A 98,866-nucleotide genomic window follows, 5' to 3' on the forward strand; every position below is an offset into this window, starting at 1 on the left:
CGGGCGTATATTCGGGCTTCACTTCGGGCACCAGCAACGGCGATTCTTCAGATTGACTGATTACATAGGAATTATAGCGGTCGGCATTTTCGCCGGTTACTTTTTCTACCCAGCCATTTAAATCTCTTTTGGCTTGGTTTTTATCGTTACGAATAAACCGCAGCGCTTTTTTAACGGCTTTAATAGCATCGTACCGGTTGGGCGTTATGGTTTTGCGTAGTTCCAGCACAATATCGGTAATTTTACCAGCGTTTCCGCTGGTAGTATGGGCAATAACCTGTTCCAGCAAAACTAAAGCTTCTTCCTGGTCGGCTTTTATTTCGCCAATGTAAGCGGCCCAGGCTTCGTTGCGAGCTAAGCGCACGGTTTCTTTCGCTTCGTTTTCCAGCGCATTCAGGGCATCGGAAGTGGCATATTCATTGGCCAGAATCCATTCCCGCATTTTTTTAATGCAGTCGTATTCTTCTTCCCACTGCAGGCGTTCTTTTGATTTATACCGTTCATGCGACCCCGAAGTAGAATGGCCTTGCGGCTGTGTCATTTCTTCTACATGTATTAAAACCGGCACATGTTCTTCGCGGCACAATGGTACGGCTTTGGCATAAACCTCCAGCAAACCCGCGTAATCCCAGCCCTTTACTTTAAATATTTCGTACCCTTGTTCGCCTTTGCTGTTGCGCTGAAAACCCGCTAATGCATCAGAAATACTGCCTTTGGTAGTCTGATATTCCGATGGAACCGAAATGCCGTAACCATCGTCCCAAACCGAAACCAGCATGGGAATCTGCAACACGCCGGCGGCATTTATTGCCTCAAAAAACGGCCCTTCGGAAGTAGAAGCATTGCCAATAGTACCAAAAGCTACCTCGTTTCCATTAACCGAAAATTGGTCCAGGTGTTTTAAGTCCGGGTTATGGCGGTAAAGTTTAGAAGCATACGCCAGGCCTACCAGCCGAGGCATTTGCGCAGCCGTTGGGGAAATATCGGCACTGGAGTTTTTACTGTTAACCTGGTTTTTCCAGTTACCGTCTTCGTCGAGTAAGCGGGTGCCAAAATGCCCGGTCATGCAACGGCCAGCGGTAGCCGGTTCGTATTTTTCGTCGGCGTGGGCATATAATTGGGCAAAAAACTGCTGCAAGGTTAACTCGCCAATCGCAAACATGAACGTTTGGTCGCGGTAATAACCCGAACGGTGATCGCCGGGCTGAAAAAAACGAGCCATAGCCAACTGTGCCACTTCTTTCCCGTCGCCAAAGATTCCGAACTTGGCCTTGCCCATAAACACTTCTTTGCGTCCGACCAGGCTGGCCTGCCGGCTTTCGCAGGCAATCCGGTAATCTTTTAAAATCTCTTCTCTGCTAAGCTTTTCCGTTCTTACCAGTTGTTCTATGTGCATGTTGTTCTATAAGTATCTTGGGTAAAATATATACAATATTAAGGAAAAGGTTCAGTTTATCAAATTAGCTACTTTTTTGGCTTTTTTCAGATAAAATATGCTTCAAAATTGAACTTGTTTTTTATCTTTTTTATTTATATTTGTGTGTACACAAGTTTAAAACTTTAAGTCTTTCGGAATGAAAACGAAATCAATACTTTTCCTGATATGCTTTTGTTTTGTTACAATGGCTCACCAGCTTTATGCCCAAGGAACACTTAAGTTCGAGAATGAAACGCATGATTTTGGTAAAGTAGCGCAAGGCGTTCCCGTATCGTATCAATTCAAATTTAAAAATACCGGTACTGCCCCTGTTGTAATTTCAAATGTGCAAGCTTCTTGCGGTTGTACTACCCCCGAGTGGACTAATACGCCCGTGCTGCCTGGTAAATCTGGTTTTATAAAAGCCTCTTACAACGCAGCGGCCATGGGTGCTTTTAACAAGAGCATTACTGTTACTTCAAACGGAACTAACGGCACCCAGGTTTTATACATAAAAGGAACGGTGGTAGATAAAGCGGAACTGAAAGCCTCTTTAACACCCGCGCAAAAAGCCCAGTCGCCGCGTGCTACCCTTACCAAAGATGCGCATAATTTTGGCAAGTTAGAAAGCGGACAAAAAGCGGTTACCAAGGTTACTGTTAAAAATACCGGTAAAAACGATTTAGTTATCGAAGGTATTCAGTCGGCTTGCAACTGTATTACCTATAAATCTTTAACTCCAAAAATAAAGCCCGGAACTGAAGGAATTGTGGAACTAACTTATATTCCACGTGTGTTAGGAGATCAAACAGAAGTAGTAAAATTCTCATCTAACGATGTTGTATCGCCGGAATTATCTTTTAATTTAAAGGCGAAAGTAGTACAGAGTTTAGCTACGCAAAGTGTATTAAAGGAGAACAGCGCCGCTGTTCCATTTAAATAGATTTTTTCATAGTTTTATTTTGACTAATGGCAGTGATGATATCGCTGCCTTTTTTTATTTTATCCCTACCCTAATTTTCTGCCACCCTAATCTACGGAGGCACTTTTTAATATTTCCTGATTTCTAAACCGCCGGCATTAAATATTATTTTTTATAATATTACAATTACAATATCTGTCTAAATAAAAAATCAGGTTGCTATTTAGTCTTATCAGATATCATAATCTGATTATTATGCGTAAGCAATAGTATATTTGCCGTCCGTTAAAAGATTAACCATTTATATTAATGATAATAGGACTTCCCAAAGAAATAAAAAATAATGAAAACCGCGTTGCGCTTACCCCAAGCGGCGTATCAGAATTAAAAAAATACGGCCATACCATATACGTGCAAGCCTCGGCGGGCTTAGGCAGTGGCTTTAAAGATACCGAATACGAAGCTGCCGGGGCAACCATTTTACCTGCTATAGAAGCTGTATATGCCCAGGCCGAGATGATAGTAAAGGTGAAAGAACCCATTGCGCCCGAATATTCCATGATAAAAGAAGATCAGCTTCTTTTTACTTATTTCCATTTTGCTTCATCGGAAGAATTAACCCAAGCCATGATAGCGCGAAAAGCCATTTGCCTGGCCTACGAAACAGTTGAGAAAAACGACCGCAGTTTGCCCTTGCTTATTCCTATGTCGGAGGTAGCAGGTCGCATGGCTCCGCAAGAAGGTGCTAAATACCTGGAGAAACCTATGCAGGGTCGGGGTATTTTATTGGGTGGCGTACCGGGCGTTAAACCCGCTAATGTTTTAATATTAGGCGGCGGCGTGGTTGGCACGCAGGCGGCTAAAATTGCCGCTGGTTTAGGTGCCCATGTTACCATTATGGATATTAACCTGACCCGGTTGCGCGAACTCGATGATATAATGCCGGCTAATGTAGATACCCAAATGTCGAACACTTACAACATACGGGAAGCCATTAAAACCGCCGATTTAATTATTGGGGCTGTATTAATTCCGGGAGCTAAGGCTCCGCACCTGATTACCCGCGACATGCTGAAAGAGATGCGCCCCGGCACCGTAATGGTAGACGTTGCCGTGGACCAGGGCGGCTGCATTGAAACCTGCAAACCTACCACCCACGAAGATCCTATTTTTGTAATAGATGAGGTGGTTCATTATTGTGTGGCCAATATGCCGGGCGCGGTGCCTTATACTTCTACCCTGGCACTAACCAATGCGACGCTGCCTTACGTTATTCAGGTGGCTAACAAAGGCTGGAAAGGTGCCTGCCTGTTTAACGAAGAATTAAAACGGGGCTTAAACGTGGTGAAAGGCGAAGTGGTATACAAGGGCGTAGCGGATGCCTGGAACCTGAAGGTAACCGATGTAAACGAAGTACTGGCCGCGGCTTTATAAACTTTATATCTTTCCGTACTTTTGCAAAAGCCTTTCTTTTAATTTAAGAAAGGCTTTTGTTCTGTATTGTCGCACTAATTTTCTTTATTGTACTCCTCCGGATACAGGTTTGCATGTTTCATTACTCTCTAAAAATTACGCTGCAGCGGTTAAGTCTTTTATTGCTCTTTTACCTGGGGCTGCGTTTTGCCTTTTATTTTTTTAATCAGGATATTTTTGAAGCGGCTCCGCCGGCGCAAATATTACTGGCTTTTCTGCATGGCTTGCGCTTCGATGTGGCAGCCTTGCTAACCATTAATTTACCATTTATTGCGCTTTCGGTTTTCCCGAATAGTGCATTTATACAGAAGAAAAATTACCAGCATTTTTTACGCTGGCTGTTTGTGCTGGTAAACACGCTTTTTTTCTTTGTGAATTTAATTGACATTGAATATTTCAAATTTATTGGCCGCCGTACTTCCAACGAACTCTTAATTATTACCCAGGATATTGCTGACCAAGCGGGCCATTTAGTTGTTGATTATTGGTATTTTATTTTTTTTACTTTCCTGCTGGGAATCATTTTATACCAATTATACCCGACGCAACAATCAAATAAAACGCAAGTAGCCGTTAATTGGGATCTGCAAAGAATATTTGGAATATTGTTTTTAGCTGTACTGTGCACATTGGGCATCCGGGGCGGTACGCAATACAAGCCTTTGCGGGTAAGTCATGCTTTTGTACAGGAGCCGGCCATTTTGGGGAACCTGGCCCTAAACAGTTCTTTTACTTTCTTGCGCAGCTTAAATAATGCCCCGCTGGAGCCTTTCCGCTATTTTAAAGACCAGGCGGCAGTTGCCCGGCACTTAAACTTTAACCCAACCCAATACCAGCAGAATACGCTCCCTGCCACCCCCGAAAATGTAGTAATCATTATTCTGGAAAGCTTTGCTTCTGAGTACATTGGCTACGAAAATAAGGGCAAAGGCTTTACACCTTTTTTCGATTCGCTGGCGACCCAGGGCACTTTATTCCGGCATAACTACGCCAATGGCAAACGCTCTATACTGGCTTTGCCTTCTATTCTGGCCGGGCTGCCCTCCCTCATGGATGATCCTTATATTTCGTCGGTGTACGAATCGAACAAATTATTTGGGCTGGGCAATATTTTAAACCCGGCCGGTTATACCACTTCATTTTTTCACGGGGCAGCCAACGGCACCATGGGTTTTAACGCCTTTACCAAAACCATTGGCATTCAATATTACTACGGTTTAAACGAATATCCGGAAGCGCAGAAAGAAAAAGATTATGATGGTTTATGGGGCATTGTAGATGAGCCTTATCTGCAGTACGTGGTTAAACAACTAACCCGGCAAAAAGCGCCATTTGCCGCTACCGTTTTTACCTTAAGTTCCCACGATCCTTTTTTCGTACCCGAAGAATACCGCGGAAAGTTTCCGAAAGGTTCTTTACCCATACACGAAACCATTGGCTACACCGATTTTGCGTTGCAGCAATTTTTTAAAGCGGCGGCTAAACAGCCCTGGTACTCCAATACCTTGTTTGTGTTAACCGGCGATCATACTCATAAAAGCAAGGTAAAAGGCTATAAAAATATAGTGGGCATGCACAAAGTACCTTTGCTTTTTTATCATCCTACCAAAAAATTTCCGGATTATAATACGGGGAAAATTACCCAGCACGCCGATATTTTGCCTACCCTGGTAGATTATCTGCAAGTACCAACAAATAAATTATTGCCTTTCGGGCACTCGCTCCTGGACTCGGCGACCACCGGCAAAGCGCTGTTTTACCTCGAAGGGGTTGCTACCCTCCTGCACCAGGATTATATTACCCAGCTTTTACCAAACGATAAGGTTAAATTTTACCAGTACAACCTACCCGGCTTAAAACCGGTAAAAGTAGTACCTGAAAAGGTTAAACAACAATATACCAGCGAACTAAAAGCTTATTTGCAATATTTCCGGAACGGGTTAATCCAGAATAATTTTTATTACTGGATTCCTTCTAAACTGCCGACCAAATAAATATTCAGCTATTATTTTCTAATGCCGTAAATAGCGGAATCTGAGAAAGCGGCAGGTATTGTCGGGTTACGAAATCAACCTCCCAGCAATAATGCTCTAAACCATTGGTTAACACTACGTAGCGGGCTTTCACTTGCTGGTTATATAAACTGGCCTGTTTTACGGTGGCCGCCGAAATTGGTACTTGCGCTGCTTTGCACTCTACCAGCATAACTGGCCGGCCATGGGTGCCGTACACGCACAAATCTGTTCTTTTGGCTAATTGGTTGTAGGTAGTTCCGCGTTCAACGGCCAGCAAACTTTTGGGGTAATGCAGGTAAGCAATTAAATAATTAATAAAATGCTGCCGCACCCATTCTTCGGGCGTTAAGGTTACGTACTTCCGGCGAATAGCATCAAAAATGAGGCTGGTGCCGGCAGAATTTTTAAGTTTGTAATCGTAAGCGGGTAAGTTAAGCTGCTGCATTTTTTAAAATTAAACAAAAGAAATTTAAGGCCAACTTAGTATTTAGGCTAAAACAACACATTAAATATACATGAAATCGAAAGACGATATTGTTAAAAACTGGCTTCCCCGTTATACGGGTACGCCTTTAAAAGAATTTGGCGAGTATATTTTACTTACTAATTTTCAAAATTATTTAACCTCTTTTTCAGAGCGTTACAACACACCTATTAAAGGAATAGATAAACCCATGCAAACAGCCACTGCTGAGAATATTACCATTATTAATTTTGGTATGGGTAGCGCCATGGCCGCAACCGTAATGGATTTATTATCGGCGGTAAAACCGAAAGCGGCTTTATTTTTAGGTAAGTGCGGTGGCTTAAAAGACAAAGTAAAAGTAGGCGATATTATTCTGCCCATTGCGGCCATTCGCGGCGAAGGTACATCCGACGACTACTTGCCCCCCGAAATTCCGGCGCTACCCTCCTTCCGTTTACAACGCGCGGTTTCTTCGATGATTAAAAAATACGAACTCGATTACTGGACCGGCACCGTTTATACCACTAACCGGCGCGTTTGGGAACACGACGACGAGTTTAAAGAATATTTGCGCAAAGTGAGGGCCCTGGGCATTGATATGGAAACCGCTACCATTTTTGTAGTAGGCTTCATGAATAATATTCCGCACGGTGCTTTGTTGCTGGTTTCGGATAGCCCCATGACACCCGACGGCGTAAAAACAGCCGAAAGCGATTTAAAGGTTACGTCTAATTACGTAGAAAAGCATTTAAATATTGGCATCGATGCTATGATTGAGTTGCGCGATTCCGGCGAATCGGTTAAGCACCTGCGGTATGAGTAAAAACCGGTTGCTGCTAACTTTTGGTTGGGGCTGCTTTTTAGGGTTTACCAGTTGCCGGGAACCTGAACCCGCTGATCTGCTCATTTACAATGCAAAGGTATACACCGCCGATATGGACTCGACGGTAGTTGAAGCATTTGCCATTAAAGACGGTAAATTCCTGGAAGTAGGCGGTTCTTCTTTTATCCGGACCAAGTACAAAGCCCGACGGGAATTAGATTTAAAAGGTAAGCCCGTGTACCCGGGCTTTATTGATGCCCATGCTCATTTTGTGGGATATGCGCAAAATTTAATGCAGGCCGATTTAGTAGGTACAAAATCGTTTGCCGAAGTAGTACAGCGGTTAGTTGCCCATCGTAAAAAATATCCGGCGGCACCTTGGTTGTTGGGCCGCGGCTGGGACCAGAACGACTGGCCGGTAAAAGATTTCCCGACCAACGATACCCTTAACCAATTATTCCCCGAGTTACCGGTTTTAATTACCCGCATAGACGGGCACGCGGCGCTGGTTAATGCCAAAGCTTTAGCATTAGCCCAGGTAACGCCCGCTACAACTGTTTCGGGCGGCATAATTCAGAAAGTAAATGGCCGCCTCACGGGTATATTAATAGATAATGCCGAAGAATTGGTAGCTAGAAAAATACCACCTATGCAAACTTCTGAACTGGCCAAGGTTTTACTGGCTGCCCAGGAAAAATGCTTTGCCGTAGGTTTAACTAGTGTGGTAGATGCCGGCTTGGAAAAGCCCGTAATAGATTTAATAGATTCGCTGCAAAAAGCAAAAGCTTTAAAAATGCGCATTTATGCCATGCTGAGCCCTTCGGAAGAAAACAAAAATTATTACTTTAAAAACGGCCCTTACCACTCGCCTTACTTAAATGTACGGTCATTTAAAGTTTATGCCGATGGGGCTTTGGGTTCCAGAGGCGCTTGCTTGTTGCACCCGTACCACGACCAGCCCAACCAAACCGGCTTTTTACTGCAAAACCAGGAATATTACCGCCAACTTGCCAAACAATTAAATCAACTGGGTTTCCAGATGAACACCCATGCCATTGGCGACTCGGCGAACCGGCTAATGCTGAATATTTATGGCGAGGTACTAAAAGGTAAAAATAACAAGCGGTGGCGCATTGAACACGCCCAGGTTGTTAACCCCACCGATGTGCCAAAATTTGGTAGGTATAATATTATTCCGTCGGTGCAGCCCACCCACGCCACTTCCGATATGTACTGGGCCGCTGATCGCTTGGGTCCGGAACGCATTGCCCATGCTTACGCGTACAAATATTTACTTAAACAAAATGGTTTTTTGGCATTAGGCAGTGATTTTCCGGTAGAAGCGATAAACCCTCTGTATGGCTTTCATGCGGCAGTGGCCCGGCAGGATGCTAAAAATTACCCAGCTGGCGGTTTTCAGAAAAATAATGCACTTACCCGGGTGCAGGCGCTGTATGGCATGACCCGCTGGGCCGCTTACGCCAACTTCGAAGAAAAAGAAAAAGGCAGCATCGAAAGAAATAAATATGCCGATTTCGTAATTCTGAGCCAGGATATTATTACGGCTGATTTATCTGCCATCAGAAATACAAAAGTTTTAGCGACCTATCCTAACGGCGAAGTAGTTTATCAGCCGAAATAATGAATGTGAAACCCATCACCGAGATTTATAGGTGTGTTCCGGCGGCTTAAAATTATTCTAGTTTTAAGCCGCCAATAATTTTTCCTGGCTTTCGGTTTTTTGTTCTTTAATGGTTAACAGGCAAATTAATCCCAGAATAAAGAATATCATTAAAGCCAGCACACTATTCCGCATCGAACCGGTTACCTGGGCAATAGCGCCGTAAGAAAAAGTACCTAAAATAATGGCCAGCTTTTCGGTAATATCATAAAAACTGAAAAAAGAAGCTGTATCGGTTGTATGGGCCGGAATAAGCTTGCTGTAAGTAGACCGTGACATAGATTGTATGCCACCCATTACTAAACCAACCACCGCTGCCAGCAAGTAAAAAGCATATTCGGTATAAACAAAATAAGCTCCCAGGCATATACCCACCCAAATTACCACGGCTACCAATAAGGTTTTAAAATTGCCGATTTTACCGGAAAGCCGGGCAAAACCATAAGCCCCCGCAATGGCTACCAACTGCAAAATCAGAATAGTTAATATTAATTTACTTGCTTCCAGGTGCAGTTCTTTGTCGCCGAAAACGGTAGCCACGTACATAACGGTTTGTACACCCATGCTGTAAAAGAAAAACGATAACAGAAACCGCTTTAAAAGCGCCATCTGCTGCACCTGTCCCAAAACATTCTTTAATTCTTTAAAACCGTTGAGCAACCAACTGCCCGTACGGGGCTTGCGATGGGTATATTTAGGTAAGTAATATAAAGTATAATGCGCAAAACCAAACCACCAGATGCCGGTAGTTAAAAAAGCAATGCGGGGCGGCAAACTCGTATTTGCGGGGTCTAGGCCAAACAAAGCCGGTTGCAATACCAAAGCAAGATTAAAAATTAATAAAAGCACGCTACCCAAATAACCGATGGCAAAACCACGGGCACTTAACTTATCAAACTGGTCTTCGGTGGCAATATCGGGTAAGTAAGAGTTGTAAAAAACAATACTGCCGGTCCAGCCCATCGCCGACAGCATAAACAAAAACATAGAAGTGGTAAAGGTTTCGCGGGTAAAGAAAAATAACCCGGCGCAAGAAATAGAACCCAGGTAACAGAATATTTGCAAAAACATTTTTTTGCGGCCACTATAGTCGGCGATAGCGGTTAACAACGGATTAATTAAAGCAATTACCAGGTACGAAAACGAAATACAATAAGAAAAAAGCACGGAAGAATCGAGGTGCCAGCCTAAAAAATTAACCATGTTGGTGCCATCGGGCTGCTGGGCTACTGCCCCGTAGTAAATCGGGAATATGGTAGATATAATTACCAGTGAATGAACCGAATTGGCCCAATCGTAGAAACACCAGGCACGTGTTATTTTAGGGTTATTCTTTTCCATGCATAATGGCTTTTTATTGCTTAAAGATATTCATAATAACGCGCTGCCCAAATTAATTTTATCAGCTTTCCGGAATAATTTCCAGCTATCAGCACTAAGCTAAAATCAGCTAACTGCTTCATATTAATACATTTATAAACTGACAACACCTTTTTAAATAGTATATTTACCTTTAAGTATTTATAAAAATTATTGCAATACTTACTAAAACAAAAAAACCGGGCAAACCCGGCCTTTATTAATATTCTATTTTCAGCTTTTTACGCCAGCATACGGAAAACACCTCTGGTATAACCAACCGATTCGGCGAGGCCTGGAACTGGATCATTGGCATCTTTTTCGTACTCTAATCCCAAAACGCCCTGGTATTTTATTTTAACTAAAGTCCGGAGAAAACCCGGAATATCTATGACTCCGCGGCCTATCTCCAGCGGAGAATCTTTGCCAGTGTTGCCGGTTACATCTTTAAGGTGTACATCATACAACCTATCGGCGTATTTCTGGGCCATTTTAGCCGGGTCCTGGCCAATCCGCACGGTATGCCCAATATCGATGCATAACCCAATGCGCTTGTCAAAAGATTTTATGCGCTCGTACACAGTATCGGGGCTCGGGTAAACTTTGTCGCCGGGACCATGATTATGAATAGCTAATTTAATGTTTTGCTCTTTTACCAACTTATCTACCAGGGGCAGCAATTCGTAATTAGGTACGCCAATAATGGTTTGGATACCCATTAATTTTGCGTAGTTAAAAGCGCGCTTTACTTCTTCCTCCGATTTCATGTAAATTACCCCGGCCCCGTATAAATTTAAACCGGCGGCTTTTACTTTGGCAACCGCTTCGCTTATTTGTTCGGGCGTGCTGGTCAGGGGCAAATGCACATCTTTTAGCGCAATATGCGTCAGACCAATTCGCTTAGAATATTTTAAGGTATCATCGAGCGAAAACTTGTGCATGGTATAAGAGGCCAGCCCCAACGGAATAGGTAAATTTTTAGCCGGAGTTGCCTGGGCAAAAGCAGAAACAGTGGCAGCAGGTACCAGTCCGGCGGCTAAACCTAAGCCCGCTACTTTCATAAAATCTTTTCGGGAAAGAGACATGTGTGCGATTTAAATTATTTAGGTGGATAATATTAGTGTGATGTTAAACCGGCTGGATTAAGCTAGTAACCAACCGGTGTTAAACTTAATAAATTTTTGAATATATTAAATTAAATTGTGCAAGCACCTGAATAGTAGATTTAAGAATAAGTTAATAAAAGCTTTATTTTCTACAGATGTATATCGTCTTCCGTAGAAAACTATAAACCTGCGTTCGATATATTAGCAGCTGTATAATTGGCTGGTATGCTTATTACAGTAAGAAATAGTTGGTCTTATAAGCAGGAAAGTATAAGCGATTTGGAAGGGAGCTAACTGAAAGAATTATCTTGGTTAACATAAACTTACTTATGCATCTGGTGAGTTGAGATTAATTCAGTTGAATAAAAAAGCTAGTACCGGCATTTTCCTGACTTTCCACCCAGATTTTACCTTTATGTTTCTCTACAATCTGTTTTACAATGTAAAGCCCTAAACCTGTGGTGCTTTCTCCTGCTGTCCCCACGCGGTTCGCTTTGGTAAACTTTTGAAACATATTCTTCTGCAAATGCAGCGGAATCCCAATGCCTGTATCGCTCACTTGTAAAAGGGCCTTCTTATCTATATTCTTCACAGATATGGTTACTTGCCCGCCACTAGGGGTAAATTTTACAGCATTCGTCAGCAGGTTTTCCAAGAGACGGCTAAATTTAAGCGCAATGATGGCGGCATACACCGGTTCTGCTGAATGCTGGAAATTAATCTGTATCTTTTTCTTTTCAGCCTCTAAGCTGATGCTTTTGAGGTGCTCCGGAATATAAATATTCAGGTCTGTTTTTTCAAACGTTTCTTCAGCCGGTAAATCTAATCTCCCAATGAGCAGGATATCTTCTACCAAGGCATAAGCTTTAGCATAGTTATCGAATGATTTCCGAATAATAGTAAGGTTCCCCTCCTTGTCTGGGGCGGGCAGATGGACCAGATTCTCTTGCAGCAACTCATTCAACAACTTAATATTTAACAAGTAGTTTTTCAAATCATGGACTATCATATGCATGATAGTTTCCTGGTTATCATAGAGCTTTTGTAGTTTTTGTTCTAATCTTTTCCGCAGGTTAATATCTTCTACAATGGTGTAGCCAAGTTTGGTATTCTGGTCTAGGATAAGGATGGAGGTTACCTGGCACCACAGAACAGTACCGTCTTTTTTCAACAGGCAGGTTTCTATCTGAAAAGAAGGTATTTGTTTGTTCCACAGGCTTTCTTGTAACTCTTGCCAGTGGTGCACAAAATCAGGATGGGCATATTTCATAATTCTGGTCCCCACCATTTCCTGTTCGGTATAACCTAAAGTAAAAAGTAAGGCTGAATTGATTTGCAGAATCTTTAAATCTGGGCCAATGATTTTCTTGCCCAGTTTAGATTGATAAAAGATAGCCTGGAAGCGGGATTGGCTTTCTTGATATCTTTGTTCAATAATTTGCTGTTGTTGCAGTTTATCTAGGTCAGGTGTTTCTCGGCCCGCAATTGCTGATTCTCTTCGCCCAGCAAACGGTTTTCCGCTTCTAACTGCCGGATCTGGTCAGCATTAGTCTTGATTTTATCGTTTAGGTTTTCCATCGCAATTTGTTAGACCAAAATTAGAATATTTTAATTACTTGGATTTAAAAAGAGGAAGGTAATCAGATTAGCTATTCTTCCGTATTACCTTTACAGCTTTTCCTCCTTACAAGACATTTAACTTCCAGCAATAATACACCACCCCAAATTAGCTCAACTTCAAGAAAACATACAAACGCTGATTAAGAGAAGTCAAGCTTTACAGCAGTAAGCTTTCGCATTAAGAGCCCTCTTAAAAATCAATATGGTTGTTTTACGAACTTCTATTACGGCCTTGAAAGCGACGAACGATGAGAGCAAAAATTATCACCAACTACAAAAATCTGGCTAGCTTCTCTGGTGAAAGCGGTTTTTGGATAAAATCAACTATCGGATATTTGCTGGCTCGGGCTAAGTCAAGCTGATGCCTAGAGCTACTCAATAAAACAATATGGCAGGGAACACTCCTTAAATCAGCCGAATTCTGTAGTTCTTCTAAAAGTTCAAAACCATCCATAACTGGCATATTAATATCAAGTAAAATCAGTCCCAACTCCTGTCCGCTCTGACCTACCGCTTTAATAATATTTAGGGCCTCTTGTCCATCCCTGGCGATTAGAATCTCTGCTGCTAACTCCAACTTTTTAAGTATTCTTTGGGCTAAATAGAGGCTTGTATTATTATCATCTACCAGTAATATTCTTTTTCCGCAATTCCATTGTCGTTCACTTACTCTATCCTGGTTTAAATGTAGGATAATAGAGGTAGTTTACGACGGGTCTATTCCCTTGTTACTTTAATAGTACCAAATCCGAAAACACACCTTTATTTAACATCAGTGCACCCATAGGAAGCATTCAGGCTTATATTTTCCAAATTATTTATTTTACTACCTAAAAGGTCTACCTTACCTAAAGAAATTCAGAATGATGCTGGAGAAATTGAAAGGTTTTATCAGGCGGGTTGCACCAGGAACGCTGTAATCCACTTGCAGGTTCATAATCGTGCTAATTCCTTCCCAGCAAGGATAGAATTTATAAATGCAAATTCTATAATTTAAATCAGTGCTATTGGAGGCTGCTATTTATTGCCCGACTGCAAGGCAGTAAAAAGCGTTTTAAGCTTTTCAAAGCGTTTAGCCTGTTGCTGCCTGGAAATTTCAGATTTATTTGGATCGTGAATAGAATAGTCCTGGTTAGGGTATTTTGTACTTTTTATTTTATTGGTTTTAGTCATAGCCGCAAAAATCCGCCGGAGGTCTTTTAAGAAACTGGCTCTTTCCAAAGGATGGTTGTACCCTAGTCAATATTGTAGTCTAAATTTCAGGTACAATCTTTAGAACAGATTTGATGCAAAATAATAAATAAGCAGATAGTATTTCTCCTAAATATTATCTATAACAAAGCTTAACCGTAAAAAAAATTAGGATTAGCTTCCATATTTAACTTAATCGGAGCAGTGCCAGCGAGGCAGAAGCATTTGTTTTATTCAGGTCCGGAATAATCTGAAGTTCTAAGACTCTCATAGCCTTAAGGTCAACGTTATAGGTTTCAACTTCTGCTATGGTATGCGGGGGACTAAAGTTATATTGCTGCCGGACAATCTCCTGGTAAGACTTAGCCCCGGCAGGTAACCAGCGCAACAAAAACTCCTGTGTACGGGCTTGCTCTTCTTCCCGAAAGAAAAGCTGAATTTGCTTAACATTTTGTGGTTCATCAAACAGAAATCGGATACGCTGCTCCCCAGGTCGGGATGCCCGCCAGCCTTCTCCTTCAATAGGGGTAAACGCTAATTCAATGGGATGGGCTTCATCTTCCGACGTAAGTTCCACCTGAGCCAGTTGTGCCAGGTCTAACCAGCTTTCCGGAGATACATTCAGAAGCTGCTGATGTATTAGTTGTTTTTCCATAAACTTATCGCTCCAGTTCACTTTATATTTTAATTACATATTATTTAATTCCTTACCTTGGTGCGGCATGAACAGCTACATGTTTAACCTATCCTTTTCTGCTGTTGTTACGTTTTGTAGGAATATTTATTTTACTAAGTAGCCTACTAAAAAACTTACTTTACCCTTTTGTTTTAGATGGAGCTTTTTACTTAAGTTTAAGGGATAATTTCTAGAACCCGAATCACCTAAAAAGTTAATAATGGCAAAATTAAAGATTGGTATTATTGATTTGGTAAGTAAAGGCCCTACTAGTACTTTATGGGCCAGAGTAATGCATGCGAACCTGGCCAGCATTATGCCGCAGGTAGTAGCTACCTGGTGTGAGCAGGAAGGCCATGAAGTAACCTTGATTTGTTATACCGGTCAGGAAGACCTGCAAAAGGAGCTACCCCAGGGAGTTGACCTGGTATTTATTTGTTCCTTCACCCAAGCGGCTTTACTAGCTTATGCCCTGAGCAACTATTTTCGCAGTCAAGGTACCGTTACAGTTTTGGGCGGGCCACATGCCCGTTGTTATCCGGATGATGCGGTTAAATACTTTGACTATGTGCTGGGCTTCACCCATAAAGCTACCATCACGGAAGTTCTGCAGAATTGTGGTCCGCAGCGGCCAGAAGGCAAACACCTTTCCGCAGGGAGGCAGCCAGTCACCTTACCGGGCGTAAAAGAACGGTGGAAGTTTATCCAGCCTACTTTAAAGAAAGCGCCCTTTCTTCAGATGGTGCCCATGCTGGGAAGTGTCGGTTGTCCTTATACCTGTTCCTTCTGCATTGATGCTACGGTAGATTACCAGCCCCTGAATTTTGAGATAATAAAAGAGGACTTACGGTTTTTGTTGACTAAATTTAAGAAGCCCACTATTGGCTGGCATGACCCTAACTTTGGTGTACGCTTTGAAGCTAATATGGACGCGATTGCATCTGCGGCCCCGCTAAAAAGCTTTCGCTTTTTTGCGGAAAGCAGCCTTTCCATTCTCACCGAAGAGCACCTGAAGGTGATGCAACAGAACGGCTTTGATGCCTTGCTGCCGGGCATCGAATCCTGGCAGGAGTTGGGTAATAAATCCCGAACCTCCCGTATTGTTGGCGAAGAAAAGGTAAAGCGTATTTCGGAACATGTTAATATGATGTTCCGCTATGTGCCTTATGTACAGACTAACTTTGTCCTGGGGCTGGATAGTGATGCAGGAGACGAGCCCTTTGAACTAACCAAGCGTTTTGTCGATTTATCGCCAGCGGCTTTCCCCGGCTATTCGCTGTTAAGTGCTTTTGGGGAAGCCGCTCCGCTGAACCTGGAATACCAGCGGACCAATCGCGTGCTGCCTTTTCCTTTTCACTTTCTTAACAACCACTTGGCCATGAACCTAAAACCCAAAAACTACGAGTGGATTGAATTTTATGATAAAGTAATTGATTTAACTGCTTACACCTTCTCTAAGAAAGCCATTTACCAGCGTTTTAAAGCTAATTCCACCACTGCCTCCAAGTGGATGAACCTGATGCGGGTGGTTTCCTCGGAAGGGTATGGGCGCTTGCGTTTTTACAAGCAGGTGCGTAAAAACCTGGCAGCGGATAAAACTTTCCGGCAATACTTCGAAGGAGAATCGCAGCAATTGCCCGCTTTTTATAAAAGCATCATTCAAAAAGACTTAGGTATCTGGTGGCAGTGGCTTCCCGCTGGGGCTTTGGAACATAATCCGAATGCTTACCTGCTTAAAACTTCTCCTTCTTTGGTTTAACTTGTTTCCTTAACTGGTTAACGGGTCTATAAAGGGGTAACATAGCAGAAGTGGGTAGTAGGAATGGAAAGTTCGTTTCTAAGGTGTTTTCGATTATAGTCAGTCCATTAATAAACCCGGCTTTTTAATCTGGGAAATTATAATTGTAACCTTTTTAGCTTTTATTGTAAAAAAATGGAACGCTTATACCGGTTACTATGTAGTAGGTATATAATAAAGAACACCATATGAATAACGGAACAGTAAAATTTTTTAATGAACTGAAAGGTTTTGGGTTTATTAAAGAAGCAAATTCAGATCAGGACCACTTTGTCCATGTATCTGGCCTGATAGATGAAATCAGAGAAAATGACCAGGTAACTTTTGACCTGCAAGAAGGAAGAAAAGGGCTAAACGCAGTTAACGTGAAACTCGCTTAGTTTTAAGCTATACTTATTTTATAAAAGCCTTACTCCGGTAAGGCTTTTTTTATTGTCTAGACGGGCTAAAACTATCCGGCATGTCAGATTTAATATTTCATTTAATCATTTTTAATTAATCAGATGAACCGAAAATACTTAGTTGATACGACCACCCATGAGTACCTATGTGTAGGATTAAAAAAAGGACAGGATTGGGTAGAGAATAACCAGAAATCTTTAAAAAGCTTTATGAGCTCACGACCGGATAAGGACAAAGCAGACTTCCAACTGCTTGCCGGCGAATTTAATGATAATTCTTTTTTTGAAAAGTGGATACGCAATGGCACTAATTTCCTGTTCCAGTACTAACCCCCAACAGAAAGCCCGTTAATCAAAGAAAGAGTCCCGGTTCGGGCTAACACTAGACGTCCTATCGGAATGGTCACCGGTTTTCTTACTAGTCTATTAAGGAGGCGCTGAATAAGTGGCTTTTTTATCGCTAAGGTCTTTCAACCGTTACTCTCTGTATTTATAATTTAAGTCTTAAAGAAACCTGTTACTTAAAATAATATGGTAAAAGTAAAAGAAGTTGTATCCTTAGAGGATGTGAAGAAAGAAATGTTAGAATTCTGTTTACAGGCACAATGCCGGCCAGCCATTCTGGAACATATCTCGGCAGCTGGGACCTCGGTCCATTATACCAGGTTTATTGGGCAGTTACTAGCGCAACGATTTCTTAAAACTAACTTACAAGAAAAACGAAGCGCCCGCCAGGAAAAATATATAACTACTCAAAAAGGCTTAAACTACTTAAAAGCTATTGCTTATTGAATAGGTGCTTCTTTTCTTGAAAATTATGCTAGCCTCTATCTAATTGTAATGGAGAGGCACAAGCCTCTCTTTTACATATATCCGAATTAATGGTAGACGCTAAATAATTAAAGTTAATGATAATTTCTAATCCGGCATGTACCGGAGCTATAGATATCCTTAATAAATAGCTATTAATTTTTTAATTATTGCCCATGAAGCCTGCCGAAAAAGAGAGTAAAGTACAAATTAAAGAACTCATCGAGCTGAATGAGGAGCTGGAAAATTATTTCTCCAACACCATCATTCCGCAACTCTTCGTTGATGCTGATTTAAACTTGCGCAAGTTTACCCCACCGGCTATGAAGCAATTCAGCCTTTTGCCGGAGCATATTGGCCGTCCCATGGCTGAGATGGTGGACCATATCCGCTATTCCACCATTACCGAGAATATTCAGGCAGTAATTAACACCGGGGAAATTCTAGAGAAGGAAATTCAAACGACTGACCTGCGCTGGTTCCAAATGAACATTATTCCTTATTTGATTAAAAAGCAAAATAAAGCCAATGGGGTAATTATTACTTTCGTGGATATTACTGAGCGAATCAAAACCCTGCGGGAACTGGAGAAGCTCAATGCCTCCCACGAAACCTTTATTTATGCCGTTTCCCACGATTTAAAAGCACCCCTGGCTAATATTGAGGGGCTGGTGGCGCTTTTAATAGAAACTTCAGACGAGATAGTGGCTCGGGAAGGCGGAGATATAGAGGAACAAAAAATAGTGATGGGCTTGCTAAGTCAATCGGTTAAAAGCATGCGCAATATGATTGATGACCTTTCCGACATTGCCAAAATAGAAGGCAACTACCAGGAAACCGTAGAAAACATCCGTTTTGAAACAATTCTCCAGGAAGTGCAATGGACGCTTAAAGACAAAATCAAAGAAAGCCAAGCGCAAATTTGTATTGATATTCAGGCGCCAGAGATAAAGTTTCCCCGCAAAAATCTGCGCAGTATTATTTATAACTTGTTGAGCAATGCTTTAAAGTATACATCGCCGGGCAGGAATCCGGAGGTTTGGATAAAGACCATTAAGGAAAGTGAGATAGTGCAACTCTCGGTGAAAGATAATGGCCTAGGCATTACGCCCGAGCAACAAGAGCTTATCTTTGCGCAATATGCCCGGCTGAAAAAAGAGGGGGAAGGCACTGGAATAGGGCTCTACCTGGTTAAAAGGATTCTGGATAATGCCGAGGGCAAGATTAAGGTGCAAAGCAAACCAGGCGAAGGTTCGGAGTTTATCGTTTACCTAAAAGCAGGAACGCTTGGTTAGCTCCCAACTATTTTTGAAATAAATTATGTTTCAGTTAGGGCAAATTCAGTATTAAGCCCAAGATAGTCAAAAAGCGGTATACCAGGCATTGTTTCTAGTAAATTGAGCAGAACTTTTATTAAGCCTTTATTTAATACTCTTCCGCTAATAACCAATGCTGAAGGGTAACAAATTCACTCACAGACTGCAATAACTGTTCTGTTAGAAACTAAAATTATAACAGAATAATAAGCTTGCGAAAAAATAAAATTTATACTTATAAATTTCTATTACGATAGAAGTAATATTTGCCTTATGGTTTAACTATTGGTAATAACTGGTAAACTCATTTAATATTTTCTGCGGTACTCATGTTTTTTCTAACATGTTCTTAAGTTTAATTGCAATAAGTTGCCAATTTGCCAAGCCGTGCGAGTTAGATTTTCGGTGGTGTGGGCAAGGGCATCTTCCAGCGAAACGGGGCCGGTGCCTATCGGGAAAACCGCGTTAAAATATTCAAATAAAGCTAAATTTAGATTGGCGGGAATCTGGCCGGCTAAAGCTATTACCGGAATATTTTTTTCTTGCGCGTGTCGGGCTACGCCATAAGGGCCTTTGCCCGCGAGGGTTTGCTCATCTAAACCACCTTCGGCCGTTATTAATAAATCAGCGTTAGCGAGGGCTTCGTTAAAGCCGGTTAAATCAAGTAAATAATTTACGCCTGGTACTAAGTCAGCGTTCAACACGGCGGCTAAAGTAGCGGCAGTACCACCGGCTGCCCCGCCATGTACCCAATCAGCCATATCTTTGTTTAAAGCAGCTTTTAATACTTGGTTTAGCCGATTTAAACCTTGTTCCAGTAGCAAAACGGTTTCGGGATTGGCACCTTTCTGCGGCCCAAAAACCTGTGCCGCCCCTTTTGGCCCCAACAAAGGGTTTTCTACATCGCAGGCTACAGTTATATTACAGGTTAGCAGCCTTTCGTCTAAGGCTGTTAGATCGATGGATTGCAGGTTTAGTAAACCTTGCGCGCCTAATCCAATAGATTGCCCCTGATTATCTAAGAATTTTACGCCTAAGGCTTGCAATAGGCCTACACCCCCATCTACGGTAGCGCTATTACCCAAACCCATAATTATTTGCCGGCAGCCTAAATCCAACGCTTGTTTTATTAATTGGCCGGTGCCAAACGTAGACGCCTGCAATGGGTTTAGTTCGTGTTTTTGCAGCCACCGTAAACCCGAAGCCCGGGCTAGTTCCACAACTGCTACTTGGTCATCTTTAATCAACCCAAAGCTGGTGTTAATATTTCGGCCTAATGCATCTTGTACGGTGGCGGGTACCAATCGCCCGTTTAGTTGCTGCACCAGAATATCGGTTATGCCTTCGCCGCCATCAGCAATCGGAAACAAGGTGTACGTAGCCGCTAATTTGCTCTGTTGCAATCCGGTTTTAATGGCTTCGGCCACCGCAAAAGCCGATAAACTATGTTTAAAAGTATTAGGTGCAATGATAAGGTGCATCAGTTTGGTTATGATATCATTATCGGGCTACTTTCCTTCCTGTAAAAAGGTCTGAATATTTTGTGCTAATTTTTCAACCAGCAAAGTACGGGCTTCTACGCTGGCCCAGGCAATATGCGGGGTAAGTACCAACTTTTCTTTATGCTGAATATTTAAGAATGGGTTATTTGCTTCGATTGGTTCCTGTTCAAAAACATCCAGACCAGCCGCTAAAAGCAAGTTTTCGTTTAAAGCCCGAACCAAATCAGCCTCGTTTACAATGCCGCCCCTACCCACATTTATTAAAATGGCCGATGGCTTCAGGAGTTGCAGTCGGTTGTAGTGGAGCAAATTTTGGGTATATTCGTTTAAAGGCTCGTGAATGGAAATAATATCCGAAGTGCGTAAAAATTCTTCCAGTTCCAGGCGCTGGTAGGGCTGATTAGTGTTGCCGCCCGAAGCTGAATAATAAACTACTTCGGCGCCAAAAGCTTCGGCAATACGGGCAACCTGCCGCCCAATATTGCCTAAACCAATAATGCCAAACCTTTTGTTTTTAATTTCCCGGAACGGATGATTTAAGTGCGTAAAAATCTCGCTTTGGGCATATTCACCCTGTTTAACATAATTATCGAAATAAGGTAGCTTGTGCAATAAATGCAGGAGCATGGCAAAGGTTAATTGGGCTACGCTCGCCGACGAATAATCTACCACGTTTTTTACCACAATGCCGCGTTCAGCGGCAGCTACTTTATCTATATTATTGGTACCGGTAGCAGCTACACAAATTAACTTTAAGTTGGTGGCCGCTTCCAGCGCCGGTTTATCCAGGTTTACTTTATTTACAATAATAATATCAGCCTCTTTTATCCGCGCGGGTACTTCGGCCGGCGTGGTTGTTTCGTAGTAAGTAACGTTGCCATGTTGTTCGAGTAAGTGCAAATTGGGCACCTCCCCCATGGTTTTCAGGTCCAGGAAAACAATTTTCATAGTATTGCGGGTATTATCTTATTTTTTTGCGACTTATACATTAAGCCACCGATTGGACCGACAGCAAACCGGTGCGCCGCAGCAAAGCTTCCGGCGATGGCTCTTTGCCCCGAAATCTTTTGTATAATTCCATTGGCGGTTCGCTGCCGCCCGCCGATAAAATATGTTTTCGGAACAAGGTAGAAGTTTCGCGGTTAAATACGCCGTTTTCCTGGAAGAACTCAAAAGCATCGGCATCCAGCACTTCGGCCCACTTATAACTATAATAACCCGACGAATAACCGCCCTGAAATATATGCGAAAACGAACAACTAATATTGGTACCGGGCACCAAAGGTAATATTTCGGTTTCCTGCAGCACCTGGTTTTCAAAATTAATAACATCCGAAATGCTTTCGGGAGCAGCAGTGTGCCAGGCCATATCTAGCCGGGCTAACCCTATTTGCCGCACCGTTGCATAACCCGCCATAAAATTGGAGCTGTCTTTTATTTTTTGTACCAATTCTGCCGGAATCAGTTCGCCGGTTTCGTAATGCCGCGAGAATAAATCCAGGCACTCTTTCTCGTAGGTCCAGTTTTCCATTACCTGCGAAGGCAGTTCTACAAAATCCCAGAAAACGTTGGTACCGGTTAAGCTGCCGTAGGTGCCGTTAGCCAGCAAACCATGCAAGGCGTGCCCGAATTCGTGGAATAAGGTTTTAACTTCATTAAAAGTAAGCAGCGATGGTTTGGTTGGCGTGGGTTGGGTAAAGTTGCAAACAATGGCAATGTGCGGCCGCTGGTCCTGGCCATTTTGCTTTTGCTGTCCGCGGAACGAAGTCATCCAGGCGCCGTTGCGTTTACCTGGCCGCGGAAAAAAATCAGCGTAAAATATACCCAGGTGCTCGCCCGATTCTTCGGTAACCTCGTAAACTTTAACATCGGGGTGGTAAGTATCTACGGCAGTATTTTCTTTAAAACTCAGGCCGTACAATCGGTGTGCTACCTTAAATATTCCTTGAATTACGTTCTCCAGCTTAAAGTAAGGCTTCAGTACTTCGTCGTCGATGGTAAATTTTTCTTTCTTTACTTTTTCGGAATAATAAGTAATATCCCAACGCTGCAAAGTTTCCGGGCCGTGGTTTAGGGCCGCATAAGCGCTAATGGCTTCCAGTTCCTGACGGGCCGCCGGCTTTGCGTATTTTAACAGATTATCCAGAAAATCCATTACTTTACCCGGCGATTGCGCCATGCGTTCCTGCAACACGTAATCGGCGTGCGAGATAAAGCCCAGTAGCTTGGCGCGAGCATGCCGCAGTTTAACCAGTTCTAATATTATCTGGCGGTTATCGTTTTCGTTGGCTTTGCAGGCGCGGGTAGCATAAGCCTGGTATAATTTTTCGCGCAGCTCCCGGTTTTGCGCATACGTCATAAACGGCAAATAGCTGGGCGCTTGCAACGTAAAAACCCATTGTCCGGCTAATCCTTTTTCCTGTGCCGCCTGGGCAGCCGCCTCCACCACACTTTCGGGTAAGCCGGCTAAATCGGCAATATTCGTAACCGGCAGAAAATAATTATTTGTTTCGCTTAGTACATGCTCGCCAAATTCCAACGATAATTGCCCTAATTGCTGATCTATCTGGCGTAATTGCTTTTTTTCGTCTTCATCCAGGTTGGCGCCGTTCCGGATAAAACTTTTGTATAATTTATCTAATAAAGTTTTCTGTTCGGTGTTCAAATCCAGGGTTGCGCGCTGCTCGTAAACTACCCTTACCCGACTAAATAACTGCTGGTCTAAGGTTATGTCGTTGGCGTAGGCGGTAAGCAACGGCGATATTTCTTTGGCTAATTGCTGAATTTCCGGACTGGTTTCGGCGGCATTCAGATTAAAGAATATGCGGGAAATGCGGTCTACCAATTCGCCGCTACGCTCTAGTTTTTCGATGGTATTGTTAAAATCAGGCGCTGCCGGGTTGTTAATAATAGCGTTAATTTCCTGTTTTCCTACCTGTATAGCCTCTTTTAATGCCGGCAAAAAATCTTCGTTTTTAATTTGATGAAAGGGAACGGTATTAAAAGGAGTACCAAACTCTTCGAGTAATATATTCATCTAAGTTTTAAAGCTTTCTAGTTAATAATTTTATTTCTACGCAAGCAGCAGGCCACACAGGTATAAATATTTTCTAAAAATAGCGACAAAACTCCTAAATCAAGGTTGCAGGACAAAAAATTATTAGACAAATACCTTATTTATAAGGATTCTGCGCTTCTGATTTGAGCCGGAACAAACCAACTACAAGCAATCTGCTACTAAACCTCAAGCAAACCGATTAATGGCGGTAGCCTTTGGGTGTTAGCTGTTAATATTTGGGGAATAAATATTTCCAATATTTGGAAAGAAAGGCAGAATTTTACCATTTTGCCCGGTAAAATATTGACAGGGTTATTTTTAAATTTTTCCATATTCTGGAAAACTTACTTATATAAAGAAAGTAGCATACCAACTCCATTTATTCTGGCCCTAATTTTGAGTAGATATTTAGATAATGCAGGTTACCTGTTTTATAAACAAATGCACTAGTCTAATTATAAAACAATAGTTAAGGTAGTTCGGGCTTAACCTATTTAATTTAAAAATATTAAGATAAGGTTGATTTTTTAAAAGATAAAACCTTGATTTTTACACCTTTTACGTACATATAAAACATCATATATATATTATCATTATTTCTGCGGAAAATATTTGGATATTCAAATTTAACTATTTAAAATTGCATAGAAATTATAATTTATTAAACGGCATAAACCAGTAGTTAAAAATAATTCTAATTAACTTTAAAGAAGTAACTGGTTAAATAGTTTAAAATCATTATATAATTTATATATTTAAATATTATTACATATTAATTAATATTAGCTTTAATAAACTTTATTAACCTGTAAAAGCAAAACCTGATTAATTTTTTACCGTTAATTTATCCTAAACCGCACCTGATAACATTAAATAAATATTCATTTATGAAAAAGACTTTACTTTCCTTACTGTTTTTATCTTTCTTCGCTTACCAAGCTAATGCCCAGCAAATCTCCGAATCGGCTGAAAAACGAATTGCTTTAATTACCCGGGTTATGGCAGCAGAACTGGGATTAAACGAATCGGAGTACATCCGCTTAAAATCTTTAAACCGCGAAAGAATTGTAAAAGGCGATGAAATTTCGGAGTTCTATAACAACAACCCCGATTTAAAAACCAGGAAGCTAATGGAACTGGAAGCCAGCTTCGATAAAAAATTTAAGGCCATGTTAAACCCCATTCAACTAGCTGCTTACGCTGCTTACAAACACGACCCGGAGTCGGATTTGGCTTTAAAAGAAAAAGACAAAACGGCTAATACCACGCAGAAGTAGCGTTATAAAAAACTAGTAAAAAAAAGCAGCTTGTATCCAGGCTGCTTTTTTCATTTTATCCGGAACATACCGTTATTATTTTTATTAAGTCTGGCCCGATAAACAAAACCATTATTAGGTTGTTTGGGTTTTTAGGTACCTTTACAGCGAATAAAATTATAAAAGTATGCGGGTAATTATTATTGGCAATGGCGTTACGGGGGTTACCGCAGCCACTACTATCCGCAAACTCGACCCTACGGCCCACATAACTATTATATCAGCGGAGTCGGAACATTTTTTTTCGCGTACCGCGCTTATGTACTTGTACATGGGCCACATGCAGTACCGGCATATAAAGCCTTACGAAGATTGGTTCTGGCCCGAAAGAAATATTAATTTACTTCACGCGGCGGTTCAATCTGTTGATTTTAATGCCAAGCAGGTTATACTGGAAAACCACACCAGAATAGACTATGATAAACTGTTACTGGCTACCGGCTCCTTGCCCCGCACGTTGGGTATACCCGGCGAAAACCTGGCTGGTGTACAAGGATTTTACAGTCTGCACGATTTAGCGCAACTAGAACAATATTCTGCTAATATACCCCGGGCGGTAATTGTGGGCGGTGGCCTGATTGGCATAGAATTGGCAGAAATGTTTTATACCCGCTGCATACCCGTAACTTTTCTGGTGCGCGAACCATATTACTGGGGAAATATATTGCCGGAGGCGGAAGGTACGTTAATTCAGGAGCACATTCGGGCACACGGCATAGATTTAAGGTTAAATACAACTGTAAGCGAAATTACCGGAGATGCAGAAGGCCGGGTTAAAAGCATTATAACCAACAAAGGCGAAGAAATTGCCGCTAATTTGGTGGGTGTAGCCGTTGGGGTTAAACCCAATGTCAGCTTTTTAGAAAACAGCGATTTAAAAATAAACCGGGGCGTATTGGTGAATCAATATTTGGAAACCAACCTGCCTGATGTTTACGCCGCCGGCGATTGCGCCGAAATTCTGCCGGAACCAGAAAACAAGCCTGTGGTAGAACAATTGTGGTATACCGGCCGCATGCAAGGCGAAACCGTAGCCCATTCTATCTGCAACCGCCGTACGGTTTATAACCGGGGCATTTGGTTTAACTCGGCCAAGTTTTTTGATATTGAATACCAAACCTACGGCCAGGTACCGGCCGTGCCCGCGCCCGAAACAGATTCGTTGCTGTGGCAACATCCGAAAGAAAAAAAATTAGTCCGGATTAATTATCACCAGCCTTCCGGTAAAGTACTTGGTTTTAACTTATTGGGTATTCGTTACAGGCACGAAGTGTGCGAAAAATGGCTTAAAGAAGAAAAGCCTATCTCCTACGTGTTAAAACACTTGCGCGAAGCCAACTTCGACCCGGAGTTTTACCGCCGCCACGAAAAAGAAATAATCCGCACATTTAGTCGGCAGCTTTCGGCCGTACTCTCGTAAAAGAAAAAGCGCAAAATGGCTTTTACTAAAAGTTGTAAAAATGAAATGGTCTAAAATATATAGTTTTAAAGAAATGAACTCCTACCAGTATATTGCCGTGGTAGGGTTAATTATGACGCTAGCGGCGCACCTGATTTTATGGCTGCAGCAGAAAGAAGTTCAAACTTTTTGGGCTTTATACGTTTGCTGGGCCGTATTATTTATTCTGGGCAGCATCGCCAACATTAATAGCAAACCCGGCGAAGGGCATCACCATCACCACCATCATTAAACCATATATGCCAACCTCCGATCAAAGCCTGGCCATTGGCTATAACTACCACGATCAAACAGATACTTTGCAAAAGGTAGGCTTAACCATTTTTACGTTGGGTTTGCTGCTGTTATTCCTGCCTTCCTTACCCGTAAGTTCTGTTTTGGGCCAGGGCTTATTCTGGAGCGGTATCGGACTTTCCTTGCTGGGTTTAGTATTATATTTAATTCAAACGTACCAGAAGAGTCATCCTGGGGTCAGAAACAATGGCGTTTGGCTAAGGGGCTCTACCTCCCGCGGCAATATTGCCTGGGTAACCGCCGTAGGCCTCACTGGTTTCTATATTATATTATATTGGTTTCCGTTTCTAATAGAGCCCCAAATTCGCGCGCTCGATTCATTTAGCCAGTGGCTGCGGAATAAGCCAGCCGACCATTGGCTGCTGTACGGCACTTTTTACACAATTGCCATATTAATTATGGGGTTGCGCGCGCTTCTAAAATACCGCCACAGCCCTTACCAAATAATCCGGACACTTTCGGTTATGTTTTTCCAACTGGGCTTAGCTTATCTTATTCCTTATACCCTGCAAAAACTGAACGAACCGGAATTTTATTTTAGTTATTTCTGGCCCTTGAAATACGATTATTTATTTCCGGGTACGGTCGGTTATTTGGTAAACGAGCCGGGTGCGTTGGGTGTATTCATGGTTTTTTGGTCGGCGGTTATTTCGCTGGTAGGCGTGCCCATATTAACTTATTTTTTCGGGAAACGCTGGTATTGCAGTTGGGTTTGCGGGTGCGGCGGCTTAGCCGAAACCGCCGGCGATCCTTACCGGCAACTTTCCGATAAATCGCGGGCGGCCTGGCAGTGGGAAGTAGCCATTATTTACCCCGTTCTGGGCTTTATTGTAATTACCACTTTATTACTTTGGATAAATTCTTTCATGAGCGGCGGCTTACTGGGTTCTTTGTCTGATGGCTTTGCCCAAACGTATGGCTTTTTTGTTGGGTCTATTTTTTCGGGGGTTATTGGCGTAGGTTTTTACCCGATTATGGGCAGCCGGGTATGGTGCCGGTTTGGTTGCCCCATGGCTGCTTATTTAGGTCTTTTACAAAAGCATTTTTCCCGTTTCCGGATTACTACCAACGGCGGACAGTGTATTTCTTGCGGTAATTGTTCTACTTATTGCGAAATGGGCATAGATGTGCGTTGGTACGCGCAACAAGGCCAGCCTATTATCCGGTCGTCGTGTGTGGGTTGCGGTATGTGCGCTACGGTTTGTCCCCGGGGTGTACTTAACCTGGAAAATGGCCCACGGGAAGGCCGCTACCAACCAACAACGCTCATCTCACCAGAGAACCTCCGCATTTTAAGTTAGTATTTTAGAATAATTTAAAGATAACACCGGAGCAGTACTTATAAACTTTTTCTTTACTTCAGAAAAGGGAGCAAAGCTTTGTGAAAAGCTTCTGTTGCTTCCAGATGCGGAATGTGGCCCACTTTGGGCATTTCTATCAGTTTTGCATTTTTGATAGCAGCGGCTGTTTTCTTGCCTAAAGTTGGATAATGGCCCGCTTTCGCCAGCACGTCTTTATCTTTAATTAATGCTTTTCCTACCACCGTCCGGTCTTCCTGACCAATAATCACCAAAGTCGGTGCTTTTACATCCGGAAATTCATATACTACCGGCTGCTGGTAAATCATCTCGTAAGTCTGGGCCGAAACCAGCGCAAGCGTAGGATAATCGGCACTCCTGGTTTGGGCACCCGGCACTTGTACCCATTCGTCAAAAGCAGGTTGCCAGGAAACGTAATAAGTCTGGTGGTATTTGCGGGTAGATTCTTCGGTGGTTTTTAACTCTTGCTGGTAAGTTTGGGAAAAGGTTCGGTAAGGTACTAGCCGCCGGTAATCTTCCAGGCCGATGGGGTTTTCAAGCACCAGTTTAGCCGTTGTTTCGGGGTATAGCAGCGCGAAGCGGGTAGCCAGCATCCCTCCCATCGAATGCCCCACAACTGCAGCTTTCTTAATATCCAACGTATCGAGCAGCTTTTTTGTGTTATAAGCTAACTGATGAAAACTGTAATGCAGGGGTGTCTTGCTCGATTTGCCAAACCCTACCTGGTCGGGCACAATTACCCGAAAGTTATTTTGCGTTAGAAATCGAATGGTTTGTACCCAATAAGCACCAAAAAAATTCTTCCCGTGCAACAACATCACCACCGGCGCATTTACCATTTTATTTGCCGGCGGCACATCCATGTAAGCCATCCGAACTTCCTTATCTTCTACCTTCAGATTTAAATATTTAACCGGGTAAGGATAGTTGTATTGGCTCAGAACTGCATCGTATACCGGCTTTTCTGTAGCCGGCTTATGTTGGGCATTTACATATTCCGATAAAGTGGAAAATATTAAAAGAAGCAAAAAGGAATATTTAGTTAAACCCATAACCTTGGTAGTTTATACAATAATTCTTCTTGTATACGCTGTTCGCGGAGCGGGTTAATTAAATTTTATTACAAGTAGCTAGGTTCCTGATAAATATTTATCTTAACCAACTCTAATCTTTTCAGATGAAAGCAAACCTGGCATTAAGCGTATTATATTTTCTGTTTTTCAGTTTACCCATACTTGCACAGGCGCAGGTAAAACAAAATAAGGTACCGCCAAAGCAGGCGGTTGCGGTTCCTACTGATTCTTTAAAAACTGCCCTGGAAATAATTCTACAGGAAGATCAGGGTGTGAGAAAGAAACTGAGCACAACGCCACCATCAGAAAGAATGCAGCTTTTCCGGGAAATGCGGCAGGTCGACTCAGCAAACCAGGTAAAAGTTAAAGCTATTCTAAACCGTTATGGCTGGTTGCCCCAAAGCAAAGTAGGTGAGAAAGCGGCCGATGCTATATTTTTTGTGGTGCAGCATGCCGATACCTACCTGATGGAGAAATATTTACCGGAGTTGCAACGCTGGGCCCAACTGGGCGAAGCCAGAAAAACGCACGCTGCCATGATGGAAGACCGTATTTTGATGAACCAGCGCAAGAAACAAATATATGGTACCCAAGCCTTTAGTAATCAGTTAACGCAAGGCCGGTTTTTAATTTGGCCTATCGCCGATTACCCCAATGTAAACAAACGCCGGCAAGAAGCCGGCTTTGATACAACGGTTGAAGAAAATGCCAAGCGGCTTAACTCCATTTACAATCCTTCCGAAATAATTCCGGGTTTACTGGCAGAATAAACTTACTGCTGCATATTTATAAGCGGCAATATTGGCAACTTAGGCCAAAGTCTTTAAAATTTCCAGAGTACCGCTAACGTGTTCCAGCGGCTTTAGCTGCGAGTTAAAAGCGTACCGTACTATTCCGGCTTTATCAATTAAATAAGTTACACGGCCCGGCACAATGCCAAAAGTGCGCGGCACGCGGTAAAGCTTCCGGACTTCGCCTTTGGCGTCGCTGAGCAAGGTAAAAGGCAGCCGGTGTTTTGCCGAAAACTGTTGATGCGATTCGGCATCGTCTGAACTTACACCCACCACTTCGGCATTACTTTCCCGGAAAATTTCGTATTGGTCGCGGAACGAACAAGCCTGGGCTGTACAGCCCCGGGTATCGTCTTTGGGGTAAAAATATAAAACCACATTACTTTCCCGGAGCACTTCACTTAACCGGAATATTTCGCCGGTGGCCGTTTGTAAACTAAAATCAGGAGCGCTATCGCCAACTTTTAACATATAAATTAATTATTTTATCTCTTTAACTATTTTGGGACCTCCTTGTTTTACTTCCGCTTTCGAATTGTAATTGTAGCCGTTTACCCCAAGCAATATTTCTAAAGAACCAAAGGTAAACATTTCGGTAAAGATTAATGCTTATATAGATTTACTGGTCAGTTAGATTAAATAAATTTATCTATATATTAATGAATAAATTAACGGAGGCGAAGCACCTGTTAAGCTTAATTAAATTGCGCATCTTTGCCGAACCAAAAAATATTACATGCCCCTGATTAATGTTATAATACCTGCTTACAACGAAGAAAAATCCATTGCGAAAGTTATCCGGGATATACCAGTAGGTTTAATTAATGATATTATTGTGGTAGATAATAATTCGGAAGACAACACTTTTGCGACAGCGCAAGCAACTGGCGCTACCGTTTTAAAAGAACCCCGGCAGGGCTACGGGCAGGCTTGCCTCACCGGAATTGCTTATGCCCTAAATAAACCGGCCCATCTGCGGCCCGAAATTATTGTTTTTATAGACGGCGATTACTCCGACTATCCCGAAGAAATGCCCAAAGTGCTGCAACCAATTCTGGAAGATAAAGCCGATATGGTAATTGGCTCCCGCGCCCTGGGTAACCGCCAAAAAGGCGCCATGACACCGCAGCAGCTATTCGGCAATTGGCTCGCCACATCTTTATTAAAATTTCTGTACAACGCGCAGTTTACCGATTTAGGACCATTCCGCGCCATCCGGACCGACAACTTAGTACAGTTAGGCATGCAAGACCAGAACTACGGCTGGACAGTAGAAATGCAGGTAAAGGCGGCCAAGCAAAAACTCCGGTTTACCGAAGTGCCCGTAACTTACCGCAAACGAATTGGATTTTCTAAGATTTCGGGTACGGTAAAAGGCACGGTTATGGCGGGCTATAAAATTATCCTGACTATTTTCAGATATTTGTAGTTTATAGCCTGCCATGAAGAGCCTGGAAATATTTGTTTTTGTGGTTTACAGCCTGTGCCTGACTTTTATATTTTTATATAGTCTGGTGCAACTGCAACTGGCGTGGCTTTATTTCCGGTCAAAAAAAAACAAAGCAGTTACCCCTGCTCCTGCTTTACCCACCAATTGGCCCTTGGTTACGGTACAATTGCCTTTGTACAACGAAATTTATGTTACCGAACGATTGCTGGACTGTATAATGGCGCTGGACTACCCGCCGGAAAAATTACAAGTGCAGGTGCTGGATGATTCTACGGATAACACAACGGCGCTGGTAGCAGCAAAAGTAGCTGCCTACCAGGCAGCCGGCCGCAATATTACCCACGTGCGCCGCCCTAACCGGACCGGCTACAAAGCCGGCGCTTTACAATACGGGTTAGCTTCAGCCACCGGCGAGTTTATTGCCGTATTCGATGCCGATTTTTTACCCAAGCCCGATTTCCTGCAGCAAACGATTCCGGCTTTTGATGCACCACATATTGGCGTGGTGCAAACCCGTTGGGGACACCTGAACCAGGATTACTCCATATTAACCCAATTGCAGGCTTTTGGCTTAAATGCGCATTTTACCGTGGAGCAAACGGGTAGGTCGGTGGGCGGGCATTTTATTAATTTTAACGGCACGGCCGGAATTTGGCGTAAAAGCTGTATTCTGGATGCTGGTGGCTGGCAACCCGATACCTTAACCGAAGATTTGGACCTGAGTTATCGCGCCCAACTTAAGAACTGGCGGCTGCGTTACCTCGAAAACGTAGAAGCTCCGGCCGAACTGCCCGCCGCCATGAACGCCATTAAATCGCAGCAATTCCGCTGGACCAAAGGCGCCGCCGAAACGGCCCGCAAACACCTGAAAGAGGTTTTATTTTCGAACCTTACTTGGGGCACTAAAGTAAATGCCTTGTTTCATTTGCTCAACAGCAGTGTTTTTGTGGCCTTGTTAATTGCCGCCATTTTAAGTGTGCCGGTAATATTTTTTATCCGGGATATTTCAGTCTATAATCCGTTGTTTTCCATTCGCGGGCTTTACCTGATTAGCTTGGTGGCCTTAATTTTATTTTACTGGCTATCTTACCAGCAACTTAACGCTTACCGGCCTAAAAGCATTTTATCTTTTATATCTAAATTATTCTTTTTTCTGGTTTTTTCAATGGGTTTATCGCTACACAACAGCATTGCCGTAATAGAAGGCTTTCTCGGAAAAAAAACCCCGTTTATCCGTACACCCAAATTTAATATCAGGTCGGTGCAGGACCGCTGGCAGAACAGCCGCTACGCGGTAAAGAATATTTCGGTTTTAGCTTTTCTGGAAGGTTTGCTGTGTTTGTATTTTTTATTTGGAGTTTACCTCGATTTCCGGTTGCAGAGCTACGGCACTTTACCGTTCCACGTTATGCTTAGTCTGGGTTTCGGGTCAGTTTTTTATTATTCCCTTAAACATAGCCAGTAAAATCCGGATGCAGCCAAAAAGCAAATGGTTTGTGGGATTGGTGGTATTCTTTTCGGCGCTGGCTTATATTGGCCTGGCTTATTTTACCCCACGCACCGCTTTTTGGCAACTATTAAGTTTATTGGTAATAGCCTTTGCGGGTTATTACTTTTTATTACGTAGTCAATTACCGGTAAAAGCTGGTTTGCTCATTGCTATTGGTTTCCGGCTAATTTTTTTATTCGCTTATCCCCGCCTTTCCGATGATTATTTCCGGTTTATTTGGGACGGCACGTTGCTTACCCACGGCGAAAACCCATACCTGCACCTCCCCAGCTATTACCGCCAACCCGAAAATATTATCTTAATTCCGGAACTTACCCACAGTTTTTTCCAGCGCCTCAATTCGCCGCAATATTACTCGGTGTACCCGCCGGTTTGCCAGGCATTTTACGGATTAGCTAATTATATAGGTGGTACCAGCTTCTGGTTAAACTGTTTGGTTTTGCGTTTATTTATTTTGCTCGCCGAACTAGGTTCTTTTTTTTGCTTATCCCGGATATTGCGTTTTTTACGTCTGCCGCAACGGCAAATTGGGTGGTACGCGCTCAACCCGCTAATTATTTTAGAACTTACCGGTAACCTGCACCCGGAGGCCTGGTTAATAGTTGCCCTGTTGGCTAGTTTTTACCTGCTTTTGCTTAAGCGCAATATTTTATCGGCTATATTGTTTGGGTTAGCGGTTGGGGTAAAATTATGGCCCTTGTTGTTTTTGCCCTTAGTGTGGCAACGGCTGGGCTTCAAAAATTTTCTGGTTTATGGTGTTTTGGTAATGCTGGTAGTGGCAGCTTTATTTCTGCCGTTTGTTTCCCCGGCGTTAATTCAGAATATTTTTAACAGTGTAAACCTGTATTTTCAGAAATTTGAATTTAATGCCAGTTGGTATTATCTGCTAAGGTGGGTAGGGTTTCGCTTATTTGGGTACAACGATATTGCGCGGATTGGCCCTTTTCTTTCGCTGCTCACTTTTGCCGGAATATTGTACCTGGCTTTGAAGAAAAATATACCAGTAAAGCAATCGCCCCGCGTTTGGTGGAATCTACTAATATTTGCGTTTACCTTATATTTGGCCTTGGCTACTGTGGTGCATCCGTGGTATATTACTACCCTGGTAGCTTTGGCAACTTGCAGCAACTGGCGCTACCCAATTGTTTGGTCGGCGGTAAGCTTTTTATCTTATGCTACCTACCGCACCAACGCTTATTCCGAAAACCTCTGGTTTACCGCGCTGGAATACGTGGTTGTTTATGGTTATATTATCTATGAATTTCGTACCAGGCACTTGCTATCAAACACAACCCAAGAGTAAGGCTAATTATTTTTGCCTGTTGCTCAAAATTTAATAGATGAGGTTCAAGCAATCCACACTTGTTATTCAGGAAGAACCTATTTAGCAGATAACCAAATAGTTTCCTCCTGAATGACAAATGTGCACACCATAGCCTTATAAACAAAATACGAGCAAATATTGCGTAAAATCGCTTATAAGTGCGGGCAATAATTAATTATTACCTTATCAGCTATTTTCCGGCGCGGAGATTTCGAGTAAAGGGCGCATCAAAAATTCTTTAAAAGGCTTGGCCTGTTGCATGGCTTGCAGTACTACTTCTAAAGCATTATTTGAGGTTAAAAGCGCATCGGGAAGCGCATGGGAAACCATCCAGCTTTTATGCCGCAGGTACGGCAAAGCCGGGTTATCTTTCTCGTAACCTTTGGGGTTGGTTTTTAACGTTTCGCCTTCTACTCCTTTAAAATATTTTTTAAACGCCGGAGCTGCCAATAATTCCTGAAACTCGGCTAAATTATAATCTATTTCCTGCCGTACGGCTTTCAAAAATTCGGCGGGCGGCATCCACAAGCCACAGGCAATAAACGAATTATTATGTGGGCTCAGATGCAGGTAATAACCCGGCAAAATAGATTTACGGCCGCCTTCGGCCAGGTAAGCGCCGTAATGATCTTTGTAAGGATTTTTATTTTTAGAAAAACGCACATCGCGGTAAATTCGGAAAACCAAGTCTTTGGCTTGCTGCCCCATAGCCAAAGGTTCAAAAGCCGCCGCGCCAGCCAGCATTCCTTCTAAAAACTGAAAAAAATCTGTCCGGCTGGCTTCGTACCGGTTTTTATTTTCGGCGAACCACTCGCGGGTATTATTTTGCTGTAAATCCGAAATAAAATGGAGCGTGGCCTTATCTATATTATTTTTCATGTACTATTTTAGTCTTTAATTTTTCATTACTCCGGCCGCAAGCACTTAAATATTCACCAAAGCACTTTTATTTATTTTTGCCAGTAAGCATAACGCTTCACTTCCTTTAATTGCAGGGTGCGGCCGTCCCAGGTTTGCTGCTTCACTAAAATATTCGGGTATTCTTTCCGGAACCAGTATATATTTTCTTTATCAGGGGCAAGCTTAACCTTAACCCGCCACAAATTATCGTTAGCCCCGGTATTATCCGAAATAATAAAAAAAGAAGCCTGGTAAACGGTGGGCTTATTTGCTTTATTGGTTTGTAATAGCTCGGCGATACTGACCATACCGGTTAAGCCTTCTTTAAACCGCAGGCTGCGCAAGGTGTACGGCAGTTGATCTTCAAATAAAATATCCTGGGGTAATTCTGCTTGTCCGGTGCCTTGTTCGTCCCAGTAAGAGTTAAAATTATAACTAAAATTATTGCCGGTATTAGTAATGGCTTTAAACGTATTGCCGCACCACTCCTGCGACGAACTGGTAATTTTGTGTACGGTTACCGGGTTCTCGCGCCGAAAAAACAACGAAGTAAGGTAATGGTAAGGATAATTTTCGGTGGGTATGCGGCAAAACTGATTGACCTTCAAGACCGGAAATAAATCGGAGCGGTTATAATCGTCGGTTTTTACGTTGTGGGCCTGGTTAAAATCTTCTTTAACCGTAATTAAAGTATATTCAAAAGCGCGGGGCTGCTTGTACACTACCCTTTCGGCCTGGTAAATTGCCACTTCGGCCAAGCCATCGTCCCAGAATTTATTTTGCGCCCAATCCGGGTTAAAGTAAGCTTGCTGCGCCTCCGAAAGATTATTTGGTTCCAGCCGGCCCACACAACTGCTTATGCCCAAGCAAGTAACACAAAACCAATATAAGCTTGACCAGGAAATAAAAGAACCAACTTGCTGCTTCATTATGCTATACCAACAGGATATTATATAAATAATTTTAAACGGCGACAGAACTTGCCGGAAATTAATCTAAGAAAAACAACCACCCCTACCCCTCCTAAACTTAGGCGGGGAACTAAGTTACCTTTTTCGGCAATATTTAATCCCGATAAATTGAGATGTTATCTATACAAAGGTAAAAAAGGGCTATAGATTTTCATCTAAAGCCCTTCGGGATAATATCAGATAAATTAATCGTAAACGCTATATTTTGCCCATTACGTACATTTCTGCCAGCGTAGGATTAATACTGCCGCCTTTAGGTTCCAGGGTAATGGCAAATGCCTGGGCCTGTTGCACATCTTTCATGTGGTGCAGGTCTGTAGCAATATTGGGGCCGCTTACCAAACCCGCATCTAAAGGTTTGCCATCTACCAAAGCCCACAACTGGTATTGCTTATTGGCAGGTGGGGTAGGCAAATTATCTACGTTTAAGTAAACATCTTTGGTGAGCCGGTGCCAGTAAACCGTTACCCGCGCATCCGGCGATTTTTCTACGCCCTTTAATTCAACGCGCAACGTATTGGCATCGCTCATTAAAGTTAGTACCTTTTGGTTTTGCGCTAGTTTTTGCTGAACCTGCTGAATATTCTGGGCATATTGCTGTTGAGTATTTAAAGCAATCTGCAAGCTTTCATCTGCTTTTTTCCAGTTCTGGTAAAAGTAAATGCTCAGGGCATTGCTCAATACTAATAAAACAAGCGCCGCCGCAACTACCCACTTAAACGCCATACTGGCGGCGGCCTGATTAGCCGACCGGCCAAATGGAATTATTTTGGCGTCCGGTTCCGGTCCGGTAATTGTTTCGGCCTGGTAATTATTATTTACTGCCTGCTTAGCTTCGGGTTGAAAAACGGCTTGCAGTACTTTATTTTTTAAAGCCGGCGGTGGCGTTACCGCGTGCATTTCGGCATATCGGTCCAGGGTGCGGGTAATTAAGGCTAACTCCTGCTTAACTGCCGGGTATTGCGCCGCCACCTGCTCTACTTCGGCCCTTTCGGCCGCCGTAAGCACTCCGGCAGCATACAACTCCAGCACTCCAGACGATATGTATTCTTCTATATTCAATTTTAACTTAATAATTTAATCAGGAATTTCATGGCAGCCCGTGTCCTGGTTTTAACGGTTCCCAACGGAATAGCCAGCTCCTCGGCCACTTCGCTTTGGGTATATCCGTCAAAATACATCATATCAATAATTTTTCTTTGGTCCGGGTTTAGCTTGCCAACCAAATCTTTAATGCCTATATCATCGGGCCGCACCTCATAACCCGAATGTAGCTGGTTTACCGGACTAACATCTATCGACCTTTCTTTAGAACCTACGCGGAATTCTTTCGACCGGATTTTATCAATGGCCGCATGACGCGCAATATTTATTATCCAGGTAAAAAGACGCCCCTTTTCTTTGTTATACTGCCCAATAGAAGACCATATTTTCACAAAAGTTTCCTGCATAACATCTTCGGCCACCACTTCCGATTTTACAATCCGGAGAATAATGCCGTACAGCGCCGCCGAGTATTTATCGTACAAGATAGTCATGGCGGCCTCTTCGTGGAGTTGCAACCGTTGAACCAGTTCTTCTTCAGAAACAGATATATTTTCTTGGGGAGACAAAAGCTTTATTTTATGTGCGAATATAAAGATTATTTGGTAACCTGAACGTAACAGATGAGTAACATAATCCCAATAACCAAAAAGCGCATAGTTTGTTTACTATTCTTAAGCATATAACTATAGATTTTTATAAATGGTTATATATGCTTTAGGCTGATTAAAATTAGAGCACCTTATGAAAATTAGATCAATAAATCCGGCAGATAATACTGTTCTGAAAACTTACGATTACCTGACCGATGCCCAACTGGAAAATGCCCTGGCCAAAGCCGATTCAACTTTTAAAAACTGGCGGCAAACTTCTTTTGCCGAGCGCTCCCAATTAATGCTTAAATGCGCCGATTTACTGGAACAGGATAGCCGCCACTACGCTGAGCTCATGACGCTGGAGATGGGCAAACCCATTAAGCAGGCCATTGGCGAAGTAAATAAATGCGCTGCCGTTTGCCGGTACTACGCCCATCACGCCGAAGGCTTCCTGCAGGACGAAATAATGGAAGCCGAAGCTTCTAAGTGTTTTGTATCGTACGAGCCCCTGGGCGCGGTGCTGGCCATTATGCCCTGGAATTTTCCGTACTGGCAGGTATTCCGGTTTGCGGCACCGGCTCTTATGGCGGGTAACGTTGGTATTTTAAAACACGCCTCCAACGTACCCCAGTGCGCGCTGGCCATCGAAGAAGTTTTTTTAAGAGCAGGTTTTCCCGAAGGTGCATTTACCACCTTGCTGGTACCTACAAATAAAATAGAACAAATTATTAAAGACGACCGGGTAAAAGCCGTTACCTTAACCGGCAGCGAAGGCGCCGGCTCCAGCGTAGCCCAACTGGCCGGCCGCGAAATAAAGAAAACGGTTCTGGAACTGGGCGGCAGCGATCCTTTTATTATTCTGGCCGATGCCGACCTGGAAAAAGCAGCCGAAACCGCCGTGAACTCCCGTATGATTAACACCGGCCAAAGTTGCATTGCCGCCAAACGCTTTATGGTAGAAGCCCCTATAGCCGATGCTTTTCTGCAAAAAATGAAAACTTTGATGCAGGCTAAAAAAACCGGTAACCCGCTGGATGATGACTGTGATTTTGGCCCGATGGCCCGGCACGATTTAGCCCGCGAATTGCAGAAACAAGTAGATGTATCGGTGGCGAACGGCGCTACAATATTTTTAGATGGTGGCCACCAAAACCCCGACACCGCCTATTTCTACCCCATGATTTTAACAAATATTAAACCCGGTATGCCCGCATACGAAGACGAATTGTTTGGCCCGGTAGCCTTGGTATTTGTGGTACCAGACGCACAGGAAGCCATCCGGATTGCCAACGACCACCGCTACGGGTTAGGCGCTACCATTTTTACCCAGGATGTAACCAAAGGCGAAAAATTAGCCCGGCAAATTGAATCGGGTAATGTATTTATTAATGCCATGATGCAATCTTCGCCGGGCATTCCGTTCGGGGGCATTAAAAAATCAGGTTACGGCCGTGAACTTTCCTTTGTCGGCATCCGCGAATTTGTAAACCAAAAAACCATCTGGGTTGGTTAAATCAGACCAAGAAACCAAAATATCATTAATATTAAAGATAATACTTAATTAATACTTTTATCAAGTAGGTAATGCGCCATCTACAGGCGTCATCCTGAGCTTGTCGAAGGATCTAAATTTAACTTTATAATACTGTTATAGATCCTTCGACAAGCTCAGGATGACTAATAATGTACCCTTAAGTGCAGGTTTGGTTTTTTAATGGTATAATTAATTAAGGTTAACCATTATTTGCTTGTATAATTTATTAGTCTTTGAAGTCCTCAGTTGTTTTGCAGGAAGAAGTATTGTAGCCGGTAGCAAAATAGTTTACTTCTGAATAACAACTGTGGGGTACTTAAACCTTTTTTTAATATTTGCCTGAAGCCAGAAATATATATTGTTACTTCTTCTACCTTCCGGGATTAAAAATATCACCTAATACCTTTATCTGTTAAGCATATACAGGTATTTGCTCAGATAAATAAATGTTACTCATCTGCAGTAATATTTTACCTGATTACCGGGTTAGCCTTTAAGCAATAAAAGAAAAACAGCACCTACTGGGCAGCAGAACGCACGGCATTCCCGGTTTTTACCTTTAGCGGGGCCGCGGCCAAAATATTACACAACTGCGTACTAGCCAGTGCAGAATTTTCCGGCGCAATATTTAAAGCGCCAAACAAAGTGAGCCCTAAACAGTTCTTGCGCTGGTACTTACCGGTAAACGTGCTAACCCGTGCCCCAAGCTTGCTCAAAATATTAGCTTATGTTGCTGCTTTTTTAAATGCTTAAATACAAAAGCCTTGACAGAACAGAATAATAATATTTGAAAAAATCGCGGCGAAATGTTAAATTTAGAAGAAATGCACGCAGTAATTCCGCTCAAATAAATATAACACCAAATATTAAAACCAAACCATTATGAGTACGGGCAGCCTGCATATTCTATCCCGATTAGTAACTCATAGTCAGTTTTGGGTTTTGTGCTGCCTTGCTTTTATGGGCTTTCTGCTGCTGTTTTCGGTACCCGGTCAGGCCCAGGAATATTTTAAGTTCGATAAGCCCCGCAAAAAGCTAACGGTTAAGTTTACCCTGCACCGCAACTTAATTATTGTGCCGGTTTACCTGAATGATGAAGGTCCCTTTAATTTTGTGCTGGATACGGGCGTAGGTAACGGCATTATTACTGACCCTAGTTTGCTGCAAACCCTGGCGCTTAAAAAAGGAAAAGAAATTAAAATTACCGGGGCCGGCAGCGACCAGGCCGATCTGAAAGCTTATATTATCTCGAATATTAAAGTTAAAATATCGGATGTATCGGCGCCCAACCTGGCCCTAACTATTCTGTCGGAAGATGTGTTTAACCTTTCTTCTTACGTGGGCATGCCCATTTACGGCATTTTAGGGTACCAGTTTTTCAACAGCTTTGTGGTACGGGTAAATTTTAACGAAACCCATTTAACCCTTTATCCGCCCCAAAATTTTACCTACAAAAAGCGGGATGGCGTGCGCATACCTTTTGAGCTCGACGACCAAAAGCCCTATATCTACGCCCAGGTTACCATGAACGACTTTAGCCGGGTAAATGCCCGTATGATTGTGGATACCGGCGCCGGACACGCTATTTCGCTGGAACAAGGCTCGCACCCCGCCATACAATTACCCGAGCCGGCGCTCCGTACCCAATTGGGTACCGGCTTAAGTGGCGCCATTAGAGGTTATTTGGGGCGGGTCCGCAGTTTCGAAATAAATAAATATAAAATGAACAATGTGCTTACTTCTTTTCCGGACCACCTGGATGTAGGCGCGAAAGTAGTAACTAAAATTGAGCGCAACGGCAACGTGGGCAACGAAATATTAAAGCGTTTTAACGTAATTATAGATTATTACCGCAGTTCGCTTACCTTAAAACCCAACAATTTTTACCGCGATCCCTTTGAGCACGACATGTGCGGCATTGAAATAATGGCCATAGGCGAAAGTTATAACCGCTACATAATTAGTAAAGTAGAACCGGGCTCGCCGGCCGCCGAGGCCGATTTAAAAGTTAACGACGAATTATTATTTATTAATTCAGCCTCAGCCCACGCCTTAACCATCTCGCAGATAGACAAGCTGCTGCATACCCGCGATAACTTTCGCCTGCTGATTATTTTACGCCGCGAAGGAAATTTAATTTACCGGTTTGTAACGCTAAAAAAGCGGATTTAAAGATTTATTTCGGTTTATTTATAATAATGGCTTCCGGGATTTATCAAAGAGGAATTTCAATTTTAAGCTAATATAAAATTCGTCCCTGATTACTGAGTAATTTTTTACTGCTCATACGCTGCCCATGGAAACGGATTGGTGGTACAATCAACCATAGCCAGGTATAAGGCCGGTAGAACCAACAAAATATACCCCATATTACCCAGCCGTGATTGGAGAGAATAATTAGTCTCTTGAATAGTTTAAATATCTAGAAATTATAATATGTTTATAACTACTTAAATTAAATTTATAAAAACGCACCTGGTAGAATAAACGCACCACAGGAGATAAAATATAAGGTATTTATAACCAATATTTTAACCATAAACTACCACCTGTTGTTAAAGGCGATATAAACGCCAGTGGTGCGTTTACATAATAGTTATAAGCTATTTTAAAATGACACCAAGAAATCTAAACTAAATAATTCAAGAATGTGAAGATGGGAAACTAAAATTTAATTTAGGTGAAGTTAGAGCATTGTAGGGAAGAATTAAAGATGTCAGTTTTACTAACCACTTGCATATTATATCCGCTAACAATAAGCTAATTGAGACGAATAAATTAGCTCAGATAATTTTAAATTCAACTAATTAAACTTTATGAGACATCCAGTAAAATTTACTTTTCTAGGCTTTTATTTTAATTCGCTAGTTGATTCTGGCGAATTTTTAGATATAAAAGAAACACACAGCAAAATACAAAACAAAGAATTATTTAATTGGCTAAAGGCAAAGTATTCTGACAGATTAGATATTAGCCTTTTTAACAAAGAACAGTTAAACGAAATTGAAGACTTTTTTGAAAGTTTATCTATTGCAACAGATGAAAAGAGAAAAATGGGTATTGAGAAAAATGGTCTATGCCTTTTAGTTGCTTACTGCATTGAAGCTGCGCAACGTGAAGAAAAAGACTTAAGATAAAACATCTAATAACCACCGCTAATCGCCATTTCACGGTAAAATGAAACACCATTTTCCATAACTTCGTTTTGGTTCGGCAGAGAGATTTCTCTCCGGAAGGCCGCGACGACGTTTAGCGGCCTCACGTTAGCACAAACTATAAATTATTCCAATACTAATTAAATTTCGAAAGATATGGACGAATTGGAAGATTCAGAATTAAGATATAAGAAGTTTAAAGAATATGGAAGGAATCAGTTCATTAAGAACGAGTTTAATGAATTGGAAAAAATAACAGATAAATGGGGTTTCATAAGACAGATGTATATGGAAATGATTCCTCAAATAATGGAAAAAGCTCAACTTGATATTTCCGTACCTATAAGTCCATACTTTCTTGATTGGGGTACTCATTTTTCTCCAATAGAATTTAATGCATGGATATCTATAAGAGCTATAAGAATAGCACTATATCCTCAGTTTCCACTTTTTAACTATTTCATAGATTTTGCTAACCCATACTTACGAATTGGTTTGGAGCTTGATGGGAAAGATTATCATGATGAGGAAAAGGATAAAATAAGAGATGAATTACTTTACAAGTTTGGATGGAAAATATTTAGAGTTAAAGGTAAAGAGACCAATACAGAGTTTAAGGACATTTATGAGATTGAGACTGATTTCTCTGACTTCCAAGACGAGGAACAAAGATATGAAAGTCTCTCTAACTGGCTATTAAATAGCTGTGATGGAGTAATTAACGCATTAAGGATCGTATATTTTGAGAAAGAGCATAGAGATGAAACAATATGGTCCTTAGCAATACAAACATTACAAAGCCATAATTTGGTAGGTTTCTCAATAATTGATAATGAAGAATAGCATGTGCTTACCAGGTATATACTTTATGCTTCGGCTGAAAGCCTTGCACATCGTATATACCAGCTCATAGGCTGCAAGCTGAAAAAACTAATTACCAGTGAGAACAATAAAATTTCATAAAACAGATTGCGGCGTAGACTTTTTGCTAAATGTATTGCCATCAGATGAAGTCAGGGCAAGTTACCTGACTGATGAAACCTTTAATACAGATTATTTTGAAATTGTATTTATTAAATCGGCAAGCGGTTCCGTTACTATCAATCAACAAAACTTTACAGTTAAAGACAATTCCATTGTTTTCATTTCTCCCTTTCAAAAAAGAAGATGGAATTTAAGTGAGAAGGGTTTAGCGTTCACACTCCTTGTTTTTCAGGAAGATTTTCTTAACGATTTTTTTGCTGATAAACTTTTCACCTATCGCCTTTTATATTTTTACCAATTAGAGTATTCATTATTAATGGAGATCGATAAAAATTCAATAGAAAGGTATTGTGACCAACTAACCGAAATTAAAACAGAACTTACAACTACAAAACCAGACAGCGTCCATATTATTCGCTCTCTATTATATTACCTGTTACAAAAATTAAATCGCCAGTACACGCAAAACCACAATTTATCCATAGAAAGCACCGGCAACAATTATGCTTTTCAATTTAAAAAGCTGCTTGAGCTACATATAAAAGAAAAACAACGCATTAAAGATTATGCAGATTTACTAAACATCAGCCGAATTACATTAAATAAAGCGGTGAAGGCTCAATTTAACGTTACTGCGAATAATATTTTAAAGCAGCGTTTGTTATTTGAAATCAAAAATTTACTAATTCACTCAAACCAGTCAATAAGTGAAATAGCCTATTTTTTAAACTTTTCTGAACCTAACCATTTAATGCGGTTTTTCAAGTCTCAAACCGGAAAAACAACCAGAGAATTTTTGGACGATTATCAAAATGGTATCACTACATAACAAGTTGGTATCCTAATTTCAACGCTTTCTCCTGACCTTTGTATCAAACATTAAAATTCAAAATTATGAGTAAAGCATTAATTATAATCGATATTCAAAAGGATTATTTCAAAGGTGGAGCAATGGAGCTGCATAATCCGGTTGAGGCAAGTGAAAATGCAAAACAGGTACTGGAAAAATTCAGAAATAATAATGAGATAGTAATCCACATCCAACACCTTGCAGCAGCCCCGGAAATTGGCTTTTTCTTACCAAACACACAAGGCGCTGAAATTCATGAAAATGTAAAGCCAAAAGAAGGCGAAAAGGTTATAACTAAATACACGCCAAACGCTTTTCTAAACACCGATCTTTTGGAATACTTGCAAGCCAATAATATTACTGAATTAATATTTACAGGAATGATGACTCAAATGTGTATTGATGCAACAGTAAGAGCTGCAAAAGATTATGGTTTTGAATGTACAGTAATTGGAGACGCCTGTGCCACAAGAGATTTGAAGATAAATGGAAACCAGATAAAAGCAAAGGATGTGCACAACGCATTTTTAGCTGGTTTGAGCTTTTACTATGCCCAAATTAAAAGCACTAACGAATATCTTGCAGCGTAATAGAATAAAGCCAACAGCTAACAACGCATAAAGGCAATAGCGGTTTAAGTAAAAACTTGAACCGCTATTGCTTTTTCGTCTGTATCTTACCACCTGAAAATTTCGGCCAACAAAATCCGGTATTGCATTTATAATAAATGTTAGGTTGCATTTAAGAAAACAAAAGAGAAACTTGATTAACCTTCCGTTTATAGTCGGCGATAAACAGATTGGCTGGGAAAAATGCATCTGCCACAAACCTGGTGCAAATAAAAGTTTATTTCTTAAGCAGGTGTTTAATTTTATAATACACATCGGGTAAGGCATAAATTTTAGTCAACTCCTCCCAGGTGCGGCCCTGGCCTTCGTGGGCATCTATGAGTACCTCGCTTTCCTGAATATACAACAGCATTTCTTCTAATATTCCTTTGTTTACCAGTATTTGCTCTTCCAAAGAAGCATCTTCTTCTAAATGTTCTGCCATGTATGTTACCAAGCTTTAGTAAATGCCTTTTATTAAATTATTTTATGGGTGTAGTTAACTTACGTAGTTGCTTTCGGCACCAATATTTTACGCTTCGCCCATCATTAAGCCTTCTATGGAGTGAGCCTGAAATATGGGTTCCAGTTCATCAACCAAGCGGTAAGTTAGGTGCTGCTGCAAACTTTGGGGCAGTTTCTCGAAATAAGCCCGCGTAATTTGCAAGTCGTGCCGCTCGGCATTGTTAGCGCCCGGTGCATCTACGCCCAGCACCAAAGTTGGCCGCATTTTATCTGAATAATTGGCCGTACCCCGGTGAATGGTCAGCGCCGACCGCGCGGAAATATCGCCTATTCTGGGCATTTTACGTTGCGCCCGTTCTTCATATCGGGGGTAGCTTTCTTTAGGCGGAAACATTTCGTGTTCGAAACCAACCGGTAAATCCCACTGCGTACCGGGAGCCACTTCAAAAGGCCCCATGTCTTCATAAACATCTACGGTAGTAAGGTTAAAAGCCAGGGAATTTAACCGGCGGCCGGTAATGGTATCTGCGGGAGCGGGAAAATCGCGGTGCCAGGGCTGATGGACGGCCCCCGGATTGGGAATATCGAAACCTATTTCTACAATTTTATAAGCTGGGCCCAGTACAGCTTCGCAAACGGCCGTTACCCACGGGTGGGTGGCCAAATCTACAAACCCCCTAATATCTTCCGGATGAATTTCTACATAATGCCGCTTGGGTCCCCGCCCTACCGCCCCACCCGGCCGGTTCAAAGCTTCCTGGTACAAAAGCCGGATATCTTCATCGAGTTGCTGCACCCATTCGGGGCTGAAAGCGCCTTTCAGGCCAATAATTCCATCGCCGTACAAACCGCCCATTATTGTTGCTACATCGTAAGTAGTGGCTTGGCTGGTTCTGTTTACTTCTGCTTCAATCATGCTGCTAAACATTCTGTTAACTGGCTATTTAAATATAAGCTACGCTTAACTATAAGGTTAAAAGCTACCATATGCTATTTTTAACGCGGTTGGTAACCTTATGTTGCGGCGGGCAAGCCTTGCCACTAACCTTAAACAAACGTAAATACGCTTCTTTTTGCTTATAATAGCCGCACAATTATTAGTTGGCATTAATGTTAAACAGGCATCATGAACACAAAATCACTACCAGGTTGGACAACTAAAGTTGAGGAAGTTGCAAATGGTGTCTTTAAAATTAAGCTTACTAAAAATTTTGGGCGAAAAGCCGAAATAGTTGATAATGCAACAGACGAAACAATTGACAAGACCTTAAGTTATGCGTTTGACATAGAAAGAAGTGTTTCAAGCAATTGGAATAAATTTCTTTTCGAATTTTGTTTATTACGACTAACAGGCAAAACGATTACAAAAGAATCTTACTACGACAAGGATTTTGATTCATGGCTTATAGAAGTTGGAAACAAACGACTTTTATATCTTGGTAAAGAATCTTGGTTGGTATCACAGACCCAAGATGACAATGAATGGTTTGACAACTATATAATCAAGGATAGTGAAATAACTTACGAAACTGTTTCACTGTTTCTCAAACACATGACATAAATACTATCGCTTTTCCGTAATAACAAACAAATAAAAATAAAACCCGCCCACCTTACTTTCCGGTTAGCCGCCGAATAATCTTACTTTTGTATAATTTGTATAACCATCTGTTGCTGCTTATTTATCTTGAAAAAACTATTACTATTCATTTTTCTAATTTACCTGGTTCGTTATGTATCGGCCCAAACGGTGGCGCCAACCGCTATCATTACCGATTCTGTAACCCATAAACAAAACAGTTGGGAAAGCCAACCAGGCAACGGCCATAAATGGCTCGCGGGCGGACTAGCGCTGGCCGGCATGAGCGGTTCTTTGTTGTACTTAACGCATACAACAAATTACCAATATGGCAGTAATTTTAAAACAGTAAACGATGCGGCGAATTGGTTGCAGTTGGATAAAGCTGAACACGTATTTATGGCTTACCGCACCGCCCGGCTTTTAACCAGTTTAGGAACAAGGGCCGGTATTACGCCCCAAAAAGCGGTAATGATGGGCAGCGCCGGCAGTTTACTGTTTGTAACCACCAAAGAATTCTTAGATGGGCGCAATGCTATTCCGGGCGTAGGCTGGAGTTGGCTGGATATGGGCGCCAATGCTACGGGTATAATATTCTTTGCTGCGCAGGAATTAACCTGGCAGGACCAAAAAGTAAAAATTAAGTTTTCGGCCCTGCCCACCCAGTACGAGTCTGCTTTAAATACCAGAGCCGATATTTTGTTTGGCGAAAGCATGCCCGAACGTATTATGAAGGACCATAATGCCCAAACTTACTGGCTTAGTTTTAACCTAAATGCCTTTGGCGCTCCCTCCCAAATACCGCCCTGGCTTAATCTGGCCGTAGGGTACGGCGCCAATAACATGTTTGGCCCGGTTAATAATGTAGCATACGCCAACGGGCAAGTAGTTTTTGACCGGACCGACCTACAGCGCTACCGGCAATGGTATATTTCGCCGGATATTGATTTGAAAAAAATTAAAACCAACAGCCCGGTCCTTAAAACGCTATTAACTGCTTTAAATATTATTAAAGTACCCTTGCCCACTTTAGAATACGCCAACCAAAAATTAAAAGGACACTGGCTGCATTTTTAAACGCAGTAGCATAATTTATTTTAACTGAATGCTAAGTACCAAAAATACTAACCAACTTAAACAAAGCCCGGCTATTTACGTATAATTTTAGCAGAAATCTAAATTATTTAGCAAATAGAAAATATTATGAAAGTTAAAATAAATGAAAAGCCTTTTTTACCAGATGGCAGGTACGTGGTAGAAATTACCGAAGTTGAAGAAGGTAAAAGCGAAAATAAAGACATTCCGTTTATTAACCTGCGCCTCGAAAACGAAGAAGGCTTTATAAACCAACGGTTTTATTTAAGCGAGCCGGGGCAACCCATTCTGGCGGGTTTCCTGAAAGCCGTTGGCATATCCGGCAACGAATTTGATACCAAGGAATTAAAAGGTAGATTTTTATCGGTGGAAGTAGAAGAACGGACGTACGAAGATGCCGAAGGTAAAGAAAAAACCATTAAGCAGGCCACCGGGTTTCAGCCGGCTGGCAAAGCCCAAACCTCTGACCGATTTTAAATAATTATAAAAAACAAAAAAGGAGCATTTGCTCCTTTTTATTTTTTTCAGCCGCTTAATATTCTTCAGGGTAAAGGTAATTGGCTATAAAAAAACCAGGCTTTCTGAATTATGTAAGTTTTTAATAAGATTTTATAACTTGATTAAATCAGAATACCATATTTTTGTATCGTAAATATTAAGTAATATATTTTCGTAAAATTAAAACGGTTCTTACCGGACTAAAATAAAACCTTAGTCGTTATTATAGGCAATGAAGGCATTTCAAAAATTTATTCAACTAAGCTTAATTCTGGTCATTACCCTGACCACGATGGGCTTTCGGGTAAATACAGAAGAATGCCGCGGCCACGCAACCAAAACCATTACTTTCTTTGGAGAACCTGGCTGCTGCTGCGAAAATGAAAGTAAAACAGCTCAACCTAAAGAAAATACCTGCAACGAACTAACCTGTGTTGTTCAGGCCAGCTTACAAAGTCAGCTAAATCTTAATTCAGCCACTCAAAGTGCCGCTAAAGCTTTAAAGGCAGTTCCGGTTTACCCAACTTTTACCCAAGTTATTCGCCCTGTTCTTCAGGAAAAAACACCTTATTTTACTCTGCCTCCTCCCCGTTCGGGTAAAACTATCGGCATTTTATACCAAACATTCCTTATTTAATTTTTTTTCTTCTTTTACAGCAAGCCCCATCTGTGGCATTGCGCCCCAAGCCTATTTTCTGGTTCTATTAAATTATTAGCAATAGCTTACCTGCTGCTGCCTTTACCGGTTATTTATTTAAATATATTTCCGGTAATATTTACCTGATTGTGCCCAACAGGTTCAGCTATTAGCATCACAGAAATTCCGGCTGCGGTTACCTTAACACAATTATTTATTATGCTGTTGCCAGAAAATAGCTGGACTCCGGTATGCCGCTTGCTGGCGCAGTTTATACCGGCTAGTTAACTCATTATTTAAATATTTTAAAAATATATAAACACGTAAATTCATGAAAACTAATTTATTATATTCGGCCATCTTCGCTTTTGGTTTAACAATTTTTACCTCTTGCGGAATCGAACAAAAAGAAACAACCGAAACGACCAACACCGAAGTAAACCAGGAACAAGCTGCCCTTTACACCTGCCCCATGCACCCCGAGGTAACCAGCGATAAGCCCGGCAAATGCCCCGAATGCAAAATGAACCTGGAAAAAGTAGCCGATGCCGGCCACACAGATCACGAAGGTCACTCGCATTAATTTACATCAAGCTTGCCATTGCTGTCCCTGCCAAAACCGGCAGGGACAACTAAAAATCTAAGCAAATAATGATTAGAAAATTAATTTCTATATCGCTCCGAAACCGGGTAATTGTATTACTCATCGCCGCTGCGTTGTTTGGCTGGGGAATATATTCGGTTAGTACCAATAAAGTAGATGCCATACCGGACCTTTCGGAGAACCAGGTAATTGTGTTTACGGAGTGGATGGGCCGGAGCCCGCAGATTATTGAAGACCAGGTAACTTACCCCTTGGTAACCAATTTGCAGGGCATGCCGCAGGTAAAATATGTACGCGGTACCTCTATGTTCGGGATGAGCTTTATTTACGTAATATTCGAGGACGACACCGATGTTTACTGGGCCCGCGAACGGGTACTGGAACGCCTGAACTACGCCAACCGCTTGTTACCCGAAGGGGCCATTCCTACTTTGGGCCCCGATGGCACCGGCGTTGGGCATATATTATGGTATACCCTGGAGGCACCGGGCATGGATTTGGGCGAACAACGCGCTATTCAGGATTGGTACGTAAAATTTTCGTTGCAAAATGTAAAAGGTGTTAGCGAAATCGCGTCTTTCGGCGGCTTCCAGAAACAATACCAGATTACCCTCGACCCTAATAAATTAACTTATTTTAACCTGTCGGTGCCGCAAATAATTAATTCGGTGCGCAGCAATAACAACGAGAGCGGCGGCCGCAAGTTTGAGCTAAGCGATATTGGCTATATTATTAAAACCACCGGCTACTTAAAATCTACTGCTGAAATAGAAAATATTCCGGTAGTTACGCAAAACACCATTCCGATCCGGATTAAAGATGTGGCTACTGTGCAAATGACCGGTGAAAGCCGCCTGGGAATATTTGACTTAAACGGCGAAGGGGAAGCGGTGGGCGGCATTGTAGTGATGCGCTACGGCGAAAATGCCGCTGAAGTAATCCAAAACGTGAAAACCAAAATGGAGGAAGTTTCGGCTGGCTTGCCCAAAGGCGTAAAGTTTAATATTGTCTACGACCGCAGTGGCCTGATTAAAGAATCAGTGGATTCGGTGCAAACTACTTTGGTAGAAGAAATGGTAGTGGCATCGGTGGTAGTATTTATTTTCCTGTTTCACTGGCGCAGCGCCTTGGTTATTATTATTCAGTTACCGCTATCGGTTTGCATCGGCTTTATTCTACTTAATGCCTTCGATATTTCCTCAAATATTATGTCTTTAACCGGTATTGCCCTGTCCGTGGGGGTAATTGTAGACGACGCCATTGTAATGGTAGAAAATGCCTACCGCCATTTAGCAGATGCCCAAAATACCGCTAGCCATGAATAAAGAACAACGCTTAAACATTATTGAAAAAGCGGCGAACCAGGTTGGCCCGAGTGTGTTCTGGAGCACCATTATTGTTATTACGTCTTTCTTGCCGGTGTTTTTGTTGTCCGGCCAGGAAGGCCGTTTGTTTAGCCCCTTGGCCTGGACCAAAACATTTATATTAATAGTAGACGCGTTGGTGGCCATAACCTTAACGCCGGTATTAATTTCGTTTTTTATTAAAGGCAAGCTTAAACCCGAAAGCAGCAACCCTTTAAACCGGGGCTTGGAACGGGTGTACGGACCGTTGCTGCGGACCTGCCTGAAATGGCGCAAAACAACTATTGGATTGAATATTTTGGCTTTGGCTATTAGTATTCCGATGCTTTTACGGATGGGAACCGAGTTTATGCCGCCACTGGACGAAAGCTCTATCTTATTTATGCCTATTACTTTGCCCGATATTTCCAATGCCGAAGCCAAACGCATTTTACAGGTGCAGGATAAAATAATTATGTCGGTGCCCGAAGTAGCGCAGGTTTTGGGCAAAGCCGGTAGGGCCAGTACCGCCACCGATAACTCGCCCATCAGCATGATCGAAACCATTATTTTGCTGAAGCCTGAATCAGAATGGCGGGCCGGCCTGACCAAAGCCGGTATAATCCAGGAATTGGATGGCAAGCTGCAGATTCCGGGCGTGATTAACGGCTGGACTCAACCCATTATTAACCGCATTAATATGCTGGCTACGGGCATCCGGACCGATGTAGGCGTGAAAGTATACGGGCAGCAACTCGACACCATTGCAGCCGTTTCGGAAAAAGTTAGAGCCGCTTTGGGTAATGTGCCCGGCGTAAACGACTTGTATATTGAGCCGGTAACCGGCGGACGTTACTTAGAAATAGATACCCGAAGAGAAGATTTAGGACGTTACGGACTTTCTATAAACGATGTAAACGCCATTGTAGAATCGGCGCTGGGCGGTACCCCTATTGGCAACACCATCGAAGGGCGGCAACGTTTTTCGATTAATGTACGCCTGGCCCAGGAATACCGCAACAGCTTGGATCGCATCCGGCGCATTCCTATTGCTACGGGCACCGCCGGTACTATTCCGCTTTCGGCGGTAGCTAATGTACAGTTTGTAGATGGCCCCCCCATGATTACTTCCGAAAATGCCCAGTTGCGCGGAGCCGTGTTATTTAATGTCCGGGACCGGGATTTGGGCAGCACCGTGCAGGAAGCTATTCAGAAGCTAAATTCTACTTTAACCGACTTACCGAACGGGTACCGCCTGGAGTGGAGCGGCCAATGGGAAAACCAGGTACGCGCCAATCAAACGCTTAAAATTATTATTCCGCTGGTACTAATCATTATTTTTCTGATTCTGTATTTCTCTTTCGGTTCGTTTAAAGAGGCGCTGCTAAATTTAATAACCATTCCGTTTGCTTTGGTGGGCGGAGTATTTATTGTGTACTTCTACGGCATTAATTTATCGGTAGCGGTAGCCGTGGGCTTTATTGCTTTGTTTGGTTTGGCGGTAGAAACAGCCATGGTAATGGTAGTTTACCTGAACGAAGCTATGAGCGATTTAGTCCGGCAAAAAGGAAACTCACGCGAAACCATCAGCAAAGCCGATATTCGGGAATATGTTTTTAGAGGGGCTGTAAAACGGCTGCGGCCCAAAATCATGACGGTTTCGGTTTCACTATTCGGGCTAATTCCGGTGCTGTGGGCAACCGGTGTGGGTACCGATGTAATGCTCCCGATTGTTTTGCCCATGATTGGCGGGGTATTTACTTCGTCTATCCACATTTTACTCGTAACCCCGGTAATTTTTGAAATGACCAAAGAATACGAGTTAAAAAAACACGGTAAACTCGATATCTATGATGTTAAGCACTAAAGTTAAATACTCCGAAAATATTGCCAAACACCTTAATAGCACCTTTCAGGGAGGACGAGGCAGCCTTACAATAATAAATAACAGCTTATCGAAAGTCTTCTATTTATTAATTCTTCTTGGCCTGGGTTCAGGATTTCAAGTGCAGGCCCAAACCCAAACCAAGCCCCGGGTTTTAACCCTCGATAGCGTGTTGCTCTACATTCATCATTACAATTTAATGCTGCAGGAGCACGATTTAGAAACGCTGGCAACTAAAACTTATGCCGAAGGTGCTAAAAGCTGGATGGCTCCCATGGTAGGCGGCGGCGTTTTTATGGCACCATATCCGGGTCAAAACGTAATGGATAGCCGCGATAAAGGTTCTGTTATGTTTTCGGCCCAACAAGATATTCCGAACCCGGCTAAGTTAAAGGCAAAAGAAAAATACCTGCAATCGAAAGCGGCCATTGAAGAAGAATCGCATGAGGTTATGTATAACCAGTTTCGGGCGCAAGCCAAAGCCGCTTATTACGGGTGGGTGGTGCAGGAAAAGAAAAAAGCCGTGCTGCAAGAAAACCGCCGCATTATGGAATTTATGCTGAAACTGGCCAAAGTACGCTATCCGCTTAACCAGGGCAGTCTGGGCAATATTTACAAAGCCGAAGCCCGCTTGCACGAAGTAGAAAACATGTTGCTGATGGCCGAGAACGAAATCCAGATGAAAAATATTCAGTTAAACATGCTGATGAGCTTTCCGCCAACTACCCGCTTTGTTATTGACACGCTGGTAAAAATGCCGGAAGCGGCCCTGTTGCCTGATACAGCTACGCTAACCACCTTCCGCAGCGACGTACGGCAACTGGATCGCACCATAGAATCGATGCGCCTGAACTTAAAACTGGAAAACCTGGAGCGTAAGCCGGATTTTAGTTTGCGTTTCGATCACATGACACCGCGGGCAGGCATGATGCCCCAGCAGTTTACCGCCATGGGCATGATTTCCATCCCGATTGCGCCCTGGTCGGCTAGAATGTACAAGGCCAACAGCAAAGCCATGAACCTGGAAATACAAGCCATGCAACGCGGCCGGCTTAACTTGCTGAACGAAGCCCAAAGTATGCTAAGCAACATGGCCCTGGAACTAAATACCAAAAGAACCCAGGTTACGAATTACCAAAGCAAAATATTACCGGCCCTCAAAAAAAATTACCAGACCACGCTATTGCGCTACGAGCAAAATACGGCCCAGTTGCCCGAAGTGGTAGATGCCTGGGAAGCCCTGAACATGGCCCAAATGGAATTCCTGAACAACCTGGAGCAACTCTACCTGATTGGTGTTAATTATGAAAAAGAACTTGAGAAATAAAATATTACTGTTGCTGGTTTTATGGCTGCCGCTCTTTTTTACGGGTTGCCAGAATAACCACAACCATACGGCTGCCGAAGCTGGTACCACTTATACCTGCCCCATGCATCCGCAAATTATTAAGAACGAACCGGGCTCCTGCCCTATTTGCAACATGGATTTGGTTCCAATACAGCCGCATGATACCAAAGCCGTTCCGATTGCCACCGACTTAAAGTATTTGCTTCAGCCTACAAACCAAACCATTATTGCAAATATTAAAACCGTAACGCCCATTACCAAAGCTGTAGAAAGCGAGATAACCTTACCGGGCATAATTACTTACGATACCCGTCGGCAATATTCAATTCCGGCCCGGTTTGGCGGCCGCATCGAGCGATTGCTGGTGCAATATAATTACCAGCCGGTGCGTAAAGGCCAGAAGCTTTTCGAAATTTACAGTCCGGAGTTGGTAACGGCCCAGCAGGAGTTAATTTACCTTTTGCAAAACGATGCCCAAAACACCGAATTAATCCGGGGGGCTAAGCAAAAATTAAAATACCTGGGCGTTACCGATTCCCAAATAAATCAAATCAGCAAACAGCAAAAAGCCAGTTATACTTTCCCGGTTTACAGCCCTTATAATGGTTACGTGGTAGATCCTGCAATAACCGCAGCACCAACCGCAGTTGCACCCGCTACCAGTACCGGCTCAGGTACTGGCGGCAGCAATATGGACGGGATGGGCAGCGGCGTAGCGGGCAATTCCACAACTTCCGCTACAGTCAATCCGGCGGCTACGCCGGCTGCGGGTTTTTCTATTCGGGAAGGCATGTACGTAAATACCGGCCAGACTTTATTAAGCGTAATAAACGCCGAAGAAGTTTGGGCTGAATTTAATGTGGGTTCTACAGAAGCTGCTAACCTGAAAAAAGGAACCCCAATAACGCTTATATTTAACCAAACTGCGGCTAAGCCCATTAATACACAGGTACACTTAATACAGCCCTTTTATGCCGCCGGCGAAAGTTTTGCCAAAGTACGTGCATTGTTGCCCGGTGCCAATAAAGCCGCTTTGGTGGGCCAATTAATTACGGGTAAAATAGCTTACGCGACCGGAACTGCCCTGTGGGTTCCCAAAGCGGCAGTTCTGGATTTAGGAAATACTGCCGTTGTTTTCCGGAAGATAGATGGCGCTTTTCAGCCTACCAGTATTACCGTAGGCCAGCGCACCGATGATTTAATAGAGGTGCAAACCGGCCTGGAAGCCACCACCCAAATTGCCGGAAACGCCCAGTTCCTGGTTGATAGCGAAAGCTTTATTCGGGTAGCCGAAAACCAATAATATTTGTTTTAAAGAGGCTTTTACTTAAAACTTAAATGAAATATTTAATTTATATTTTTCTGGCTTTAACCTTTCTTTTCACATCCGTATCGTGCCAGGAAAACCACCAGCATGCGGTTACTGCAAACGGTACCACTTATACCTGCCCCATGCATCCGCAAATAATTAAAAACGAGCCGGGTTCCTGCCCTGTTTGCAACATGGATCTGGTACCGGTTAGTCAATCAAAAGCATCGGCCAGCGAAGCAGCCTTAATGTTAAGCGATAACCAGATTTTATTGGGCAATATTACCACCCAACCGGTTCAAACCGGGCAAGCAGCCCGCAATATTGTACTTACTGGTCGGTTGGTTCCCGACGAAACCCAGGTAGATTTAATCAGCAGCCGGGCTGCCGGCCGCATCGAAAAGTTGTATGTAAAAGAAACCGGGGTGCCCATCCGGAAAGGCCAGCCACTATACGATTTGTACAGCGAAAACTTATTAACCCTGGAACAGGAATATTTACTAACGCTGGAACAAAACAAAGCACTTGGGCAGGAAGAAACCCGCTATGCCTCCTTTTTAGAAGCTGCCCGAAAGAAATTATTACTTTTTGGTTTAACGGAATCGCAAATCCAAAATTTATCCCGGGCCGGGCGGCCGGATGCCCGTATTACTTTTCTGGCTCCCCGCTCGGGCATTGTTACCGAAATAGCTGCTGCCGAAGGCATTTACGTGCCCGAAGGCGGTTTGCTTTACCGGTTAACCAACCTGAACAAAATCTGGGTAGAAGCCGAATTGTATGCCGGAGAAGCCGCCACCGTAAAACCCGGCGATTTAATCCAAATTTCGGTAGCAGGCGTTGCGCCGGTAAAAGCGCGGGTAGCCTTTGTAAACCCGGAGTTTCGGCAAAACAGCCAGGTGGTATTATTACGGGCCGAAATGCTTAATACCCAAGGAAATTTATTACCCGGTATGCCAGCCACCGTTTCGTTACTTAATACTTCTGAAAAACAGCTTTTATTACCGCAAGAAGCTATTATCCGGACCCAGGAAGGCGCACACGTTTGGGTAAAAACCGGCAAAAACACGTTTAGCCCGCGCCTGGTTAGCACCGGCGAATCCGGAACCAATAATATTGCCATCAAAAGCGGATTGAGTGCCGGCGATACGGTGGTGGTAACCGGGGCTTATTTACTTTACAGCGAATACGTTCTAAAAAACGGCAATGTTCTTATGGCTTCGCACCAACACTAAAAGCTTAAATCCGTAATTGTTGCCGGTTGGCTTGTTCTTCTGTATAAATACGCTACGTATTTACCACATATATTTTAGCTAAGCTGGTAAAGAACTAGCTTATGTAAATATTATTCTGAATATATTAGGCGGACTAACCCCGCGGGAAAGAAATATCAGGTTTGCTGAGGCGAAAGGCCAGTAATACCAAAAAATATTTTTAGCCGGGATAAATATTACTTTAAATTATTTTAAAGCAGGTTTTAATATTCTAAAACAATCGTCTTTTTATGTCAGAATACAACAAATGGTATCATCCTTATGGTATAAACCCCAAGTACACCGAACGCGTGGCTTACTTTAGCATGGAATTCGGGATTCACCAGGCCCTGAAAATATACTCCGGCGGCTTGGGTTACCTGGCGGGTTCGCACATGCGCAGTGCCTACGATTTGCGCCAGAACATGATTGGCATAGGTATGCTCTGGAAATTTGGTTATTACGACCAGGTACGCAACGACGACCAAACCATGCGGGCTCAGTTTTCCGATAAATATTATACCTTCCTGGAAGATCCCGGCATTACGGTGTCAATAATTATTCATGGCAATACGGTTTGGGTAAAAGCCTTTGTATTAAAGCCCGAAACCTTTGGCACGGTACCGGTATATTTACTTACCACCGATATTCCGGAAAACGATTACCTGAGCCAAACCATTTCGCACATGCTCTACGACCACGATACCGCTGCGCGTATTGCGCAAAGTATGGTACTGGGCCTTGGCGGGGCCAAAGTAGTGGAAGCCCTGGGCGGCGCGGCCCGTTACCACATGAACGAGGCCCACGCCCTGCCGCTGGCTTTTCATTTGTACGAAAAAAACCACAACCTCGAAGAAGTTAAAGAGCGCCTGGTATTTACCACGCATACGCCCGAAAAAGCCGGTAACGAGGAGCACGACATTATGCTGTTAAATAAAATGACCTTTTTTAACGGCTTACACCTGGATGAAGTAAGATTTATTACCGGCATGCACGACCAGATGTTTAGCCATACTTTAGCGGCTTTGCGCTTGGCGCGCGTGGCAAACGGTGTGTCGCAATTACACGGCGAAGTAGCGCGGGAAATGTGGAGCGAAAACGAAGGTATTTGCGAAATAAAAGCCATAACCAATGCCCAAAATGTGCCATTCTGGCGCGATGACGCGTTGTATAGTGCCTTTGAACAAAACAACGACGAAGCATTGGTGCAGCGCAAATCCGAAATGAAGAAACCGCTCTTTGAGGTAGTGGCCGACCAAACCGGTAAATTATTCCGGACCGATGTACTAACCATTGTGTGGGCCCGCCGGTTTGCCGCTTACAAACGCGCCGATTTACTGCTCCGGGACCTGCACCATTTCTTTAACTTAATAAACCGTGAAGGGCAACCCGTGCAAGTAATCTGGGCTGGCAAACCTTATCCATTCGATCAAGGTGCAATTGAGGTGTTTAATAAACTTGTAAAACTATCATACAAAATAAATAACTTCGCGGTGTTAACCGGCTACGAAATAGAGCTTTCGCGCAAATTAAAACACGGTGCCGATATCTGGCTAAATACGCCCCGCCGGCCCCGCGAAGCATCGGGTACCAGCGGCATGACCGCCGCTATGAACGGCGCCATAAATTTTACGGTACAAGACGGCTGGATTCCGGAATTTGGCCGCCACGGCGAAAACAGCTTCCTATTCCCGATTGTAGATACTTCATTACCCGATTACGAGCAGGACGAGCAGGATTATACCAACATGATGCGCATTCTGGAAGAAGAAATTATTCCGGCTTACTACCAGGATCGCAAAAAATGGGTAAAAATAATGAAGCAGAGCATGCAAGATGTAACCCCTATGTTTGGTGCCGACCGCATGGCCGACGAATATTACAAGCAGCTTTACCAGGAATAATTTGCTTTGGTTTAACCCAGGAAATTATTAATTAAAGATTTACCCTAACAATTTTGCAAAGTATAAGTGGCTTTGATTTTTGTTAGGGTAATTTTTTGGTATACCAGTTTGCCGGGAGTCTCCTGTATTCTGTAATATTTGTAAGGGTTTAATTAAGATATTCCTGAATATTTCATAACAAAATTTATTCCCGAATCAGGTTACCAAAGCAGCTAATGTCGGGGGGGCTGCCGGCTACGTACACCACATCGCCGCGTTCTAAAGTGGTATCGGCATCTATGTTATGAATTATTTGTCCGTCGCGGTAAATACCAACGATGGTAATATTAAAACGCCGCCGAATATTTGCTTCCCGCAAAGGCAAATTAATTATGCCATCGTCTCGGGAAAAAATTTTATAACTAGCTACTTCAAAATCGGGCAGGTCAATTTCAAAGTTTCCGAAGGGGTGATTGCGGTTGGCGCGGGTGCGGAGCATCTGGTAATTACTGGCCCGAATGCTGTTGGTAAACGCTTCTATCTGGTCGCGGGGCATCAGGTACTTAGCCAATACCCGGGTAAATATTTCGATAGAGGTTTCAAATTCTTCCGGCACCACTTCGTCAGCGCCTAAGCGGTAATTTTCTTCCATTTCCAACACAAAAAGGGTACGCACAATTACATGCACTTTATCGGTTAGCTGCCTGACGCTAATTATAATTCGCTTAGTGGCTACGGGATCAGAAACCGCAACTACCACCACCCGGGCTTTGTGAATATTTACGTGGTGCAAAATCATACTGTGCACGGCATCGCCGTAAACAATGGGCTCCCCTAATTGCCTTTCCCGTCTCACCGTAGTAGCATCCAGCTCCACAATGGCGTAAGGTATGCCGGCATACTTGGCCGCTTTAGCTACGTAACGCCCGTTAATGCCAAACCCAATAATTACAACGTGGTCACTCAGGTGGTGCAGCGGATCGTTATCGCCATCATGGTCAGGCGTATGCTGGTTCAGGTGCGGCCGGGCACCAAGTAACTGGCTTATGCCGGAGGCAAGTGGCTGGTATTTATTAATAACAAAAGGTGTGAAAGCCATAGTTAACAACGATACCGATAAAAAGTACTGGTAAACTTCCGGACTCAGCAAACCATTATTTATACCGGTTTTAGATAAAATAAAAGCAAATTCCCCTACCTGAAAAATAGCTAACCCTACCATAAGCGAAGTTCGCAAAGGGTACTGCAATATTTTGGCGGCAATGGTAGCCACCGCCGCTTTTACCAACATAATTAATAAGGTTAGCCCCAGAATATACGGTAGATGCTGCATCATAAAAGTGGCATCCAGCAGCATGCCAATCGACACGAAGAAAAAGCTGCTGAAAATTTCCCGGAACGGAATAATATTGCTGGTAGCCTGGTGGCTATACTCCGATTCCGAAATAATTAGGCCGGCCATAAAAGCACCCAGCGCCAGAGATAAACCTAACCTGGACGTGAGCCAGGCTACTGCAAAGCAAATAACCACTACGCTTAAAATAAATAATTCCCGGCTTTTGGTTTGGGCCACTTGGTAAAGCAACCAGGGTACAAGGTATCGGGCACTCAGTAATACAAAAACAATTACAAAAGCGCCTTTAACTAACATAAACAGCAGCGCCTGGGCAATATTTTGGGAACCACCAGCCATTAGTGGCGTTACCAGCATCATAGGCACAACAATAATGTCCTGAAAAATTAAAATTGCCAGCACAGTTTTACCGTGCGGGCTATTAATCTCACCTTTATCTTGCAGCAGTTTTAACACAATGGCAGTGCTGCTTAACGAAAACAAAAAACCAATAAATACGGCCTGCGGCAAAGCCATACCCGCCAGATTCAGCAGCAATGCCACTAAAATAATGGTCAGGAAAACCTGTACGGCGCCGCCCAGAAAAACCGTTCGTTTTATTAACGACAGGCTCTTGAGCGAGAACTCCATACCAATAATAAACAGCAGCAGTATTACCCCAATTTCGGCTAAAACTTCAATTTGGTGCGTATCCGGAACAATGCGAAAACCATGCGGACCCGTTATAACCCCGGTTGCCAGAAAACCCAGAATCGTTGGAAACCGGAACCGCTGAAACAGCATAATTACAACAACCGCCAGTCCTAATATAATGACTACATCGGTAAGCATGGGAATTTCCATTTGCCGGGAATATTTTTATAATTACCTATAAACTAGCACTTAATCAAAAATACTTAAACCATTAATTCCTATTCCGGAATTGGTAATATTATACCGGACCCATCAGGAAAGAAAAGATTGTAATTAGTTGAAAAGCGAGAAATATTGCTTGCTGTTTTCTCCGGAATAACCGAAGTTGGCGGCAGCAATTAACAATGAATAAAATATTGCCAATAATTAATTAAATACCGAAATAACAGTACCAAAACACCTTAAAACTGCTTGCAGGAATATTTAAATGTATACTTTTTCCCGGTAGCTTATTTCGGTTATACTTAATAAATATTGGCCTAAAAACCCGAAGGTTAAGGGTACAAAAACTGCTGGTAAAGAAAGCATTAAATTTTATTATTTGTATTTAACGCTGCATTATTTCGATAATTAAAAACAAATAAAATCGCATTAATAAACTAGCCAGCGATAAATATATTTACCCGAAGCCGGCAACTTGCAACCAGTTGGCCCGGAAATTACTCTATCTAAAAAATTGTAACTGATAGCCACAATATTTCATGAACGACAAAGTAAAAATTAGTAAAACCGAAATTCTTTCGGATAATTGGTATACGCTCCGGAAAGTAACTTTTGATTATTTACAAAAAGATGGTTCGTGGCAAACCCAGAGTCGCGAAGCTTACGACCGGGGCAATGGTGCCACCATTTTGCTTTACAACAAAGCCCAGAAAACAATAATCTTAACCCGCCAATTCCGGTTACCTACTTTTGTAAACGGCAACCCCACGGGCATGCTGATAGAAGCTTGTGCGGGTTTGCTGGATAAAAACAACCCGGAGGATTGCATTAAAAAAGAAACCGAAGAAGAAACCGGTTATAAAATATCGCATGTGCAAAAAATATATGAAGCGTACATGTCGCCGGGTTCGGTAACCGAGATTGTATATTTTTTTGTAGCCGAATATTCCAAAGAAATGCAGGTAAACAGCGGTGGCGGCTTAGCCGAAGAACAGGAAAATATTGAAGTGCTGGAACTGGATTTTGAAACAGCTTATCACCAAATTTCAACCGGCGAGATTAAAGACGGCAAAACCATTATGCTGCTGCAATATGCCAAAATCAATAATTTATTATGCTAACCGAAAATAATCCTTTGCTTATTCTGGTAGCCGGTCCTTACCGTTCCGGCACCAACGATGATCCGATCTTAATTCAGCGGAACGTAGATTTAATGCACGAAACCGCTTTAGCTGTTTACCGGGCCGGTCATTTGCCGGTTCTGGGCGAGTGGTTTGCCTTGCCGCTCATTCATACGGCTGGTTCTCAAGTAATGGGCGACTCTATCTGGAACGAATTATTTCATCCGGTTGCCATCCGGTTAATACATAAATGTGATGCTATTTTACGGGTAGGTGGCCCCTCGGGCGGCGCCGACGAAATGGTAAGAATTGGTAAGGAAAAAGGCAAAAGAATATTATACAACCTCAGCGAGATTTAAAGTTAGTTCAAGGTACTCACACTTGTCATTCAGGAGGAACCTATTTGGTTACTTGTTAAATAGGTTCCTCCTGAATGATAAGAATGGGCTTCTTAGACCAAAAAAACTGTTTACAAAGAAGTTTTGCGTAACAGCAGTTTGCAATATTTTTTAATTAGTTAATTTAGTAATAGGTGTCAGCATTACTTTCCGAAATTCAACTTCGGCACCTTCGGCTTGTAGGGCAATTTGTCCCTGGCTTACGGTAGCGTCGTAACCATGATTCACCATATCGTTGTTTACCCAAACTTTAACGGCGTTGCCCAGGCAATCGATGGTCATAGAATTCCACTCGCCCAGCGGTTTTTCCGAGCCATCGGTTAAGTTGGGAATGCGACGCAGCTTGTCGCCGTTAACGCCCCATTTTTCTTTCGGACCGCGGCGTTTTTCCATATCCGGTACTACAATATCTTCCTGAATACACCAAAAATCGCCGGCATTCTGGTGCATCATTTGTACTTCTATCGATTTCGGAAACATCTCGTACAAAGCCCGGGGTGTAGAAGCATGCACCAGTGCCCCACAGTTGCCCGGTTTACCCGCAAAGCGATATTCTATTTCGAGGCGATAATTCTGGTAACTGGCATCGGTAATTAAATGGCCGCCCGGCGTACCCAAACTTACCAACATACCATTGCGCACCAGAAAAGGGCTTTTTACTTCTGGGTTGTTATCCATTCTGGGCACATCGGCATGCCAGCCGGTTAAATCTTTGCCGTTAAAAAGGCTTTTGGCTTTTGATTTCTGCAATACAGGCAAAGCCGTTGGATTTACACGCGTAGAACCCCAAAACGACAGCAAACCGGCAGTCAGGCAAAACAGAAAAGTAAGTTTATACATAAATATTAACCTTGAGTTATTTAATTAAATGAAAGCTGTTTTGAACTTATACTCCTAAATATTAGAAGCAAATCTGTGCTGCTGGCCGCTTACTTTTTCTTCTTTATGCGCGAACGCATTACCAATAAAAAAATAAGAATCAGCGCAATAATAATAGCTGGTTTCATCCGAAATAAATTAAAAAGTTAACGCACCCACTGGCAGAATTACCAAGGTAAAAGAAATTTACTGCATAAGGTAATAAAATATTACTACACTCCTATTTCAGGCAAAAATAAAGGCAGGTAAAAAATAAATTTTAATTCCGAACCAACCAATCGGCCACACCATCCGACTTGGTGTTGAGCTCGCCTAACAAATCCCCCGGTTTTAAACTGATTTATCTAAATCTAAAAAATTCACCTAGCCCTTAAAATTATGAAACAGTTATTTCGCAACAGTTTAAGATTACTGTTACCCGTCCTCCTGCTTTTTACTTGGGTTGCAGCGACGACGATGATGATAACCCCGGTACTACCGAAGAGATTAAGCTGAAAAACAGCTCTACCTTGGGCCAATACCTGGTAGATAAAGATGGGCGCACCCTATATTATTTCTCGAACGATTTTAACGGACAGAATAATTGTGTGGTCAACTGCGAAGCGCTCTGGCCCTACTTTAATGTAGATAATTTAACCGCCGACCAACTGGGCACTGGCCTGGAACTAACCGATTTTGCCACCATTACGGCCGCCAACGGTAAAAAGCAGCTTACCTATAAAACCTGGCCGCTCTATTATTATGCGCCGGCCGTAAATGGCGTAAATACCCTGGAAGCGCCCGGACAAACTACCGGAGAGGGTTTTGATGGTATTTGGTTTGTGGCCAAACCCAATTATTCTATTATGCTGGTAAATGCCCAACTGGTGGGCCACGATGGTAAAACTATAAATCGGATTACACCGAGGCACCGGCAAAACCCTTTACTTTACCGATGGCATGGGTAAAACCTTATATGGTTTTAAAAACGATAAGTTCAATAAAAACAATTATACCAACCAAAATGCCGCCCACGATGCGGTATGGCCCATTTACGAAACCGACCAGATTGTGGTACCTTCTACCCTCGATAAAAATAATTTTGGCAGTATTACCTTATTTGGCAAAAAGCAATTAACCTACAAAGGCTGGCCTTTATATTATTTCGATCAGGATGGCAATACCAGGGGCGCTAACAAAGGCATTAGTTTCCCAAGAGCCGGGGTTTGGCCGGTAGTTAACAAAGATATTGCAGCAGCCCCGCAATAATTAGTTAGATTTAAGAAAAGCTAATTTTTAAAATGAAATAATTACTGTGCTTTAAATAAAATAAAAAAATATCTCCACCAACCCGGTCATTCCGAAAGAATCTTATTGGCTACTTGCTGGTAAGATTCTTTCGGAATGACCGGGTTGTGTAGGGATTCCTTAGAGAATAATAATAAAAAAGCTAAGGCACAATTTCAATTTAGTAGTGGTATGAGTAAATCAAATAATTAAAACTGAATAAAGGTATGCGGCAGTTCTTTTTGAATCCGGTCTTTTTCGGTGGCCGATATAGGATTGCCGGCCAGCAACAAAGTTCGTAAACGCTTCAGTTTTTTTAATTTAATTGGCAAGTTAGATATCTGATTGTGGCTTAAATCCAGGAGTTCCAGATTTTCGAGTTTTGTTAATTCGGCAGGTAATACTTTTAGCTGATTATTCCCCAGCAGCAAGGTTTGCAAAGATTTTGCCTGACCAAGCTGCCGGGGTAAAGCAGTTAGCTGGTTAAAATCTAAAGCCAACGTTTTTAAATGCGATAGTTTAAAAAGGCTGCCCGGCACCTGACGCAATTGGTTCTGCGATACCGCTAAATCCTTTAAGGCGGCGCTATGGCCTATTTCGGTTGGTAACATTTCTAAATGATTATAACTTAAATTCAGGGTTTCCAATGCATGCATCTGGGCTATTTGGGGCGCTACCGCTCTTATTTTATTGTAATGGAGTTGCAAAACCCGCAACCGGCTTAGTTGTCCGAAACCGCGGGCAAATTCGGTCAATTGGTTGTGGCTAAAGTCGGCTTGTTCCAATTGCTGGAGGGTAAAAAATGAAGGTGGTAAATCCCGGATTTCGTTTTCGCTAAAATTTATTTCCCGCAAATACTGTAGCTTACCAATTTCGGGCGCAATGTCAGCTATTTTGTTTTTCATGGCATTCACAAACTCCAGCTTGGTTAATTGGCAAATATCTGGGGTGAAGCTATAATATTGTTGCTGCCGGATATTCAGGTGATAAACTTCTTCTTTGTGGGCTAAGGCTTCCTGTACCTGGTAAAAAGTTTTAGTTGGCGTAGACTCTATTGCTTGGGCATTAACAAGGTTTATTATGCCGCCGGTTAAAATAAAAAGGCAGGCTACTAATTTCTGAATTAAACTAACCGGTATTTTGCGTATAATTATCTGCATTATTAATTAATAAAATTCTCTCTTAGCTGAAGGAATAAATCCATCAATATTTTTTAACCATTTTAAATTATTCAAACAGCCTATTATTATTAGCTGATTACCAAAATTTATAATCCGTTAAAATTTTTTATTTAATGGATTTATAAAATTCAGAAAGGCTACAAAGCCATCGTCTGTAGCCTTTCTAATTATTTAAGGTATATTAATTTTCGGCTCTGATAATTCTTGTTGAAATTTCCTGACCCGCTACTTTCAGGCGTACCAGGTAAATAATATCGTTGGCCGTGGTGCCAGGATTAAAGCTAAAAGTATGCTCACCTTTTTTAAGCAGACCTTGGGCTAAAGTGGCAACTTTTAAACCTTTCATATTGTAAACTTCCAGCACCGCGTCGGCATCTGTGGGCATATTAACTTTTACCTGGCTGTTGTTTACAAAGGGGTTCGGATAAGCAGTAAGGTTGGCTGATACCTGTGATTTTGGACCTTTACCATTTTTACCTAAAAACTGATTTCTGGCAAAAACAATGGTAGTGGCGGTGTTAAATACCACCTCATTACCAGCCGCATCTAGGGTTACAGTTGCATTGGCACTGCTGGCGTTTTGCAGCGAAATAAAACCATATTTAAAATCGGGCGAGAAAGTAAGGCCGGTAGGTTCAGAACCCGCCGGGGTAGTCATAAATAATTCTACCTTCGGGTTTTCCGGGGTGTGGTCCGGCCGTATTACCCAAACATTGTCGTTTCCACCATCTTGTAAGGCCCATAAATTTCCTTCGCCGTCGAAAGTAAGGTTATCGATACCGGTATTCCAGTCTTCTTTTTGCGTCCCGCCGTTATAGGTAATTTCGTATTCCTGGCGAGTTACCCAGGCTTCAATTTCTGATACGGTAGCGCCATTATCTTTAAAGCGCCAGATATCGCCGGTACCTTTGGTAGTAAAATACATTTTGCCATCGGGGCCAAATTCAATGTCTTCAGGGTTACGCCAGTTAGTACCAAGCGACCGGCCAATTACATACGTATTGTTGCGGTCGGCTTTGGTTGTGTTTGGCACCTGTACCCAGGTACCAGTAGTGGCGGTTTCACTATCACGCTTCAGCACGTAAAGTTTGCCTTCCGATAAATTACCTTCTTCATCGGCCACAAATTTGTAGACACCGTTAGAACCGCCGTCCTCGGCTTGATAAATGGTTCTGCGATCCTGACTAATGGCAATATTTTCGTGGCTCATGCGGCCCATGGCCCACAGTTTATCGGGTTTGCCATCGCCGTCATAATCCATTATTTTACCCGATACCGGGTCAATTTCTACCTGCCAGCCTACATCCTCGTAACCGTCGCCATTTAAATCGGCGCGGGTAGTAGTTTCTTCGGAAGTAATAACGGTACCCCAGGGCGTAATACCCCCAGAACAGTTACGGGTAGTTTGCACCAGCGGTGAAAAATCAACTTTTCGTACGGCATCTACTACCCAATTATTCTGAGCTTCATCCAGATGCAAATCCAGGATAGATACCCCACCCGGTGTATTTTCGTGGTTGATGGATAAATAGCCTTCTTTGCTGCTGCCATTTTTACCTACAAAGGCAGTAAAATCGTTGCCAATAGGCATTAACGAACCATCGGGGTAAGTTGTTAAGCGAGATTTGGCCAGCAATTGAAAGCTATGGGTTTCAAAAGGAATTACCGTGGTACTGGTTTGCCCGGTTGGTTGTACCGAAATAAAACTACCAATTTTGTTTTTTGCAGGTACGCCGGCTTCGGCGTTCTTTTTTGTCTGGGCAACTGCCTGCTGGCTGCAAATAGCACCTGCCGTTACCATCGCTGTTACAAACAGACCTTCGTAAAATTTGTTCATAGTTAATTTGGGTTTTGCATAAAATGATTCAACGCCCAAAACAACTAAGGGTACTTTAACCTAAAGTTAGCCTAATATTATTCTATTGTTATTAAACCAGAATTAGCCTAAAATTAGTTGGTTAAGAAATAACTTCTTTGGCTTATTAACAAAAACTTAACCTATCCTTAAAATTAAGCTAACAACCCGCTACTTTCTTTGTAGAGCATCCTTCTTGTAACAACTTACTCTTTATACCAAATGATATTTAGTTTCTTGCCAAGAATTACTAAACCGTTGCGTTCGCTGCTATTAATTATTAGTACAACCTTGTTTCTGAGTGTGCTGCTTACCTCTTTTACTTCTGAACCGCAAAACCAGGAAGTAATCATAATAAAACAAACTTTTGAGCAAGATATAGCCGCGCTTCAACAACAGGCAAAGAACTTCACCAAAAAGATTAATTTATTAAAAGAAAATAAAAGTTCTTTAGCGGAGTCGCGACAAGCGTTTTACAAGGTTAAAATTGCTTATAAACAAGTGGAATACCTGCTTGAATATTTAGACCCTGAATTAGCCAAAAGCCTGAACGGCGCGCCACTGCCCAAAGTATTAATTGAAGAAGCGAATTACCTAACCGTTCCATTTGCCAAACCAAGCTTCCGGACCTTTCCTCCCCAGGGTTTACAGGTGCTGGAAGAACTATTATTCGCCGAGGATGTTTCGCCGGAAAACACGAAGGAAGCCATTGTACTGGCCTATGCCTTGGAATCAAAATTAGGTTTATTTCAGAATAGCCTCCCCAACCAATCGCTTACCACCAAGCAGCTACTCGAAAGCTTACGGGAAGAGTTGGTGCGGGTTATGACCTTGGGCATTACGGGTTTTGATGCGCCGGCGGCCGGCCACGAATTAACTAATTGTGCTGTAGCCCTGCAACCAATACTAACAGCTGTTAAATTATTTAATAAAGACGCATCTGGTGCAGGAGCAAACTATAGCCAACTAGCCGCACAAAAGCTGGAAGCAGCCATTCGATATTTAAACAAACACCCGGATTTTGACACGTTCGATCGGCTTTACTTTATCCGGGAAATATTAGATCCGGCTTATGGCGCTTTAACCAATTTGCAGGAACAAGTTTTACCCGAATCAGTTTCTACCTTAAAACCAGTTAACAATAAAGCCATTAGTTTATTTAGCCCTAATTTTCTGGAAGCCGGTTATTACGCCAAACAGGACCGGCAGGACCAAAAGCCTGAACTAATTCAGTTAGGAAAAACCTTATTTTTCGACCCGCTCTTATCCGATAATAATAAACGTTCGTGTGCCAGTTGCCATGCCCCTAATAAAGCATTTGCCGATGGTTTAACCCGAAGCCTGGCTTTTGATTTTAAAGGCACGGTAAAACGTAACTCTCCTACCCTGCTCAATGCGGTATTTAGTACTGCTTATTTCTGGGACAGCCGGGCGCAATATTTACAAGACCAGGTGCCGGATGTGGTAGTAAAAAACGATGAACTGCATGGTAATTACGAAGAAGTGGTTCGAAAATTGCAGCGAAGCCCGGCTTACAAAAAAATGTTCAAAAACGCTTTTCCGGAAGAATCAGGTAAAAGTTTAAACACCAATACCATTAACCGGGCCGTGGCTGCGTATGTCCAAAATTTAGTGGCTCTTAATTCGCCTTTCGACCAGTACATGCGCCGCGAAACCACCCAGTTTGACGAAGCGGCTAAACGGGGTTTTAATTTATTTATGGGAAAAGCCGCTTGTGGCACTTGTCATTTTGCCCCCATTTTCAACGGCACCGTTCCGCCCCGGTTTCTGGAAAGCGAATCCGAAATATTGGGCGTACCCGCTATGGCAGACTTAAATAACCCAACCTTAGATAATGACATTGGAAAAGCGGGCGTAATTCCGGCCGAAGTTTTTGAATATTCTTTTAAAACGCCAACCATACGCAATGCTGCCGTAACCGCGCCTTACATGCACAACGGTGTTTTTACTACCCTGCCCGAAGTAGTTGAATTTTACGACCGAGGCGGCGGTGCAGGGTTAGGCATGGCCGTTCCTCACCAAACCTTGCCCAGCAATGCATTAAACCTATCTGAAACCGAAAAGCAAGATTTAGTGGCTTTTATGCATTCTTTAACGGATACCACAAGCACCCAAATAATTGCCGCGCCTAAAAATTTACCTCGCCTAATGCTGCACCGAAAATTAAATAAGCGGCCGGTGGGTGGTGTTTATTAACACGCTTTAAGACTAATTAATTTTCTGTTCTTAGCTCCTTTAAAATTTAGCTAATATTTTCCGTCTCTAACCAGAACTGGCGCAAAGCATCTATTTCTTCAAAATTAAGGCCTTCTTCTACTTCGGTTTTGCTTCTGCCGTCGTCTATGTAGGTAAATTCATGCGATGGGCCATTCTCCGGGTTTAAGGTAAATGCATAAGTGTGGTTGGCGGTATTATTTACTACCACGTGGGTACCGTTTTCTAAAGTAAATTTAAGTGGAAAGGTGTTTGCCATAATTTTATTTTTTTGTAAATAAGTATACCGTTGCTTTTAAAGTCTTGGTTGATGTTTTTATGTATTTCTACGTATTATACCCATAGCAACGTTTAGCCAACCTCTGGCATTATTAAATTAGTTTTTCAAAATGACTTTAAACATTAAACTCACATGAGAAAAACTTTTGGCTGCCAAAAATTTCCGCTTGGGAGTAATAGAATATTGAGTAGTAAAAGATATAGTTATTAAGTTAAAGCCATACTCAAAATGGGGTAAGGCTTGCCCAAACTATCTAATGCCGAGCGGTTAATTACTTTAAACCCCAAATGCTGATAAAACCCTACAGCTTGGTGGTTTTGCTCATTAACATCTACTTTAGAAACACCTAAATTATTGATGGCAAATTGGGTTAAAAGTTTACCTATCCCTTTTCCCTGGACTGCCGGATTTATAAAGAGCATTTCTATTTTGTCCTCTGAAATCCCGATGAAACCTTCTATAAAACCCTTCTCATTTCTGACACAATACAAGGTTACTGCTTTTAGGTATTGGTTGCGGATTAACGGTTTAAAATAAAGGATATCTTCTTCTTTTAAAAATAGATGCGTTGCCCGCACTGAAGCCTCCCAAATATTAACCATTTCGTCGTAATCTTTTGCTTGGGCACTTTCGACTTTAATATTTGTAATTTCAGACATGTATTCTTAAAAGCTTTTATCAAATATTTAAAATATACCTTGTTTTTCTTTATAGTGCCTTATTTTCTTGTACTTAACTCAGGAAGAAACAGCACAAACATGCTATAACGCTCTTTCAATATTTAATAAGTAAAACACTTTTTCCATTTTCATTATAGTTATTCATAAATCCATTTTTAAGCTTTGCCTATAAAATAAAGCAATGCATTTTCCTCTTTTAATTTTTATTACAACTTAGAATTTATCAGCTATTAGAATTAAAGATTAGTTTTTCCATTTAGCTAATCGGCAAAAGTCTTTATAATGGATTTTTAAATTAACTATATAAATAATTATCTATATATTTATATTTCGAAAAAAGCTGGAGCAAATAAAGGCTGGTAGCCAAGCATAATATTTCAACTTAAGGCCAAAATTATCGTAACTAAATAATTTGTTCCATTCTAAATAACGAAATTCGGTAAGTAATTGAGGAAAAATCTTTTAAGTTATATTCAAAATCTCTTTAAATATTAATTTATACAATTAATTATCTTTCCTAGCTTTTAAGGCTTCAGTTTTCTTAAAATTTATTAAAATATTAATTCTTCCCAACATGAGTTCAGCGGTGCAGGTTAGTTCTAATGTAAGTTTCCCCGGTACCTCAGAAGATAGATATAGGCTTTTAATCGAAAATATCACTGATTACGCTATATTTTTATTAGATGCTACCGGCCACGTAGCCACCTGGAATGCCGGCGCCCAGCGCATTAAACAATATGAAGCAGTCGAAATTATTGGCAGGCATTTTTCAACGTTTTATACCACCGCCGATAAAGATCGCGATTATCCGGCCTTTGAATTAAAGGAAGCGCAGGCAAAAGGCAGGTACGAAGACGAAGGCTGGCGTGTCCGGAAAGATGGAACGGTGTTTTGGGCCAACGTTATTATTTCGCCGGTCTATAACCAGGAGCGCGCGTTAATTGGATTTTCTAAAATTACCCGCGATTTATCTGAAAGAAAAAGGGCCGAAGACAACTTATTTAAAGCGTACGAAGAGTTAAAAGACAGCGAAGAAAAATACCGCTTACTAATTGGCGGCGTAACCGATTATGCCATTTTTATGCTGGACCCGGCTGGCCACGTAGCCACCTGGAACGAAGGCGCGAAAAGAATTAAAGGTTACGAACCCCACGAAATTATTGGCAAATATTTTTCTAAATTTTACAGCCGCGACGCCGTTTTGCAAGGTTACCCCGATTACGTATTAAAACAGGCCCGGGCTGTAGGCCGGTACGAAGACGAAGGCTGGCGTTACCGGAAAGATGGTTCGGCGTTTTGGGCCAATGTGGTTATTACGGCTATTTATAACCCCAAAAAAGAATTAATTGGCTTTTCTAAAATTACCCGCGACCTTACCGATAAAAAACAACTCGAAGAAAAATTATTCCGGATAAACGAAGAGTTAAAAGAAAGCGAAGAAAAATACCGGTTGTTAATAAACAGTGTGCAGGATTATGCTATTCTGATGCTGAACCCCGAAGGCCTGATTACCTCCTGGAATGTGGGCGCTGAGCGCATTAACGGTTATCAGGCAAACGAAATAATTGGCAAGCATATTTCTGTTTTTTACCCGCGCGAAGCCATTGAAAACGGGTACCCGCAATTTGAGCTGGCGCAGGCTATAGAAAATGGCCGGTTCGAAGACGAAGGTTGGCGCCTCCGGAAAGATGGTACTGCCTTCTGGGCCAACGTAATATTAACGCCGGTTTATAATACAGATAAGCGCTTGCTGGGCTTTGCCAAAATTACCCGCGACTTAACCGAACGCCGCCGCAACGAAGAACTGATGCGGAAAAACTTAGAATTGGTGCGGATTAATAACGACCTGGATAATTTTGTTTACACGGCTTCCCACGATTTAAAGGCACCCATTGACAACCTCGAAGGTTTATTAATGGCTTTGCAGGAAGATTTAGGTTCCGATATAAATAAACACCAGGAGATTTTAAGTTTAATGGATTCTTCTATTATATCGCTTAAGCACGTAATTACCGATTTAGGCGATATTACCCAGGTACAGCAGGATAAAGAAAAAGCGGAAAAGGTAAATATTCCCCGGCTGATAAATGAAGTAAAAGAAAGTTTGCGCGATTTAATATTAACGCACCAAGTACAAATAATTGTGGAAACGCTGGAATTTGAAAGCCTGGTTTATTCGCGTAAAAACATTCGTAGTATTTTATACAACCTGGTATCTAACGCTATTAAATACGCCGACCCAAAACGGCAGCCCCAAGTTAGCATAAGCTCCATAATATTACCCGACAATACTTACCAGCTTTCTGTTTCGGATAACGGCTTGGGTATTGCCCCTAACCAGACAGATAAAATATTTGCCTTGTTTAAGCGCGCCCATTCCCATGTAGAAGGCTCCGGTATTGGCTTGTACCTGGTTAAAAAAATATTAGATAATTCCGGCGACCGGATAGTAGTGGAAAGCGAATTGAATCAGGGTTCAACCTTTAAGGTTTTATTCAGCCCAAAACTTAGTTTTTAACTTTCCTAGGCAATAATATTTGCTTGCATTAAATCAAAATGAAATAATGCGATTTTAATTAAAGTAAAGGCCTACCACCCAGTTCTGTCATTCAGAAGGTTGTTTACAGGCAGCCAATAAGATTCCTCCGGAATGACAATGTTGGGTAGGATGGAAAAGAAATAATTTCTCCGAAAGTTGGTTTATCTATCCGGTATAAAATTCTTATTCAATAATATTACAGGTTAGGCTACTTTTTAACAAATCTTTTAATAAGCTTTATTACGAAAAATATAATACTGCCGGCGGCTATAGAAATGAGCAAATCTGTGGCGGCTAAAGGTACTAGGTTAAAAAAGCTTTTCATAAAAGGCAGGTAAATAACGGCCAACTGCAATAAAATTGCACTTATTACTACCCCTGTCATGAGCGGATTGGTAGTAAGGTTAAAAGCCGAATGTGCCGAAGACCGCAACGCCAACGCTTGAAAAACCTGGGCAAAACCAATGGTGGCAAACAACATGGTTTGCCAGGTATGATCTGCCGGATTAGCCGGATTATAATAATACAAAGCCAAACCCAACGAAATAGCCGCAATAGCAATACCCAATAAACTTAACCGGATTATGTCGTCTTTATCCAGGGCCCCTTTCTCCGGGTTTCGGGGTGGCCTGCGCATGATATCTTCTTCGGCGGGTTCTGTTCCCAACCCCAGCCCGAGTAAGCCATCCGTTAGCAAGTTCAGCCATAATAATTGCAAGGGCTGCAGTGCTATTACTAAGCCAAAAAACGGCGCAACCATCATTACCAGCACTTTGCCAATATTGCCGGCTAAAGAAAATTTAATAAACCGTAATAAGTTATCGAATATTACCCGCCCCTCTTCTACGGCCGCCACAATAGTCGTAAAGTTGTCGTCGAGCAAAACCATATCGGCCGCTTCTTTGGCTACGTCGGTGCCGGTTATACCCATAGCCACGCCAATATCTGCTTTCCGCAGGGCTGGCGAATCATTTACGCCATCGCCGGTCATGGCTACTACATGGCCTATTTGCTGTAACGCACTTACAATGCGCAACTTATCTTCCGGCGATACCCGGGCGTAAACGGTAGTTTTATGTGCCAAATCCAATAATTCCTCGTCGGTTGCCCGGTGCAGCAACTCGCCCGATATGGTATCTGCCTGGCTGCCAAACTGTAACTGTCGGCCAATGGCAGCGGCGGTTAAAGGATGATCGCCGGTAATCATAATAGGCTTAATACCAGCCAGTTTGCAATTTTCAACGGCGGCTTTTACTTCTTCGCGCGGCGGATCAATCAGGCCAACCAAGCCCATAAAAGTAAGTTCACTTTCCAGATTACCATCTACTTGTGCATTATCGAGTTGTTTAAAGGCCAGACCCAGTACCCTTATGCCGTTTTGCGCCAGATTTGTATTTGCTTCCTGAATATTTCTTACCCATTCGGCATCTAAAGGTACCGGTGCCCCATTTACCCAAACCGAATCGCATGCGGCTAGCAGCAAATCAGGGGCGCCTTTGGTGCACATTAAATACGGCCTGTCTGGTAAAGCATTTAAAAAGTCGGCCCCGTTATTAACCTGATGCACCGTAGACATTCTTTTGCGTTCACTGTCAAAAGGCAGTTCGTTTATGCGGGGTAATACGGCGTAAAGATCTTCTTTGTATATACCCTGCCGGGCTCCGGCTACCAGTAAGGCAGTTTCGGTGGGGTCGCCTAATACCTGTTCGTCGTCGTTGTCAGCTGCGCGGTCTAAGGTTCCATCGTTGCACAATACCGCCACGGAGAGCGCCATATTAAGTTGTGCAGCAGCTTGTTCGGGTAAATCAGGGGTTTGTTCGGGCTTTAATTGTACTTGCAGGCCCGGTAGTTCAACCACCGTTAAGGTCATTTTATTTTGCGTAAGCGTGCCTGTTTTATCAGAGCAGATAACCGTTACAGAGCCCAGCGTTTCTACTGCCGGCAATTTCCGGATTAAAGCGTTGCGCTGCAGCATGCGCTGGCCACCCAGTGCCAGGGTTATGGTTACTACGGCCGGTAAACCTTCCGGCACCACGGCCACGGCAATACTTACGGCAGTCAGAAACATCGAACTGGCGGCTTCGCCCATGAGTAAGCCAATACCAAAAATCAGGGCTGCCGCCGCCACGCCTACCACGGCCAGCATTTTACCTAACTTATCGAGTTTTTCCTGGAGCGGCGTTTTCGTGGTTTCTACAGCACCAATCAGGTTCGCAATTTTGCCTAATTCGGTTTCCATGCCGGTCGCTACCGTAATGCCTATGCCCCGGCCATACGTTACCATGGTGCCCATGTAGGCCATATTTTTCCGGTCGCCAATGCCAACTTCTGCTTTTTCCAGGGGGGCAATATTTTTTTCTACTGGCTCCGATTCTCCGGTTAGGGCAGCTTCCTGAATCTTCAGGTTAAATCCTTCTAACAACCGTAAGTCGGCCGGAACAATATTGCCGGCTTCCAGATGCACCACATCGCCGGGTACCAAATCTTGCGCCGATACTTCTTTTATAATTCCATTTCGGCTTACCCGCACAATTGGCACAACCATCCGGTTCAGCGCGGCCATTGCCCGTTCGGCCCGGTACTCCTGAAAAAACCCCAATACCCCGAAAAGAACAACAATGGCTAATATGGCAACCGCTTCGGTGGTTTTCCCCAGAAAAAGCGACAGCAGCGCGGCCACAATCAGAATGAGTACCATGGTTTCGGTAAACTGCTGAAACAACAACTTCCAAGGGCTTTTCCGCCTCTTTTCAGCTAACCGATTAGGGCCGTATTGCTCCAGACGTTTATCAACTTCTGCATCCGGAAGCCCCTTGCTGGATGTTTGGAGCTGGTTTAATACTTCTTCTTTAGATTTAGTGTACCAAATATTCATCCGGAGTTTTATAATATAAGATTAATTGCCTGGTTTCAGGTTTGTATATAATTAGCAATTAATGAAGGAATAAATTAGCTTAGCCCTGGCAGGTTTGTACGTGTTTTTAAGTAATCTGTAAAATTTATGGCAAGCCTTTTCTGGTTAAGCAAATCAAAAATAACTTCTTTCGTGATAATCAGCATACCGGCAATTAATAAATTAGGTTTTTCGGACTAAATCGTACAAAATATTACCCTCGGTGTTTATCCACTATCTCATCTAAAAACAAAAAGGGGATTGCGCTCTTCTCCGCAATCCCCCTTTAATATTTTATGCCTGTAACCCGCCCTGCAATCAACTTGCGCAGGAAAGCCAAGATATCTATTTAATCTGACCCGGTAAACATCACCAGACCAGGTTAATAGCAGAATGATGCTGGTAAATTATAATTCCTTTTTACCTTCAAAGTCGAACCCTTGGGCCTGGAGCGTAACGCCCGTAACTTTCTTCTCTGCATTCCGGATAAACTTTAGCGTGGCCTGCCCGGCAGCATCAAAACTATCGGCATCTTTCAAAGGGGTTAAAATGCCTTCTTCGGAGCCTGTATTTACCGTAAGTTTTCCTTCTTTTACTGCTATTGTAATAAATTCAAAAGGTAGCCCTTCAAATTTGTATTTGCCAACGTAATGGTTCAGATCTACCGGGTCGGCAACAACCATAATATTGGCTGATTTGGCATTTGGTACTTCAGAAGTAGCAGCATAAGACCCCGATAAAGAAAGCAGGCAAGTAAAGGTTAAAAATAATTTTTTCATGGTACAGAATAATGAAAGTTTTTTAAGGGTTCTTGAATACGATAAATGAAAATATATGCGCCTCAGTAACGTGTACTAATTAGCCATTAAATCTCAATATAGAAATTATTCCGTAAATTTTACCAAATAAATATTCCAACATTGTATTGGTTCTTTCACCTTAAGCCTGAACCAAGTTAATAACACCCGAATTTGTTTAATATTAAATATTTAATCTTAAATAAATTGTGCTGACGTTTATAGTCTGGTTGCTGCAGAAGGTAATTAAATATACATCTACAACCCACCAACTTAAGTGGAGATTTTTTAAACAGTAAATCCTACCTAACTAAACCATAAACCTAAGCAGGTAGCTTAACTAATCTTTGTAATATTATTTGTAAAATTAAACTGTACAATTCCTGTATTAAATTATATTTTTGATATTTTTACAAATCATCTGCATCTTTTAACCTGCTATTGTTACTTGTAATTCTAATGCATAGTAAACTTAATTTAAGACAAATATACCTGGACGAATTTCTGCAAGTAACGGTAGATAATACAGCTAAATTTATTTACGTAGAGTGGTTCCGGCACCCAAACAGCGAGGATTTCCGGCGATTGTTTAAAATGTTAGCCGACCTTACACTTGCCAACAAAAGTAAGTTCTGGCTAAGCGATGCACGTGCTATTCACTACATAGAATTTGCCGACCAGAATTGGGTAATACGGGAAATGGTGCCGCTGCTTAAACAAAGCAATCTTTCAAAATTTGCGCGGCTTACCACCGAAGAAAGTTTGGCCCAGTTAGATATAATCCGGGTTTATAACATGGTAGAACAATTAACCGAACTAGGTATTAACACCAAATTAGAATTATTTACCAGTAAGGAAGCCGCCATACAGTGGCTTTTTGAAGAAGAAGCTAATCTACCTGAAAATATTTGAAGCGCTATTAGAGCATTACGGATGCGTAGCCTTTAATATTTTTAAAGAAGTAAAACTTTTTAAAACAGTAAAAAACTGCCGTAATAACTGTTAACCCAAAGAACTGGCCAGTGAAAACACAATAGCCAGGTGAGTAAGCGCAGCATGGCATTGCCCGGGTGCTTTAGCCCCGGGTTTTTGGCACCCCTGACTAAAGTCAGGGGCAATTTAATTCAGGCAATTGGAAAAAGGTGCAGGTAGTGTATACCTGAAATTTCCGGGCCTGGTGCAGGCATATTAATTGTAATTTAAACAATCTTAACTTACTGTTTATAAGCTATATTATAGCCTTAATTAGTAAAGCTTTAATTTAAAAAGTTGCTGCTTTTTCTCTTACATTCTAAATATTAATAGACACTTTTCAACTTACAGTTGCTTCATGAAAAGTTTACTTACCGTTCCGGCCAATTATTTTCCGCAGTACGATGAATTATACGTTATTTCGGATTTGCATTTAGGCGGAACCCAGGGCTTTCAGATTTTTGACGCCGGCGCAGAACTGCAAAGGCTCATTGAATATTTGAGTGCCAAAGATGCAGCAAAAAATATTGCTTTACTCATAAACGGCGATTTAGTAGATTTTCTGGCCGAAAAACCGGCGTTGCCCTTCGACCCGCTTGGCGCTATAGACAAATTAAACCGCATTGCTCACGATCCGGCTTTTACAATGGTTTGGCAAGCCCTCCAACAATTTGTGGCAACCTTAAACCGGACCTTAATTATAAATTTAGGTAACCACGATTTAGAACTGGCTTTGCCTTGGGTAAAAGCCCATTTGCTACAAATGCTTGCCCCCGACAACGACGCAGCTAAAGGCAGAATTACCTTAGCCTTTGAAGGAACCGGTTATAATTGCCGGGTAGGTAATGCCCAGGTTCTTTGTGTACACGGCAACGAGGTAGATGAATGGAATATAGCCGATTACGAAACCATCCGGCAGCTAGGACGCGACATCATGCAGGGCCGTCCGGTAGAAAACTGGATACCGAATGCCGGCACCCAATTAGTTATTCAGATTATGAACGGGCTTAAAGTGCAGTACCCGTTTATAGATTTGCTTAAACCAGAAGCCCAAGCTGTTTTGCCTACTTTACTGGCGCTGGCACCCGAACAGCAAGATAAACTTTTTGCCATTACCGCTACAGCCCGCCGGCTGTTGTGGGATAAATTAAGAATAACCACGGGGTTCCTGGGGCGGGAAGTGACAAACCAGGAAATCAATATTACGGAACCAGTAAGCTTGCCTACCTATTCGTCCGGATTTTATTACCAAGCGGCTGGCAGTATGGCAACTAAAAATAATCAGCAATATGCCGCCGAATTACTAGCCGAAACCGAAAAGCGCTTACAAGCAAACGTCCGGCCGGTTACTTTAGTAGACCAGGATAGGCGGGCGCAAAACCTGGGCTTGCCCACGGCCTTGTTTAAATTTATCTGGGGCGAAGATAAAAGCGAAGTACTGCGCGAAGCCTTAGAACAGCTACAGGAAGATCGCAGTTTTGATTTAGACCAGGAAGACGAAACTTTCGAGCGGTTAAATACTTTAGTGGGCGATCAGGTTGATTATATTATTGCCGGCCATACCCACCTAGAACGGGTACTGCCCCGCCGGCAAAAAAAAGGGCAGTATTTTAACAGTGGTACCTGGGCCAAACTAATTAAATTAGAAAAAAAATTATTGCAGGATCAAGCTAAATTCCGGGAGGTGTTTAACGCTTTTAAAGCCGGCAGTATGCAAGCCCTGGAGCCGTATGTGGTGCGGCGATTTCCGGTAGTAGCTATTATAGCCGATGGCCCCATTACCACCGGTAAATTACGGTATCTGAACCCAAAACCTGGCGAACCAATATTAGTAGATTCTCCTCAAACCAAGTAATAACATGCGGACAATAACGCTTGAACTGTTAAGGCACGGCCCGGCGCATAACCAATTACTCTCTCCCCTAACGCCGTATTTGGCCTTGTGCGAGAATCATGGGGCCGTTACCATACACGTACCTTTTGAGCACAACCAGTTTTTGCACCGGCTAAGTGCGCTGGGGTATAAATTTGGTGAGGAGTCACGGGTGTTTCAGTTAAACGATACGGCCCGGGTATTAGGCGAAATATTGGGGGCTATTCCGGGCTTAACCGCTGAGTCGGGTAAAACCAATAACGCCAACGAAAACCTGACGCATTTACGCCTGATTATTTCGGCTTCCGAATTAGCTTTGTTACCGTTTGAGTTAGCGTTATCGCCCAATGGCTTACCCGGCTCAGGCCAGCATTTATTGCTGCAGCCCCAAATGCCCATTTGTTTAACCCGCGAAATACGGCGGGTACCCGGCGAAAAACTACAATGGCCCCAGGTACCGCGCATTTTATTTATTGCGGCTTCGCCGCCCGAGGTAGGTGAAATTCCGGTAGAATCGCATTTACTGGTTTTGCGCCGGCAAATTGAACCTTGGGTTAAATATTTTCATAAAGATGATGCAGAAATGGCCCGGCAGCGGGTAGATGAGCACTTGTTTTTTTTACCGGGAGCTTCTATCGAAGAAATTGAAAAACAATGCGCCACTAATACTTTCACGCATATTCATATTCTGGCGCACGGGGTAGAACGCCGCGAAAATTACGATACCCGTTTTTTCCTGGCTTTGCACAGCGCCCACGATCCCTACAAAACCGAATATATTAGCGGCGCTCGCTTAGCTACGGCTCTACGCCCGTCGCAACGGCCCGATAGCGGCGAATTGGCTAAACCCGTGGTTGTAACCTTAGCGAGTTGCGACAGCGGCAGTGTGGGTTCGGTAGCCGGGGCCGGGGCCAGTATTGCCCACGCGCTGCACGAATCCGGCATTCCTATGGTAGTAGCGGCCCAGTTTCCGTTATCTTTTGAGGGTTCTGTTTGTTTGGTAGATTGCTTGTACGAAGGTTTGCTTTGGGGCACCGATCCGCGTAAATTATTATACGATTTACGCCGCCGGCTATACGCACAATTTCAGGATAAACACGATTGGGCCGGTTTAACTGCTTACGTATCTTTTCCGCCCGATTTTGAAAAACAACTCTCCGATTTACAGATAGAACAAGCGTTACGCAGTATAAATGCAGCCATGAACCACGCCGATGAAGCCATCCGGCAATTTGTTACGACCATGCGGGTCATGCTGGCAACCACGGACACCAGTTTACCCCAAACCGAGCTACCCCAAACCGAAAATCCGGAAATTAAACAGCTATTGGTGAGTGCCCGGGGAAAAATAAACAAAGCTAAAAGTAAACTAAACCGCTTACTGGATCGGTTGCCCGGCGAGCAGATTCGTATTTTGGGCCTACAGGCCAGCACCGATAAACGACAGGCCGAAATATTGTTTTCGACTACGCACAGTTCTTTAATTGGGGCTAAAGACCGGGAACAGGACCGTAAACAATCGTTGGAACTGTTGCGCAGTGCCCGCGATCATTACTGGCAAACTTTTGTGCTCCAGCGTTTCGATAGTTGGGCACTGGTGCAATATATTTCCCTCTCGGTAATTCTGAACAAACTACGGCCGGAATACGCAGCCGCTCCTGTTCTGGAAAATTTAACTTTGGAAAAAGAGCAGGAAGCCGAAATTAAAAAATTACGGCAATTATGGTCGATGGCCAAATTATTATCGGAGTATGATTTGCGCAGCGCGGAACTTAAACGCCAAATCTGGGCCCATAGCAACCTTGCAGAGCTTTATTTATTAAATATTATTTTAATTCCGAAAGAACCCGAAAAAGATTATTGGGATAATTTACATGATGCGCAAACCCAGGCCTTAAAATTTACCGATGATTTTATAGAAATTGCCGGCCGAAATTCTTTTGCCGTTTACTCCACCCGCCGGCAAATGCTACGTTATACCGAGTGGTTTAACAAAATTTCTGACTTAGATCCGTTGCCTAATCTGATGGGCCCAGTTATCTCTAAGTTTCCGGAAGAAGTGGAAGAAACCTGGAAATAAATTTATCTACTAATAGATTTTATACCCTTACTAAATTGAAAATGCGCCTTAGTTTCTTTTCCAATATTTTCTAAAGAATCCCCACTCACCTCCGTCATTCTGCAGAACTCGAAGAATTCAGGAAGAATCTTATTAGCAGGTAGCCAATAAGATTCCTCCGGAATAACATCGATGGGAGGTACTTTGCTTTATTAGTAAGCGCAGCAATCATTTTTAAGAATGCTTTTAAAGGCAGGAAAAATTTAAAGCAAAAAAGCTGTACCAGCGCTCTTAAATTTAAGCACCGGTACAGCTTTAATATTTTAAACTAATTTATTCTTTAATCAGGTGCAGGGTTTTAACAAAAGCAGCATACCGGATTCGAACTAAATAATGGCCGGCCGCCAGGTTTTGAATTTTAATGCGCTGCTCCATTCCGCCCGCAACTTCGGTTTGGTTTAATATTTTACCATCTAAACTTATCATTTCTACGAGTACTTTTTCCTGGGGCAACTCGCTTAAGTTTAAGTTAATATATTCCCGGGCCGGATTTGGGAATAAATTTACCTGCACCGATTCGCTTTTTTGGTTGGTAACAGTTACGGCAATGGTTTTGCTGTACTCAAAGGTACCATCAAAATCTACTTGCTTTAAGCGGTAGTAATGTACGCCGGCACTGGCTTTTGCATCCCGGAATGCGTACCGGGTAACCTGTATGCTGGTGCCCGCACCTGCCTGCCGACCTATTTCATTAAAAATATTGCCGTCGTGGCTTCTTTCTACGGCAAAATAGCTGTTATTTTTTTCGGAAGCCGTTACCCAATTCAACAACACCTGACCTTGCTCGTACTTGCCGCTAAAACTTACCAGGGTTACCGGCAATACTACCGGGGCAATAACCGAACGGAAACTGTATTGATTATCGGAACTGTTGGTTTGCAGGTTTACTGCACGGCCGCCCGATAAATTATCGAATAAATCTACTAAGCCGTTTTTATCGGTATCGTGGTAATAGGCGGAGCCGTATTTTAAAAACCCTGGTATACCGTCTATTAATTCCAGCCAGTTAGGTGCGCCGTTGTTGTTGGCATCGGCGGTGGTATAATAATTTTTATTTTGAGAATTTTCGAAAGCAGCGGCCCGGGTTTTCAAATCGTCCAGCGAAGTGCCATCCTGGTTATCGTCGAAGGCTTCAATATAATCGGCCGAGCCATCGTTATCGCTGTCTAAATCCAAATAATCAAGGTTATCGGTTTTATCGGTATTAATTGGCGTAATAGCTATGCCGGCTGTGCTGCAACCGCAGGTAACATCGTAGGCATTATCTAAACCATCTAAATCGCTGTCCTGGCCGGAGCGGCCAATAAACGGATTGGTAAGCTGGGCTTCTACGTTATCTAAAATTCCATCATTATCGGAATCTACATCTTCGTAATCGCGCCGGGAATCGCCATCTGAGTCTAAAGCCGGCAAGATAGATTGGTTATTGGTGCCGGGTTTTAAAATAGCGAGCGGTATACCAAATTCGTTTACGCCTCCTTTAATAGTGCCGGTTAACGGGTCATAAATATTGCCGGGAGGTATTTTACCGCCGTAAGCTTCTATCACGTTTGGAATACCATCGCCATCAATATCTACATCGTAGCCCCTGATCAAGCCATCCAAATCCATATCAAAGGCATCGTTAATGTCATCGCCATTCCGGTCGCGGAAAGCGCCGTAAACCGGGTGAATAAAATCTTTATCCAGAAAATTCCAGATACCGTCGTTATCATCATCACCGGTTGGGTTAACGGCACCGGCTTCGGTAATAACACCATCGTTGTTGTCATCTAAATCTATTTCGTCTTCTACCCCATCCTGATCCCAGTCGCCGGAAACCTGGTAATTAATCTGGTGTTGGGTAGTACCGCCGTTAGTATCTACCGACTCGATGGTTAAGGAATAATTGCCTGGCTTTATCGCAAACCGGTAATCTACTTCCAGTTCGCCGTTAGCGTCCAGGCGTATGCCGGCCGGCAGCGCCGTTATAGCTATCCCATCTTTGGTGCCGCCCAGGAAACGGGTGGTTTGCACGGGTCCGTCCGGATCTGTAATCAGGGCAATATGCTGACCGGTTTTAAAATAAAACCAATGTTTGTTGTTTAACAGAACTTGCGCCGTAGCCGGCCGGTCTTGCACCACCAAAGTAATAACCGTACTGTTGTTGCCGCTGCTGGTGTTACCGCCATTTGGGTCGTATTCGTTAGCAGATTTTTTAAAGCCTAAATTATTCTGGGTACCGGTTAAGGTGGGCTGCACCAGCATGGTTAAATTTTTGGTTTCGTTAACGCCCAGGTTGCCAATGGTCCAGATGCCGGTGGCCGGGTCGATAGATGTACCAACATCCGGGGTGCCGCTGCCCGGCACCATTATCATACCCGGGGCTACGGCAGCCCCAATTACAACACCCGTAGCGGGGTCTGGCCCAAGGTTAGTAGCCTTGATGGTTAAGCTGTATTTTTCACCCACGTAATAAGGCCCGGCTTGTAAAGTATTGCTAAGCGCGATATCGGCGGTTAATATACCTTGTACTTGGGCAGTTTGGCTATTATTAGTAATGGTTGGGTCGTACTCGTTTACCGATAAAACCTTAGCGGTGGTGCTATAAGTAGCGGCTGCCTGCGGTTTTACGGTTAAGGTAAGGGTTTGGGCATTGCCGGCACCCGGTAATAAATCAGTGCCCAGGCTCCAGATGCCGTTCTGGTAAGTACCCGAAGAAGGATTCGCGCTTACCAAATTCAATCCGGCAGGTAATACATCTTCAATTTTTAAGCTGGTAGCCGCATCAGGTCCATTATTTTGGACTTTAACTGTGAAGGTAATATTTTCGCCGTTGTTAAAGTTAGCCGGAGCGGTATTGGTTACTATTACATCTGCCACCGGGAGTACGTTAAGTAAAGCCAGGGTTTTGTTATTTTCAACGCGACTATCGGGCTGGTCGGCGGCATAAACTTCGCCACCCAGGTTCATACGGCCCGTTGTATTAGGAATGCCTTTTACCACTAAGGTTTTGGTTTCGCCAGATTCTAAAGTGCCCACGGCCCAGAATCCGGTTGCCGGATTGTAGGTAGTACCCGCTGGTGCTGTAAAACCGGTAAAATCTATTTTACCTGTGCGGGAATCTTTACCGACTAAATTGGTAACCCGATCCGGACCTAAGTTAGCAACGGTTATCGCAAAAGTTGCCTCGGTAAGGTTATGGTAATAGTTACCATCCGGCGAATTGCTGGTTACCGTCATGCTGGTACTTACATCGGCATTTTTCTTTACCGTAATATTGGTAGTATGCGTATTGTCGGTAACATCGTTTTCGTATTGATTAAGTGTACCCGAAATAGCGGCCGTAAACGCGTAGTTCTTATTGGTGGTAACGGTTGCATCTGGCACCGGTTTTCCTATTAAAGTTAATTCGGTAAAGCCGCCACTCGCCAACAACGGAATAGACCAGATGCCGGTATTCTGATTATACGTACCTATTTTGGGAGTACCCGACACAAATGTAAACCCGGTTGGCAATGGGGCCGATAAAGTTAAATTCGTAGCACCATCCGGACCTTGGTTGGTAGCTCTTACGGTAAATATTACCTCTTCGCCCGTAAAGTAGGTACTGGCATTTGCCGTGGTTAATACGTTTATATCAGCTGTAATAACGCCTGAGCCAGATTGTATACTGGCAGTAGCCTTGTTGTTGCCATTAATATTATCGTATTCTGTATGCGTTTGCGAAGCGGTAGTGGTTATTACCGCACTTTGGTTAATGGTGGCATTAATGGTAAGCATAGCGCTGGCGCCGTTTGCCAGATTGCCCACCTGCCAGGTACCAGTAGCCGGGTTGTAAGTACCCGTGCCAGCCGAGGTAACCGCGCTATTATAAGTTAACGAAGCTGGCAGTTGATCGGTAACAATTACATTAGTAGCTGCACTTGGGCCATTATTGGTTACCCGAATGGTGTAGGTAACCGGCTCGTTGGTATAATTGGTGCCGTTAGCCGGCGGCGTTACCGTATGGGTAAGCGCTACATCGGCGGTAGCAGCTGCCGTTAAAGTAGTAGTAACTGAATTATTTTCGTTTACGCGGTCGAACTCGGTGTGGGTTTGTGTAGCTGTTAGCGTTAAAGGACCAGTAGTAGTTGGTTTAGCATACAACGTAAGCGTTTGCTGACCGGCATTTATTAAGGTTCCAACCGTCCAGGTGCCGGTAGCCGCATCGTACGTGCCCGCGGTTGCTTCGAAACTGGTAATAGTTAACCCGGCTGGTATCTGGTTTGCTACCTTAACGTCGGTGGCGCTATTCGGGCCATTATTTACCACCGTAACCGTATAGGCCACTACTTCATTTTGGTTAGGAGCTTGATTGCTTGCCAGGCTGGTTACAGCTACATCGGCGGCTGGATTAACCGTAATGGTTTGAGAAGCAATATTATTACCAGCTTGTTCATCTAGTTGAAAACCTGTACGGTCGCCTAAAGAAGCTGTAGTGGTTATGGCACCTAACTGCGATACCACCCCGGTAATTGTTAAAGTTTTAAGTTCATTTAAAGCCAGGTTACCGATTGTCCAAACGCCGGTTGTGGCATTATAAGAAGTACCGGCCGGCGGCACAAATGTAATAGTATTGGTTACAAATGCTTCGGGCAGTTTGCTGTTTACCACCACGTTGGTAGCAGCATTAGGGCCCAGGTTTTGCGCGGTAATGGTGTAGGTTACCTGGTCGCCGTTTTGATATATTTTCTGAGAAGTATTATTGGTTACACTAATATCGGCCGCCGATACTACGGTAATAGTAGCAGTAGCCGCATTGTTACCCGTTACATTGTCGGGCTCGGTATGGGTTTGGGTAGCGGTAGTTGCTATAGCACCAATTACCAGCGGTTTAGCCGTAATGGTTAACGTACGCGATGCGCCATTTGCCAATGAACCTACCGTCCAAAGGCCAGTGGAACTATTATAAGCAGCATCCGAAGCACTCACAAACTGTAATTTGGTTGCATCCAGCAAATCGGTTACTGCCACATTGGTAGCAGCAATGGGTCCGTTGTTGGTAACCGTAACGGTATAAGTTAAAGATTTACCAATGGTATAAGGACCTGCGTTAACCGTGTTGGTAACAGCTAAATCGGCACTGCAATCGTAATTAAAAGTAGAAACCTGGTCGAGTGTGTTGGTATAACCGTAGGTCCAGGTGTTAACGGTTTTTAAGTCGCCGGCATTATAATTGGTAGCGGTAGATGTGGTACTACCCCAGTTGTGAATACCGGTAGTAGAGCCGCTGGGAGCCGCTGCTCCAAATAATTCCATTTGCGGGACCGGAAATAAAGTGGTAGATAAATTACGATCGTCCCAGAACAGCAAGCTATTATAATTAGAACCCGCCACCGGCCGTACATCTTCTACCCGAAAGCCATTATTTACTTCGGCATCCCACACCGGGAAATTAATAGGCGCGCAACCATTGCGGAAAGAATAAGAAATATTAGCATTTTTGGCCACTACCACACCGGTACCATCTAAACCATTCCACTCCAGGGTACGCAATCCTTTAGGACCGCTTTGCTCCAGCAGTACATCTTTGGTACCCGGCTGGTAACCGGCTACGCCATTTAAATTAATTAATACAATTAAGGTGCTGCGATCGCTGCTGTTAATATTAAATAAAGTTTTACCGCCGTTGGTGCTGGTATTGCAGGAGTTTACTAAGCTCACATTAAAGGTAGGTGTAGCAACGCTCGGCCATTCTGTTATATCGGGGTTATTTACAAAGCTGAAATATTCCGGGTAATCTTGCTGGCTGTTCTGGCTTTTTCTTTTTTCTTCGAGCGTAGCGCCACTATTGGTACCCATGCTGTTGGTTACAAACCGGAAAAAGTTTTGCGGAGCAATACCGGCCAGTTCTACTTTCTTCACAAAAAATTTACCAGGCTGGTCATCGCTAGGCACCAGCGGGAACATGTTAAAATTTCTGGAGAAAACGTTAGTGGCACCACCCGCCGAAAAAGCCCACAATTTACTCCGCATCCGGCCCTGGCGTTCTGTTCCGGTGGCATCAATTACCGTAAAGTCCCAGAAATCGTACACCGAAAAACGGGTTTCATCGGCCATATTGGCTTCGCCTACTTGCGTAAACTCCACATAATAATCATAATCAATAGCAACGCCGTTTACAATATTATTATTGATAACCAAAGGAGTATAACCAGTAGTAACGGCCGGTTTGCCGCCAATACTGCCCCGGTTGGGTCCATTATCGGCTTCCGTAGCATTATCTATTACCCCAAATTGGTTAGCTACCAGCAACATACCGCGGGTAGAAGCTAAATCGTTGTTGAGGGTGGTTGAGACACTGTAAGCAGCATCATCTACCCCAGTAGCCGCATTGGTCCGGCGAATGGTAATCACTAATTTGCCCTGGCTGGCAGAAGTTTGGTCGTGTATAGCCCGGTGCACCCCATAATACATCGATTCGCCGGCCTTTACCCGAATATACAAGCGATGATCTTTGGAATAAGTAGCGCCGTTGCGGCTAAAGCCGGCTGGCTTTAAAAAGCTTAACGATGAAATAGATACCCCCGAAGCACTGGGCAAATTGGCATCGTGAGCCAGATAACCCGATTTATCGTTGTTAGGGTCGGTAAGTGCACTAGTGGATTTATTGGGAGTAAGCTGCTTGGAGCCTTCCGCCAAAACCTGAAAAGGAATAAATGCCACTAGTAATAACAGAAGTCGTAAGCTTTTTTTCATAGGCATAAAATAAAAAAATATAAACAATTTAATTTCTTATACAAAACCAATATTAAACAACCACAAACACCTACCTCAACACTATTTAAAAACTATCAATTATTATACATGAGCAACTATAACATATATTTTAATTAATATTTATAAGTAAATATAATTCAATTTTTATAATCACTACTATTAATTCTACAAACTTGATTAAATTCAAGTCAAAACCATTGTTTTACCCGACGAGTTCATTAACCAATTTATTATTCAGGATTTTTAATTATAATAAAATGCCTTAAAACACCTTTAAACACATTAAGTATAGCTTTTTTCTAATTTATCAGTAAAAAGCAGTATATTCGTTTCATAAAATTTTTATTAATTTATTACTATTTTTAGACCCAAAATAACAAAGCTTTAAACATTAAAATATTACCCTTAAAAATAAATAATTTAAATTATTAATATTTTATTATTTTAACATTATCTTACAATTATCATATTAAATGAAAATGAATTATAATTGTACTGATTTAATTATAATTTTTTTTTAAGCCGCCTATTTGCAAATAGCATTAGTAATGCAAACCAGATTTTATTTGTGTAGGCTAATAGATTAATAGCATTAAAATGGATGGTCGAAGAAGTTTTAGGATTCTATAGAAGCAATAGATATTTTTCTAGATTTAGGTCTATTATTATATGGGCAGCATACCAGATAAAATATTTTTCCGGCTTAATCAAAAGCAAAATTTCGTCGGGATTAAAGAATATTTCGCGTAGGCATGAAAGCGCTGGCCTGGCTGAAACAACTAAATTTTACTACCAGTTATCAGTATTTGCTATTGCAACGGCGTTTCAGGTGCGGTTTCCCTTTTAGTTGCTTTAGCCAATTGCTGCAAAATTTCCCAAAACTCCTGATTGTCATAATCAGCTATACCATTTTGGCGGGCTACTAGGTGGCCATTCGGCGAAATAATGAAAGTGGTGGGAATAATTTGTGCTTCGATTACAAAAGCAATATTACCGGATTTAACCTTATTGTATAAACTTTATTAGCCGTTAATGCCGGGAGCAATAGATTCTATAGAACCTACTGCTCCCGGCATTAACGGCTAACCCGAAACCAATTTCTAAATAGTTTCGGAAGACGGAACAATTTTAGCGGTAAGATCCGGGTCTTTCATGTTTTTGTCCAGCGGATACATAGGTCGTTTAATGCGGCGGTACGGCAATCGCTCCAGGTTTTGGTCTACGCCGCCGGGTGTTAAGGCCAGAATCCAATCGGCGCGCATGGCATACAATTCCGGCTCCAAATATCCGATTTTTACCACCACAATATTGGTCTTGCGTGGGTTGAGGCCCAAGCGGGTAAAGTCGCCTTCTTTGTGGTAAGGCTTCCGTTTTTTTGTTACTATCACGTTTACACTCCCTACCTGCACCACTACTTCGGTTTCGGCATTTCGGTCGCCGTGTTCTATAGATTTTACTGTACCTACTAACCGGACGGGCGGTGCGTAACGGGCATCTACTTTGGCCCCGGCATAAGCGTCTACCTTCCCGCCTACGCCCACTTTAACAGCACTTTCTACCAATTCGGGCCCCGGAATAGAAGCATAAATCAACGATGGGCCATTTTGGGTTTTAAACTCCGGCCGGGCCAATATTTCTTTTAAGGTCCAGGTAACATCTCCGGCACCGCCGGCGGTGGGGTTATCGCCGGAATCGCTGATAAAGTACGGATGTTTTTGGATAGCCAAAGCTTTATCTAAACTTTCTTTTAAAGAACCGGTAGGCGCTACAAAAGCAAAATTGTGGCGCGCTTTCCAGAAGCTGCCAGCCAGTTGCTCGGCGGTTTGAGTTACTTTTGCTTTATCATCGCCGGTAACCATGACTACCGCGTGGTTGCGTGGTTCGTCGGCCCAGGCATAGCCTACCCAAATGGCTGCATCAATTATTCCTGTTTGGGCGGCGGCGGGTGCTACGGCCTGGTAAATACTTTTGGCGGGTTCTAAGCGGGTACTGGTTTTTTCGCCGGGCAATAAAACAGGAATTGGCACATAGGCTTTAAAGGCCGGTTTTCCTTTGCCACTCTCCAGGCGGGCCAACAGGTTAGTAACAGCGCGTCTTTTGGTTTGCATGGCATCTTCGTGGGGCGCCATCCGGTAACAGGTAATTAAATCGGTGTGTTGGGCCAATCGCCACGATACGTTGCCGTGTAAATCCATGGACGTAGAGATAAGCGTTTTTTTACCAATTACTTTCCGGATGCGGGTTATAAAATCACCTTCGGGATCGTCCAATCCCACCACACTCATGGCCCCGTGAATATCCAGAAACAGGCCGTCGTAAGGTTTATTTTTTTCGAGCCGATCTAAGGTTTGTTTTACCAACGATTCGTAAGCTTCGCGGGTAACGGCGCCGCCCGGCAAAGATTTACCAATTAAAGTTGGCAGCCATTGCGCCTTTTTCCGCAACACCGAATCGGCACCAAAAAATGGGTAAGACGTAAAAACATCTTTTTCGTATTTGGCATGGAAAGCTTCTTCCTGGGTGAGCGCCGGGGAAAAGGTACTGGATTCTATGGCTATCCCGGCAATGGCAATGCGCGAAAGCGCTTTAATTTCGGTTGGCCGATTTACCTTTTCTGTTTTATGATTAGCTAAGAGGCGCTTATTCTCAGCATTGAAAGAAAATAGGTTTATCACCGCTAAACCTAAAGCAACAATCAGGTAAAATATCAGATTCATAGCTTAAACCTAAATAAATTAGAATTTTTGGGTAGATTAAATTACTGATGCTACGCGCAATTTTCTTGTAATACCAATATTAAGTGGTTTGTGCGCTTAAATTACCAGAGTCATGTTGAGCTTGTCGAAACATCTAAATCTATTTTATTAAGCTGTAATAGAATTATGCTTTAATAGATCCTTCGACAAGCTCAGGATGACCAAATGTGTATACTTAAGCGCAGGTCCTGTTTTATAATGGTATAAATATTTTTTCGGCCTAAGTAATTCTCTTGTGTCATTCAGGTGGAAACTTTTTGGCTGCCTGCTAAATAGGTTCCTCCTGAATGACAGAGGTGGATTACTTAAACTGCTCTTTCTAAGAATTTGCGAAACATTAGTTATTTAAATGTAAATAAAGCTATTAAATTCTTCTAACTAAATGTTCAGTGGAAGGAATAATAATTAAGTCTGGTAAGTTTTAAATTGAGGTAAGCCAATAGTAAAAATTAATTACTTCAAAAACCGGTAAGTCCATTTTACTAAGTAACTGTTACGCGATTGGTTTGCGAAAGCATTTTCCCATAAACTCTGGCCGATGGGGGTATTTAGCTCCGCAAGCGCATCGGCGGTATTGCCCTGCGACCAAACCAGGTATAATTCTGAACCGGCTTTATATTCCCAGCGCAAAATAAAATTAGACCGAAACTGCACAAAATTAAAATCCGGCCGATTAAAACTAAAATCAGCAGAGCCATCGCCGTTTTCGTCTACGTGGTATTCGTTATTTACATAGCTGATTTGGTTTTGGGAAAATGCAGTAAATCGGTCGGCGTATTGTTTAGCTAGCGGATTAGAAACGTAGCCATAGTTGTTGTAAAGTGGCCGGGTAATAAAAGGCTGACCATAATATTGCAGGGTTAAATCGGGTGTAATATTGTAGCTCAGGCGGCCGGTAAATCGCAAGGTTTTTTGCTTTACTTCGCCCACAATGGTTTTGGTGTTATTAGCCTGCGTTATACTGCTCACAAATTGGTCTTGACGGCGCCAATAGTAACTATGACTTCCTTCGAGGCTAATGCGCAGGGCATTCAGCGGTTGGGCCACCACCATATAGCCGTATTCAAAATTTCTGACGGATTTCTCAGCACCCCAGAAATTATAAATAAATAACTGCGCAAAAACTTTTTTCCGGGTATCGCTTACCACGTAAACATTATGGCCCAAACCAGCCGGTCGCCGGATAGCCCCGGCACCTCTTAAAGCATTATTCGAAACATCAAAAACATTCCAGGTTAAACCCGTGCCGGCCTGCCAATAATTAGTGAAAGTAGCGTGGGAATTAGTATTAAAAGCCTGGTACAAAAACTGGCCGCTGTAATCCCACCGGGACCAATGATTGTAATTAATGCGGGCATTCCGGAAGATTGAAAATGGTTTTTGAAAATGAAAACCAGCCCAGGTAAAATGGTTGATTTCGTTGGCCGTAAGCATAAAACCAATATCGTTCAGTTCCAGCTCCGGCGACCTAAAAGTAAGCCCGGTTTCAAACTTAAACACCTCTCCCAGCCTACCCGACTTACCGCCAATTTTACCAAACCGGAAAGTTCCGCCAAAGCCGGTAAGCGATGTGCGGTTGCTATCTACTGCTACTTCGCTGGCATTGGGCCGTTGAAAAAGATGCTCAAAGGCGGTTTGGGTCTGCAGAATAGCTTCTTTAGTACCCTGCACATGGCTGCCCACCACATTACCCCGAATATACCAGGTGCGGTTACGCCAATAATGCAGAAAATCGAGCCCACCTGAAAAAGCATTCCGGTGCAACATACTGGTTAAACCTTTCTCCCGGTTTACGCTGGTAATAATGCCGCCCAGTATGGTGTTGCCGGCCTTAATATCTTTTTGGATGCGGCCCACAAAATAGCTGGTGAGGGGTTCTACCAGTTCTTTTCGTCTTAACTCCTTTTGGTCGATGGTGGCCATTTCGCGCTGGGTAATGCTCTCCAGAATACCAATGCTCCAGCCCTTGCGAGTTTTACCGCTAAATTTAGCGGCACCCAGAATAGAAGTATTTAGCGGTGCTGATAAATATTCGCCATCGGCTAAATTAGGTTGCTTGTGCGGCGAACTGCCAATGCGGCGGGAATAAAATAACAAGTCACTGTCGTAATCGCCGCCAGCTTCGGAACCGGTCAGGCGGTAATCAAAAATATTGCGGCTCTCGATAAAAAAAGGCCGGCGTTCTTCAAAAAAATTCTGAAAACCATCTATCCGGACCTGCGATGGGTCGGCTTCTACCTGGCCGAAATCCGGGTTAACGGTAAAATCCAGAATCAGGTCGTTGGTAATGGCAAACTTACCATCTACCCCGCCGGTTACCTTACTATCCGATCCTTTAGCAAACGGATTACCGGGCTCTTTTTTATATTTATCAATCTGGGCCGTAACGTAAGGTGCAATTTCTACTTGCCGGTGCAGCGGAATATTTTTTAAACCGTGGAGTTCGCCAAAAGCACTAACCCACACGCCCGCGTTTTGCGGAATATGTTGCCACGTCGAGCGCTCTTCTTTCCGGAATAAACGCCGTTGCACCTGAATGCCCCAGACTTTTTCGGGTTCGTTGCCATAACGCAACTGGCTCAGCGGAATTTTAATTTCGGCCGTCCATCCATCGTCGTTTATATAGGTTTTGGCAAACCAAATCGGATTCCAACTCGCATCCCAATTATTCCCGTTATTCGAAATCAGTTCATCGCCGCGTACCCCGGAGACCGATGTGGTAAAGGAAAAAGCGGTGCGCAGGTCGTGGTAGCTGTCAATATTTATTTCTACAAAATCGCCCGGAAATTCGTCCCGGCGACCCAATCGTTTTACAATAGAATCCGGTGCAACATCGTGGCAGCGGAACGCTACAAACAAGAATTTATCGTCGTATAATATTTTAAAATCGGTAAGCTGCGAAGGAGCTTTGCCGTCGTTGGGCTGATATTGGACAAAATCGCCGCCCCACGCTACGGCTTCCCAGGCTTCTTCGGTAATTTTTCCATCGAGGGTAATAGAACCAACTACTGGTTTGGTAAAATATTTTTTTTTCACCGTTGAGGAATCTAGCGGGCTACTTTGGGCCGAAAAAAACAGAAAAAATAATAACAGCGTGAGCCAACAGGATTGATGCATATCCTTTTTAAAGGTTGTTAATTTATTAACCAAAAAGCCTGAGTAAAAAAATCAATCTAAAAACAGGAGGAACAAAACACCAGAAAAAACTCCCAGCTATTATTGAGCACATTTTAGGAATTAATTATTACGCCTTTGCAGGTTAACTCAGCCTTTCCGGAAAAGTAACAGCATCAGAAAAATAAATTTAGCTAAGTCTTTAAAGCAACCGGAGAACTTTCGGGTTTATGTTTTCAGGTTGTTTAAACCAGGTTGGTTTAAGTAAAACAGAATGGCTTTGGAGTGAAATATTATGTTGTAAGTGAGCAATTACCCGGAATATTTCCGAACAGGGTGGCTAATCAGCAGGAATATTTTCTAAAATAATGCCGGTAAAATATTACCAGGTTTGTTCTTCTATCCAGGTTACGGCTTCGCGGTAGGTACTAAATTGCTGCACCTCTACCTGGGTTTGTTTAAATAAATCGGGGTTGGTCAGGTTTTTAAACGAATGCAAATTTTTATCTAATTCGGTAATACGCGCAACTTTTAGCAATCCCGAAGTATTTGCCACCGGCACAAGTACTTCTGCTACCCATTTCAGGTCTTCGGCTGTTACGCCTCCTAAATTGGTAGTATCCTGAATCCAGAAATGAAGTTGGTTTTGGCGGAGGTAATTAATAAAAATATAGGTGGCCTCGCGGTATTCCTTGCTGGTTGGTTTTCTTAACCACTCCGAACACATTAGTTTAGCCGGCTCATCTATTAGCACGTGCAAAAAAGCATTTCGAAATTCATAAATTCCTTCAACCGTCAAATCTGCCTCCATCTACCTGGTATTATTAAAATTTAGCTAATTTTCGACCCAATAAAAATCATAAAAGCCAGAGCTGCCAGCAAAATAATTAACTGCCAAACTACGCGCTGAAAGCCTATTTGCTAACCGGAATATAAATTAATTTACCGCAAGCTATTTACCTATGAATAAGCTATTTACTTACCGGTATATGCACCAGTTTACTAATAAAATCTCTGTTTTAAACGCCCGTTTATTCTGCTTTTATTAACCTAAATATATTATTATTTACCTTTAATTAAAGCACCTCTACAAAAGTTTTATCCACAAATATTCTCCTGCGCCTTAATCTTACCATACTGCTTTCAAGAAGAGTGTTAACTATAAATTATTTAACCCCGCTACTCAATTAAAAAAAGCTGGATTATTTTTTTGAAGCTGGCAGCTAAGCCGCACATCCATGGCAGCAATATTTAACAAAAAATTAACAGGACTTGATCGCCAATTTTTCGTTAGAGTTAGTAGTCTAATATTTTCTTATCTAAATCATATTTGTATGCAAAAAATATTACTTACTGTTAAGGCGTATTGTCTTCTCGTATTATGCTTCTGCCTGGTTAATTCCGCAACGGGGCAGCAAATATTTATTAACGAAATGCATTACGATAATACCGGCACCGATACCGGCGAAGGTGTAGAAATAGCCGGTTTGGCCGGCACTAACCTGAGTGGCTGGCAATTAGTTCCGTACAACGGCAGCAACGGTACGGCTTACAGCCCTCTGGCTTTATCCGGCATTATTCCCAATCAGCAGTATGGTTTCGGAACAATTTTCTTTCCGGTTGCGGGTTTACAAAATGGTGCGCCCGATGGCATTGCTTTAATTAATACCGCCGGAGAAGTACAACAATTTCTGAGTTACGAGGGCACCTTTACCGCTACCAACGGTCCGGCGGCCGGTACAGCTAGCACCGCTATTGGCGTGGAAGAAGATGGCGACACGCCCGCCGGCTTTTCTTTGCAGTTAACCGGCATGGGCGCTAATTATGCTGAATTTGCCTGGACGGCAGCGGCTACGGCCACTTACAACGCTGTAAACAACAACCAGGTATTTTTGCCGGCGCAAAATATTGTTTACATCAACGAAATCCACTACGATAATGCCGGCACCGATATTAACGAAGCCATTGAATTAGCCGGCCGGGCCGGTACCGACCTTACCGGCTGGAATTTAATATTATATAATGGCGGCAACGGTACGGTTTACCACACGCAAGCCCTAACGGGCAGCATTCCGGATGCAAATAATGGCTTTGGTTTTGTAAATATTAGTTATCCGGTAAATGGCCTGCAAAACGGTGCGCCGGACGGAATAGCCCTGGTAAATGCGGCTGGCGAAGTTATTCAGTTTTTAAGTTACGAAGGCAGCTTTACCGCGGCAAACGGACCAGCAGCTGGCCTGACCAGCACGGATATTGGCGTAGAAGAACTTAGTTCAACGCCCGCAGGTCAATCTTTGCAGCTAACCGGCACCGGCTTTATTTATACTGATTTTACCTGGACCGGACCCGTCACCAGCACTTTAGGCGCCATAAATATTGGTCAGCAATTTGGTACCGGCACTACTAATCCGGAACCAGAGCCGGAGCCGCAATTGGTTACCATTGCCCAGGCCCGCGCCTTACCGGCAAGTACTCCGGTAATAGTAAGGGGTACGCTTACTGTAGTAGGAGAACTGGGCGGCCCGGCTTACCTGCAAGACAGCACGGGTGGAATACCCGTTTTTGATACCCAGGTACACGGTGCCAATAATTTTGCCATTGGCGATTCTATTGAGGTAGCCGCCGTTATGGGAGCTTTTAACCAGCAAGTGCAATTAATAGATGTTAGTCAGGTAAAAGACTTAGGCATTGCCACCAATATTATAAGTCCTTTAAAAATTAATATTGGTAATATTTCCAATGCCCTGGAAGGCCAACTGGTTACCGTACCTAACGCTGCTTTCACCAATATTAAGGGCTTACTTTTTCCCGAGAGTAATTACGCACTTACCGATGGCACGGGTACGTTAGAATTAAGAATTGACGGCGATGTAGCCAGTTTGGTAGGCCGGGAGATTCCGGATGCAGCCGGAAGCATTACCGGGGTTTTGGGCAGTTTCCGGGGTACGCTACAATTATTGCCTCGCTTCGCCGCCGATTTACCAGGGGCCACGCCTTATACCCCAGCAAGCAATAATATTCCCTTAAGCACGACCCTCGATGTCATGACCTGGAATATGGAGTTTTTTGGTTCTACCGTGCCCGGCTTTGGTACAAATAATGCACAGTTGCAATTGCAAAACGCGGTTCGTTTATTAGATAGCGTAGATGCAGATATTATTGCCGTACAGGAAATTACCGATGAAAACTTACTACAGCAACTGGCTGCTACGCTGGGCTATGAGCGGGTTTGCTCCGACCGCTTCTCTTATTCGTTTGAGGCGCCGGACCCTACTTTTCCGGAACAGAAAATATGCTTTTTGTATAAACCCGAAGTAATTACGCTCCTGGACCAGCGGGTGCTTTTCGAAGCCCTATACGACTCAGCCCGTTTGGGCTACAGTACGCCACTTAACAATTATCCTTCCGGCGATCCGGCTTCTTTCTGGTCCAGTGGGCGCTTACCTTATATGATTACGGTAGATGCCCAGGTACAAGGCAAAACCCAAAGAATACGGTTAATTAATATTCACGCCAAGTCAGGCTCCGCTGCCGAAGATTTACGCAGAAGAAGATTTGATGTGCAGGCTTTAAAAGACACTTTAGATTTATACTACCCCAACGATAATATTTTGCTGCTGGGCGATTATAACGATGATGTGGATGAATCTATCGGGGGCGGCCTTACTACTTACAGCCCTTTTGTTACAGCAGAAAACTACAAAGTGGTAACAGCTGCTTTAAGCGAAGCCGGCCTCCGGTCGTTTATTACCCAGGATAACGTAATCGACCACGTCACCATTAGCGATGAACTCTTCGATAACTATTTACCGGGTTCAGCGGCGTTAATAATTCCTTTTAATTATATTAATAACTATGCCAATACTACTTCCGATCACTTACCTGTTATTACCCGCTTTAACTTAACCGAGAATATTTCCCCTCCTGCTAACTGTTCTTTAGCTTTAACCACAAAAGTCACGCAAGCGGAACCGTGGTACGGCATGTGGGGTGCTTTCAACGGGGCAGGTATGATTGACTTAAGCGTAAGTGGCGGTACCGCGCCTTACACCTACCGCTGGAACGCCGGCGCTGCTACCCAGGATTTAGGCTTAGCTTCCCCGGGCACCTACTCCGTGCTGGTGACGGATGCCACCGGCTGCACTGGCTGGACCACCGTGCAAGTAGGCCGCAAGAACGACTTTTTACGCGTACTTTCTTCCCACCAGGATGTATCGGCTGCCGGAGCGAGCGATGGTTCCATTGACTTA

77 protein-coding genes (1 of these 77 only partly in view) are annotated in these 98,866 nt (G+C 42.9%); 45 read left to right on the plus strand and 32 right to left on the minus strand.

The window, feature by feature from the left end:
• Positions 1-1,396: the 5' portion of an alpha-ketoacid dehydrogenase subunit alpha/beta gene (locus F0145_RS14125; RefSeq protein ID WP_150089062.1), read on the minus strand. The gene continues 1,019 nt to the left of window position 1, outside the view; the window shows 1,396 of its 2,415 coding nt (coding positions 1-1,396); it begins with the start codon at positions 1,394-1,396; the stop codon falls past the left edge of the window.
• A gap of 178 nt (positions 1,397-1,574) precedes the next feature.
• Between F0145_RS14125 and F0145_RS14130 the strand changes: the two genes are divergently transcribed.
• From F0145_RS14130 to F0145_RS14140, 3 genes are all read left to right on the plus strand, one after another.
• Positions 1,575-2,360, plus strand: coding sequence for a DUF1573 domain-containing protein (locus F0145_RS14130; protein ID WP_150089063.1), 786 nt, complete (start codon positions 1,575-1,577; stop codon positions 2,358-2,360).
• Between the two features lie 288 nt (positions 2,361-2,648).
• On the plus strand, positions 2,649-3,773 hold the full coding sequence (gene ald, locus F0145_RS14135; protein ID WP_150089064.1) for an alanine dehydrogenase: 1,125 nt from the start codon (positions 2,649-2,651) through the stop codon (positions 3,771-3,773).
• Between the two features lie 113 nt (positions 3,774-3,886).
• On the plus strand, positions 3,887-5,806 hold the full coding sequence (locus F0145_RS14140) for an LTA synthase family protein (protein WP_150089065.1): 1,920 nt from the start codon (positions 3,887-3,889) through the stop codon (positions 5,804-5,806).
• Positions 5,807-5,810: 4 nt separating this feature from the next.
• Here the strand turns inward: F0145_RS14140 and F0145_RS14145 are convergent, their stop codons facing one another.
• Complete coding sequence (locus F0145_RS14145) at positions 5,811-6,272, minus strand: type I restriction enzyme HsdR N-terminal domain-containing protein (protein ID WP_150089066.1); 462 nt, start codon at positions 6,270-6,272, stop codon at positions 5,811-5,813.
• Positions 6,273-6,342: 70 nt separating this feature from the next.
• On the opposite strand from F0145_RS14145, the gene F0145_RS14150 reads away from it, so the two are divergent.
• Together F0145_RS14150 and F0145_RS14155 are read left to right on the plus strand one after the other, a co-directional pair.
• On the plus strand, positions 6,343-7,116 hold the full coding sequence (locus F0145_RS14150; protein WP_150089067.1) for an AMP nucleosidase: 774 nt from the start codon (positions 6,343-6,345) through the stop codon (positions 7,114-7,116).
• Positions 7,109-8,758 carry an amidohydrolase gene (locus F0145_RS14155; protein WP_150089068.1) on the plus strand — a complete coding sequence of 550 codons (1,650 nt, stop codon included), beginning with the start codon at positions 7,109-7,111 and terminating at the stop codon, positions 8,756-8,758. Before F0145_RS14150 ends, F0145_RS14155 begins: the two co-directional genes overlap by 8 nt.
• Positions 8,759-8,821: 63 nt before the next feature.
• Here the strand turns inward: F0145_RS14155 and F0145_RS14160 are convergent, their stop codons facing one another.
• The 6 genes from F0145_RS14160 to F0145_RS14180 all read right to left on the minus strand — a co-directional run bounded on the left by F0145_RS14160 (position 8,822) and on the right by F0145_RS14180 (position 14,728).
• The gene (locus F0145_RS14160) at positions 8,822-10,138 is read right to left on the minus strand and encodes an MFS transporter (protein WP_150089069.1); all 1,317 of its coding nucleotides are present in this window, start codon (positions 10,136-10,138) and stop codon (positions 8,822-8,824) included.
• Positions 10,139-10,398: 260 nt separating this feature from the next.
• Positions 10,399-11,241, minus strand: coding sequence for a sugar phosphate isomerase/epimerase family protein (locus F0145_RS14165; RefSeq protein WP_150089070.1), 843 nt, complete (start codon positions 11,239-11,241; stop codon positions 10,399-10,401).
• Positions 11,242-11,611: 370 nt separating this feature from the next.
• Complete coding sequence (locus F0145_RS14170) at positions 11,612-12,748, minus strand: PAS domain-containing sensor histidine kinase (protein WP_317133179.1); 1,137 nt, start codon at positions 12,746-12,748, stop codon at positions 11,612-11,614.
• Between the two features lie 405 nt (positions 12,749-13,153).
• A complete protein-coding gene (locus F0145_RS14175; protein WP_150089072.1) occupies positions 13,154-13,579 on the minus strand; it encodes a response regulator in 426 nt (141 codons plus the stop codon).
• 320 nt (positions 13,580-13,899) lie between these two features.
• Positions 13,900-14,055 (minus strand): hypothetical protein, encoded by a 156-nt coding sequence (locus F0145_RS26225; protein WP_190277553.1) that lies wholly within the window; start codon positions 14,053-14,055, stop codon positions 13,900-13,902.
• A 205-nt stretch (positions 14,056-14,260) separates the two neighbouring features.
• Positions 14,261-14,728: an anaphase-promoting complex subunit 10 family protein gene (locus F0145_RS14180; protein ID WP_150089073.1), complete on the minus strand. Its 468-nt coding sequence runs from the start codon at positions 14,726-14,728 to the stop codon at positions 14,261-14,263.
• 241 nt (positions 14,729-14,969) lie between these two features.
• Between F0145_RS14180 and F0145_RS14185 the strand changes: the two genes are divergently transcribed.
• The 5 genes from F0145_RS14185 to F0145_RS14205 all read left to right on the plus strand — a co-directional run bounded on the left by F0145_RS14185 (position 14,970) and on the right by F0145_RS14205 (position 19,053).
• Positions 14,970-16,508 carry a B12-binding domain-containing radical SAM protein gene (locus F0145_RS14185; RefSeq protein ID WP_150089074.1) on the plus strand — a complete coding sequence of 513 codons (1,539 nt, stop codon included), beginning with the start codon at positions 14,970-14,972 and terminating at the stop codon, positions 16,506-16,508.
• Positions 16,509-16,735: 227 nt separating this feature from the next.
• Positions 16,736-16,927: a cold-shock protein gene (locus F0145_RS14190; RefSeq protein ID WP_150089075.1), complete on the plus strand. Its 192-nt coding sequence runs from the start codon at positions 16,736-16,738 to the stop codon at positions 16,925-16,927.
• A 123-nt stretch (positions 16,928-17,050) separates the two neighbouring features.
• The gene (locus tag F0145_RS14195; RefSeq protein ID WP_150089076.1) at positions 17,051-17,278 is read left to right on the plus strand and encodes a hypothetical protein; all 228 of its coding nucleotides are present in this window, start codon (positions 17,051-17,053) and stop codon (positions 17,276-17,278) included.
• 201 nt (positions 17,279-17,479) lie between these two features.
• On the plus strand, positions 17,480-17,740 hold the full coding sequence (locus F0145_RS14200) for a hypothetical protein (protein ID WP_150089077.1): 261 nt from the start codon (positions 17,480-17,482) through the stop codon (positions 17,738-17,740).
• Positions 17,741-17,934: 194 nt separating this feature from the next.
• Positions 17,935-19,053 carry a sensor histidine kinase gene (locus F0145_RS14205; RefSeq protein ID WP_150089078.1) on the plus strand — a complete coding sequence of 373 codons (1,119 nt, stop codon included), beginning with the start codon at positions 17,935-17,937 and terminating at the stop codon, positions 19,051-19,053.
• 359 nt (positions 19,054-19,412) lie between these two features.
• On the opposite strand, the gene F0145_RS14210 is transcribed toward F0145_RS14205, so the two are convergent.
• The 3 genes from F0145_RS14210 to F0145_RS14220 are packed head-to-tail and all read right to left on the minus strand — an operon-like array spanning position 19,413 to position 23,613.
• A complete protein-coding gene (locus tag F0145_RS14210; protein ID WP_150089079.1) occupies positions 19,413-20,555 on the minus strand; it encodes a glycerate kinase family protein in 1,143 nt (380 codons plus the stop codon).
• Positions 20,556-20,582: 27 nt separating this feature from the next.
• Positions 20,583-21,524, minus strand: coding sequence for a D-2-hydroxyacid dehydrogenase (locus F0145_RS14215; protein ID WP_150089080.1), 942 nt, complete (start codon positions 21,522-21,524; stop codon positions 20,583-20,585).
• Positions 21,525-21,564: 40 nt separating this feature from the next.
• Positions 21,565-23,613 carry a M3 family metallopeptidase gene (locus tag F0145_RS14220; protein ID WP_150089081.1) on the minus strand — a complete coding sequence of 683 codons (2,049 nt, stop codon included), beginning with the start codon at positions 23,611-23,613 and terminating at the stop codon, positions 21,565-21,567.
• A gap of 908 nt (positions 23,614-24,521) precedes the next feature.
• Here F0145_RS14220 and F0145_RS14225 point away from each other — a divergent pair.
• From F0145_RS14225 to F0145_RS14240, 4 genes are all read left to right on the plus strand, one after another.
• On the plus strand, positions 24,522-24,911 hold the full coding sequence (locus tag F0145_RS14225) for a hypothetical protein (protein ID WP_150089082.1): 390 nt from the start codon (positions 24,522-24,524) through the stop codon (positions 24,909-24,911).
• Positions 24,912-25,077: 166 nt separating this feature from the next.
• Positions 25,078-26,370, plus strand: a complete 1,293-nt coding sequence (locus F0145_RS14230) for an NAD(P)/FAD-dependent oxidoreductase (protein ID WP_150089083.1) — start codon at positions 25,078-25,080, stop codon at positions 26,368-26,370.
• Between the two features lie 40 nt (positions 26,371-26,410).
• Positions 26,411-26,641, plus strand: coding sequence for a hypothetical protein (locus tag F0145_RS14235; RefSeq protein WP_150089084.1), 231 nt, complete (start codon positions 26,411-26,413; stop codon positions 26,639-26,641).
• Positions 26,642-26,648: 7 nt separating this feature from the next.
• Entirely contained in the window at positions 26,649-28,004 is a 1,356-nt protein-coding gene (locus F0145_RS14240; protein ID WP_150089085.1) for a 4Fe-4S binding protein, read from the plus strand.
• Positions 28,005-28,057: 53 nt separating this feature from the next.
• Here F0145_RS14240 and F0145_RS14245 read toward each other — a convergent pair whose 3' ends face one another.
• A complete protein-coding gene (locus F0145_RS14245) occupies positions 28,058-29,074 on the minus strand; it encodes an alpha/beta fold hydrolase (RefSeq protein ID WP_150089086.1) in 1,017 nt (338 codons plus the stop codon).
• Positions 29,075-29,199: 125 nt separating this feature from the next.
• On the opposite strand from F0145_RS14245, the gene F0145_RS14250 reads away from it, so the two are divergent.
• Positions 29,200-29,865 carry a DUF6624 domain-containing protein gene (locus F0145_RS14250; RefSeq protein ID WP_150089087.1) on the plus strand — a complete coding sequence of 222 codons (666 nt, stop codon included), beginning with the start codon at positions 29,200-29,202 and terminating at the stop codon, positions 29,863-29,865.
• A 39-nt stretch (positions 29,866-29,904) separates the two neighbouring features.
• Here the strand turns inward: F0145_RS14250 and F0145_RS14255 are convergent, their stop codons facing one another.
• The gene (locus F0145_RS14255) at positions 29,905-30,357 is read right to left on the minus strand and encodes a peroxiredoxin (RefSeq protein ID WP_150089088.1); all 453 of its coding nucleotides are present in this window, start codon (positions 30,355-30,357) and stop codon (positions 29,905-29,907) included.
• A 265-nt stretch (positions 30,358-30,622) separates the two neighbouring features.
• Here F0145_RS14255 and F0145_RS14260 point away from each other — a divergent pair, with 265 nt between their 5' ends.
• From F0145_RS14260 to F0145_RS14270, 3 genes are read left to right on the plus strand one after another with little or no spacing between them, the layout of a single operon-like run.
• Positions 30,623-31,315, plus strand: coding sequence for a glycosyltransferase family 2 protein (locus F0145_RS14260; RefSeq protein WP_150089089.1), 693 nt, complete (start codon positions 30,623-30,625; stop codon positions 31,313-31,315).
• Positions 31,316-31,328: 13 nt separating this feature from the next.
• Positions 31,329-32,801 carry a cellulose synthase family protein gene (locus F0145_RS14265; RefSeq protein ID WP_150089090.1) on the plus strand — a complete coding sequence of 491 codons (1,473 nt, stop codon included), beginning with the start codon at positions 31,329-31,331 and terminating at the stop codon, positions 32,799-32,801.
• A gap of 7 nt (positions 32,802-32,808) precedes the next feature.
• On the plus strand, positions 32,809-34,149 hold the full coding sequence (locus F0145_RS14270; RefSeq protein ID WP_150089091.1) for a hypothetical protein: 1,341 nt from the start codon (positions 32,809-32,811) through the stop codon (positions 34,147-34,149).
• Positions 34,150-34,356: 207 nt separating this feature from the next.
• Here the strand turns inward: F0145_RS14270 and F0145_RS14275 are convergent, their stop codons facing one another.
• The 4 genes from F0145_RS14275 to F0145_RS14290 form a co-directional block, all read right to left on the minus strand.
• On the minus strand, positions 34,357-35,049 hold the full coding sequence (locus F0145_RS14275) for a DUF2461 domain-containing protein (RefSeq protein ID WP_150089092.1): 693 nt from the start codon (positions 35,047-35,049) through the stop codon (positions 34,357-34,359).
• A gap of 71 nt (positions 35,050-35,120) precedes the next feature.
• A complete protein-coding gene (locus F0145_RS14280; protein WP_150089093.1) occupies positions 35,121-35,999 on the minus strand; it encodes a hypothetical protein in 879 nt (292 codons plus the stop codon).
• Positions 36,000-36,239: 240 nt separating this feature from the next.
• Complete coding sequence (locus F0145_RS14285; protein WP_150089094.1) at positions 36,240-37,103, minus strand: anti-sigma factor; 864 nt, start codon at positions 37,101-37,103, stop codon at positions 36,240-36,242.
• A gap of 2 nt (positions 37,104-37,105) precedes the next feature.
• Positions 37,106-37,654 (minus strand): RNA polymerase sigma factor, encoded by a 549-nt coding sequence (locus tag F0145_RS14290; protein WP_223816063.1) that lies wholly within the window; start codon positions 37,652-37,654, stop codon positions 37,106-37,108.
• A gap of 175 nt (positions 37,655-37,829) precedes the next feature.
• Between F0145_RS14290 and F0145_RS14295 the strand changes: the two genes are divergently transcribed.
• Positions 37,830-39,194, plus strand: a complete 1,365-nt coding sequence (locus F0145_RS14295) for an NAD-dependent succinate-semialdehyde dehydrogenase (protein WP_150089095.1) — start codon at positions 37,830-37,832, stop codon at positions 39,192-39,194.
• A gap of 539 nt (positions 39,195-39,733) precedes the next feature.
• On the opposite strand, the gene F0145_RS14300 is transcribed toward F0145_RS14295, so the two are convergent.
• Positions 39,734-39,931 (minus strand): hypothetical protein, encoded by a 198-nt coding sequence (locus tag F0145_RS14300; RefSeq protein WP_150089096.1) that lies wholly within the window; start codon positions 39,929-39,931, stop codon positions 39,734-39,736.
• Positions 39,932-40,097: 166 nt separating this feature from the next.
• Here F0145_RS14300 and F0145_RS14305 point away from each other — a divergent pair, with 166 nt between their 5' ends.
• From F0145_RS14305 to F0145_RS14325, 5 genes are all read left to right on the plus strand, one after another.
• Positions 40,098-41,387, plus strand: a complete 1,290-nt coding sequence (locus F0145_RS14305; RefSeq protein WP_150089097.1) for an aspartyl protease family protein — start codon at positions 40,098-40,100, stop codon at positions 41,385-41,387.
• A gap of 644 nt (positions 41,388-42,031) precedes the next feature.
• The gene (locus tag F0145_RS14310; protein WP_150089098.1) at positions 42,032-42,352 is read left to right on the plus strand and encodes a hypothetical protein; all 321 of its coding nucleotides are present in this window, start codon (positions 42,032-42,034) and stop codon (positions 42,350-42,352) included.
• 174 nt (positions 42,353-42,526) lie between these two features.
• The gene (locus F0145_RS14315) at positions 42,527-43,213 is read left to right on the plus strand and encodes a DUF559 domain-containing protein (protein ID WP_150089099.1); all 687 of its coding nucleotides are present in this window, start codon (positions 42,527-42,529) and stop codon (positions 43,211-43,213) included.
• Between the two features lie 97 nt (positions 43,214-43,310).
• Positions 43,311-44,183, plus strand: a complete 873-nt coding sequence (locus tag F0145_RS14320) for a helix-turn-helix domain-containing protein (protein WP_150089100.1) — start codon at positions 43,311-43,313, stop codon at positions 44,181-44,183.
• A 65-nt stretch (positions 44,184-44,248) separates the two neighbouring features.
• Positions 44,249-44,794, plus strand: a complete 546-nt coding sequence (locus F0145_RS14325; RefSeq protein ID WP_150089101.1) for a cysteine hydrolase family protein — start codon at positions 44,249-44,251, stop codon at positions 44,792-44,794.
• 256 nt (positions 44,795-45,050) lie between these two features.
• Here F0145_RS14325 and F0145_RS14330 read toward each other — a convergent pair whose 3' ends face one another.
• Positions 45,051-45,257, minus strand: a complete 207-nt coding sequence (locus tag F0145_RS14330; protein ID WP_150089102.1) for a hypothetical protein — start codon at positions 45,255-45,257, stop codon at positions 45,051-45,053.
• Between the two features lie 87 nt (positions 45,258-45,344).
• Positions 45,345-46,193 carry a phytanoyl-CoA dioxygenase family protein gene (locus F0145_RS14335; RefSeq protein ID WP_150089103.1) on the minus strand — a complete coding sequence of 283 codons (849 nt, stop codon included), beginning with the start codon at positions 46,191-46,193 and terminating at the stop codon, positions 45,345-45,347.
• Positions 46,194-46,403: 210 nt separating this feature from the next.
• Here F0145_RS14335 and F0145_RS14340 point away from each other — a divergent pair, with 210 nt between their 5' ends.
• The 11 genes from F0145_RS14340 to glgP all read left to right on the plus strand — a co-directional run bounded on the left by F0145_RS14340 (position 46,404) and on the right by glgP (position 58,729).
• Positions 46,404-46,838, plus strand: a complete 435-nt coding sequence (locus F0145_RS14340) for a hypothetical protein (RefSeq protein ID WP_150089104.1) — start codon at positions 46,404-46,406, stop codon at positions 46,836-46,838.
• Positions 46,839-46,964: 126 nt separating this feature from the next.
• A complete protein-coding gene (locus F0145_RS14345; protein WP_150089105.1) occupies positions 46,965-47,933 on the plus strand; it encodes a DUF2279 domain-containing protein in 969 nt (322 codons plus the stop codon).
• A 126-nt stretch (positions 47,934-48,059) separates the two neighbouring features.
• Positions 48,060-48,428, plus strand: a complete 369-nt coding sequence (locus F0145_RS14350; RefSeq protein ID WP_150089106.1) for a hypothetical protein — start codon at positions 48,060-48,062, stop codon at positions 48,426-48,428.
• A 253-nt stretch (positions 48,429-48,681) separates the two neighbouring features.
• Entirely contained in the window at positions 48,682-49,086 is a 405-nt protein-coding gene (locus F0145_RS14355; protein ID WP_150089107.1) for a hypothetical protein, read from the plus strand.
• Positions 49,087-49,417: 331 nt separating this feature from the next.
• Positions 49,418-49,669: a heavy metal-binding domain-containing protein gene (locus tag F0145_RS14360; protein ID WP_150089108.1), complete on the plus strand. Its 252-nt coding sequence runs from the start codon at positions 49,418-49,420 to the stop codon at positions 49,667-49,669.
• Positions 49,670-49,737: 68 nt separating this feature from the next.
• Positions 49,738-51,015 (plus strand): efflux RND transporter permease subunit, encoded by a 1,278-nt coding sequence (locus F0145_RS26845; RefSeq protein ID WP_150089109.1) that lies wholly within the window; start codon positions 49,738-49,740, stop codon positions 51,013-51,015.
• A complete protein-coding gene (locus tag F0145_RS26850; protein WP_150089141.1) occupies positions 51,008-52,900 on the plus strand; it encodes an efflux RND transporter permease subunit in 1,893 nt (630 codons plus the stop codon). The genes F0145_RS26845 and F0145_RS26850 overlap by 8 nt, the downstream gene beginning before the upstream one ends.
• Positions 52,884-54,245, plus strand: a complete 1,362-nt coding sequence (locus tag F0145_RS14375) for a TolC family protein (protein ID WP_150089110.1) — start codon at positions 52,884-52,886, stop codon at positions 54,243-54,245. Before F0145_RS26850 ends, F0145_RS14375 begins: the two co-directional genes overlap by 17 nt.
• A complete protein-coding gene (locus F0145_RS14380) occupies positions 54,223-55,569 on the plus strand; it encodes an efflux RND transporter periplasmic adaptor subunit (RefSeq protein ID WP_150089111.1) in 1,347 nt (448 codons plus the stop codon). Before F0145_RS14375 ends, F0145_RS14380 begins: the two co-directional genes overlap by 23 nt.
• A gap of 35 nt (positions 55,570-55,604) precedes the next feature.
• Positions 55,605-56,807 (plus strand): efflux RND transporter periplasmic adaptor subunit, encoded by a 1,203-nt coding sequence (locus F0145_RS14385; RefSeq protein ID WP_150089112.1) that lies wholly within the window; start codon positions 55,605-55,607, stop codon positions 56,805-56,807.
• A gap of 269 nt (positions 56,808-57,076) precedes the next feature.
• Positions 57,077-58,729 carry an alpha-glucan family phosphorylase gene (glgP, locus tag F0145_RS14390; protein ID WP_150089113.1) on the plus strand — a complete coding sequence of 551 codons (1,653 nt, stop codon included), beginning with the start codon at positions 57,077-57,079 and terminating at the stop codon, positions 58,727-58,729.
• Between the two features lie 184 nt (positions 58,730-58,913).
• Here glgP and F0145_RS14395 read toward each other — a convergent pair whose 3' ends face one another.
• The gene (locus F0145_RS14395) at positions 58,914-60,905 is read right to left on the minus strand and encodes a monovalent cation:proton antiporter-2 (CPA2) family protein (protein ID WP_150089114.1); all 1,992 of its coding nucleotides are present in this window, start codon (positions 60,903-60,905) and stop codon (positions 58,914-58,916) included.
• A 551-nt stretch (positions 60,906-61,456) separates the two neighbouring features.
• Here F0145_RS14395 and nudK point away from each other — a divergent pair.
• Positions 61,457-62,038, plus strand: a complete 582-nt coding sequence (gene nudK / locus F0145_RS14400) for a GDP-mannose pyrophosphatase NudK (protein ID WP_150089115.1) — start codon at positions 61,457-61,459, stop codon at positions 62,036-62,038.
• Positions 62,032-62,397: a DUF4406 domain-containing protein gene (locus F0145_RS14405; RefSeq protein WP_150089116.1), complete on the plus strand. Its 366-nt coding sequence runs from the start codon at positions 62,032-62,034 to the stop codon at positions 62,395-62,397. The genes nudK and F0145_RS14405 overlap by 7 nt, the downstream gene beginning before the upstream one ends.
• Positions 62,398-62,547: 150 nt before the next feature.
• On the opposite strand, the gene F0145_RS14410 is transcribed toward F0145_RS14405, so the two are convergent.
• On the minus strand, positions 62,548-63,276 hold the full coding sequence (locus tag F0145_RS14410; RefSeq protein ID WP_150089117.1) for a 3-keto-disaccharide hydrolase: 729 nt from the start codon (positions 63,274-63,276) through the stop codon (positions 62,548-62,550).
• A 476-nt stretch (positions 63,277-63,752) separates the two neighbouring features.
• On the opposite strand from F0145_RS14410, the gene F0145_RS26610 reads away from it, so the two are divergent.
• Together F0145_RS26610 and F0145_RS26615 are read left to right on the plus strand one after the other, a co-directional pair.
• A complete protein-coding gene (locus tag F0145_RS26610) occupies positions 63,753-64,262 on the plus strand; it encodes a COG4315 family predicted lipoprotein (RefSeq protein ID WP_223816065.1) in 510 nt (169 codons plus the stop codon).
• Positions 64,255-64,563 carry a COG4315 family predicted lipoprotein gene (locus F0145_RS26615; RefSeq protein ID WP_223816066.1) on the plus strand — a complete coding sequence of 103 codons (309 nt, stop codon included), beginning with the start codon at positions 64,255-64,257 and terminating at the stop codon, positions 64,561-64,563. Before F0145_RS26610 ends, F0145_RS26615 begins: the two co-directional genes overlap by 8 nt.
• Before the next feature lie 227 nt (positions 64,564-64,790).
• On the opposite strand, the gene F0145_RS14420 is transcribed toward F0145_RS26615, so the two are convergent.
• Both F0145_RS14420 and F0145_RS14425 read right to left on the minus strand, forming a co-directional pair.
• A complete protein-coding gene (locus F0145_RS14420) occupies positions 64,791-65,741 on the minus strand; it encodes a leucine-rich repeat domain-containing protein (protein ID WP_150089118.1) in 951 nt (316 codons plus the stop codon).
• A gap of 202 nt (positions 65,742-65,943) precedes the next feature.
• Complete coding sequence (locus F0145_RS14425; RefSeq protein ID WP_150089119.1) at positions 65,944-67,599, minus strand: alkaline phosphatase PhoX; 1,656 nt, start codon at positions 67,597-67,599, stop codon at positions 65,944-65,946.
• A 255-nt stretch (positions 67,600-67,854) separates the two neighbouring features.
• Here F0145_RS14425 and F0145_RS14430 point away from each other — a divergent pair, with 255 nt between their 5' ends.
• Positions 67,855-69,834, plus strand: coding sequence for a cytochrome c peroxidase (locus tag F0145_RS14430; RefSeq protein ID WP_190277554.1), 1,980 nt, complete (start codon positions 67,855-67,857; stop codon positions 69,832-69,834).
• A 46-nt stretch (positions 69,835-69,880) separates the two neighbouring features.
• On the opposite strand, the gene F0145_RS14435 is transcribed toward F0145_RS14430, so the two are convergent.
• Both F0145_RS14435 and F0145_RS14440 read right to left on the minus strand, forming a co-directional pair.
• Positions 69,881-70,111, minus strand: coding sequence for a hypothetical protein (locus tag F0145_RS14435; RefSeq protein WP_150089121.1), 231 nt, complete (start codon positions 70,109-70,111; stop codon positions 69,881-69,883).
• A gap of 227 nt (positions 70,112-70,338) precedes the next feature.
• Entirely contained in the window at positions 70,339-70,791 is a 453-nt protein-coding gene (locus tag F0145_RS14440) for a GNAT family N-acetyltransferase (protein ID WP_223816067.1), read from the minus strand.
• A gap of 595 nt (positions 70,792-71,386) precedes the next feature.
• Here F0145_RS14440 and F0145_RS14445 point away from each other — a divergent pair.
• The gene (locus F0145_RS14445) at positions 71,387-73,330 is read left to right on the plus strand and encodes a PAS domain-containing sensor histidine kinase (protein ID WP_150089122.1); all 1,944 of its coding nucleotides are present in this window, start codon (positions 71,387-71,389) and stop codon (positions 73,328-73,330) included.
• Positions 73,331-73,559: 229 nt separating this feature from the next.
• On the opposite strand, the gene F0145_RS14450 is transcribed toward F0145_RS14445, so the two are convergent.
• On the minus strand, positions 73,560-76,226 hold the full coding sequence (locus F0145_RS14450; RefSeq protein ID WP_150089123.1) for a cation-translocating P-type ATPase: 2,667 nt from the start codon (positions 76,224-76,226) through the stop codon (positions 73,560-73,562).
• 425 nt (positions 76,227-76,651) lie between these two features.
• Positions 76,652-77,023, minus strand: coding sequence for a DUF3471 domain-containing protein (locus F0145_RS14455; protein WP_150089124.1), 372 nt, complete (start codon positions 77,021-77,023; stop codon positions 76,652-76,654).
• Positions 77,024-77,500: 477 nt separating this feature from the next.
• Here F0145_RS14455 and F0145_RS14460 point away from each other — a divergent pair, with 477 nt between their 5' ends.
• The 3 genes from F0145_RS14460 (at position 77,501) to F0145_RS14470 (ending at position 81,966) form a co-directional block, all read left to right on the plus strand.
• Entirely contained in the window at positions 77,501-77,953 is a 453-nt protein-coding gene (locus F0145_RS14460; protein ID WP_150089125.1) for a hypothetical protein, read from the plus strand.
• 418 nt (positions 77,954-78,371) lie between these two features.
• The gene (locus F0145_RS14465; protein WP_150089126.1) at positions 78,372-79,868 is read left to right on the plus strand and encodes a metallophosphoesterase family protein; all 1,497 of its coding nucleotides are present in this window, start codon (positions 78,372-78,374) and stop codon (positions 79,866-79,868) included.
• A gap of 4 nt (positions 79,869-79,872) precedes the next feature.
• Positions 79,873-81,966, plus strand: a complete 2,094-nt coding sequence (locus F0145_RS14470) for a CHAT domain-containing protein (protein ID WP_150089127.1) — start codon at positions 79,873-79,875, stop codon at positions 81,964-81,966.
• Between the two features lie 312 nt (positions 81,967-82,278).
• Here the strand turns inward: F0145_RS14470 and F0145_RS14475 are convergent, their stop codons facing one another.
• From F0145_RS14475 to F0145_RS14490, 4 genes are all read right to left on the minus strand, one after another.
• Positions 82,279-88,725, minus strand: coding sequence for a T9SS type A sorting domain-containing protein (locus F0145_RS14475; protein ID WP_190277555.1), 6,447 nt, complete (start codon positions 88,723-88,725; stop codon positions 82,279-82,281).
• Positions 88,726-89,846: 1,121 nt separating this feature from the next.
• Entirely contained in the window at positions 89,847-91,463 is a 1,617-nt protein-coding gene (locus F0145_RS14480) for a M81 family metallopeptidase (protein WP_150089129.1), read from the minus strand.
• Between the two features lie 492 nt (positions 91,464-91,955).
• A complete protein-coding gene (locus F0145_RS14485; RefSeq protein ID WP_150089130.1) occupies positions 91,956-94,619 on the minus strand; it encodes a DUF5916 domain-containing protein in 2,664 nt (887 codons plus the stop codon).
• Positions 94,620-94,998: 379 nt separating this feature from the next.
• The gene (locus F0145_RS14490) at positions 94,999-95,427 is read right to left on the minus strand and encodes a hypothetical protein (RefSeq protein WP_150089131.1); all 429 of its coding nucleotides are present in this window, start codon (positions 95,425-95,427) and stop codon (positions 94,999-95,001) included.
• Between the two features lie 622 nt (positions 95,428-96,049).
• Here F0145_RS14490 and F0145_RS14495 point away from each other — a divergent pair.
• Positions 96,050-98,866 (plus strand): DUF5689 domain-containing protein (locus F0145_RS14495; protein WP_223816069.1); only part of this gene is annotated, 2,817 nt, incomplete at its 3' end.

This window comes from Adhaeribacter rhizoryzae (assembly GCF_008629685.1).
Classification (GTDB): Bacteria; Bacteroidota; Bacteroidia; order Cytophagales; family Hymenobacteraceae; genus Adhaeribacter; species Adhaeribacter rhizoryzae.

What these genes read in the sequence shown, in the direction of transcription:
- F0145_RS14130 (WP_150089063.1), top strand. Translation starts at nt 1,575, where the DNA reads ATGAAAACGAAATCAATACTTTTCCTGATATGCTTTTGTTTTGTTACA.
- ald (WP_150089064.1), top strand. Translation starts at nt 2,649, where the DNA reads ATGATAATAGGACTTCCCAAAGAAATAAAAAATAATGAAAACCGCGTT.
- F0145_RS14140 (WP_150089065.1), top strand. Translation starts at nt 3,887, where the DNA reads ATGTTTCATTACTCTCTAAAAATTACGCTGCAGCGGTTAAGTCTTTTA.
- F0145_RS14145 (WP_150089066.1), bottom strand. Translation starts at nt 6,272, where the DNA reads ATGCAGCAGCTTAACTTACCCGCTTACGATTACAAACTTAAAAATTCT.
- F0145_RS14150 (WP_150089067.1), top strand. Translation starts at nt 6,343, where the DNA reads ATGAAATCGAAAGACGATATTGTTAAAAACTGGCTTCCCCGTTATACG.
- F0145_RS14155 (WP_150089068.1), top strand. Translation starts at nt 7,109, where the DNA reads ATGAGTAAAAACCGGTTGCTGCTAACTTTTGGTTGGGGCTGCTTTTTA.
- F0145_RS14160 (WP_150089069.1), bottom strand. Translation starts at nt 10,138, where the DNA reads ATGGAAAAGAATAACCCTAAAATAACACGTGCCTGGTGTTTCTACGAT.
- F0145_RS14165 (WP_150089070.1), bottom strand. Translation starts at nt 11,241, where the DNA reads ATGTCTCTTTCCCGAAAAGATTTTATGAAAGTAGCGGGCTTAGGTTTA.
- F0145_RS26225 (WP_190277553.1), bottom strand. Translation starts at nt 14,055, where the DNA reads ATGACTAAAACCAATAAAATAAAAAGTACAAAATACCCTAACCAGGAC.
- F0145_RS14180 (WP_150089073.1), bottom strand. Translation starts at nt 14,728, where the DNA reads ATGGAAAAACAACTAATACATCAGCAGCTTCTGAATGTATCTCCGGAA.
- F0145_RS14185 (WP_150089074.1), top strand. Translation starts at nt 14,970, where the DNA reads ATGGCAAAATTAAAGATTGGTATTATTGATTTGGTAAGTAAAGGCCCT.
- F0145_RS14190 (WP_150089075.1), top strand. Translation starts at nt 16,736, where the DNA reads ATGAATAACGGAACAGTAAAATTTTTTAATGAACTGAAAGGTTTTGGG.
- F0145_RS14195 (WP_150089076.1), top strand. Translation starts at nt 17,051, where the DNA reads ATGAACCGAAAATACTTAGTTGATACGACCACCCATGAGTACCTATGT.
- F0145_RS14200 (WP_150089077.1), top strand. Translation starts at nt 17,480, where the DNA reads ATGGTAAAAGTAAAAGAAGTTGTATCCTTAGAGGATGTGAAGAAAGAA.
- F0145_RS14205 (WP_150089078.1), top strand. Translation starts at nt 17,935, where the DNA reads ATGAAGCCTGCCGAAAAAGAGAGTAAAGTACAAATTAAAGAACTCATC.
- F0145_RS14210 (WP_150089079.1), bottom strand. Translation starts at nt 20,555, where the DNA reads ATGCACCTTATCATTGCACCTAATACTTTTAAACATAGTTTATCGGCT.
- F0145_RS14215 (WP_150089080.1), bottom strand. Translation starts at nt 21,524, where the DNA reads ATGAAAATTGTTTTCCTGGACCTGAAAACCATGGGGGAGGTGCCCAAT.
- F0145_RS14220 (WP_150089081.1), bottom strand. Translation starts at nt 23,613, where the DNA reads ATGAATATATTACTCGAAGAGTTTGGTACTCCTTTTAATACCGTTCCC.
- F0145_RS14225 (WP_150089082.1), top strand. Translation starts at nt 24,522, where the DNA reads ATGAAAAAGACTTTACTTTCCTTACTGTTTTTATCTTTCTTCGCTTAC.
- F0145_RS14230 (WP_150089083.1), top strand. Translation starts at nt 25,078, where the DNA reads ATGCGGGTAATTATTATTGGCAATGGCGTTACGGGGGTTACCGCAGCC.
- F0145_RS14235 (WP_150089084.1), top strand. Translation starts at nt 26,411, where the DNA reads ATGAAATGGTCTAAAATATATAGTTTTAAAGAAATGAACTCCTACCAG.
- F0145_RS14240 (WP_150089085.1), top strand. Translation starts at nt 26,649, where the DNA reads ATGCCAACCTCCGATCAAAGCCTGGCCATTGGCTATAACTACCACGAT.
- F0145_RS14245 (WP_150089086.1), bottom strand. Translation starts at nt 29,074, where the DNA reads ATGGGTTTAACTAAATATTCCTTTTTGCTTCTTTTAATATTTTCCACT.
- F0145_RS14250 (WP_150089087.1), top strand. Translation starts at nt 29,200, where the DNA reads ATGAAAGCAAACCTGGCATTAAGCGTATTATATTTTCTGTTTTTCAGT.
- F0145_RS14255 (WP_150089088.1), bottom strand. Translation starts at nt 30,357, where the DNA reads ATGTTAAAAGTTGGCGATAGCGCTCCTGATTTTAGTTTACAAACGGCC.
- F0145_RS14260 (WP_150089089.1), top strand. Translation starts at nt 30,623, where the DNA reads ATGCCCCTGATTAATGTTATAATACCTGCTTACAACGAAGAAAAATCC.
- F0145_RS14265 (WP_150089090.1), top strand. Translation starts at nt 31,329, where the DNA reads ATGAAGAGCCTGGAAATATTTGTTTTTGTGGTTTACAGCCTGTGCCTG.
- F0145_RS14270 (WP_150089091.1), top strand. Translation starts at nt 32,809, where the DNA reads ATGCAGCCAAAAAGCAAATGGTTTGTGGGATTGGTGGTATTCTTTTCG.
- F0145_RS14275 (WP_150089092.1), bottom strand. Translation starts at nt 35,049, where the DNA reads ATGAAAAATAATATAGATAAGGCCACGCTCCATTTTATTTCGGATTTA.
- F0145_RS14280 (WP_150089093.1), bottom strand. Translation starts at nt 35,999, where the DNA reads ATGAAGCAGCAAGTTGGTTCTTTTATTTCCTGGTCAAGCTTATATTGG.
- F0145_RS14295 (WP_150089095.1), top strand. Translation starts at nt 37,830, where the DNA reads ATGAAAATTAGATCAATAAATCCGGCAGATAATACTGTTCTGAAAACT.
- F0145_RS14305 (WP_150089097.1), top strand. Translation starts at nt 40,098, where the DNA reads ATGAGTACGGGCAGCCTGCATATTCTATCCCGATTAGTAACTCATAGT.
- F0145_RS14310 (WP_150089098.1), top strand. Translation starts at nt 42,032, where the DNA reads ATGAGACATCCAGTAAAATTTACTTTTCTAGGCTTTTATTTTAATTCG.
- F0145_RS14315 (WP_150089099.1), top strand. Translation starts at nt 42,527, where the DNA reads ATGGACGAATTGGAAGATTCAGAATTAAGATATAAGAAGTTTAAAGAA.
- F0145_RS14325 (WP_150089101.1), top strand. Translation starts at nt 44,249, where the DNA reads ATGAGTAAAGCATTAATTATAATCGATATTCAAAAGGATTATTTCAAA.
- F0145_RS14330 (WP_150089102.1), bottom strand. Translation starts at nt 45,257, where the DNA reads ATGGCAGAACATTTAGAAGAAGATGCTTCTTTGGAAGAGCAAATACTG.
- F0145_RS14335 (WP_150089103.1), bottom strand. Translation starts at nt 46,193, where the DNA reads ATGATTGAAGCAGAAGTAAACAGAACCAGCCAAGCCACTACTTACGAT.
- F0145_RS14340 (WP_150089104.1), top strand. Translation starts at nt 46,404, where the DNA reads ATGAACACAAAATCACTACCAGGTTGGACAACTAAAGTTGAGGAAGTT.
- F0145_RS14350 (WP_150089106.1), top strand. Translation starts at nt 48,060, where the DNA reads ATGAAAGTTAAAATAAATGAAAAGCCTTTTTTACCAGATGGCAGGTAC.
- F0145_RS14355 (WP_150089107.1), top strand. Translation starts at nt 48,682, where the DNA reads ATGAAGGCATTTCAAAAATTTATTCAACTAAGCTTAATTCTGGTCATT.
- F0145_RS14360 (WP_150089108.1), top strand. Translation starts at nt 49,418, where the DNA reads ATGAAAACTAATTTATTATATTCGGCCATCTTCGCTTTTGGTTTAACA.
- F0145_RS26845 (WP_150089109.1), top strand. Translation starts at nt 49,738, where the DNA reads ATGATTAGAAAATTAATTTCTATATCGCTCCGAAACCGGGTAATTGTA.
- F0145_RS26850 (WP_150089141.1), top strand. Translation starts at nt 51,008, where the DNA reads ATGAATAAAGAACAACGCTTAAACATTATTGAAAAAGCGGCGAACCAG.
- F0145_RS14375 (WP_150089110.1), top strand. Translation starts at nt 52,884, where the DNA reads ATGATGTTAAGCACTAAAGTTAAATACTCCGAAAATATTGCCAAACAC.
- F0145_RS14380 (WP_150089111.1), top strand. Translation starts at nt 54,223, where the DNA reads ATGAAAAAGAACTTGAGAAATAAAATATTACTGTTGCTGGTTTTATGG.
- F0145_RS14385 (WP_150089112.1), top strand. Translation starts at nt 55,605, where the DNA reads ATGAAATATTTAATTTATATTTTTCTGGCTTTAACCTTTCTTTTCACA.
- glgP (WP_150089113.1), top strand. Translation starts at nt 57,077, where the DNA reads ATGTCAGAATACAACAAATGGTATCATCCTTATGGTATAAACCCCAAG.
- F0145_RS14395 (WP_150089114.1), bottom strand. Translation starts at nt 60,905, where the DNA reads ATGGAAATTCCCATGCTTACCGATGTAGTCATTATATTAGGACTGGCG.
- nudK (WP_150089115.1), top strand. Translation starts at nt 61,457, where the DNA reads ATGAACGACAAAGTAAAAATTAGTAAAACCGAAATTCTTTCGGATAAT.
- F0145_RS14405 (WP_150089116.1), top strand. Translation starts at nt 62,032, where the DNA reads ATGCTAACCGAAAATAATCCTTTGCTTATTCTGGTAGCCGGTCCTTAC.
- F0145_RS14410 (WP_150089117.1), bottom strand. Translation starts at nt 63,276, where the DNA reads ATGTATAAACTTACTTTTCTGTTTTGCCTGACTGCCGGTTTGCTGTCG.
- F0145_RS26615 (WP_223816066.1), top strand. Translation starts at nt 64,255, where the DNA reads ATGGGTAAAACCTTATATGGTTTTAAAAACGATAAGTTCAATAAAAAC.
- F0145_RS14420 (WP_150089118.1), bottom strand. Translation starts at nt 65,741, where the DNA reads ATGCAGATAATTATACGCAAAATACCGGTTAGTTTAATTCAGAAATTA.
- F0145_RS14425 (WP_150089119.1), bottom strand. Translation starts at nt 67,599, where the DNA reads ATGAACAAATTTTACGAAGGTCTGTTTGTAACAGCGATGGTAACGGCA.
- F0145_RS14435 (WP_150089121.1), bottom strand. Translation starts at nt 70,111, where the DNA reads ATGGCAAACACCTTTCCACTTAAATTTACTTTAGAAAACGGTACCCAC.
- F0145_RS14440 (WP_223816067.1), bottom strand. Translation starts at nt 70,791, where the DNA reads ATGTCTGAAATTACAAATATTAAAGTCGAAAGTGCCCAAGCAAAAGAT.
- F0145_RS14445 (WP_150089122.1), top strand. Translation starts at nt 71,387, where the DNA reads ATGAGTTCAGCGGTGCAGGTTAGTTCTAATGTAAGTTTCCCCGGTACC.
- F0145_RS14450 (WP_150089123.1), bottom strand. Translation starts at nt 76,226, where the DNA reads ATGAATATTTGGTACACTAAATCTAAAGAAGAAGTATTAAACCAGCTC.
- F0145_RS14455 (WP_150089124.1), bottom strand. Translation starts at nt 77,023, where the DNA reads ATGAAAAAATTATTTTTAACCTTTACTTGCCTGCTTTCTTTATCGGGG.
- F0145_RS14460 (WP_150089125.1), top strand. Translation starts at nt 77,501, where the DNA reads ATGCATAGTAAACTTAATTTAAGACAAATATACCTGGACGAATTTCTG.
- F0145_RS14465 (WP_150089126.1), top strand. Translation starts at nt 78,372, where the DNA reads ATGAAAAGTTTACTTACCGTTCCGGCCAATTATTTTCCGCAGTACGAT.
- F0145_RS14470 (WP_150089127.1), top strand. Translation starts at nt 79,873, where the DNA reads ATGCGGACAATAACGCTTGAACTGTTAAGGCACGGCCCGGCGCATAAC.
- F0145_RS14475 (WP_190277555.1), bottom strand. Translation starts at nt 88,725, where the DNA reads ATGAAAAAAAGCTTACGACTTCTGTTATTACTAGTGGCATTTATTCCT.
- F0145_RS14480 (WP_150089129.1), bottom strand. Translation starts at nt 91,463, where the DNA reads ATGAATCTGATATTTTACCTGATTGTTGCTTTAGGTTTAGCGGTGATA.
- F0145_RS14485 (WP_150089130.1), bottom strand. Translation starts at nt 94,619, where the DNA reads ATGCATCAATCCTGTTGGCTCACGCTGTTATTATTTTTTCTGTTTTTT.
- F0145_RS14490 (WP_150089131.1), bottom strand. Translation starts at nt 95,427, where the DNA reads ATGGAGGCAGATTTGACGGTTGAAGGAATTTATGAATTTCGAAATGCT.